Source organism: Streptomyces sp. NPDC056128, assembly GCF_042263835.1.
Lineage (GTDB): Bacteria > Actinomycetota > Actinomycetes > Streptomycetales > Streptomycetaceae > Streptomyces.
The window spans coordinates 1-115343 of record NZ_JBHJVQ010000004.1 but is presented as its reverse complement, the minus strand read 5'-3'; the positions used below and the strand labels follow the sequence as shown (position 1 = coordinate 115343).

The following is a 115343-nucleotide window of genomic DNA, read 5'->3' as shown; positions in this document are numbered from 1 at the left end:
CCTGGCCGACATCGAATGGCACGTCGTCGTCTACGCCTATATGGGACTCTTCCCCGAGACCGAGGACGGCGCCTACTTTCTGATCGCACAGGCAGCCGAACTCGCCGTCGCCAGCGACTCGGAGCGTCTGATCGTGAAAACGGTCGCGGAATCCCGGCGCATCCCGACGGTCGCGGAGAACGTCGCAGCACTGGAACACGCGGCCAGGGTCGCCGCGCGCACCGAACGCTCCCCACTGGAGGGAAGCGCGACGGAGGTCTACGCGGAGGCGTACGCGCTGGTCGACGCCGTACTGAACCTGGACGACGACCTCGGCGCCGCGATGCTGGCGGCGTTCGCCGAAGGCAGGCTGGACGTTCCCTACTGCCTGCACCCGGACAATGCCGGACTGACCAGAAGCTATATCGCCGCGGACGGCCGGCTGTGCTGGGCCGATGTCGGAAAGATGCCGCTGAACCACGTCGCCGAAGTACGTCCGGTGCGCACGGTCACATCGGCGGACCTTCTCGACTCTCTTTCCCATGTGCGGCGTTTCTACGACGGTCACGCTTCCTCGGCAGAGGCGGAGTCGAGGTAACGCCCCCTAGGGGTGCCTACGGGTGTGACACGTCGAGGGGTCTCAATACGGTGAGTGAAAAGTGGCAAACGGTGTCGGTCGACAGTGGAGAGGCGTGGATGAACGGGCCCGGATCCGAAACAGCCCTGGCGCGACTGCTTGCCACGGCCGTGCCGTCGCAAGCCCGCAGACTGGTGACGGAGCTGGTGCGCACCGCCGTCGCGGAGGCGATCGAGGCGGCCCGCCCAGGCATCGCCTACACCCTGGACCCGTCTGTTCCACTGGCCGAACAAGGGCTGGACTCGCTCGCGGCGGTGGACCTGCACCGTCGGCTGACCGCGCGTACCGGACTCGACCTGCCGGTCGGCCTGGCGTACGAGTGCCCCACCGTGCCGGACCTGACCGACCGGCTGCTGGCCGGCGGAGCGGCCACGGGCGACGACGTTCCTCTCGAGTTCGCGCCGGCCGGTGACGGCACCGGCGGCGGCCCGGACGACGACCCCGTGGCGATCGTCGGGATCGGCTGCCGCTTCCCCGGAGGGATCGGGACACCGGACGACCTGTGGCGGCTGCTCACCGACGGCCGCGAGGTGCTGTCGGGCTTTCCCCGGGACCGGGGCTGGGACCTGAAGGGGCTCTTTCACGAAGACCCCGAGGTACCCGGCAGCAGTTACGCGCGTGCCGGCGGCTTCCTCGACACGGCCACCGAGTTCGACGCCGACTTCTTCGGCATCAGCCCGCGCGAGGCGCTCGCCATGGACCCGCAGCAGCGGCTGGTACTGGAGACCTCGTGGCTGGCGCTGGAGGAAGCGGGCATCGACCCCACGGCGCTGCGTCGCACGCAGGCCGGCATGTTCTTCGGGGCCGAGGTGCAGGAGTACGGGCCGCGGCTGCACGACGCGCCGGACGGGCTCGACGCCCACCTGCTGGCGGGCAACGCCGCCAGCGTCATATCCGGACGTGTCGCCTACGTCCTGGGCACCGAGGGGCCCGCGGTCACCGTGGACACCGCGTGCTCCGCGTCCCTGGTCGCCGTGCACCTGGCCTGCCGCTCGCTGCGCCAGGGCGAGTCGTCACTGGCACTGGCCGGCGGGGTGGCGGTCATGGGCGGCCCCGGTGTCTTCACCGCGTTCAGCAGGCAGCGCGGTCTGTCGCCGGACGGCCGCTGCAAGGCGTTCGCCGCGTCCGCCGACGGCACGGGCTTCGCCGAGGGCGTCGGCGTCCTCGTCCTGGAGCGGCTCTCGGAGGCCCGCCGCAACGGCCACCGGGTACTGGCACTGGTGCGGGCTACCGCGGTCAACCAGGACGGCGCCTCCAACGGACTCACCGCCCCCAACGGGGCGTCTCAGCAGCGTCTGATCCGCCGGGCACTGGCCGAGGCCGCGCTCACCGCCGCCGACGTCGACGTGATCGAGGCGCACGGCACGGGAACCCGTCTGGGCGACCCGATCGAGGCGACCGCTCTGCTGGCCACCTACGGGCAGGGCCGCGACCCGGCCCAGCCCCTGCTGCTGGGTTCGGTCAAGTCCAACCTGGGGCACACCCAGGCCGCCGCGGGCGTGGCCGGCGTGATCAAGTCGGTCCTCGCCATGCGGCACGGCCACGTGCCCGCGACCCTGCACGTCGACACGCCCACGCCGCACGTCGACTGGTCCTCCCGAACCGTCGAACTGGTCACCGAGCCCAGGCCGTGGCCCGACACCGGACGGCCGCGCCGGGCGGGTGTGTCGTCGTTCGGCGTGAGCGGCACCAACGCGCACATCATCCTCGAACAGCCCGGTCCCGAGGACCACGCCGAGCGTCCGGACGCTCTCTCGCCCACCGCCGACGTCTCCGCGTCTCCCGTCCCGGCCCCGTCCACCCCCTTCCTCTTCCCGCTCTCCGCACGCGGTGAGACCGCCCTGCGGGCACGCGCCGCCGATCTGCTTCCTCTCGTGGACACCACGGAGCCCGCCGACCTCGCGCACTCCCTGGCCACCACCCGAGCCGCCCTCCCGCACCGGGCCGTGCTCGTCGCCGCCGACCGCGCCGAGCTGCGCGACGCCCTCGCCGCCGTGGCGTCCGGGGCCGTTCCCGTGACCGGGCCGACGGGGGGCGAACTCGGTTACCTCTTCACCGGGCAGGGCAGCCAGCGGGCCCGGATGGGCCGCGAACTCGCCGCCGCCGAACCCGCGTTCGCCACCGCACTCGACGAGGTCTGCGGCCACTTCGACCTCCAGCTGCCCCGGCCGCTCAAGAGCGTCCTGTTCGCCGAGCCGGGCACCCCCGAGGCGGAGCTGCTGCATCACACCGAGTACGCGCAGCCCGCGCTGTTCGCCGTCGAAGTCGCCCTCCACCGCCTCCTGCGCGGCTGGGGCATGACGCCGGACCACCTCGCGGGGCACTCCGTCGGGGAGATCGCCGCCGCCCACATCGCCGGTGTGCTCACCCTGCAGGACGCCACGATCCTCGTCGCCGCCCGCGGTCGCCTCATGCAGCGGCTTCCCGAGGGCGGCGCCATGATCGCCGTCCGTGCCGCCGAGGACGAGGTCGCCGAGCTGCTCACCCCGCTGACCGGCATCGCGGCGGTCAACGGCCCCGCCTCCGTCGTGGTCTCCGGCGACCACGACGAGGTCGAGCGCATCGCCGCACAACTCTCCGCGCGCGGGCACGACACCAAACGCCTGCGGGTCAGCCACGCCTTCCACTCGCCGCTGATGGACCCGATGCTGACGGAGTTCCGCAGGGTCGCGCGGGTGCTGGACTACGCGGAGCCCACGCTGCCCGTGGTCTCCACCGTCACCGGTGACCTGGTCGGCCGTGAACTGTGCGACCCCGAATACTGGGTCGAACACGTCCGGGCCCCTGTCCGCTTCCACGACGCCGTCCGCCGGCTGGCCGACATCGGGGTGCGTACCTTCGTGGAACTCGGCCCGGACGCGGTGCTGGCGGCGATGGGCCCGGACTGCACCGACACGCCCGGCGTCGCCTTCGTGCCGACGCTGCGGCGCGAACGTCCCGAGCCACGCGAGGCCGCCGCCGCACTCGCGACGGCGCACGCGCGCGGTGTCCCCGTCGACTGGGTCCACCACTTCGCCGGGGCGAGCAGCCGCCGGGTCGAGCTGCCCGGCTACCCGTTCCAGCGCCGCCGGTTCTGGCTGGAGCCGGGCACCCCCACCGACGCGGCCGTACTGGGCCAGGTCGCCGCCGGGCACCCGCTGCTGGCGGCCGTGGTGGCCGTCGGCGCGGAGGGCGTCGTCCTCACCGGCCGCCTCTCCACCCGCACCCACCCCTGGCTCGCCGACCACGTGGTCTCGGGCCGGGTCATGGTGCCCGGCACCGCCTTCGTCGAACTCGCCCTGCGGGCCGGCGACCACGTCGGCGGCACCGTCCTTGAGGAACTGACCCTCGGGATCCCGCTGGTGCTCGCGCCGGACGAGGACACCGCCGTCCAGGTCGCCGTGGGGGAGCCCGACGAGGACAACCGCCGGAGCGTCACGGTCCACTCCCGTGTCGGAGACGACGCGCCCTGGACGCGGCACGCGGCCGGAGTGCTCGCCGCCGCCCCCGCCGCCCCGGTCGTCGCCGAGCCGGGGAACTGGCCGCCGCCGGACGCCGAGCCGCTGGACGTGTCCCGGGCCTACGCGGACCTCGCGGAGCAGGGATATGCCTACGGGCCCGTGTTCCAAGGTCTGCGCGCGGCCTGGCGCGACGGCGACCACGTATACGCCGAGGTGGCCCTGCCCGAGGACACCGCCGCCGAGGCCGGGAACTTCGGACTGCACCCGGCGCTGCTGGACGCCGCGCTGCACGCCGCGGACCTCGACGCCCCGCTGCGCTCCGAGGTACTGCTGCCCTTCGCCTGGACCGGTGTCCGCCTGCACACCACCGGCGCCTCTGCCCTCCGGGTACGGATCAGCCGTACCGGCGCCGACACCCTCGCCCTGCACCTCGCCGACGTCACCGGGACGCCGGTCGCCGACATCGACGGCATGACGTCCGTGCCCGTACCGGACGGCGACGTGGTGTACGCGGTGCGGTGGTCGCCGCATCCTCGGCCCACAGCCACCGCACCGCTGCGCACCGCCGTCCTGGACACCGGGGGCGACGCCCCGGGCGACACCTTTTACGACGGGCCGGCCGGCAACGTCCTGGCCGGCGACGTTCTGGCTGGTGCCGTGGACGCGCTGTTCGACGGCCGTGCACCCGATGCCGTGATGCACCGCCCGCCAGGCTCCCCGAGCGCGGACGCGGCCGACGCGCGGGCGCACGTTCTGCACGCACTGCGGCTGCTGCACATCTGGCAGTCCGACGAACGGTCGGCCGCGATTCCCCTCGTCGTAGTGACCTCGCCCGCCGACCCCGCCGGTGCGGCCGTGCGCGGGCTCGTCCGCTCGGCCCAGGCGGAGAACCCGGGCCGTTACGTACTGGTCGAGCACGACACCCTGCCCACCGAGACGGAACTACGGCAGGTGCTCGCCACGGGCGAGCCGGAACTCTCCCTCGCGGACGGCCGGTTCACCGTGCCCCGGTTGATGGCCGAGCCCCAGGCCGAGCCCCGGTCCGCCGCCGACTGGGGGACCGTGCTGATTACCGGAGGCACCGGTGGGATCGGTGCCCTGGTCGCCCGTCATCTGGTGCGGGCCCACGGTGTACGCCGGCTGGTGCTCGTCGGACGCCGCGGCCACGCCCCTGAACTGGACGCCGAACTGACCGCGCTCGGCGCCGAGGTCACCGTCGAGGCCTGCGACATCGGCGACCGGGACGCCCTGCGCGCTCTCCTGGCGCGGCATCCCGTCGACTCCGTGGTGCACGCCGCGGGCACGGTACGCGACGGCATCGTGGAGAGCCTCACCGACGACATGGTCGGCGAGGTCTTCCACGCCAAGGCGACGGGCGCCTGGAACCTGCACGAACTGACTCTCGGACGCGAGCTCTCCCGCTTCGTGGTGTTCTCCTCGCTCGCCGCCGTCCTCGACGGCCCCGGCCAGGGAAACTACGCCGCGGCCAACGCCTACCTGGACGCCCTCGCCGCGCACCGCGCAGCCCTGGGCCTGCCGGCCACCGCCCTCGCCTGGAGCCTGTGGGACACCGGCACCGGCATGGGCGCCGCACTGGACGCCGCCGCACGAGAACGGGTGGCCGCCGCCGGCGTACCGGGACTCTCCGCCGAACACTCCCTGCGCCTGTTCGACGCGGCCGTCCGCTCGTCCGCACCCCACCTCGTGCCCGTCGAGATCGACGCCACCGCCGTGCGCCGCCGGCCCGACGGCATACCGCCACTGCTCAAGACCCTCGTCCGCCCCGTCACCCGCCGGGCCGCCGCCTCTGTCGCGTCGCATGCCGTGTCCAGTCAGGACGGGGCATGGACGGGACTGGCCGTCGCCGACCGGGAACGCGCTCTGCTGGAGCTGGTGAGGAACGAGGTGGCCGCGGTGCTCCGGCACGACACCCCGTCCGCCATCGACCCGACGCGCGCGTTCACCGAACTCGGCTTCGACTCCCTGGCCGCCGTCGAACTGCGCAACCGCCTCAACACCGCCACCGGGCTGCGACTGCCCGCCACACTCGTCTTCGACCACCCCACCTCACGCGCGCTCGCCGACCACATGCACGCGAGTCTCTTCGGATCCGCGGAGCCGACCGCCGAACCGGCGCCGGTCCGCCCGGCCGACGAGGACGATCCGATCGTCATCGTCGGCATGGGCTGCCGCTACCCCGGCGGCGTGCGTTCCCCCGAGGACCTGTGGCGCCTCGTCGCGGAGGGCGTCGACGCGGTCGGAGACTTCCCCTCCGACCGGGGCTGGGACACCGAGACGCTCTACGACCCCGAGCCCGGCACACCCGGCCGCACCTACACCCGCGAGGGAGCCTTCCTCCACGAGGCGGCGGACTTCGACGCCGGCTTCTTCGGCATCGGGCCGCGCGAGGCCACCGCCATGGACCCGCAGCAGCGGCTGCTCCTCGAGGTCTCCTGGGAGGCACTGGAGCGCTCCGCCATCGACCCGGCGACGCTGCGCGGCTCGCGCACCGGTGTCTTCGCGGGCGTCATGTACCACGACTACGGCACCTGGCTGACCGACGTTCCCGACGACCTCGCCGCCTACCTCGGCAACGGCAGCCTGGGCAGCGTCGTCTCCGGCCGCGTCGCCTACGCCCTGGGGCTGGAAGGGCCGGCCGTCACCGTCGACACCGCCTGCTCCTCCTCGCTGGTCACGCTGCACCTGGCCGCCCAGGCACTCCGGCAGCGCGAGTGCGACCTCGCGCTGGTCGGCGGCGTCACCGTCATGTCGACCCCGGACACCTTCGTCGACTTCGCCCGGCAACGCGGACTGGCCGCCGACGGCCGCTGCAAGTCCTTCGCCGCCGCGGCCGACGGCACGGGCTGGGGAGAGGGCGTCGGCATGCTGGTGGTCGAACGTCTCTCGGACGCCCTGCGGGCCGGGCACCGGGTCCTGGCCACCGTACGGGGCTCGGCAGTCAACTCCGACGGCGCCTCCAACGGCCTCACCGCCCCGAACGGCCCCTCCCAGCAGCGCGTCATCCACGCCGCCCTGGCCGCCGCGGGGCTCACCACCGCCGACGTCGACGCCGTCGAGGCACATGGCACCGGAACCACGCTCGGCGACCCGATCGAGGCCCAGGCCCTGCTCGCCACCTACGGTCAGCGGCAGCCCGACGACGAACCGCTGTGGCTCGGCTCGATCAAGTCGAACATGGGACACACCCAGGCCGCGGCCGGTGTCGCCGGCGTCATCAAGATGGTGATGGCGATGCGACACGGCCGGCTGCCGCGCACCCTGCACGTCGACGCGCCCTCGCACCAGGTCGACTGGACGGAGGGCGCGGTCCGGCTCCTCACCGACGAGCGCACCTGGCCGGCGGCTGAGGGCCGGCCACGCCGCGCCGGCGTCTCCTCCTTCGGCATCAGCGGCACCAACGCCCACGTCATCCTGGAGGAGTTCGCGGAGGCCGAGGCCGAACCGGAGACCGGAACCCCGTATCTGGCGGACGCACCGCCCCTGTTCCCCCTGCCGGTCTCCGCCCGCTCGCCCGAGGCACTGCGCGGGCAGGCGGCCCGCCTGCGAGAACTGTCCGGAGCGGCGGTCCCGGAACTAGGCCGCGCCCTGGCCACCACCCGCGGCACCCATCCGCACCGGGCCGTCGTCCTCGCCGCCGACGCGCGGCGGACCGACGAAGCGCTGGACGCGCTCGCCCGCGGCCACGAGGCCCCGGGGCTTCTGATCACAGGTGAGGCGACCGACGGCACCCTCGCCTACCTGTTCTCGGGGCAGGGCGCCCAGCGCCCCGGCATGGGCCGTGACTGGTACGACGCCTACCCCGTCTACGCGGAGCACTTCGACCGGATCGCCGGCCTCTTCGACAAGCACCTGGAACGACCGCTCGCCGAAGTGGTCCTCGGAGACCACCCCGAGATCCTGGAGCGCACCGCCTACACCCAGGCGGCCCTCTTCACCACCCAGGTCGCCCTCTACCGGCTGCTGGAGTCCTTCGGGCTGCGCCCGGCATGGCTCGCCGGCCACTCCGTCGGCGAGTTCGCCGCCGCGCACGTCGCCGGGGTGTGGTCACTGTCCAACGCCGTCACGGCCGTGGCCGCGCGCGGCCGGCTCATGCAGGCCCTGCCGACGGGCGGCGCGATGATCGCCGTACAGGCCACGGAGGAAGAGGTGGCGCCGCTCCTGGACGAACGGTGCGGCATCGCCGCGGTCAACGGGCCGCGCGCCGTGGTCGTCTCCGGCGACGAGGACGCCGTCGCCGCCGTCGCCGCACGCTTCACCACCACCCGGCGACTCAGCGTCTCGCACGCCTTTCACTCACCGCACATGGAGCCGATGCTGGACGAGTTCCACCAGGTCATGACGGAGCTCAAGGCCGCGGAGCCGGCCCTGCCGATCGTCTCCACCCTCACCGGCGTGCAGGCGACCGGGTCCGAACTCGGCTCCGCCGACTACTGGGTGCGGCACGTCCGTGGGACGGTCCGCTTCGCCGACGCGGTCGGGACGCTGGCCGCGCAGGGAGTCGACACTTTCCTCGAACTGGGCGCCGCGCCCGCCCTGACGGCCATGGGACCCGACTGCCTGCCAGACATGGAGGTCGCGTTCATCCCGACGGGCCGCAAGGACACCGCGCAGATACCGGGGCTGCTCGCCGCTCTGGCCGCCGTACACACCCGCGGCTCGGACGTCGACTGGTCGGCGTGTTTCGGCGATTACTCCGGACACTCGCTCGACCTGCCCACCTACGCCTTCGAGCACCGCCGCTACTGGCTGCCCACGGCGGCCGCGAGGGGCGATGCCGCGGGCCACGGCTTCGCGACGCTCGACCATCCGTTCGTCAGCGCGCGTCTGGATCTCCCCGGCGACGCGGGGCTCCTGCTCACCGGAAGGATCTCCACCGTCTCGCATCCGGTGCTCACCCAGCACTCCGTCTTCGGCACGGTGCTCGTGCCGGGTGCCGCGCTGGTCGACCTGGCCCTGTACGCCGGCCGGCTGACCGGTCGTCCGGCCCTGGAGGAACTCACCCTCCAAGCCCCCTTGGCCGTGCCCGGGGACCGCGCCGTCCGCCTCCAGCTCCTCGCCCGGCCCGACGGCACGGTCGAGATCCACTCCAAGCTGGAGGACGCGCCCGAGGACGAGGGCTGGACCCGGAACGCGACCGGGACGCTCGCCGCCTCCGTCATCCCGGCGGCGGCCCCGGCCGGCACCTGGCCGCCACCGGGTGCCAAGCCGCTCGACATCGGCGGTCTCTATCCGGGGCTCCACGAGCAGGGGTACGAGTACGGGCCCGTCTACTCCGGCGTACGGGCCGCCTGGCAGCACGGTGACGCCGTCCTGGCCGAGCTCGAACTGCCCGCCGACGCCCGGCAGGACGCCGCCCGCCACACCCTGCATCCCGCGTTGCTGGACTCAGCCCTGCACGCCACGTCACTGGCCGACGGCGAATCCGGCGGGTCCGGCGAGGACAGGGCGACGGGCACGGTCGAGCTGCCGTTCTCCTGGACCGCGGTCGCCGTGCACGGGCAGGCGTCCCTGACCGCCCGGGTGCGGGTCACCCGGGGTCAACAGGGCATCCGCCTCGACCTGACCGACACCGACGGCGGGCCTCTCGCCACCGTCGAGTCCTACGTCACCAGGCCCGTCGCCGCGGACCGGCTCACCGGACGGCAGCGCTCGCTGTACGTGGTCGAGAGCGAACCGCTCCCCGAGGCGGCCGGCCGCCCCGACCGCCGCACCTGGGCCGTGCTCGGCCCCGAGGACCTCGGACTCCGGGCACCCGCCCACGCCGGCCTCACCGCGGTCACGGATCCCGGGCCCGACGTCGTCGTCCTCCCAGTGAGCGCGCCCCCCACCGACGACGAACAGGTGCCCGCCACCCTGCGTGCCGCGGTGGACGCCACCCTGGCAACCGTTCAGGAATGGCTCCGCGACGAGCGCTGGGCACGGTCGACGCTGCTGGTGCTGACGGGAGACACCCTCGCCCACTCCGCCGTGCACGGTCTGGTGCGTGCCGCCCAGGCCGAGGATCCCGGTCGCATCGTGCTCGTACGGCGGAGCGGAGCACAGGCCGCCGTGCCCGACCGCGCCGCACTCGCGGCCGTCCTCGACTCCGGGGAACCGGAGGTGCTGTGGCAGGACGGCCGGGCCCACGCACCACGCCTGGCACGCGCCGATGAGCCGGCGCACCCGGACACCGGCCGTCCCTGGGGAACCGTCCTCATCACCGGAGGCACCGGCGAACTCGGCTCCCTGCTGGCCCGGCACCTCGTGACACGGCACGGAGTCACCCGCCTCGTCCTCGCCGGACGCCGAGGCCCCGACGCGCCCGGTGCCCCCGAACTGGGCCGGGACCTGGCTGCCCTGGGCGCCCACGCCGACATCGTCGCCTGTGATGTCGCGGACCGTTCGGCGCTCGCCGAACTGCTCGCCGCCCACCCCGTCGACAGTGTCGTGCACACAGCGGGTGTCCTGGACGACGGCACGGTCGCCCTGCTCACCCCCGAGCGCGTCGACACCGTGCTGCGTCCCAAGGCGGACGCCGCCTGGCACCTCCATCAGCTCACCCTCGAACGCGACCTCTCCCACTTCGTGCTGTTCTCCTCGGCCGCCGGCACCATCGACGCCTCCGGCCAGGGCAACTACGCCGCGGCCAACGTCTTCCTGGACGCCCTGGCCGCCCACCGGCGCGCCCGCGGCCTGCCCGCCACCTCCCTCGCCTGGGGCCTGTGGGACGGCGCGGGCATGGGTGCGGGCCTCGACGACGGCGACATACGCCGCGTCGCCCGCTCCGGCATCGGTGCGCTCGACCCGGACGAGGGACTGGAGCTCTTCGACGCCGCGCTGCGCTCCGGCCACCCCGCGCTGGTCCCGGTCCGACTGGATACCGCCGCACTGCGCCGCCGCTGTGACGACGTGCCGGCGATACTGCGCGTCCTGGCCGGTGTCACCACCAGGGACGCCCGGAACCATCACACTCGCACGCTCGGCGAACAGCTGGCCGGGCTGCCCGCGGCCGACCACGAGCACACCGTCCTCACCTCGGTCCGCACCGAGGTGGCCGCCGTCCTGGGCCATGACGGCCCCGCCGCCGTCGAACCGCGTCGCGCCTTCACCGAACTGGGCTTCGACTCCCTCGCGGCCGTGGAACTCCGCAACCGGCTGAACGCGATCAGCGGCCTGCGCCTCCCGTCCACCCTCGTCTTCGACTACGCCACGCCCATGGCACTCACCGGCCACCTGCTCGAACGGCTCGCACCCGCCGCAGCTCCGGACATCGCCGACACGCCGGCCGACGACGAGGTGAGCGCCCTCATCTCACGCATCCCCGTCGCACGGATCCGCGACGCCGGGATCCTCGACGACCTGCTCAAGCTCGCCGAGCCCGCGTCCGCCACGACCGCCTCCGAACCGGTCATGGACATCAAGTCCATGGCCGTCGCCGACCTCGTGCGCGCCGCCATGAACCGCAGCAGTCCCGAATGACCTCGCCCGGTGCCGGACGACGCGCCACGCCCGGCACCGGACGCCTCCGCCACAGGCGCACCCCATCACCTCACCAGCGCCGCCGAGTCACCAGGGAGCGACACCGACCGTGGACACATCCGTCGAGCAGATCGTCGAGGCGTTGCGCGAGGCACTGCTCGAGAACGAGCGGCTGCGCCGGCACAACGACCGGATCACCGAGGCGGCGCACGAACCCGTCGCCATCGTCGCCATGAGCTGCCGTTATCCCGGCGGCGTCAGCACCCCCGAGCAGCTCTGGGACCTCGTCGACGCCGGCGTCGACGCCGTGGGCGACTTCCCCGAGAACCGCGACTGGGACACCGACGCCATCTACGACCCCGACCCCGACGCTCCCGGCCGTACACACGTGCGTGAGGGCGGGTTCCTCTACGACGCCCCGCAGTTCGATCCGGGCTTCTTCGGCATCAGCCCGCGCGAGGCCGTCGCCATGGACCCGCAGCAGCGTCTGCTGCTGGAGACCGCGTGGGAGGCGTTCGAACGGGCGGGCATCGACCCCCACACCCTGCGCGGCAGCCGCACCGGCATCTACGCGGGCGTCATGTACCACGACTACGGCAGCTGGCTCACGAAGGTGCCGGAGGGCGTCGAGGGCTACCTGGGCAACGGCAACCTCGGCAGCGTCGCCTCCGGCCGCGTCTCCTACACCCTCGGCCTGGAGGGGCCGGCCGTCACCATCGACACCGCCTGCTCCTCCTCGCTGGTCGCCCTCCACCTCGCCGTGCAGGCCCTGCGCACCGGTGAATGCTCGCTCGCCCTGGCCGGCGGGGTGACCGTGATGTCCACCCCCGACACCTTCATCGACTTCTCCCGGCAACGCGGCCTCGCCCAGGACGGCCGCTGCAAGTCCTTCGCGGAGGGCGCGGACGGCACCGGCTGGGGCGAGGGGGCCGGCCTCCTGCTCCTGGAGCGGCTGAGCGACGCCCGCCGCAACGGTCACCGCGTGCTGGCCGTCGTACGCGGTACCGCCGTCAATCAGGACGGCGCGTCCAACGGTCTGACCGCTCCCAACGGACCCTCCCAGCAGCGCGTCATCCGCGCCGCGCTCGCCGACGCCGGCCTGGAGCCCCAGCAGGTGCAGGCCGTGGAGGCCCACGGCACCGGCACCCCCCTCGGCGACCCGATCGAAGCCCAGGCGCTGCTGGCCGCCTACGGCCAGGATCGCGGGGAGCCCCTGTGGCTGGGCTCGGTGAAGTCCAACATCGGGCACACCCAGGCCGCCGCCGGTGTCGCGGGCGTCATCAAAATGGTGATGGCCATGCGACACGGCAGGCTCCCCGGAACCCTGCACGCCGAACGGCCCACCACCCAGGTCGACTGGGAGTCGGGCGCCGTCGAACTGCTCGCCGAGCCGCGCGACTGGCCGACCACCGACGAGCCCCGCCGCGCCGCCGTGTCCTCCTTCGGCATCAGCGGCACCAACGCCCACGTCATCGTGGAGGAGGCGGCACCCGACCCCGAGGCGCGCACCGACGCCCCGGTCTGGGACCGGCCGCTGCCGCTGGTGCTGTCGGCCCGCGACGACGCCGCACTGTCCGCTCAGGCCCGCCGCGTCCTGGAACACCTGGGAACCGGCACCGAGCCCGGGCCCGATGTCGCCCACACGCTGGCCACCACCCGCGCGGCCCTGGACCGCCGGGCCGTCGCCGTCGCCTCCGACCTCCCCGCACTCACCGCCCACCTCACCGCTCTGGCCGAGAGCGGACCGGCCGCCCTGATGACCCACGGCGCACCGGCCGCGGAGTCCCGGGTCGCGTTCGTCTTCCCCGGCCAGGGCTCCCAATGGGCCGGAATGGCGGCCGAACTGCTCGACAGCTCCCCGGTGTTCGCCGCCACCATGGCCGACTGCGCCGAGGCTCTCGCCCCCTTCACCGACTGGGACCTGATCGACACCGTCCGGGCCCGCGGCCCGCTGGAGCGGGTGGACGTCGTCCAGCCCGCTCTCTGGGCCATCATGGTGTCCCTGGCGGCGGTGTGGCGCGCCCACGGTGTGCACCCCGCCGCCGTCATCGGCCACTCCCAGGGGGAGATCGCCGCGGCCTGCGTCGCGGGTGCGCTGACCCTGTCCGACGGAGCCCGCGTGGTGGCCCTGCGCAGCCGGGCCATCGCCGAGGGCCTGTCCGGCCGCGGCGGCATGATGTCGGTGGCACTGCCCGAGTCCCGCGCACGCGAACTCGTCGCCGCCTACGACGGACGCGTCGCCGTGGCCGCGGTCAACGGCACGTCCTCGGTCGTGCTCTCCGGCGACGCCGACGCCCTCGACGCCCTGCGCGAGACCGTCGTGGCCGACGGCGGACGCGCCAAGCGGCTGCCCGTGGACTACGCCTCGCACAGCGCCCACGTCGAGTCGCTGCGCGAGCGCCTGCACACGGACCTCAAGGACGTACACGCCCGCGCGGCCGAGGTGCCGTTCTACTCCACCGTCACCGGCGGCCCGCTGGACACCACCACGCTGGACGCCGGCTACTGGTACACCAACCTGCGGCAGAGCGTGCTGTTCGAGCCGGCCACCCGGTCCCTGCTGGACGCGGGCTACGGCGTGTTCGTCGAATGCAGCCCGCATCCGGTGCTGCTGAACAGCGTCGAGGAGACCGCCGACGCGGCCGGCACGACCATCACCGGCGTGGGCTCCCTGCGTCGCGACGACGGGGGCGCCGACCGGCTGCTCACCTCGTTGGGCGAGGCGTTCGTCGCGGGACTCCCGGTCGACTGGTCGCAGGCCTTCGCGGGGATCCCGGTCCGGGCGGCCGACCTGCCCACCTACCCCTTCCAGCGGGAGCGCTACTGGCTCGGCCGGTCCGCCGCCACCGGGGACCTGACCGCCGCGGGACTGGAGAACGCGGGTCACCCCCTGCTGGGCGCGGCCGTACCGGTCGCGGAGGGCGGCACCCTGTTCACCGGGCGGCTCTCCGTGACCACCACGCCCTGGCTCCTCGACCACGCCGTGTCCGGCACCACCCTGCTGCCCGGCACCGCTCTGGTGGAGCTGGCGCTGAGCGCCGGTCACGGACTCGGGTGCGGCCACGTCAGTGAACTCACCCTGCACGCGCCTGTGGTGGTGCCCGAGCGCGGTGCGGTCCAGCTTCAACTGCTCGTGGCCGCCACCGACGAGGCCGGGCACCGTGCGCTGACCGTTCACTCCCGCTCCGAAGGCGCGGACGACGACACCTGGACACTGCACGCTTCCGGGCTGCTCGCCCCGCAGACGACCGACCCCGACTTCGACCTGGCGGCCTGGCCGCCCCGGGGAGCCGAGCCCGTCCCGACGGACGAGGCCTACGCCGAACTGTCCGGCCTCGGCTACGACTACGGGCCCGTCTTCCAGGGGCTGCGCGCGGTCTGGCGGCGCGGGGACGAGACCTACGCCGAGGTGGAACTGCCCGCCGAAGCCGACGACTTCGGGCTCCATCCGGCGCTGTTCGACGCCGCCCTGCACGCCGACGGCCTGGTGGCGGACGGCGAGTCCACGGCTCGGCTGCCGTTCGTCTTCACGGGCGTGTCGCTGTACGCGGCCGGGGCCACCGCCCTGCGCGTGCGCATCCGAGGAGGCGACACACTGTCGCTGGAGCTGGCCGATCCCACCGGCGCTCCGGTGGCGGCCGTCCAGGCCCTGGCCTCCCGGCCCGTCGACCCGGGCACACTGGTCTCGCGGTGTGGGGGAGAGGACCTGTACCGCTTGGACTGGCCGGTACTGCCCGTCGCGGAGAGTGCCACCCCCGAGCACGTCGTGCTGGACGAACGGGGCGTGCACACCCTGGACACAGTTCCGGCATGGGTGGTCCTGCCCGTCTCCGGAGGCGACGATCCGCTGCGCGGGGTGCGCACAGAGACCGAGCGAGTGCTGGCCGTCGTTCAGGAGTGGCTGGCCGACGACCGTACGGCCGAGGCGCGGCTGGTCGTGCTCACCGAGGGCGCGGTCGCCGTCGAAGGAGAGGACGTCACCGACCTGCCGGGCGGAGCCGTCTGGGGTCTGGTCCGCGCCGCCCAGGGCGAGCACCCCGGGCGCTTCGTCCTCGTGGACGCCGCCCCGGACGGAGCGGACACCGACCGGATCGCCGCCGCGGTGCGGGGGGCCGCCGGCAGCGGTGAGCCGGAACTGGCCCTGCGCGACGGCGCCGTCCACACGCCCCGCCTGGCGCACGCGTCCGCCCGCGGGACGGCCCCCTCGTTCGACGCCGACGGCACGGTGCTGATCACCGGCGGCACCGGTGTGCTCGGTGCCGTGGTCGCCCGGCACCTGGCCACCGAGCACGGCGTGGGCCGCCTGGTCCTCGCCGGGCGCAGCGGTGTCGCGGCGGACGACTTCGACGACCTCCGGGCGCAGGGTACGGAGGTGGTCGTCGCCCGCTGCGACGCCGCGGATCGCGAGGACCTGGCCGCGCTGCTGGCGCGGACACCCGAGGCGCACCCCCTGACCGCGGTCATCCATCTCGCCGGGGTCCTGGACGACGGTCTGGTCACCGATCAGACACCCGAGCGCCTGGACGCCGTCCTGCGTCCCAAGGCGGACGCCGCGTGGAACCTGCACGAGCTGACCGACGGCCTCGGCCTCGCGGCGTTCGTGCTCTTCTCGTCGGCCGCGGGCACCGTCGACGGCGCGGGCCAGTCCGGCTACGCCGCCGCGAACGCCTTCCTCGACGCCCTGGCCGGGCACCGTGCCGCGCGCGGTCTGCCGGCGCTGTCCCTCGCCTGGGGCTTCTGGGAGCAGCGCACCGGCATGACCGCGCACCTCACGGACGCCGAGGTGGAGCGCATGACGCGGGCCGGTGTCCGGCCGCTGCCCACCGGGGAGGCGCTGGGTCTGCTGGACGCCGCACTCGCCAGTGACGCGTCGTTCCTGCTGCCCGTCGGCCTGGACCGGCGGGCCCTGCGTGGCAGCGACGGCCTCCCCGCGGTCCTGCGCGGCCTCGTGCCCGCGCCCGCCCGACGCATGGCGGCGACCCGCGCCACCGTCTCCTCGGTCGCGGACCGGCTCGCGGCCCTGGGCCCCGTCGAGCGGGACAGCGCGCTGATGGAGCTGGTGCGCACGAACGTCGCGGCCGTCCTCGGACACGACGCCGACATGACGCTGGACCCGCGTCGCTCCTTCCGCGAGGCCGGCTTCGACTCGTTGACGGCCGTCGAACTGCGCAACCGTCTCGGCACCGCCGTGGGCCTGCGCCTTCCCGCGACCCTCGTCTTCGACCATCCGGACGCCGACGCCCTGGTGAGGTATCTGCGGGCGGAGCTCTTCGGACCGGACGCCGAGGAGACCGCGACAGCCGCGGCGACGACGTCCACGGTCGTCCAGCGGACGGACGAGCCCGTGGCGATCGTCGGGATGGCGTGCCGCTACCCGGGCGGTGTCCGCACGCCCGAGGACTTCTGGCGCCTGCTCGCCGACGGCCGCGAGGGCATCGGTGACTTCCCCGACGACCGGGGCTGGGACCTCGACGCCCTCTACGACCCCGAACCAGGCAAGCCCGGCCACTGCAGCACCCGCGCGGGCGGATTCCTCTACGACGCCGCCGACTTCGACCACGACTTCTTCGGTATCGGTCCCCGCGAAGCCCTCGCCATGGACCCGCAGCAGCGGCTGCTGCTGGAGATCTCCTGGGAGGCGCTGGAACGCGCCGGAATCGACCCGCATGCCGTACGTGGCACCCGCGCGGGAGTCTTCGCCGGCATCATGTACCACGACTACGGCAGCCGGCTGCGCGACGTCCCAGAGGCCGTCCGTGACTACCTCGGGAACGGAAGCCTGGGCAGCGTCGCCTCGGGACGGGTCGCCTACACCCTGGGGCTGGAAGGGCCCACGCTCAGCGTCGACACGGCGTGCTCGTCGTCCCTGGTGGCCCTGCACCTCGCCGCGCAGGCGCTGCGTCAGGGGGAGTGCACGCTCGCGCTGGCCGGCGGAGTGTCCGTCATGTCGACCCCCGACACCTTCGTGGACTTCAGCAGGCAGCGCAATCTCGCCGCGGACGGCCGCGCCAAGTCCTTCGCGGACGGGGCGGACGGCACGGCGCTGTCGGAGGGCGCCGGAATGCTGGTGTTGGAGCGGTTGTCGGATGCGCGTCGGTTGGGGCATCGGGTGTTGGCGGTGGTGCGGGGTTCGGCGGTGAATCAGGATGGTGCGTCGAATGGGCTGACGGCGCCGAATGGTCCGTCGCAGCGGCGGGTGATCGGGCAGGCGTTGGCGGCTGCGGGGGTGTTGGCGTCTGAGGTGGATGTGGTGGAGGGGCATGGTACGGGGACGGCGTTGGGTGATCCGATTGAGGCGCAGGCGTTGTTGGGGGTGTATGGGCAGGGGCGTGGGGTGCCGTTGTGGTTGGGGTCGGTGAAGTCGAATGTGGGGCATACGCAGGCGGCTGCTGGTGTGGCGGGTGTGATGAAGATGGTGTTGGCGTTGGGGGAGGGGTGGTTGCCGCGGACGTTGCATGTGGGGGTGGGGTCGCGGCAGGTGGATTGGGGTGCGGGGCGGGTGGAGTTGTTGTCGGAGGGGCGTTCGTGGGTGCGGGGTGGCCGGGTGCGTCGGGCGGGGGTGTCGTCGTTCGGGATCAGTGGGACGAACGCGCATGTGATTCTGGAGGAGGCACCGGCCGACGACATCGACACCGATGCTCAGCACGAGCCGGATGATTCAGGCCCTGTGCTGCCCCTCGTCCTCTCCGCGGCCACGCCGCAGGCGCTTGCCGCCCAGGCCGAGCGGCTGCGTACGGTGGCCGACCGGCGGATCACCGACCTCGCCCACTCCCTGCTCACCGGGCGCGCCGCCCTCACGCACCGGGCCGCCGTCGTCGCCCGAGACCAGGACGAACTTCTCGCCGCGCTGACCACGCTGTCCGAAGGGGGCACCGCCGAGACCGTCGTGCGGGGCCGTCCCGTCGCCGGCCGCACCGCGTTCCTGTTCAGCGGGCAGGGCGCGCAGCTGCCCGGGATGGGGCGCGGCCTGTACGACGCCCATCCCGTCTTCCGGCTGGCGCTGGACGAGGTGTGCGCGGCACTGGACGCTCACCTGGACCGCCCGCTGCGCGAGGTGATGTGGGCGCGACCCGGCACCGACGACGCGGCATCGCTCGACGACACCCTCTACACGCAGAGCGCCCTCTTCGCCGTCGAGACGGCTCTGTACCGGCTGCTGACCGCTTGCGGCCTTCGCCCGGACCGGCTGGCCGGGCACTCCGTCGGAGAGCTCACGGCAGCCCACGTGGCCGGAGTCTGGGACCTGGCCGACGCGGCCCGCCTGGTGACCGCCCGCGGCCGGCTCATGCGGGCCCTGCCCGCCGGAGGAGCCATGCTCGCGCTGGACGCGACGGAGGACGAGGTGCTGCCCCACCTCGGGTCCGACGTGTCCCTGGCAGCCGTCAACGGCCCGCGCGCCGTGGTCGTCTCCGGTGCCCGGGCCGCGGTGGACGCCGTCGCCGCGGCCTTCCCGAAACGCCGTCGCAAGGCCCTGCGGGTCAGCCACGCGTTCCACTCACCGCTGGTGGAGCCCATGCTGGCCGAGTTCGAGAAGACGGCCCGCGAACTGCGGTACAGCCCGCCCACCCTCCCTGTGATCTCCAACGTCACCGGCACGCACGCCACCGAGGACGACCTGTGCTCGCCCGAGTACTGGGTGCGTCACGTCCGTGAGACGGTCCGGTTCGGCGACGCGGTCCGCACCCTGGAGGCGGACGGCGTGCGCACCTTCCTCGAACTCGGTCCCGACGCGGTCCTGACCGCCATGGGCGCACACGCCGTCACCGATCCGGAGCGGTCGGCGTTCGTACCGGCACTGCGCAGGGGCCGCGACGAGCAGGTGACTCTCGCCGCCCTTCTCGGAACCGCCCATGTCCGAGGCTTGAGCGTCGACTTCGGCCCGCTCCCCGCCGGCACCGGCGTCAGCCGGGTCGACCTGCCGACCTATCCGTTCCAGCGGCAACGACTGTGGCTGACGGACGGTCCGGGCGCGGCCACCGACGCCGGCGCGCTGGGCCAGTCGCCGGTCCGGCACCCCCTGCTCGGCGCCGCCCTCGGGCTGGCAGACGCGGACACCGTCGCGCTCACCGGCCGGCTCTCCCTGGCCACCCACCCGTGGCTCGTCGACCACGCCGTGGCGGGAGTCGTCCTGGTCCCCGGCAGTGCCTTCGTGGAACTCGCCCTGGAGGCCGGCCAGCACGCCCAGTGCCCGCACGTCGAGGAACTCATGCTGGAGCGGCCCCTGGTGCTGCCCCGCCACGGATTCGTCCAGCTCCAGGTGGCGGTCGCGGAGGCCGACCCCGACGGGCGCAGGCGGCTGACGCTGCATGCGCGCGCTGAGGGCACGGACACATGGACACGGCACGCGGCCGGCGTCCTGGCCCCCCGGACCCCGCTCGAACCGGAGGCGATGACGGCCTGGCCGCCGGCCGGCGCCGTACCCGTCGACGTGACCGGCACCTACGACGACCTCGCCGCACAGGGCTACGACTACGGTCCGCTGTTCCGCTGCCTGACCGCCGCATGGCGCGTCGGCCACGAGATCTGCGCCGAACTGGTCCTGCCGCACCAGGACGCGGCCGACGGGTACGGCCTGCACCCCGCGTTGCTCGACTCGGCCCTGCACGCCATCACCCTGCTCGACGGCCAGGATCCGACCGTCATGACACTCCCCTTCGCCTGGGAGGGCGTCACTCTGTACGCGACCGGTGCCACCGCCCTGCGGCTGCGACTGACCCCGCGGGGCACCGACCACATGACCGCGAGCCTGCACGACACCACCGGCGCTCCGGTCGCCGAGGTCGCGTCGCTGCGCCTGCGCCAGGTCTCGGCCGCGCAGCTGAACGCCGCCTCGTCCGAACCCGGCGACCTGTTCGCGCTGCGCTGGAATTCCTTGCCCGTGTCCCTGGACGGCCCGGTGCCCGAGCCGCACATCCTCACGGTGGAGAGCGATCCGGCGGAGGACCTGCCTGTACGCGCGCGTCAGACGGCCGTACGGGCGCTCGCCGAGCTCCAGAAGCACCTCGCGGGCCCCGCCGACGACGCTCCGTTGGTGGTCGTCACCCGTTCCGCGGTCACCGTCGGTGCGGACGGGCCGCCCGACCCGGCCCAGGCCGTGATCTGGGGGCTGGTGCGATCCGCCGCGGTCGAACACCCGGGCCGCTTCGTGCTGGTGGACACCGACGGTGATCCCGCGTCCGCAGGCCTCCTGCCCGCCGCCGTCGCGACCGGCGCACCAGAGCTGGCCCTGCGCGGCGGCGAGGTCCACACACCGGAACTCGCCCGCACCGACGCGTCCGGCGACGCGTCCGGGATCCCGTTCGACCCGGAAGGCACCGTCCTCATCACCGGCGGCACCGGCAGCCTCGGCCGCCGGCTGGCCCGGCACCTCGCCGAACGCCACGGCGCCCGCCATCTGCTCCTGGTCGGACGCACCGGTAGGACCCCGGACCCGGAGGTGGACGACGACTCCCTCGCTCCGGGCGCACAGGTGACGGTCGCCGCCTGCGACACCACGGACCGGGCCGCGTTGGCCGAACTCCTGGCCGCCGTACCGAAGGCGCGTCCGCTCACCGCCGTCGTACACGCGGCCGGCGTCCTGGACGACGGACTGCTCACCGACCTCACCGCGTCCCGCACAGAGGACGTGATGCGCCCGAAGACCGATGCTGCGTGGAACCTGCACGAGCTGACCCGCGAGCAGGGCCTGGACGCCTTCGTGCTCTTCTCCTCCGCCGCCGCCACCCTGGGGGCGGCCGGGCAGGCCAACTACGCGGCCGGCAACGCCTTCATGGACGCTCTGGCGGCGGTGCGGACGGCCGAGGGGCTGCCCGCCCTGTCACTGGGCTGGGGCCTGTGGGACACCGGCGAGGGCATGACGGCCGGCCTCGACGAGACCGGGATGCGCCGGCTGGCCCGCGAAGGCATCCTCCCGCTCTCCGCCGACCGGGCACTGTCGCTCTTCGACCGTGCGGTGAACATGGCTGGCCCGCTTCTGCTTCCGGTACGTGTGCAGGTCACCGATGAGGCTCCCGCACTCGTCCGGGCCCTTGAAACCGCACCGGCCCGTCGGGTGGCGGGGACCGGGGCCGCCGGTCCCTCGCCGCAGACCGTGGAGCCGCTGCTCAGCGGGCTCTCCCAGCTCGGCGCCGCCGAGGGCCGGCAGCTGTTGGTGGCCACGGTGTGCCGCCACGTGGCCGACGTCCTCGGGCACGGATCCGGCACCGTCATCGACGCCGAACGCTCCCTGGGCGACCTCGGCGTGGACTCGCTCGCCGCCCTGGAGCTGCGCAACCGACTGGCAGACGACACCGGGCTCCGGCTGTCGAGCACGCTCACCTTCGACTACCCGACCTCCGACGCCCTCGCGCAGCACCTGTTCGACGAACTGGGGGGAGGCGCGGCCGACGAAGACCTCGTGGACGTCGAGGCCGAGGTGGTGCGCCTGGAGGAGATACTGAGCGCCGCCCTGGAGTCCGCTGGGCTCGATGAGGAGCGGCATGCCCGGGTCGCGGCCCGCCTGCGGGTGCTCAACGCCCGCTGGGACGGTTCGGCGCGGTGGCAGACCGACGAGAACCACGCCGCCGATGAGAAGGGACTGGAATCGGCCACGGCCGATGAGCTGTTCGACATCCTCGACGGCGAACTCGGCCCCCTCGACTGAGGCCGCCACTCGACTGACCGGCCATTTCGACTCAGGCCGCCGTCGGAACGCCGCCCGGCGACAGCACTGGACGCCGGGCGGCGCTGACCGCGGGTTCAGCCCGCTGTGGAGTGCGTGGCGGCCCAGTGGTCGGACAGCTTGGGAATGCGCTGTTCGAGCACCTTCGACGGCAGGTCGGACCGGCTGGCCACGTTGAGCTTGCGGTAGACCCGGGTGAGGTGCTGTTCCACCGTGCTGATCGTGACGTGCAGCCGGCCGCTGATCTCCCGGTTCGTGTAGCCCAGGGCGGCCAGCCCGGCGACGCGGCACTCCGCGTCGCTGAGGATGGCGGGACCGCTCCCGTCCTCGGATCCCTCGGACTGCGCGGGATCCTCCAGCAGGTGGGCGTCCACCGGTGACTCGACGTGGCACGTCCGCGCCTCCTCGGCGGCCTGGCGGGCGATGAGCCGGGCGCGCGAGTACTGACCGAGTTCGAAGTAGGCCGCGGACAGGTCGGCGTAGGCCTGGGCCAGCGTGTGGTGGTCGCCGCAGCGCGTGAGGAGGTCGACGGCCTCACGCAGCAGTGAGGCCCTGCGGTGCGGCTTGCTGGTGGCAGCCAGCCGGCACAACGCCATCGCCCTGGCCCGGGAACTGTGCCCGCCCGGCAGGCGCAGCTGCTCCTCGGCCCACTCCCGGGCCGTCCGGGTCTTGCCGATGCGCAGGTTGGCCAGCGCGAGGTCCGACCGCCAGGGAATGCCCTTCTGCAGGCTGGAGTTGCCGCTCCGCATCAGCCGGCTGCATGTCTCGAAATCGTTCAGGGCGGCGAAGGGCTGGTCGGCGACGAGGTAGTAGTGTCCTCGGGCCCGCAGGTACTGGATGCCGAAGACCGTGCCGAACATGGCCTTCGGAACGTCTCGGTTGAGCAGCGCCCCGGCCTCCTGGAGGGATCCCATGGCGGTGTGCGCGAAGATCGCTGTGGCCAGCGGGAGCCCGACGAGTACCCCCCAGCTCCGGTCGTGCAGGCTGCCGAGCGCGGAGCCTGCCGCCTCGGCCGCCGTGGCCATGTCGCCCTGCAGCAGGGCGATCTCCGCCCGTACGCTGCCGAGCAGCGCCTGCCATGTCGTGGCCCGGCGTTCCACCGCGCACTTCAACAGGGTGTCGCAGGTCGTGGTGGCGGTCTCGGGCCGGTCGGCGTGGGCGATCGCGAGCAGGGCCATCGCGACCAGCTCCAGGTTCAGATGGTCGAGTCGATGTCCCTGGAGGGCTTGGGCGACCGCCGCCGCGGACTCGTCCGTGGCGGTGCCGCCGACCAGGACGGTCAGGTGGGCGGCGAGCGCGCCGTGCCCGTCCGCGGAATTGAGCCGACGCGGATCGGTGCCGGCCGACTGCGCGCTTCTGGCGGGCAGCGCGATGCCGTAGAACCACTGCCGCACGAGCTCGACCTCGGTGAGGAGGCGGGTGTCAGCAGGGGAGCGTGCGGGGACCAGCGTCGCCACGGCCTCCGCTGCCAGCTCGGTGTCACCCTTCCACAGCATGTGGCGCAGCACGGTAGCGGTGTCGCGCATGCTCAGTTCGCCGTCCAGGGCCGCTTGGCGCAGCGGTTCCAGGTGGGCGCCGGCCGCGGCCGGATTCGTGCGCCACTGAGCTCTGGCGAGGGTGGCCGACAGCGCGTTGCGCCTCCCTTCGTCTGTGCAGTCGTGGAGCAGCAGGTGCAGGTAGGAGCTGCACAACTCCACGTCGTCCGCCGCCAGCGCCTCCTCGGCGGCGCCTCGCAGGACGTCCGCCCCCCACGGGCGAGGGATCCGCCCCGAGGCACGGACGTGACGGCCGATGTCGCCGGCCGGGGCGCCGCCGCGGTACAGCAGGTCGGCGATGCGGCCGTGCAGCTTCGCCCGCGCGTCGGGCTCCATGTCATCGAGCACCGCGTTCACGGCGGTCGGGTGCCGGAAGGCGTGACCGTCCAGCAGCCCGACCGAGTTGAGGGCTTCCACGGCCTGTTCCGCGCCGATGGGCGTGGTGCCGGCGAGTTCGGCGATCTGGACGATCGACGCGGGGACCGAGAGCGCGGCGAGGGTACGTACCACCCGCACATGACTCGGCTCGCTGCGGCGAACGAGGGAGAGGACCGCCTGTCGGTAGCCGACGCTGCCGGCCGGACGGTCGATCACCGAGCTGAGGCGGGTGCTGTCGTCCAGCAGGGCGTGCAGCAGCAGAGGGCTGCCGCCGCTCGCCCGGTGGAAGGCCCGGCGAGCCTCGGCCGAACTGGGAGCGTCCGTCTGCGCGGCGATCAGTTCACCCACGCCACGCTCCGACAGCGGAGCGAGGCGGGCCCGGTAGTGCGGCAGACGAATCAACTCGGTGTAGGCGGCCGAGCGTACGGTGTCGGGCTGGCCGCATGTGGCGCACACCACGAGCACCCGTCGGAAGCGGCTCGCCCGGAGCAGGACCAGGACGGCCTGCAAGGAGTCCGTGTCCATGAACTGGGCGTCGTCCACGGCCAGTACCAGCGGGCGCTCGTCGTCGACGAGCCGCAGGAGTGATTCCGTCGTCTCCCGCGCTCCCACCTCTTGCTGCCCGGTGCCCGGTGTCGTGCGGAGCGCCTCTCCGTTGTGCGACAGCTGTCGCACGACACCCATCGGCCGGTCCCGCTCGGCCTGGAGCGCCGTGCCCTGCAGTACTCGGGCACCCGATATGGCCGAGCCGGTCAGGAATTCGTGCAGGAGCTGTGTCTTCCCCGCGCCGGGTCCGCCTGTGATGAGCACCAGTCGGCCGTTTCCACGAGCGCACTCCGTATAGGCTTCGTTAAGCGTATGCAATTCTTTGGAACGGTTGAAAAGGCGCATGGTGGTAATTTCCCCTTGTGTCCAATGACGCCCACAGGTATGCACCGGTCTGGGTGATTCTCTTGTCGTGCGGGACCGACTCGGGTCCCCCGTTTTGCTGGTCTTTTGCGACGCGTTGACTTTCGCCTTAATGGGCGCCGCGAAAATCTGTCCGCGTTTGGTCAGAAATCGAGAATTGAATGGATAGTAGCAGGCAGGTGGGGCTTTAAGGTTGCCGCAAAGTGAAGATCGGCTCGATCGGACGGTCCGGAGTCGTGGTCGAATAATTTACCGACGAGTAAACAAGGAAAACGGGCCGCGCTCAGCGTGAAGCCGGTCACATACACCGCTTCCGATGCCCGTTCGGGCGTGCCGTGTCCGCGATTCGCTCGTCCCGCCCCCACCCCTGCCTCCTGGGGGCCGTAGGGGTATCAGGCCCTGTCGCTCGCTGCCTAGCCTCCGTGAACGGAGAGGGAAGCGGACCGGGATCCCGTCCGGAGACGGTCCGCGCGACCGAGGCCCACATTCGATCCCGATCGGACGGCTTGGTGAACAACGAAGAGCAGCTACTTGGCTACCTCAGGCGGACGACGGCCGACCTGCGGGAGGCGCGACGCCGCCTGCGTGAGAACGAACAGCGCGCGCACGCCCCCGTCGCCATCGTCGGCATCGGCTGCCGCTATCCGGGCGGCGTGACCTCACCCGAGGAGCTGTGGGACCTGGTGGCGACGGGAACCGACGCGGTGTCGGACTTTCCCGACGACCGGGGCTGGGACGTGGACGCCCTGTACGACCCCGACCCGGCACGACCGGGAACCACCTACGCCCGCACCGGCGGCTTCCTGTACGACGCCTCCGACTTCGACTACGACTTCTTCGGCATCAGCCCGCGCGAGGCCCTGGCGATGGACCCCCAGCAGCGGCTGCTGCTCGAGTGCTCCTTCGAGGCGTTCGAGCGCGCCGGCATCGTCCCGTCCTCGCTGCGCGGCAGCCGTACCGGTGTCTTCACCGGGATCATGTACAACGACTACGCCTCCCGCCTCGACACCGTCCCCGAGGAGCTGGACGGCTACCTCGCCAACGGCAGCGCGGCGAGCATCGCGTCCGGGCGCGTCGCCTACACCTTCGGTCTCGAAGGCCCGGCCGTCACCGTCGACACCGCGTGCTCCTCCTCCTTGGTCGCCCTGCACTGGGCGGTACGCGCCCTGCAGTCGGACGAGTGCTCGCTCGCCCTGGCCGGCGGGGTCACCGTGATGTCCACCCCCGAGACCTTCGTCGACTTCAGCCGGCAGCGCGGCCTCGCCCCCGACGGCCGCTGCAAGGCCTTCGCCGCCTCCGCGGACGGCACCGGCTGGGGAGAAGGCGTGGGCATGCTCCTTGTGGAGCGCCTGGCCGACGCAGAGCGCAACGGCCATTCGGTGCTCGCCGTCGTCCGCGGCAGCGCCGTCAACTCCGACGGCGCCAGCAGCCGGCTCACCGCCCCCAACGGGCCCTCGCAGCAACGGGTCATCCGCCAGGCCCTGGCCGGTGCCGGACTCTCCCCGGCGGACGTGGACGTCGTCGAGGCGCACGGCACCGGTACCTCACTCGGTGACCCGATCGAGGCGCAGGCCCTGCTGGCGACCTACGGACGGGAACGCCCCGCCGGACGGCCGCTGCTCCTGGGGTCGGTCAAGTCCAACCTGGGGCACACCCAGGCCGCCGCGGGCGTCGCCGGAGTCATCAAGATGGCGATGGCCATGCGCCACGGGGAAGTGCCCCCCACGCTGCATGTCGACGCCCCCACGGACCAGGTGGACTGGGACACGGGAGCCGTCGAGCTGGTCCGCGAGCGCGGCGAGTGGCCCGACACCGGCCGCCCCCGCCGCGCCGCGGTCTCCTCCTTCGGCATCAGCGGGACCAACACCCACGTCGTACTGGAACAGGCGCCCGTCGACGAGGAGGAGAGTGAGCCCAGGGCGGGCACGTCCACCGTCACGCCCGTGCCCTGGATCGTCACGGGCCGCACACCGGAGGCGGTGACAGGACAGATCAGCCGGCTGCGCGACCACCTCGCCGGACGCGAGGACGCGGGCCCCGCCGACATCGGACTGTCCTTGGCCACCACCCGCTCGTCCTTCGAGCACCGGGCCGTCGCCGTGGGCCACAGCGTGGCCGAACTGCTGGACGCGCTCGCGACCTCGACCCCGGTCACCGGCGTCGGCGGCGGGACCGGCTTCCTGTTCACGGGCCAGGGATCGCAGCGTCTAGGCATGGGTCTCGGCCTCTACCACGCCTACCCGGCCTTCGCGGAGGCCTTCGACGCGGTGTGCGAACTGGTCGATCCCGAGATGGAGCTGCCCCTCAGCGAGGTGATCGACCGCGAGGGCGCGCTGCTGACGCGGACCGACTACGCGCAGATCGCCATCTTCGCCACCGAAGTGGCCCTGTACCGTCTGCTGGAGTCCTGGGGGGCCGCCCCCGACTATCTGGCCGGCCACTCGGTCGGCGAACTGGCCGCCGCGCATGTCGCCGGGGTGCTGTCCCTGCCCGACGCCGTCGCCCTGGTACTGGCCCGCGGGCGCCTGATGTCTGAGCTGCCCGCGGGCGGAGCCATGGCCGCGCTGCGGGCGGCCGAGGAGGACGTCGCCCCCTATCTGAACGACGAGGTTGCCCTCGCCGCCGTCAACGGTCCCCGCTCGGTGGTGATTTCGGGGACCGGGGAAGCCGTCGACGCCCTCGCCGCCCGCTTCGAGCGGAGCAAGCGGCTGAAGGTGTCCCACGCCTTCCACTCACCGCTGATGGACCCCATGCTGGACGCCTTCGGCGAGGTCGCCGCCCGGTGCGTGTTCCACCCGCCGCGCATCCCGATCGTCTCCAGTCTCACCGGGGCCCTCGCCGACCCGGACCACCTCGCCACCCCCGGCTACTGGGTGGACCACGTCCGCAGTCCCGTCCGCTTCGACCGGGCCCTCGCCACCCTGCACGACCTGGGTGTACGCAGGTTCCTCGAAGTGGGACCAGACAGGGCGCTGGCCTCCTCGGCCGGGGAGTGCCTTCCCTCGGACGCGGTGTGCGTCGCCGGTCTGCGCCGCGACGGCGACGAACCGCGCGACCTCGTCACGGCGGTGGCCCGGCTGCACACGGCCGGCGCCTCCCTCGACTGGGCGGCGTTCTACGCCCCGCACGGCGCCCGGCCCACCGATCTGCCCACCTACGCCTTCCAGCGGACCCGACTGTGGCTGGAGGCCACCTCCGCGGGCACCGGTGACGCCGAACGGTTCGGGCAGAGCGCCACCGGCCATCCGCTGCTCTCCGCCGCGACCGAACTGCCCGGGAACGGGGGCGCGGTCCTCACCGGGCGGCTGTCCCCGTCATCCCAGCCCTGGCTCGCCGACCACAGCGTCCACGGCACCGTCCTGCTGCCCGGCACCGCCTTCGTCGAAATGGCCCTGCAGGCCGCGGAACGGACCGGCTGCGCCTCGGTCGGAGAACTGACCCTGCACGCTCCCCTCACCCTCCCCGAGCACGGCGCCGTGGCCGTACAGGTCACCGTCGACGGCGAGGAGGACGGGGTCCGCGCGCTGACCGTCTTCTCCCGCCGCGCCGACACCCCCGACGCCCCGTGGACCCGCAACGCCGACGGCTTCCTGACCCTCGCGGCGGACGCCGGGGCCCCCGCCGTCGAGCAGCCCGCCCCCTGGCCTCCCCCCGACGCCGAGGCCGTGGACCTGACGGGCGTCTACACGGAACTCGCCGGCACCGGATACGGATACGGCGAGACCTTCCAGGGGCTGCGTGCCATGTGGCGCCGAGGAGACGAGGTGTACGCCGAGGCGGCCCTGGCGGACGGGGCACGTGCCACCGCCGGTGCCTTCGCCGTCCACCCGGCGCTCCTCGACGCCGTCCTGCACGTGAACCTGCTGAACCTGCCGGACGGACAGGCCGTGATGCCGTTCGCCTGGAGCGGTGTCACCCCGCACCGGTTGGGCGCCGACCGCCTGCGCCTGCGGCTGTCACCCGCCGGCACCGACGCGGTACGCCTCGACCTCGCCGACGCCGACGGCGTACCGGTCGCCACGGTCCGCGCTCTCGTCGCGAGGCCCGTCTCCGCTGATCAGCTCGCCGCCGACGACACGGACCCGCTGTACACGGTCGACCTGGTCCCGGCCCCCGGGACGGCGAACCCGCCCGTCCCCGACCTGGCCGTGTGCGGCGCCGACACCGGTCTCGACGCCCCGCACCACCCCGATCTGGCCGCGCTCGCCGACGCGGGAGCCGTGACGGACCCGGTCCTGCTGGCCGTACCGTCCGCCCTCGGCACCGGCCCGGATCTGCCGGACCAGGCACGGGATCTCGTCGGTGCCACCCTGGACTCCCTGCGCGCCTGGCTGGCCGACGAGCGGTGGGATGGCCGCCGGCTCGCCGTGCTGCTGCGCCACGACCATCTCGCCCACGCCCCACTGTTCGGCCTGGTGCGCGCTGCGGCGGCGGAGAACCCCGGCCGCTTTCTGCTGATCGGCAGCGACGGCAGCGCGCCTCCGGACACCGCCCTCGCGGTCGCCCTCGTCTCGGGAGAACCGGAAGTGGCGGTGCGCGACGGCGAGGTGCGGGTACCGCGCCTGACGCGCGCCGAGTCCGCCAAGCCCCGCACCTGGGACCCGGACGGCACCGTCCTGATCACCGGAGGGACCGGCGGACTGGGTGCGCTGATCGCCCGCCATCTGGTCACCGAGCACGGCGTACGCCGCCTGCTCCTGGTCGGACGCCGCGGCGCGGACGCCCCCGGCGCCACCGAGCTGCGCGACGACCTCACCGCCGGCGGTGCCGAGGTGATCCTGGACCGGTGCGACGTCGCCGACCGCGCCGATCTCGCCGCCCTCCTGGGCCGGCACACGGTGCGGGCCGTGGTGCACGCCGCCGGTGTCGTCGACAACGGCCTCCTGGCCGGCCTCGATGCCGGCAAGGTCGCACGGGTCCTGCGGCCGAAGGTGGACGCCGCCTGGCACCTGCACGATCTGACCCGTGAGACAGACCTGTCGGCGTTCGTCCTGCTGTCCTCCACCGCCGGACTGCTCGTCGGCGGCGGACAGGCCAACTACGCGGCGGCCAACACCTTCCTGGACGGACTCGCCGCGCACCGCCGCGCCCTCGGTCTGCCCGCCGTCTCCCTGGCGTACGGCCTGTGGTCGTCCGGGGCGGGCATGAGCGGCGCCGTCGACGCCGCCGACCTGGAGCGTCTGCGCAGGCTCGGCCTGCCGCCGCTGACCCCGGCCCAAGGGCTGCGCATGTTCGACGCCGGTGTCGGCGGTGAGGACGCGGTCGTGGTCCCCGTACGGCTGGACGCCGCGGCGGTCCGGGCACGGCCGGACGGCGTACCGGCCCTGCTGCGCGGCCTGGTCCGCCCCGCCATCCGCCGGGACGGTGCCGGAACACCCGGCGGCGCTTCGGGCAGCCCCTGGCGCGAGCGGCTTGCGGCGCTGCCCGACACCGAACGGGACCGTGCCCTGCTGGAGTTGATCCGCACGCACACCGCCGCCGTGCTGGGCCATCCGACGCCGCAGGCCGTGGACCCCGGGCGCGCCTTCCACGAGATGGGCTTCGACTCGCTCGCCGCGGTCGAACTGCGCAACCTCCTCGCGGGCGCCACCGGCCTCACTCTGCCGGCGACGCTGGTCTTCGACCAGCCCTCGCCGCGCACACTCGCCGCTCATCTCAAGTCCGAACTCGTGCCCGGACCGGCCGACCTCGCCCGGTCCGTCCTGGCCGACGTGGACCGGCTGGAGAAGACGCTGCTCGTCCTCCCCGACCTGGACGGCAGCCACACCCGCGTCAGGGCGCGCCTGGAGGCGCTGCTACGCGGCTGGCAGGACGACTCGGGCCGCGTAACCGCGCCCGAGGAGCCGCAGGACGTCGAGAAGGCCAGCGACGAAGAACTCTTCGCGAGGATCGACAACGAACTGGGAGCCCTGTGATGGAAGCCCCGGCCACGGCCGAGAAGCTCCGTGACTACCTCAAGCGAGCCACGTCGGAGCTCGAGCGCAGTCGCCGCCGCGTGCGGGAGCTCGAGGAGCGGGACCACGAGCCCGTCGCGATCATCGGCATGGGCTGCCGCTACCCCGGTGGGATACGCACCCCCGAGGACCTGTGGCGTGTCGTCGACGAGGGCGCCGACGTCGTCTCCGACTTCCCCACCGACCGGGGCTGGGACACCGAAGCCATCTACGACCCCGAGCCCGGAGCCCCCGGCCGGACCTACGTCCGCCACGGCGGCTTCCTGTACGACGCCGCCGAATGCGATCCCGCCTTCTTCGGCATCAGCCCCAAGGACGCGCCCGGCACGGACCCGCAGCAGCGGCTGCTGCTGGAGGTCAGCTGGGAGGCCTTCGAGCGGGCCGGCATCGATCCCGCCGCGATGCGGGGCACCCCGACCGGTGTCTTCGCGGGCCTGATGCACCACGACTACGTCGGCGGCACCATCTCCGGGAGCATCCTGTCGGGCCGAATCGCCTACACCCTCGGTCTGGAGGGTCCCGCGATCACCATGGACACCGCGTGCTCGTCCTCCCTGGTCGCGCTGCACTCGGCGATCCAGTCCCTGCGCAGGGGCGAGTGCTCCCTGGCACTGGCGGGCGGTGCCGCCGTCATGGCCAGCCCCGAGATGTTCATCGAGTTCAGCGAGCGCAGGGCCCTGTCACCCGACGGCCGCTGCCACTCCTTCTCCGACGACGCCGCCGGCGCCGCCTGGGCCGAGGGAGCCGGCATGCTGCTGGTGGAGCGGCTGTCGGACGCGCGGCGCAACGGCCACAAGGTGCTCGCCGTGGTCCGCGGCAGCGCGGTCAACCAGGACGGTGCCTCGAACGGGCTCACCGCTCCCAGCGGACCGGCCCAGATCCGTGTCATACGACAGGCCCTCGCCGACGCGCAACTGTCCCCGCACCACATCGACGCGGTGGAGGCGCACGGCACCGGCACCACCCTCGGCGACCCCATCGAGGCCCAGGCCGTCATCGCCGCCTACGGACAGGACCGTCCCGAGGGGCGACCGCTGCTGCTGGGATCCATCAAGTCCAACATGGGCCATGCCCAGGCCGCCGCCGGAGTCGGTGCCGTCATCAAGATGGTCATGGCCATGCGCCACGGCACCCTGCCCCGGACGCTGCACGCCAAGACCCCCACCACCGCGGTCGACTGGACGGCCGGCGACGTCGAACTCCTCACCGAACCCCGCCCCTGGGGCGGCGACGGGCGCCCTCGCCGCGCCGGCGTCTCCTCGTTCGGCATCTCCGGCACCAACGCGCACACCATCCTCGAAGAGGCGCCGCCGCCCGCCGGGACCGACGACGGAGCGCCGCCCCGGGCCGCCCTCCCCGTCGTACCGTGGCTGCTCTCGGGCAAGGGCGCCGACGCGGTACAGCGGCAGGCGCGGCAACTGCTCGCGGCCGCCGACGGCCTCGACCCGTACGACGTCGGATACTCCCTGACCACCACCCGCTCCCAGTTCACGCATCGCGCGGCCGTCACCGGACGCGACCGCGACGAACTGCTGGCCGCCCTGCGGGAGGTCGCCGACGGCACCCGCGAGCCGGTCGTCGCTCCCGAACCCGGACGCCTCGCCGTGCTCTTCTCCGGACAGGGCTCGCAACGCATCGGCATGGGCCGCGTCCTGCGGGACAGCTTCCCCGTGTTCGCCGCGGCCTTCGACGAGACGTGCGCCGCGTTCGACCAGCATCTCGACCGGCCGCTGCGCGACGTGATGCTCGACGAGGACGCCGGCGCCGGGGACGCGGACGCGCCACTGCACCGGACCATGTACACCCAGGCCGCCCTGTTCACCTTCGAGACCGCCCTCTACCGGCTGCTGGAACACTGGGGGGTGCGCCCCGACCTGCTCAGCGGGCACTCCATCGGCGAGATCGTCGCCGCTCACGTCGCCGGTGTGCTGGACCTCAAGGACGCGGTCGCCCTGGTCGCCGCCCGGGGCCGTCTCATGCAGGACCTGGCGGCCGGCGGCGCCATGGTGTCCCTGCTGGCCACCGAGGCCGAGGTCACCGGACTCCTCACCGACGGCGTCGACATCGCGGCCGTCAACGGTGAACGCTCGGTCGTGGTGTCCGGCGACGAGGAGGCGGTCCTGGCCGTCGCGGCGAAGGTCGACAAGAGCACCCGGCTGAAGGTCTCGCACGCCTTCCACTCGGGACGCATGGACCCGATGCTCGCGCCCTTCCGCGAGGTGCTGGAGGGTCTCACCTTCCACGAACCCGCGCTGCCGGTGGTCTCCAACGTCACCGGACGCGTCGCCGACGACCTCACCTCGGTGGACTACTGGGTGCGGCACGTGCGCGAGGCCGTCCGGTTCCACGACGGGCTGCTCACCCTCGCCGCCGAGGGCGCCACCCGCTTCCTTGAGGTGGGCCCCGACTCGGTCCTCAGCAACATGGCGCAGGACGTCGCCGCCGAGGCCATCGGCACCCAGCGGCGCGACCGCCCGGAGGACACCGCACTGGTCGACGCCCTGTGCCGGCTCCACCTCACCGGCGCCGGCCCCGACTGGCGGGCCGTCTTCGTCGGTGGCAGGTCCCTCGACCTGCCCACCTACCCCTTCCGCCGCGACCGGCACTGGGAGGACGCACCCATCCTCCAGGCCGAGCGCTCGGCGGCAGGCCGCGCGGACGGCGACGCCGGCGACCCCTTCTGGGACCTGGTGCGCGAACAGGACGTGTCCGCCGTCGCCGCCACCCTCGACCTGGACGACGAGAACTCCGTGGCCGCGGTCGTCCCGGCCCTCGCGGCCTGGCACGGCCGGCGCCGGGCGCACGCCGCCGCGGACGGACTGCGGCACCGCGTCACCTGGGAACCGCTCGCGCCCGCCGCCACCCCGGTCCTCGGCGGCAGCTGGCTCGTCATCGTCCCCGAGTCCGCCGCAACCGACCCCTGGACCGGTCAGGTTGCCGGTGCTCTCGCGGACCACGGCCTGAGCGTCGACACCCTGACGGTGCCGGACACCGCCGATCGCGCGGAACTGGCAGCCCTGCTCACCGGCCGCGCCGGCGTCGACGGGGTGCTCTCCCTGCTGGCCCCCGCGACCCCACTGGCGACGACCGCCGCCCTCGTACAGGCCCTCGGAGACGTCGGTGCCGACGCCCCGCTGTGGTGCGTCACCCGTGACGCCGTGTACCGGGAGACGGCCGACGAGGTCACGGGTCACGCCCAGGCCGGAGTGTGGGGCCTCGGCCGGGTCGCGGCTCTGGAGCATCCGGACCGCTGGGGCGGGCTGATCGACCTGCCCGCCGAGATCGGTCCGCGCACCGCGGCACGGCTGGCCGAACTGCTCGGTGACGCCGGGGGCGAGGACCAGATCGTGGTCCGCGAGTCCGGCGCCCACGGACGGCGGCTGGAGCACGCCCCGGCCCGCGCCGGCGCCCCCTGGAAGCCGTCCGGCACCGTGCTGGTCACCGGGGCCACCGGCGCCGTCGGCGGCGCGGTCGCCCGCTGGCTCGCCACCGAGGGCGCCGACCACCTCCTGCTCACCTCACGCCGGGGCGCCGAGGCCCCCGGTGCCGTGGACCTGGCCCGCGACATCACCGCCATCGGTGCCACCGTCACCATGGCCGCCTGCGACGTCGCCGACCGCTCCGCACTGGCCGAACTGCTCGACTCCGTACCGGCGGAGCACCCCCTGACCGCGGTCGTCCACCTCGCGGGCGTCCTCGACGACGGCGTCCTGGACGCCCTCACCCCCGACCGGTTCGCCCACGTCCTGGCCCCCAAGGCCGAAGCCGCCCAGCACCTGCACGAGTTGACCAAGGACCACGACCTCTCCGCCTTCGTGCTGTTCTCGTCCCTCACCGCGACCGTCGGCGGGGCCGGGCAGGCCAACTACGCCGCCGCCAACGCCCGCCTCGACGCCCTGGCCGAGCACCGGCACGCGGCGGGAATGCCCGCCACCTCGGTGGCCTGGGGACCGTGGGGCGGCGACGGCATGGCCGCACACGGCACGGTGCGCTCGGCGGCCCGCGCGATGGGTATGACCCTCCTCGATCCGGACCTCGCGCTGACGGCGCTGCGCCGGACGCTGGACGGCGGCGACACCACCGTCACCGTCGCGGACGTCGACTGGTCCGTCTTCGCCCCGGCCTTCACCGCCAGCCGCCCCAGTGCCCTGCTGGCCACGCTGCCCGGCGCGACGCCCTCCACGAGTGGGCCGGAAGCGGTGAACGCCGCCCACGGATTCACCCAGAAGCTGGCCGGCCTGACCGGCGGAGAGCGCGAGCGGGCCCTGCTGGACCTGGTCTGCGGCCAGGCCGCCGGTGTCCTCGGCTACGCCGACGCGTCCGCCGTCGAGCCGACCACCGCCTTCCGCGACCTGGGCTTCGACTCGCTCACCTCGGTCGACCTGCGCAACCGGCTCAGCAGCGCCGCCGAGGTGCCGCTGCCCGCCACGCTCATCTTCGACTACGCCACACCCGCGGCCCTCGCCAAGCACCTGGGCACCGAACTCGCGGGAGTGGACGCCACCGTGGACACCCTGGCCGCCGAACTGGACCGCTTCGCCACCCGCCTGGCCGGCCTCACAGCGGACGACATCGAGCAGGGCCGGGTCACCACCCGGCTCCAGAACCTGCTCAACGACCTGAACAAGACCGTCGGCCAGGACGCCGACCTCGTCACCGGGCGCCTCGAGGAAGCCTCCGCCGACGATGTCTTCGCCTTCATCGACAACGAACTCGGCTCGGCGTGACCCCGTACTCCCGCGACACCTGGGCCCACCCGCAGTCCACCTCTTCGCACAGGAGTGGCGACATCCGATGACCAACGACGAAAAGCTGCTCTCCTACCTCAAGCGGGTCTCCGCCGATCTGCACCAGACCCGCCAGAGGCTGCGCGAGGTGGAAGGCCAGGACCAGGAACCCATCGCCATCGTCGGAATGAGCTGCCGCTTCCCCGGTGGTGTCACCAGCCCCGAGGAGTTCTGGCGGCTCATCCACGACGGCACCGACGCGATCGGGGACTTCCCCGACGACCGCGGCTGGGACGTCGACGCGCTGTACGACCCCGACCCGGACGCCACCGGCAGGACGTACTCCACCCGAGGCGGCTTCCTGCGCGACGCGGCGGGATTCGAACCCGACTTCTTCGGCATCAGCCCGCGGGAGGCCCTGGCGATGGACCCCCAGCAGCGCCTGCTGCTGGAGGTGTCGTGGGAGGCGCTGGAACACGCCCGTATCGCCCCCGACTCGGTGCACGGCGACCGGGTCGGGGTGTTCGCCGGCACCAACGGACAGGACTACCGGGACCTGCTGGCCAGGATGCCCGAGGACAGCGAGGCCGCTCTCGGCACGGGCGCCCTGGCCGCCGTGATCTCCGGCCGGATCTCCTACACCCTCGGTCTTGAGGGCCCGGCGGTCACCGTCGACACCGCCTGCTCCTCCGCGCTCGTCGCCGTCCACCTGGCCGTCCAGGCCCTGCGCGGCAAGGAGTGCACCCTCGCCCTGGCGGGCGGCGCCACGGTCATGGCCACCCCCAATTCCTTCGTCGCCTTCAGCCGCCAGCGTGGCCTCGCTCAGGACGGCCGCTGCAAGTCCTTCGCGGACACCGCCGACGGCACCGGCTGGGGCGAGGGCGCCGGCATGCTGCTCCTGGAACGGTTGAGCGACGCCCGCCGCAACGGTCACGAGGTGCTCGCCGTCGTCCGGGGCTCCGCCGTCAACCAGGACGGGGCCTCCAACGGTCTGACGGCACCCAACGGCCCCTCCCAGCAGCGGGTCGTCCGGGCCGCGCTGGCCGGCGCGCGCCTCGCCCCGGCCGACGTCGACCTGCTGGAGGCGCACGGCACCGGCACGACGCTCGGGGATCCGATCGAGGCACAGGCCCTGCTGGCCACCTACGGTCAGGACCGGCCCGAGGACGCCCCGCTGTGGCTGGGGTCGGTGAAGTCCAACATCGGGCACACGCAGGCCGCCGCGGGCGTCGCGGGAATCATCAAGGCCGTGATGGCGATGCGGCACGGCGTCCTGCCGCGGACGCTGCACGCCGACGATCCGTCGACGAAGATCGACTGGAGCCGCGGCCAGGTCCGCCTGCTCACCGAGAACCGTCCCTGGCCCGGCCACGGACGCCCCCGCCGTGCCGCGGTCTCCTCCTTCGGCGCCAGCGGGACCAACGCGCACACCATCCTCGAAGAGCCGCCGGCCGAGGAAGCGCCTCTGGCGGATCCCGCGCCGCGCACGGCGCCGCCGTTGGTGCCCTGGGTGCTCTCGGGGCGGACGGAAGAGGCGCTGCGCGAGCAGGCCGCCCGCCTGGCGTCGGCCGCCGCGGACGCCGACCCGGTGGACGTGGCCCACTCCCTCGCGGTCTCCCGTACCGCCCACCCCTACCGTGCCGTCGTCCTCGGCGCAGACCGCGACGCGCTGCTCGCCGCGGTGACGCGGGTCGCCGACCACGGACGGCCGACCGCGCTGGGCCGCGTACGCAGGGGCCAGACCGCCTTCCTCTTCACCGGCCAGGGCTCCCAGCGCCCCGGCATGGGCCGCGGGCTGTACGAGCACTTCCCGGTGTTCGCGCGCGAGTTCGACCGGATCTGCGACCTGTTCGGCGACGACCTGAGGGGACTGGTCCTCGGCGACGACCCCGAACCGCTCCATCGGACAGAGCGCACCCAGAGCGCGCTGTTCGCCTTCGAGGTCGCCCTCTACCGGCTGGTGGAGTCCTGGGGCCTCAGCCCCGACTACCTCGCGGGACACTCCATCGGCGAGATCGCCGCGGCGCACGTGGCGGGTGTGCTCGATCTGGAGGACGCCTGCACCCTGGTGTCCGCGCGTGGACGCCTCATGCAGGCGCTGCCCGAGGGCGGCGCCATGATCTCCCTGCGCGCGACGGAGGACGAGGTCCGGCCCCTGCTCACCGAACGGGTCGGCATCGCCGCCGTCAACGGGCCGCACTCCGTGGTGATCTCCGGTGACGCCGCCGAAGCCGAGAGCATCGCCGCCCGCTTCGCCAAGTCCCGCCGGCTGAAGGTGTCGCACGCCTTCCACTCGCCGCTCATGGAACCCATGCTGGACGAGTTCCGGGCAGTGGTCCGGTCCCTGGCGTTCCGCCCGGCCGCCATCCCGGTGGTCTCCAACGTCACCGGCGCGCTCGCCGGCCAGGACATCGCCGGCCCCGACTACTGGGTGCGGCACGTGCGTGAGGCCGTCCGATTCCAGGACGGTATCCGCGCCCTCTCCCGGGAAGGGGTCACCCGTTTCCTGGAGATCGGCCCCGACGCGGTGCTGACCGCCATGGCCCGCGAATGCCTCGGCGCCGACGAGGACGGCGGTCAGGACTCCGTCCTCGCGGCCGCCACCCGCCGGGACCGGGATGAACCCGAGACCCTGTTCACCGCCCTGGCCCAGCTGTGGGTGGGCGGCGCGGGACCGCGCTGGGAAACGCTGTTCACCGGCGCCCGCGTGGTCGACCTGCCCTTGACGGCCTTCCAGCGCACACGCTTCTGGCCCGAGACGGCGGCGCTCGTGGGAGACATCGGCTCGGCCGGACTGGACTCCGCCGACCATCCGCTGCTGGGTGCCGCCACGGTGCTCGCCGGATCGGAAGGAGCGGTGCTCACCGGGCGTCTGTCCGTGCGCACCCACCCGTGGCTGGCCGACCACGTGGTCGGCGGCGCCGTGCTGGTGCCCGGCACCGCCATGGTGGAGATCGCGGTGCGGGCCGGTGACCAGGTCGGCTGTGGCCGGCTGGAGGAACTGGCCCTGGAGATCCCGCTGGTTCTGCCACCCGACGACGGCGTCCGCGTCCAGGTGGCCGTCGGCGCGCTCGACGCGGCAGGAGTCCGTACGGTCCAGATCTACGCGCGCCTTGAGGGAGCAGGGCCCGACGCGGTCTGGACCCTGCACGCCTCGGGCCTGCTCGCCGACGGCCCGGCAGCTGCGGGGGTCCGGCTGGAGGAATGGCCGCCGTCCCGGGCGGAGGAACTGGATCTCACCGGCCTGTACGAGCGGCACGCGGCCGCCGGACTCGCGTACGGGCCCGCCTTCCGAGCACTCACCGGAGCCTGGCGGGACGGCGACGACCTCTACGCCGAGGCACGGCTGCCGGAGCGCCAGGCCACCGACGCGCCGCGGTTCGGGCTGCATCCGGCCGCCTTCGACGCGGTCCTGCACGCGCTGGCCCTGCTCGGCGAGGGCGCGGGCGCGGGCAAGGGCGGGGGTGACGGCGACCGCTCCGGTGACGACACCGCCCGGCTGCCGTTCATGTTCGCGGGAGTCACCCTGCACGCCGCGGGCGCCTCGGTCCTGCGGGCCCGCATGACGCCCACCGACGACCACACCTTCACCGTGGACCTGGCCGACGCCACCGGCGCCCCCGTCGCCACCGTCACCTCGCTGGCCTCCCGGCCGCTCACCGGGCTGCGGCGCGAGCACGACGCCACCGACGATGCCCTGTACGCCGTCGACTGGCAGCCCGTGGTCCTGGAGACCGACGCCCCCGACCACGGTCACCGGTTGTTGCGGATCGAGCCCGGCCACAACGGGGACACCGTGCGCGCGGCACTGCACACCGCCCTCGCCGCCCTCCAGGACGACGACCCCCGTCCGCTGGCCGTCATCACCCGGGGCGCCGTCTCCGTCGCGGGGGAGGACGTGCCGGACCTGGCCGGCGCGGCGGTGTGGGGGCTGGTGCGCACCGCACAGTCGGAGAACCCCGGCCGCTGTGTGCTCCTCGACCTCGACGAGGCCGGCCGGCACGGCGACGAGGTCCTGGCCGCCGTCGTGGCCACGGGCGAACCCCAGGTCGCGGTCCGTTCCGGCACCGCGCACGCGGCCCGGCTGACGCGCGCCGACGTCCCCGACGAAGCGACAGCGCTCTCCCTCGACCCCGACGGCACCGTGCTGCTGACCGGTGCCACCGGGGGACTGGGACCCGTACTCGCCCGGCACCTCATCACCACGCACGGGGTGCGCCACCTGGCGCTGGTCAGCCGAGGCGGTGCCTCCGAGGAACTGGTCGCCGAACTCGCCGCGCTCGGCGCGACCGTGACCGCGTACGCCTGCGACGTCGCCGACCGCGACGCCCTGGCCGCTGTCGTCGAGGAAGCCGGGCGGCAGCGTCCGCTCACCGCGGTCGTGCACGCCGCCGGTGTCCTCGACGACGGTGTGGTGTCCTCGCTGACGCCGGAGCGGATGGACGCCGTACTCGCCCCGAAGGCGCTCGGCGCACTCCACCTGCACGAGCTGACCCGCGAGCACGACCTGTCGGCCTTCGTGCTGTTCTCCTCCGTCGCCGGTACCGTCGGCGCCCCGGGCCAGGGCAACTACGCCGCCGCCAACGCGCTCCTGGACGCGCTCGCCACCCACCGCCACGCACACGGCTCGCCCTCCCTGGCCCTCGCCTGGGGCCCGTGGATCCCGGCCGGCGGCATGACCGGCGCCCTCGACGAAGCCGACCTCGCCCGCATGTCCCGCGGCGGCATGACGCCCCTCACGCCCGACGAGGGCACCGCGCTGTTCGACCGCGCGCTCCGCGCCGCGCGTCCCTCGCTGGTGCCGGTACGGCTGAACACCTCCGCGCTGCGCGCGCAGGGCGGAGGCCTCGCCCCGATCCTGCGCACCCTGGTCGGAGGCCACACCATCCGCCGTGAGGCGGCCACCCAGGAGGCGGGGCCGACCTTCGCCGACCGCATGGCGGCCCTCGGCGAGACGGAGCGGGCCGAGGCTCTGCTGCGTACCGTCCGCACCCACGTGGCCGTCGTCCTCGGACACACCGGGCCGGACACCGTGGACAGCGACCGGGCCTTCAAGGAGCTCGGCTTCGACTCGCTCGCCGCGATCGAACTGCGCAACTCCCTGTCCGCCGAGACGGGCCGGCGGCTCCCCGCCACCCTGATCTTCGACCACCCCTCGCCCCTCGCCCTCGCCACGCACCTCGGCACCCTGGTCGCCGGTTCCGGTACCGTCGCGCACCGGACCCGCGGTACAGCTCCCAGCCGCACCGACGAGCCACTGGCGATCGTGGGCATGGCCTGCCGCTACCCGGGCGGAGTCCGTTCCCCGGGAGACCTGTGGCGCGTGGTCGCCGACGGCACCGACGCGATCGCCCCCTTCCCCGCCAACCGCGGCTGGGACGTGGACCGTGTCGTCGACCCCTCGGGGCAGCGGCCCGACACGTCCTACGTGGGCGAGGGCGGCTTCCTCTACGAGGCGGGCGAGTTCGACGCCGCGTTCTTCGGTATCAGCCCCAAGGAGGCGCTGGTGGCCGACCCCCAGCAGCGGCTGCTGCTGGAGACTTCCTGGGAGGCCCTGGAGAACGCGGGCATCGACCCCCTCACCCTCAAGGGCAGCCCGACCGGTGTGTTCGCGGGAGTCCAGTACCACGACTACTTCGGCAGTTTCGGCTCCGGCAGCATCATCTCCGGCCGCGTCGCCTACACCCTCGGCCTGGAAGGGCCCTCACTGTCCGTCGACACCGCCTGCTCCTCCTCGCTGGTGGCGCTTCACCTGGCCGCGCAGTCACTGCGCCAGGGCGAGTCCTCCCTGGCGCTCGTCGGCGGTGTCGCCGTCATGGCCACTCCGGAGACGTTCGTCGAATTCAGCCGCCAGGGCGCGCTCGCCCCCGACGCCCGCACCCGCGCGTTCGCGGACGCGGCCGGCGGTACGGTGTGGGGTGAGGGAGTCGGCGTCCTGGTGGTCGAGCGCCTCGCCGACGCCCGCCGCAACGGCCATCCCGTCCTCGCCGTCGTGCGGGGCACCGCCGTCAACCAGGACGGCGCCTCCAACGGACTGACCGCGCCGCACGGCCCCTCGCAGGAACGCGTCATCCGTCAGGCCCTGGAGAACGCCCGCCTCACCACCGCCGACGTCGACGTGGTGGAGGCGCACGGCACCGGCACGACGCTCGGGGATCCGATCGAGGCACAGGCCCTGCTGGCCACCTACGGTCAGGACCGGCCCGAGGACGCCCCGCTGTGGCTGGGCTCGGTGAAGTCCAACATCGGGCACACCCAGGCCGCGGCCGGGGTCGCCGGCGTCATCAAGATGGTCATGGCGATGCACCACGACACCCTGCCGAGGACGCTGCACGTCGACCTGCCGTCCACCAAGGTCGACTGGGACGCGGGACGGGTGCGCCTGCTGACGGAGGAGCACCCCTGGCCGGGCACGGGGCGGCCGCACCGGGCCGGGGTGTCCTCGTTCGGAATCAGCGGCACCAACGCCCACGTCATCCTCGAACAGGCTCCGTCCGTCCCTGCCGAGCCCGCGCCCGACGCGGCCGAGGGCCCGGCCGCACCGTGGCTGCTGACGGCGAAGTCGCCCGCGGCCCTGGCCGGTCAGGCCGCCGCGCTGCTCGACCATCTCGACACCCATCCCGGCCTGGACCCGTCCGACATCGGCTGGTCGCTCGCGACCACCCGCGCCCGCTTCCCCCACCGGGCCGCCCTCACCGGCGACGACCCCGCCGAACTCCGCCACGCACTGCACCAGTTGGTCATCGGCGGCACCGCCCGCAATCTCATCGAGGGCAGTGCCACCGGCCGCGCCCGGCCCGTCTTCGTCTTCCCCGGCCAGGGCTCCCAGTGGTCCGGCATGGCCACCGAACTGCTGGACCAGTCACCGGTGTTCGCGGCCCGGATGGCCGAGTGCGCCGCCGCTCTGCGGCCGCACATCGACTGGGACTTCCACGCGGAACTGAGCGGCGCTCTCGACCGGGTCGACGTCGTCCAGCCGCTCCTGTGGGCGGTCATGGTGTCGCTCGCCCACACCTGGAGCAGCTACGGCATCGGTCCGTCCGCCGTCATCGGCCACTCCCAGGGGGAGATCGCCGCGGCGTGCGCGGTGGGCGCGCTGTCCTTGCAGGACGGCGCCCGAGTGGTCGCGCTGCGTTCCCAGGCCATCGCCGAACTGCTCTCCGGCTCCGGCGGCATGATGTCCGTCGGCGAGGGCGCCGAAGCCGTCCGCGAGCGGATCGCGGCGTGGGACGGCCGACTGTCGGTCGCCGCCGTCAACGGCACGGTCTCCACCGTCGTCTCCGGTGACTCCGACGCCCTCGACGAACTCCGCGCCCAGCTGCGCGCCGAAACGGTCCGCGCCAAGCGGCTGCCGGTGGACTACGCCTCCCACAGCGCCCACGTCGAGTCACTCCGCGAACGCCTCGCCGAGGTCCTGGCCGGCATCGAACCACGCCGCGTCGAGGTGCCGTTCTACTCGACCGTCACCGGCACCCTGATCGACACCTCCGAACTCGGAGCCGACTACTGGTACACGAACCTGCGCGGCACGGTCCTCTTCGAGGCGGCCGTGCGCGCGGCCGTCACCGACGGCCACACCCTCTTCGTGGAGTCCAGCCCCCACCCCGTGCTGACCGTCGGCATCCAGGAGACCGACGACGCGGTGGCCGCGGTCGGCTCGCTGCGCCGGGACGAGGGAGGCCGCGACCGGATGCTCGTCGTCCTGGGGGAGGCCGCGGTCCACGGCGCCGACCCGGACTGGTCGGCCGTCGCCGAAGGCCGCCCCACGCGCCAAGTGCCCCTGCCGTCCTACGCCTTCCAGCGTGAGTGGTACTGGCTGGACAGCACGGCCACCGGCGCCGACGTCACGTCCGCCGGTCTCGCCGCCACCGACCACGCCCTGCTCGGAGCCGCGATGGTGCGGGCCGACAGTGGCGAAGCGGTGCTCACCGGCCGGCTCTCGGCGGGAACGCATTCCTGGCTGACCGACCACCGGGTCGGTGGCCGGCTGCTGTTCCCGGGCACCGGGCACCTCGAACTCGCGCTGCGAGCCGGCTCAGAGGCCGGCCACGGGGACGTGAGCGAACTGACCCTGCACGCCCCGCTGGTCGTGCCCGACCACGGTGCCGTCCAGGTCCAGGCGGTCGTCGGCCCGCCCGGGGACACGACCCGCTCGCTGACCATCTGGTCCCGCGTGGAGAGCGCCGACGAGGAACTGCCGTGGACCCGGCACGCGGACGGCCTGCTCGCCCCCACCGGCAGCCTCCCGGCCGCCGGTGAACCGCTCATCTCCTGGCCCCCGCAGGGCGCCGAGCCCATCGTCCTCGACGGGCTGTACGAGGATTTCGCCGGCCTCGGTCTCGAATACGGCCCCTCATTCCAGGGACTGGAGGCCGCCTGGCGGACGGAGGACGGCGTCTGCGCCGAGATCGCCACCCCGGCCCCCGTAGACGGCTTCGACCTGCACCCCGCCCTCTCCGACGCCGCGCTGCACACCGTCGGCCTCGCCGACCCGACCGCCGACGAGGCGCTGCTGCCCTTCGCCTGGTCCGGAGTACGGCTGCACGCCACCGGCGCGACCTCGCTGCGGGTACGGATCCGGAACACCGGCCAGGGCACGGTCTCCCTCACCCTCGCCGATCCCACGGGAGCCCCGGTCGCCACGGTCGACTCCCTCACCCTGCGTCCGCTGCGCACCGACGTGCTGGACGCCGCCGCACGGCCGGCCGGGGCAGGTGCGCTGCACCGAGTCGACTGGGTGCCGGCGCCGGCACCGGACGCGGCCCACGACTCGGGGAGCGTGCGCGTGCTCCGCGCCCCGACGGGTGTCACCGCCGCCGAGGCGCGAGCGGCCGTCGGTACCGTCCTGGACGAGCTGCGTGCTCGGCTCGCCGACGAGCGGGACGCCGAGAGCCCGCTCGTCGTCCTCACGGGCACCGACCCGGCCGGCGCCGCGGTCGGCGGCCTGGTCCGCTCGGCCCAGTCGGAGAACCCCGACCACGTCGTCCTGATCGAGACCGAGCCCGGTGCGGAACCCGACGCCGACCGCCTCGCCGAGGCCCTCGCCACGGGCGAACCGCACCTGGCCCTGCGCGAGGGCGGCTGGTACGTGCCGCGCCTCGCCCGTGTCACGGCCCCCGAGCCGGTACCGGACGAGTCGGCCCCGCCCGCTCCCGGGCTGGGCACCGGCACCGTCCTGCTGACCGGCGCGACCGGCGCCCTCGGCGGCGTCGTCGCGCGGCATCTCGCCGGCGAGCGGGGCGTCCGGCATCTGCTGCTGCTGAGCCGGAGCGGTGCCTCCGACGAACTGGTCGCCGAGCTGACCGCACTCGGCACCGAGGTCACCAGCGTCGCCTGCGACGTCTCCGACCGGGAAGCGCTCGCCGCCGCCCTGACGGCGATCCCCGCGCGGCGGCCGCTGACCGCCGTGATCCACGCGGCCGGTGTCCTGGCCGACGGCGTGCTCGACTCCCTCACCCCCGAGCGCGTCGACCTGGTCTTCCGTCCGAAGGCCGACGCGGCCTGGCACCTGCACGAACTCACCGCGGACCTCGGCCTGTCGGCGTTCGTCCTGTTCTCCTCCTCCGCGGCGACCCTCGGCTCGCCCGGCCAGGGCAACTACGCGGCCGCCAACGCCTACCTCGACGCACTGGCCGCGCACCGTAGGAGCCTGGGCCTGCCGGCCCACTCCATGGCCTGGGGCCTGTGGGACCGTTCGGGCGGCATGACCGGAACCCTCGACGAGACCGACCGGGCGCGCATCGCCCGCGGCGGCATCGCTCCGCTCGGGACCGAGGACGGGCTCGCGCTGTTCGACGCGGCCCTGCGCGAAGACGAGCCCGTCGTCCTGCCGCTGCGCCTCGACATCGCCGCGCTGCGGGCCGGTACCGAGACGGTGGCTCCGCTGTTCCGCGGTCTGGTGCCCGTCCGCCGGGCGACCGCCGCCGGTGCCGCTGCCGCGGGCGAGGACTCCCTTCGGGACCGGCTCGCCGGACTGCTGGAGCAGGAACGCGAGCCGTTCCTCATCGACCTGGTGCGCGGCCGCGTCGCCACCCTCCTCGGCTACCGCTCGGCCCAGGACGTGGGCCGCACCCTGGCCTTCCGGGAACTGGGCTTCGACTCGCTGGCCGCGGTCGAGCTGCGCAACGGCCTGGCCGCCGCGACCGGCCTGCGGCTGCCCGCCACCCTGGTCTTCGACCACCCGACCCCGGCCGAACTCGCCCGCTACCTGCTCGGCGAGCTGACGGACACCCTCGACCGCCCCGCGGCGGTGGTCACGGCGCGGACCGCGGCCGACGAACCCATCGCCATCGTCGGCATGGCCTGCCGCTTCCCCGGCGACATCGCCTCGCCGGAGCAGCTGTGGCGGCTGGTCGCCGAAGGCCGCGACGCCATCGGCGACTTCCCCACCGACCGTGGCTGGGACATCGACACGCTCCACGACCCGACCCTGGACCGCCCCGGGACCACCTACACCCGGCACGGTGCCTTCCTGCACAACGCCGCCGACTTCGATCCCGCCTTCTTCGGCATGGACGAGGAGGAGGCCCTGGTGACCGATCCCCAGCAGCGCCTGCTGCTGGAGACCTCCTGGGAGGCCCTGGAACGGGCGTCGATCGACCCCGCCTCCCTGCGCGGTTCCGACACCGGCGTCTTCGCCGGCGTCATGTACCACGACTACTTCGCCAGCTTCGGCTCCGGCAGCGTCGTGTCCGGACGGGTCGCCTACACCCTCGGTCTGGAGGGACCGACCCTGTCCGTCGACACCGCCTGCTCCTCCTCGCTGGTGGCGCTGCACCTGGCAGCACAGGCGCTGCGCCAGGGCGACTGCTCCCTCGCCCTGGCCGGGGGAGTGTCCGTGATGGCCACGCCGGGCACCTTCGTGGAGTTCAGCAGGCAACGGGGTCTGTCCCGCGACGGCCGCTGCAGGCCCTTCGCGGACGCCGCCGACGGCACGGGCTTCGGCGAGGGCGCCGGCGTCCTGCTGGTGGAGCGGCTCAGCGACGCACGGCGCAACGGCCGTACGGTCCTGGCCGTCCTGCGCGGCAGCGCGGTCAACCAGGACGGCGCCTCCAACGGCATCACGGCGCCCAACGGACCCGCCCAGCAACGCGTCATCCGCCGCGCCCTGGAGACCGCCGGCGTTCCCGCGGCGGACGTCGACGTCGTGGAGGCCCACGGCACCGGCACGACCCTCGGCGACCCCATCGAGGCACAGGCGCTGATCGCCACCTACGGCGCCGAGCACACCGACGAACGCCCGCTGTGGCTGGGCTCGGTCAAGTCCAATCTGGGCCACACCCAGGCGGCGGCCGGGGTGGCCGGAGTCATCAAGATGGTGCAGGCGATCCGCAACGAGACGCTGCCCGCCAGCCTCGGAATCGACACCCCGTCCCGGCACGTGGAATGGGAGGAGAGCCACGTCCGTCTGCTGACCGAGTCCCGGCCGTGGCCCGACGCCGGGCGACCGCGCCGCGCGGGCATCTCCTCCTTCGGCATCTCCGGGACCAACGCCCACGTCATCCTCGAAGCCGCGCCGGCCGAACCGGCGGCGCGCCCGCGGACACCCGAGCCCCACCCGGCTGCCGCCGTGCCCTGGCTGCTGTCCGGGCACACGGAACAGGCGCTGCGCGCCCAGGCCGTCCGGCTGCTGGACCACCTGACCGACGCACCGGACGCCGACGCCCGAGAGGTCGCCGGTGCCCTCGCCCACTCCCGCACGGCACTCGCGCACCGCGCCGCCGTAGCGGGACACACCCGGGAGGACCTGACCGAGGGCCTGCGCGCCCTGTCCCAGGGCCGCACACCGCCCTCGGGCGCGACCGGCACGGCCACCGACGGCAAGCTCGCCCTGCTCTTCTCCGGCCAGGGCTCCCAGACGCCCGGCATGGGCGCGGGGCTCGCCACCGCGTTCCCGGTCTTCGCGGACGCCTACGACGAGGTGAGCGGCCACCTGAACCCGCTCCTCGACCGGCCCCTGGCCGAAGTACTCGGCTCCGCGGAACTGCTCGAACGCACCGCATACACCCAGCCGGCCCTCTTCGCCTTCGAGGTCGCCCTGTACCGGCTGCTCGAGTCGTTCGGGGTCCGGCCCGACGTGCTGGCCGGCCACTCCGTCGGCGAGTTCGCCGCCGCCCACGTGGCCGGCGTGCTCGGCCTCCAGGACGCGTGCCGGCTCGTCGCCGCACGGGGACGGCTGATGCAGGCCCTGCCCGAGGGCGGCGCCATGGTGGCCGTACGCGCCGCGGAGGACGAGGTCGCGCCCCTGCTCGGCGACGGGGTCGCGATCGCCGCCGTCAACGGACCCGACTCCGTGGTGATCTCCGGCCCCGCCGGCCCGGTCCGCGCGCTCGCGGCCCGGTTCGAACGCAGCAAGGAACTGGCCGTCAGCCACGCCTTCCACTCGGTCCTCATGGAACCGATGCTGGAGGAGTTCCGCGCGCTGGCCGAGTCCCTGTCGTACGGCACCCTGCGCATCCCGCTGGTGTCGACCCTCACCGGCGCCCAGGCCGCCCCGGACGAGCTGTCCACTCCCGAGTACTGGGTGCGCCATGCCCGCGAAGCCGTTCGTTTCGCCGATGCGGTCGCGGTGCTGCACGACGCGGGCGCGAGGCACTTCGCCGAGGTCGGCCCCGGCAGCGCGCTCACCACCGCGGCCGGTGACTGCCTGCCCGAACACATCGCCGTCGTTCCGCTCCAGCGCCGGGACCGGGAGGAGACCGAGTCCCTCGTCGCCGGACTCGCCACGCTGCACGTGCACGGCGCCCACATCGACTGGACGGACCTGCTGCCGCACCGCGGCGGCGCCGAGTTGCCCACCTACGCCTTCCAGCGAGGGCGGTACTGGATGACCGGCGACGCGAGTGCGACCGGGCCCGTCGCCGATCACCCCTTGCTGGGCGTCGCCGTGGAACGGGCCGACGCCGACGCGAGCCTGTACACCGCGCGGCTCTCGCTGTCCGCGCAGCCCTGGCTCGCCGACCACGCGGTGGGCGGCGTACCTCTGCTGCCCGGGACCGCGTTCGTCGAGATGGCCCTCGCCGCGGGGGCCCGCCTGGACTGCCCCGTCGTGGAGGAACTGACCGTCGCCGAACCGCTGGCACTGCCCGAGCACGGCACCGTCCGGCTCCAGTGCACGGTCGGCGAGCCGGACCCCGCCGGAGCACGCGACTTCCGCGTCTACTCCGCACAGTCCGACGGCGACCCCTGGACCACCCACGCGACCGGCACACTCCGCCCGGCGGACCCGGCTTCGGCGCCCCCGTACGACCTGACGTCCTGGCCGCCTCCCGGAGCCGAACCGGTCGGCCTGGACGACGTGTACGAACGGCTCGGCGCACTCGGCGCCGAGTACGGGCCCCGCTTCCAGGGCCTGCGGGCGGCCTGGCGCTCCGGCGACGAGGTGTACGCCGAGGTCTCCACGCGGCCCGACGGCGCTCCGTTCGCCCTGCATCCCGCACTGTTCGACTCCGCGCTGCACGCCATCGGCCTGCGTGACGGCGCCGCCGAACGGATGGCGCTGCCGTTCGCCTGGAGCGGTGTCGAACTGCACCGCGCCGGCGCGACGGCCCTGCGGGTGCGGATCGCGCCGCTCGACTCGGGCGCCGTGCGGATCGACACCGCCGACGCCACCGGCCGGCCCGTGGCCCGGGTCGCGTCACTGGCCCTGCGGGAGGTCGATCCCGCCCGGATCGCCGCCGCCGCGGCCGGCGGCCACGACGACCTGTTCACCCTCGACTGGGTGCCCGTGGCGGTGCCGGCCGTCCCGCAGGCGGACCGCTGGACCGTCCTGGGCCCCGGCCACGAGGCCCTGGCCACCACCCTGGCGGGTGAGGTCGCGGAGGTGCTCGCCGCCGCCGACCTGGACGAGGCCGCCGCCCAGCACCCGGTCACCCTCGTCGTCCCGCACGCGGGTGGAGAGGGTCCCGAACGGATCCGCGCCGCGACACGGCGGCTGCTGGCCATCGTGCAGGAGTGGCTGGCGGACGAGCGGTTCGCCGGCACCGGCCTCGTCGTCGTCACCTCCGGCGCCGTCGGCATCGTCGCCGGGGAAGTCGTCCACCCCGGCGCGGCCACCGCGTGGGGCCTGCTGCGTTCGGCTCAGTCCGAGCATCCCGAGCGGATCATCCTCGCCGAACTCGACGACTCCGACGCCTCGCGCCGGCTGCTGCCCTCCGCCGTCGCCTCCGGCGAACCCCAGCTGGTGCTCCGGGAGGGCGCGGCGCACGCCCCGCGGCTCGTGCGGGCCCCGCGACTGGAAGCCACGGACCCGGTCGACTGGTCGGGCGGCGTCCTCGTCACGGGGGGCACCGGCGCACTCGGCCGCCTGACGGCCCGGCACCTGATCACCACGCACTCCGTCACGCGGCTGGTCCTGCTCAGCCGCAGCGGGGCCGAAGCACCCGGCGCGAGGGAGCTGTGCGAGGAACTGACCTCCCTGGGCGCGCGGGTGACGCTCGTCGCAGGGGACGTCTCCGACCGCGCCGTCCTCGCCCGGGTCCTGGACGAACATCCGGTCACCGCCGTGGTCCACACGGCCGGGGTTCTCGCCGACGCCGTCATCACCTCGCTCACACCGGAGCAGCTGGACAGGGCGCTGCGACCGAAGCTGGACGCCGCGCTGCACCTGCACGACCTCACCGCCGACCGGCCCTTGACGGCGCTCGTGCTGTTCTCGTCCGCGGCGGGTCTGCTCGGCAGCCCGGGCCAGGCCGCCTACGCCGCCGGCAACGCCTTCCTCGACGCCCTCGCCACGCACCGCCGGTCCCAGGGACTGGCCGCCGTCTCCCTCGCCTGGGGCGCCTGGGCGGGCAGCGGCGGCATGGCGGACCGGCTGGGCGACACCGACGCCCGCCGCATGACCTCCGGAGGGGTACTGCCCCTCGACGCGGACGCGGCACTGGACCTGTTCGACACCGCGGTGGGACGTCCCGAAGCCGTCCTGCTTCCCGCGCGCCTCGAACTGAGCGCTCCCAGGGACGCCGCTCGGGTCGCCCCGCTGCTGCGCGGCTTGATCCGTGTGCCACGCCGCACGGGCGGGTCCGGGTCGGCCGCCTCGGCCGCGCTCCGGGGAGAACTGGCCGCCTCGACACCCGAGAAGCGGACCGCAAGGCTGCTGGACCTGGTGCGCGAGGAGGCCCGGCACGTCCTCGGGACCGAGGAGTTCGAGGCGGACCTGCCCTTCAAGGACCTCGGTTTCGACTCACTGACGGCGGTCGAGTTCCGCAACCGGCTCAACGAGGCCACCGGCTTGAGGCTGTCCGCCACGCTGGTCTTCGACCACCCCAGTCCCACCGCCCTCACCGACCACCTGGCGGCCGAACTGGCCCCGTCGGCGAACGACGGTTCCCACACTCAGGACGACGGCGTCCGCGCGGCCTTGGCCGCCATCCCGCTGGACAAACTCCGTGCGTCGGGACTGCTGGACAGCCTGCTCGAACTCGCCGGCGTACGACCCGCGCGAGACGAGGCAGGCGACGCGGCGTCCGGCCGCCCTTCGATCGACGCGATGGACGCGATGGACGCCGAGAGCCTGATCAACCTGGCCCTCGACGGTTTCGTCGGCGACGACGACGCTCTGTGACAAGGAAGAGAATGATGGCCGAGTCCGAGAAGCCGGACACCAGGATCGTCGAGGCGCTGCGCGCCTCGATGAAGGAGATCGAGCGGCTGCGCGAACGCAACGGAGCGCTCACCGCCGCCGCCCGGGAACCGATCGCGATCGTCGGCATGGCGTGCCGCTACCCGGGCGGGGTCCGCTCGCCCGAGGACCTGTGGCGCCTGCTCACCGACGAACGCGAAGGCATCGGCGTCTTCCCCGACGACCGCGGGTGGGACCCCGACCTGTACGACGCGCAACCGGGCGTACCCGGGCGTTCCTACACCCGTGAAGGCGGCTTCCTCTACGACGCGGGTGACTTCGACGCCTCGTTCTTCGGCATCAGTCCTCATGAAGCGCTGGTCATGGACCCGCAGCAGCGGCTCCTCCTCGAGGGTTCGTGGGAGGCGCTGGAGAACGCGGGCATCGACCCGCTGTCGCTGCGCGGCAGCCGCACCGGCGTCTACGCCGGCGTGATGTACCACGACTATTTCGGCAGCTTCGGCTCCGGCAGTGTGGTCTCGGGCCGGGTCGCCTACACCCTCGGTCTGGAGGGACCGGCGCTCACCATCGACACGGCGTGCTCGTCGTCCCTGGTGGCCCTGCACCTCGCCGCGCACGCCCTGCGTCAGGGCGAGTGCACGCTCGCCCTGGCCGGCGGAGTGTCCGTGATGGCCTCGCCCGGAACCTTCGTCGAGTTCAGCCGGCAGGGAGCGCTCTCCCCGGACGGCCGCTGCCGGTCCTATTCCGACGACGCCGACGGCACCGGGTTCTCCGAAGGACTCGGGGTGCTGGTGTTGGAGCGGTTGTCGGATGCGCGTCGGTTGGGGCATCGGGTGTTGGCGGTGGTGCGGGGTTCGGCGGTGAATCAGGATGGTGCGTCGAATGGGCTGACGGCGCCGAATGGTCCGTCGCAGCGGCGGGTGATCGGTCAGGCGTTGGCGGCTGCGGGGGTGTTGGCGTCTGAGGTGGATGTGGTGGAGGGGCATGGTACGGGGACGGCGTTGGGTGATCCGATTGAGGCGCAGGCGTTGTTGGGGGTGTATGGGCAGGGGCGTGGGGTGCCGTTGTGGTTGGGGTCGGTGAAGTCGAATGTGGGGCATACGCAGGCGGCTGCGGGTGTGGCGGGTGTGATGAAGATGGTGTTGGCGTTGGGGGAGGGGTGGTTGCCGCGGACGTTGCATGTGGGGGTGGGGTCGCGGCAGGTGGATTGGGGTGTGGGGCGGGTGGAGTTGTTGTCGGAGGGGCGTTCGTGGGTGCGGGGTGGCCGGGTGCGTCGGGCGGGGGTGTCGTCGTTCGGGATCAGTGGGACGAACGCGCATGTGATTCTGGAGGAGGCACCGGCCGACGACATCGACACCCCCACCGAGCCCGAACCCGATGCGGCCGGTGTGATCCTGCCCCTGTCCGCCCGTTCCGCGACCGCCCTCGCGGCGCAGGCCGAGCGGCTGCGGACGTTCCTCGTGGACCGCCCCGAGCTGCCGCTGCCCGCCGTGGCCCGAGCCCTGGGCACACGACGCGCGGCGCTCCCGCATCGGGCGGCCGTCGTCGGGAGCGACCGGCGACAGCTCCTGGCGGGCCTGAGCGCCCTCACCGAGGGTGCTCCTTCCGTCACGGTGCTGACCGGCCGGGCCCGCACCGGTGGACGCACGGCGTTCCTGTTCACGGGTCAGGGCGCGCAGCGCCTGGGCATGGGCCTCGAACTACGCGCCCACTACCCGGTGTTCGCCGAGGCGTTCGACGAGATCGCCGCCCACATGAAAATGGACCTCCTGGGTGTCCTCGCCGGAGACGACGAGGAGGCCGTCCACCGGACCGAGTACGCGCAGACCGCCCTGTTCGCCTACGAGGTGGCCCTGTTCCGGCTGCTGAGCTCGTTCGGCGTCCGTCCCGACGTACTGGCGGGGCATTCCGTCGGGGAGATCGCCGCAGCCCATGTCGCGGGCGTCCTGGACCTCCCCGACGCGTGCGCCCTCGTCGCCGCCCGCGGCCGGCTCATGCAGGCGCTGCCCGGGGGCGGCGCCATGGTCGCCGTACAGGCGAGCGAGACCGAGGCGCAGCCTCTGCTGAACGACCGGGTCGAACTGGCCGCGGTCAACGGACCGGAGGCGGTGGTGCTGTCCGGAGACCGGGAGGCGGTCCTGGCCGCCGCGGCGAACTTCGCGAAGACCAAGCGGCTCCGCGTCTCGCACGCGTTCCACTCCTTCCTGATGGACGACATGCTCGACGACTTCCGGGCCGTCGCCGAGCGGCTCACCTATCACGAACCGAGCATCGACCTGGTGTCCGCGCTCTCGGGACGCCCCGCCACCGGGGAGCAGTTGAGGGACCCGGGGTATTGGGTACGGCACGTCCGCCAGACGGTGCGCTTCGCCGACGCGGTGGCCTCCCTCGCCGCATCCGGTACCACCCGCTACGTCGAGATCGGTCCCGATGCCGTCCTGACCGCGCTCGCCCGGGACATCGCCGGCGAGAGCGGGGCCGTCTTCGTCGCCCTCGGCCGACGCCACGTCACTGAGCCGACGGCCCTCCTGTCCGGCCTCGGCCGGCTGCACACCGACGGCCTGCCGCTGGACTGGCCGGCCCTCTTCCCCGGTACGCTCCGAGCCGAACTCCCCACGTACGCGTTCCGGCACGAGCGCTACTGGCTGAACACCGACGTCCCCATCACCGCGGATCCGACCGCCGGCCACCGGACCACCGAGCCCCCCGAAAGCGAGCGGACGGAGTCCCTGCGGCAACGGCTGACAGCGGCCACTCCCGAGCGACGGGAGGCCCTGCTCACCGACCTCATCCGCGCCCGAGCCGCGGCGATCCTCGGACACGACGGGCCGGAGGCCGTCGAGGCCGAGGCCCCCTTCCTGGAGGTCGGCATGGACTCGGTGTCCGCCTCCGAACTGCGCAGTGCCCTCGGCGACACCCTGGGCCTCATCATCCCCGCCGGCGCCGTCTTCGACCACCGCACGCCCGCCGCGCTCGCCGCCCACCTGCGCGAGACCTTCGACGAGCGCGGTGACGCGCGGCCCGCTGCCGAAGACGACATCGAGTCCGTCGGCGGCCTGGTACGGCGAGCGGCCGCCGACGGGGTGTGGGAGCGAGCCATCACCCTGCTGCACAGCGCCGCCGACATCCTCCCGGCCTTCTCCTCGGTGGCCGAGTTCGGTCAGGTCCGGGACCCCGTCCGGCTGTCCTCCGGGACCGCGGGACCGCGGCTCTTCTGCCTGCCCTCACCGATGGCTCTGGGCGGCGCCCACCAGTACGCCCGCTTCGCCCGGCACTTCCACGGGCGCCGCGACGTCCTGGTGCCGGACGTGCCCGGCTTCGTTCCGGGCGAACCGCTGCCCAGCTCCGTGGACGCGGTCGTGGAGGTCGTGGCCGAAGGCATCCGTCGCGCCCGCGGGGACGGGCAACCGTACGTCCTCCTGGGGTACTCCTCCGGCGGACAGTTCGCCCACGCGGTGGCCGAGGTGATGGAGAAAGCCGGGGAACCCGCTTCCGGCGTCATCCTGCTGGACACCTACCTGCTGACCGAACAGGGCACCGAGGAGCTCCGGCGCGAGATGTTCAACGGCATGCTGGACCGTGAGTCGTCCGTGGGAGGATTCGGCACCGCGCGTCTGGCCGCGATGAGCCGCTACAGCGAGCTGATCCAGCACTGCCTGCCGGGCGGCCTGACCGCCCCGGTGCTCTTCATCCGGCCCGAAGACCCGTTCGCGCCGGGCCTCGTCGACTGGCGGGCGAGCTGGCAGGGCACCCACGAAATCGCCGAGGTACCCGGTACCCACTTCACGATTCTGGAGGATCGCGCGGCCACGACCGCCCAGGCCGTCGAGGCCTGGCTCACCGCAAACGAGACGGATTGAGGAAAAGAGGCGCGGGGCTTGTCCGAACCGCCCCGCGTTCTCTTCACCAGCTCGCCTCACGGAAATGCGACATCCAGGCCTCAATGTCACAGCGAATGATGTCGGGATCGACATCCAGTCGAACCGCGATTTCCTCGGCCGCCGACTCCGTGTGCCAATTACTGCGCTGCAGGGCAAGCCACATCGTCGTGCCACGCGGGCCGCACCGGTGGTGCTTTCCGGTCCTTGGTGAGAACAACTGCAGGTAACCGTCGGGCTGGACGCTCGCGATCAGCCCCAGGTCATGCCCCATGTCTTCCCGTCCCGTCCGTGCCATAGGGCACTGCCCCTCGTCCGTGAGAACGTCGACTGTCCTGGACACTGAGAATCCCATCGCTCGTCATTCCGGTGTACGCCTCGACGTTACCTGGTTCCCGACTCAGGGACACTGGCCGTGACCCCACCTTTCGAGGGGGTGAAAGATCCGGGCGGGGTGGTGCCAAGTCCCCCCGCCCTACGGCAGTTTTCTCGACCCGCCGGCTCCGTGAAGGTAGAGAAACCTCTACCTTCAATCGGCGAGTTAAGGCCAGTGCGCGGCGTTGGCCGACCGTCCTAATCTGATCCATAGAAACCGCGTGGGAACGCGACACCTCATAGGGGAGCCCCAGTGCAAACATCACACGACCTTCGGACGACGGAGGCGGTACGGCTGGATGCCGTGTCGAAGACCTACGGAGGCGCGGACAGCAGTGTGATCGCGCTCCGGGATTTCTCCATGAGCTTCGCCGGCGCCACCTTCACCGCGGTGATGGGCCCGTCCGGCTCCGGCAAGAGCACCTTCCTGCACTGCGCCGCGGGGCTCGTCCGGCCCACCTCGGGCACGGTCACCGTGGGCGGCACCGATCTCGCCGGCCTGGACGACACCCAGCTGACCGAACTGCGCCGCGACCGGATCGGCTTCATCTTCCAGTCGTTCAACCTGCTGCCTGCCCTGACGGTGCGACAGAACATCACGCTCCCGCTGCAACTCGCCGGCCAGCGCCCCGACAAGGACCTCATCCGCAAGGTGGTGCACCGTGTCGGCCTCGGTGACCGCCTCGGCCATCTCCCCTCCGAGCTGTCCGGCGGTCAGCAGCAGCGCGTCGCCATCGCGCGTGCCCTGGTCACCCGCCCGGCCGTGGTCTTCGCCGACGAGCCCACCGGCGCCCTCGACACCCGGACCGCGGCCTCCGTACTCGGCCTCCTGCGCGAATCCGTCGACACCGCCGGTCAGACCCTGGTCATGGTCACCCACGACCCGGTGGCCGCCTCCTACGCGGACCGGGTGGTCTTCCTCGCCGACGGCAGCTTCGCGGGCGAGCTCTACCGTCCGACGGCCGACGCGGTCGCCGCGCGAATGACCCGGCTCGGCGCCTGGGACGACGAGACGACGCGGCAGACGACGCCGGTGACCACCGGAGGACTGCACTGATGTGGCGCCTCGCCCTGCGCACCCTGAAGTTCCGGCGCGCCAGCTTCGTCGCGACCTTCCTCGCCATGTTCCTCGGCGCCGCGATCGTCATCGGCTGCGGCGGTCTGATGGAGACCGGCGTCCGGATGGCGGCGGAGCCGCAGCGCCTCGACGGCGCGCCCATCGTGGTCACCGGTGAACAGTCCTACGACGGCGCCGCGCTCTCCGAGCGCCACCGCATCGATCCGGACCTCCTCGGAGAGGTCGCCCGGACCGAAGGCGTCCGCGAAGCGGTCGCGGACGTGTCCTTCCCCGCCACCGTCCTCAAGGACGGCAAGCCGCTGACCGACGAGGACGCCTCCCTCGGGCAGGGCTGGGCCAGCGCCCGGCTCACCCCCTATACCCTCGCCGCCGGTGGATCCCCCGCCGCCGGCGGCGAGGTCGTCCTCGACGCGGGACTCGCCGACCGCGCGGGCGTCCGCGCCGGATCGTCGGTCGACATCGTCGTACGCGGCGCCACCGAGCGCTTCACCGTCAGCGGCGTCGCCGAACAAGACGGCGACCGCAACCCCGACGCGGCGGTGTTCTTCAGCGACGACACGGCCCGAAGCCTGGCCGGCGGGCAGATCGACTCCATCGGCGTCCTCCCGCAGAGCGGAGCCGGCACCGCCGCGGTCGCCGACGCGGTCCGGTCCGCCGTCGGAGATCGGGCCGAGGTGCTCACCGGCGAGCAGCGGGGCCTGGCAGAACTGCCGGGCACCCTCGCCAGCCAGCGCACCGTCGTCATCCTCGCGGCCATCTTCGGCTCCTCCGTCGTGCTGATCGTGATGTTCGGCGTCGCCTCCACCCTCGGGCTCTCACTCCAGCAGCGTGCCCGCGAGATGGCCCTGCTGCGCGCGGTGGGCTCCACCCCCCGCCAGCTGAGCCGCATGATCCTGAGCGAGACGGCGGTCCTGTCCGTGGCCTCGGTGCTGCTGGCCCTCTGGCCGGGCTATCTCCTGGGCCGGCTGCTGTTCGCCGTGCTCACGTCGAGCGGAGTCGTGTCGTCGGAGATCGAGTACCACGCGGGCTGGATCCCGATGGCCGTCGGCGCTGTCGTCACGGTACTCGCCGCGGCCGGTGCCACCCGGTTCGCCGGCCGCCGTGCGGCCCGCACCGAGCCGGTCGCCGCCCTGGCCGAAGGCGCCGTGGCCACCCAGTGGTTCAGCCGCACCCGTCTGCTGGTCGCGTTGTTCTTCCTCGCCAACGGCATCGGCCTCGCCATCGCCACCGCCACGGTGATGGAGGACGGCCCCACCCTCGCCAGCACCGCGGGACCCGCCTCGGTCCTGTTCTGCATCGGCCTGGCGCTGCTCGCCCCCGGCATCACCAAGGTGATGGTCGCCCTGCTGCGACCGCTGGTGCGCGCCTTCTCGGGCATCTCCGGACAACTGGCCCTGCGCAACGCGAGCACGGCCGGCGTCCGTATGGCGGGTGCCGTCGCCCCCATCCTGCTGCTCGTCGGCATCGCCACGGGCACCCTGTACATGCAGTCGACCGAGAACGAGGTGTCCAGGAGCTCGTACGACCAGAACGTCCTGGCCGACCACGTCCTCGACTCCTCCACCGGCGGATTCGCTCCCGGCGTGGTCGACAGGGTGCGCGAGACGCCCGGGGTGCGCGCGGCCTCCGAGTTCGTCACCAGCCGCGGCTTCGTCGACGCCCCGGACGGGCGGGTCGATGCCGACCTCCGGGGTGTGTCCGCCGACGGAGTGCGGCAGATCCTCGACCTGCGCCCTGTGGCGGGTTCGCTGGACGACCTGCGCGACGACACCGTCGCACTCTCCGACAAACAGGCGGAGGAGTACGGCGTGAGCGTCGGCGACCGGCTGCCGATGCACCTCGGCGACGGCACCGCGGTACGCCCCACAGTCGTGGCTCTCTATGCCGACAACCCCAAGCAGCCGTACCTGACTCTGCCTTCGGAGACCCTCGCCCCGCACACCGGCGACGGGCTCGCGGACCAGATCCTGGTGCGTGCGGATCCGGGTGCCTCGGAGCGAGCCCAGACCGAGCTGGCCTCGCTGACCCGGACACTGCCCGGCACCGAGCTGGACGACGCGTCCTCACTGGCCGGCCGGAACAACCAGATCCAGCAGATCCTGGTCGCGGCCAACTACACCATCGTCGCGATGATCGTCGGCTACGCCGCCATCACCGTCGTCAACACACTCGTCGCCGTCACCCGCAAACGGCGCGCCGAGTTCGGCCTTCAGCAGCTCACCGGCGCCACACAACGCCAAGTACTCGACATGCTGACCGTCGAGGGCGTGCTCATCGCGGTCATCGCCATCGTCCTCGGCACGATCGCCTCGGCGACCACCATCGTGCCCTACAGCATGGTCAAGGCCGACTCCTACCTCCCCTCCGGCTCCATCGGCACCTACCTCGCCATTGTCGGCGGTTCCCTGATCCTGGTCTTCGGGGCCACCCTGCTGCCCGCCATGCGGGGCATGCGTACCCCCGCCATCGAGACGGTGAAGGCCGCGTGAGTCACATCAGTGCCGGGCCGCCCTCGACATCCCCCGCCGAGGGCGGCCCTCTCTCCACCCTGCTCCTGGCCTTCACCCAGGGACGGCGGCCTGTACGGGACCGACTGCGCCACGCTGCCGGCCAGACACTGATCGGGGCACTGATCGCTTCGGCGGCCCTGGCGTCGGTCGCCCTGCTCGTCACCACCGCGTACTTCGTCATTCTCTGCGTCATCGGGATCGGCTTCCTCACCCTGCCGTACCTGACCACCGCGGTGCGGTGGGTCTGCGACCTCAACCGCCGCGCCGCGGGCCGCTGCGGAGTCCCGATGGAACGGCCCTACCTGCCCGAACCGGAGGAGATCGAACACGACATCGTCGGGTGGATGCGTCGCTGCAAGTGGATCCTGGCGGATCCCGCGACCTGGCGGGACCTGCTGTGGCTGCTCCTGAACAGCGTCGTGGGCACCGTACTCGGCTTCATTCCCTGCGCGATGCTGTACTACGTGGGTGAGGGCCTCGCCCTGGCCGGCGGACTGTGGCAGCGGTTCGCCGCCGACGGTGAGGGCCGGTGGTATCTGCTGATCGAGGTCGACAGCTGGGCCGACGCCCTCCCGGTCACCCTCGCCGCCGGGGCGGTCTTCGTGGCTTGGCTGTACCTCACGCCCTGGGCGCTGCGCGCTCACGCCCTCTTCGCCCACCTCCTGCTGGGGCCCACCGAACGCACCCGCCTCGCCTACCGTGTGCGGCACCTGGCGGAGACCCGGTCCGGGGTGCTGGACATCCAGGCCGCGGAACTGCGCCGTATCGAACGTGACCTGCACGACGGCGCACAGGCGAGGCTGATCGGTCTCGGGCTCCAGCTCGGTGCGGTGGAGCGGCAGCTGGACCTGGACACCGCCGAGGCGAGGCGACTGCTGAAGGAGGCCCGCGACTCCTCGGTGCAGGCGCTGCGTGAACTACGCGACCTGGTCCGCGGCATTCACCCGCCCGTGCTCGCGGAGCGCGGTCTCGCCGACGCCCTGCGCGCGCTCGGGCTGGCCTCCCCGCTGCCCGTCACGGTGGTCGCGGACCTGCACGGCCCCTTGCCCGATCCGGTGGAGAGCTCCTTCTACTTCTCGGTGTCGGAACTGCTCGCCAACGCGCTGAAGCACGCCGAGGCCGGCCGGATCGAAGTGGTCGCCTGGTACACCGACGGCATCCTGCACGGGCGTGTCACCGACGACGGCCACGGAGGTGCCGGCATTTCGGCCGGGACCGGCCTGGCAGGCATCCGTCGCCGGCTGGCATCCTTCGACGGGACCCTGGAGATCAACAGTCCCCCGGGCGGTCCCACCGTGATCAAGATGGAGTTGCCGTGCGCGTTGTCCTCGCCGAAGACCTCTTCCTCCTGAGGCAGGGAATCATCCAACTGCTGGAGGCGTACGACTGCCAGGTGGTCGCCGCCGTGGACAACGGAGCGGATCTGAGGGACGCCATCACCCTGCACAGCCCCGACCTGGCCGTGGTGGACGTGCGCTTGCCGCCCACGTTCACCACCGAGGGTCTGGAGGCGGCCCTGCGCGCTCGCCGCGACCGGCCCGGGCTGCCCATCCTCGTCCTCTCCCAGCACGTCGAGCAGATGTACGCCCGCGAACTGCTCGCGGACGGCACCGGCGGGATCGGCTATCTCCTCAAGGACAGCGTCCTCGACGACGTCCAGTTCATCGAGGCCGTACGCCGGGTCGCGGCCGGCGGTACGGCGATGGACCCCGCCGTGGTCGCCCAGCTGATGACTTCCAACGCCCGGGACCAGCCGCTCGCGGCGCTCAGCGCCCGTGAGCGCGAGGTGCTGGAGCTCATGGCCGAGGGGTGCTCCAACACCGCCATCGCACAACGCCTCACCGTCACCGAGGGAGCGGCGGCGAAGCACATCTCAGGCATCTTCACCAAGCTGATGCTGCCCCCGTCCAGCGACAGCAACCGCCGGGTCCTGGCAGTGCTCGCCTATCTCAACGCCTGAGCGGGTGCCCTGTGCGCTGATGGGGGTGGTAGGGGTGTCCCACGGGGCGGGGGCCCGGTGAGACTTCTCAGGCATGCACAGCCGCCTCTACGAAGGGAACACCCGCCCCATGACCATGCTCGCCGAACGGGACCGCCTGTGGATCCGCCGGTACCACCCCCGTCCGGACGCCGCCGTCAGGGTGGTGTGCCTGCCACACGCGGGCGGCTCCGCGAGCTTCTACCGGCAGCTGTCCGGGGGGCTGCCCGAGGACATGGACGTCCTGGCCGTGCAGTACCCGGGGCGTCAGGACCGGCGCGCGGAGCCCTGCGCAGAGACCATCGGAGAACTCGCCGACGAGGTGACCTCCGTACTCCTGTCCTGGACGGACCGTCCGCTGGTCCTCTTCGGGCACAGCATGGGCGCGACCCTGGGTTTCGAGATCGCACGGCGGCTGGAACGCGATCACGATGTCGTGCCCCGCGCCCTGTTCGCCTCGGCGCGCCGCGCTCCCGCCACGCAGCGGGCGGAGACCGTCCATCTCCGTGACGACGACGGGGTCATCGCCGAGATACGGCAGTTGAGCGGCACGGACTCCGCCATCCTCGACGACGAGGAGCTGATCCGGATGGCCCTGCCGGCCATCCGTGCCGACTACCGCGCGGTCGAGACCTACGTCTACGAGCCCGGTCCCAGGCTTCGCTGTCCCGTGTGGAGTCTCGTGGGCGAGAGTGACCCCAAGGTGCGTCTCGAAGAGGCGCGTGCCTGGTCCGAGCACACCGAGGGCGGCTTCGAGTTCCGTGTCTTCGGCGGAGGGCACTTCTACCTGACGGAGCACCAGCCGGAGATACTCCGCCTGGTCCGCGACGCAGCCTCCGGGGCGGAGGCCTAGAGCCAGCGCTTGTGCTTGAAAATGCCCCAGAGACATACCCCGAGGCCGACCATGAGCGCGACCGCGAAGGGGTATCCGAAGGTCCAGTGCAACTCGGGCATGTGGTCGAAGTTCATGCCGTACGTGGACGCCACCAGTGTCGGTGTGAAGAGGATGGCGGCCCACGAGGAGATCTTCTTGACCTCCTCGCCCTGCTCCATGGTCTCGTAGGCGAGCCGGCGGCTCTCCTCGCCCTGAGCGAGGCTCGCGCTGGACATGCGGCGCATCGCCTCGTTCTGCTCCAGGGAGACGAGTGTGGCGTGCACGGTGAGGGCGCTGTCCAGCATGGTCCGCATCGTCGCGACGCGTTCGGTCACACGAATCGTGTGGTCGAGCACGTTGCGCAACTGGTTCTCCACCTCGCCCCGGGTGCCGTACTTCGTCGTCCCGCGGAGCAGGGCGTTGAGCATGGCGCCGAGGGGGTTGAGGGCGTGCTGGAAACCGATCACCTGGGACAGCAGCTGGTAGATGCGTTTGGAGAGGTTGGGGTCGACGTCTCCGGTGAACAGCTGTGCCTCGACCTCGTCGACATCCTCCTCGAGTCCGGCCACGACGGGAGCGTATCCATCGACGACGTCGTCGAAGATCGAGGTGAGCACGGCCTCCGGACCCATGGCCAGGAACTCCGGCTCCGCCTCCAGCCGTTGTCTGACCACCGCGAGGTCGGGGCGCTGGGCGTGCCGGACGGTCACGGCGAATCCGCTCCCGGTGAAGACATGGATCTCGCCGAACTCGACCTGCTCTCTCTCGTCGTCGTACCACGCCGGGCGGAGCACGACGAAGAGAGTGTCACCGTAGCGTTCGAGCTTGGCCCGCTGATGGCCCTTCTGCGCGTCCTCCACCGCGAGGGGGTGCAGATCGAATTCCTCCGCCACGGAGGCGAGCTCCGCGGTGCTGGGGAGGTACAGCCCGATCCAGGCCATGCCGTCGGACTGTTCGAGTGCCTGGTAGGTGCGGTGGAGAGTGGGCGGGCTCGCCACCCGGACGCCGTCGACGTAAATGCCGTTGTCAACGAGTGTCATTGCCCTCCTTCTGGGCGGCCGTCCCGGCGGACCGCACCTTGTCGCGCAAGCCGCCGACCGCCGATTATGCCGATCGGCGCCGACCGTGGCAGTCCGACGCGCGCACGGGCCGAGCCATGGACGCCGGTGCGTCACCGGACCCGGGTGGGACCGCCCCGGCCGCGAGGCAGGGCACCTCGGACAGGTGCGGCCGGGGCGGGGTATGAGGTACCTCGAATCCGAGGTCGCCGGGGAAGACGGGTCGACGCCCATCCGCCGGCCCGGTGGCTGTCCAGGGACACCGGACCGGCGGACGACGATCCGAACTGGTCCCCATCATCACAACTCATCCGCAAAGTGTCAACATTTACTGCGCCTTGGTCTGTAGCTCCTCAAAGGCGCCGGAGGCCATGGAGTACCTTTTCCAGGAGGGTGGTATCCGGGAGCGAGGCGCCAGCCCGGGGCGCGCGGGGGTGGCGCGGGGTGATCCGGCCTGCGTCGCGCAGGTCGCCGAGAAGAATGCGGACCGCTGTGACCGGCAGCTTAAGCTCCGCCGAGATCTCGACCACGGCTGTCGGGTGCCTGCACAGCTCCAGAATCCGGCGGTGTTCCGACGGCATCCACGCGGTTGGCCGGCACTCGCTGACGATGAGTGTCACCACGTCGAAGAACTCGCTCGGATGACTGCGTCCGCCCAGGACTGTGAACAGCCGGTCGGGGGTTCCGGTGTCCACCGGCCCACGCATCACGACGCGGAAATCCCTGGGACGGAGTTCCGGGGGGCCGCACGGAGGTGCTCACCTATCTGCTCGACCAGCTCCGCCATATGGTGCCCGACGACGCCCGGATCCGCGCTCTCCTGGCCCAGAACCGCCAGATGCGCCCCGATGCCGGCCCCCACGATGAACAGCTGCCCGCCTGGGTACTCGGTCATGAAGTGCCGGACACCCCCCGAGCCGTCGCCGAACTCCACGGACGCGCCCTGGGAGAGGGCTTGAATGCCCGAACAGATGGCTGCCAGCTGATCGGCTTCGTCGAGCGATAACTCCTCGGTCCAGCACAGCTTCAGGCCGTCCCTGGACAGGACCAGAGCGTGTTGGGCCCCAGGGGCCCGCTTCAGCAGGCTCTCCAGGAGCCAGATGAGACTGTTGTCCGTGGTGCGCATAGGGGTGATGGGACGGTGGAACCGAGCTGGCGGCCACCGGTCCAGCCTCCAAACTTTCCAACTCGGTTGTGCGCAGGGGCGGATGACCGGCCACTGCGGTGGGGGGAGTGCTGCTTGATCAGGCGTCGGGGCGCTTGTGGAAGGCTTCGAGGATGTGCTCGGCGGCCAGGGTCGCGGTCAGTTCGCCGTCACGGACCCGGCGTTCCAGCGCCGGCGCACGGGACCGCACCTCGGGAGCGGCGTGCAGGCGGCCGAGCAGCTCCTCGCGGACCATGGTCCAGGTCCAGTCGACCTGCTGGTCCCGGCGGCGGTCGGCCAGTCGTCCGGTGGACTCCAGCAGGGTGCGATGCTGCTCAAGTCTCTCCCATACGGTGTCGAGGCCTGCCGACTCCCGTGCGCTGCAACTGAGCACCGGCGGAGTCCAGAAGGCGTCCTTGCCGTGCATCAGCCGCAGGGCACCCGCCAGTTCCCGTGCCGCGGAGCGGGCGTCCCGCTCGTGCGGGCCGTCCGCCTTGTTGACGGCGATCACGTCGGCCAGCTCCAGGACGCCCTTCTTGATGCCCTGCAGCTGGTCGCCGGTGCGGGCCAGGGTGAGCAGCAGGAAGGAGTCGACCATGTTCGCCACGGCCGTCTCGGACTGGCCGACGCCGACGGTTTCGACGAGCACGACGTCGTAGCCGGCGGCCTCCATCACGAGGATCGACTCGCGGGTGGCCTTCGCGACACCGCCGAGAGTGCCGGCCGTGGGGGAGGGGCGGACAAAGGCCGCCGGGTCGACGGCCAGCCGCTCCATGCGTGTCTTGTCCCCGAGGATCGAGCCACCGGTCCGGCTGGAGGACGGGTCGACCGCCAGGACCGCGACCCGGTGTCCCTGCTCGGTGAGCATCGTGCCGAAGGCGTCGATGAACGTCGACTTGCCCACTCCCGGCACTCCGCTGATCCCGATACGCCGCGCCCTGCCACTGTGCGGCAACAGGTCGGTCAGCAGCCGCTGTGCCAGTGAGCGGTGTTGTGGCCGGGTGGACTCGACGAGCGTGATGGCCCGTGCCACGATCGCACGCTTGCCGTCGAGCACTCCCTTGACGTAAGTGTCCAGATCGATCACCATCGCGGTCGCGGCCTCACAGAGCGTCGTGCCCGAGATCGGCGGCGAGCCGGGTCACGAGGTCGTGGGCGGCGTCCGGGATCACCGTCCCGGGCGGGAAGACGGCCGCCGCCCCCATCTCCAGCAGGGTGGGAACGTCCGCGGGCGGGATCACCCCGCCGACGACGACCATGATGTCCTCGCGTCCCTCCTCGGCGAGCTGCTCGCGCAGTGCCGGTACGAGGGTGAGGTGCCCGGCGGCCAGCGAGGAGACGCCGACGACGTGCGCGTCCGCCTCGACGGCCTGGCGGGCCACTTCGGCGGGGGTCTGGAACAGCGGGCCGACGTCCACGTCGAAGCCGAGGTCGGCGAAGGCGGTGGCGATGACCTTCTGGCCGCGGTCGTGGCCGTCCTGGCCCATCTTGGCGACCAGGATGCGGGGACGACGGCCCTCGGCCTTGGCGAATCGGTCCACTAGGTCGCGGGTACGGTCCACGGAGGGTGACTCACCTGCTTCGTTGCGGTACACACCGGAGATCGTACGGATCTGGCTCGCGTGCCGCCCGTACACCTTCTCCAGGGCGTCCGAGATCTCCCCGACGGTCGCCTTCGCGCGGGCCGCGTCGACCGCGAGCGCCAGCAGGTTGCCCTCGCCCCCGGCGGCACGGGTGAGCGCCGCCAGCGCGTCCTGGCAGGCCGACTCGTCCCGCTCCTCCCGCAGGCGCCGCAGCTTGGCGATCTGCTGGGAGCGCACCGAGGAGTTGTCGACCTTGAGCACGTCGATCTGCTCGTCGGTCTCGACGCGGTACTTGTTGACACCGATGACCGGCTGCCGGCCCGAGTCGATGCGGGCCTGTGTGCGGGCCGCCGCCTCCTCGACCCGCAGCTTGGGGATGCCCGCGTCGATCGCCTGGGCCATGCCGCCCGCCTGTTCCACCTCCTGGATGTGCTGCCAGGCGCGGCGGGCGAGGTCGAACGTCAGACGTTCGACGTAGGCGCTGCCGCCCCACGGGTCGATCACGCGGGTCGTGCCGGACTCCTGCTGGAGCAGCAGCTGGGTGTTGCGGGCGATGCGCGCGGAGAAGTCGGTGGGCAGCGCGAGCGCCTCGTCGAGGGCGTTGGTGTGCAGCGACTGGGTGTGGCCCTGGGTGGCGGCCATCGCCTCCACGCAGGTGCGCGTGACGTTGTTGAACACGTCCTGCGCGGTCAGCGACCAGCCCGAGGTCTGGGAATGCGTGCGCAGCGACAGTGACTTGAAGTTCTTCGGGTCGAACTGCTTGACCAGCTTCGCCCACAGCAGGCGAGCCGCACGCAGCTTGGCGACCTCCATGAAGAAGTTCATGCCGATCGCCCAGAAGAAGGACAGCCGGGGCGCGAAAGCGTCCACGTCCAGACCCGCCTCCCGCCCGGCCCGGATGTACTCCACCCCGTCGGCGAGGGTGTAGGCCAGCTCCAGGTCGGCCGTCGCGCCGGCCTCCTGGATGTGGTAGCCGGAGATGGAGATGGAGTTGTAGCGGGGCATCCGCTGGGACGTGTACGCGAAGATGTCGGAGATGATCCGCATCGACGGCTTCGGCGGGTAGATGTAGGTGTTGCGGACCATGAACTCCTTGAGGATGTCGTTCTGGATGGTCCCGGCCAGCTTCTCGGGCGGCACGCCCTGTTCCTCCGCCGCCACGATGTACAGCGCGAGCACCGGCAGCACGGCGCCGTTCATCGTCATCGACACCGTCATGCGGTCCAGCGGGATGCCGTCGAACAACTGCCGCATGTCGTAGATCGAGTCGATCGCCACGCCCGCCATGCCGACGTCACCCGTCACCCGGGGGTGGTCGCTGTCGTAGCCGCGGTGGGTGGGCAGGTCGAAGGCGACCGACAGGCCCTTCTGCCCTGCCGCCAGGTTGCGGCGGTAGAACGCGTTCGACTCCTCGGCGGTCGAGAAGCCGGCGTACTGGCGGATGGTCCAGGGCTGGTTGACGTACATCGTCGGATACGGGCCGCGCAGGTACGGCGCGATGCCCGGGCGGGTGTCCAGGAAGTCCAGGTCCTCGAGGTCTTGCCCGGTGTACAGCGGCTTGACGGCGATGCCCTCCGGCGTCTCCCACAGAGGCTCATCCCCGCCGGTAGCCCGCTTGACGGCGGTGCTCCACTCGGAGGCGCCACAGGCGGATGCCTGGCTCCCCAGCTCGATCCCGGAGAAGTCGGGGATGGACATCAGGACACTCCCATGCGGTCGAGGGTGGCGGACAGCACAGCGACCGTGTCACAGCCCGCGAAGATGTAGGCGTCGATGCCGGCCTGGTCACGCGGGCCGGCGAGGAAGATGTACGACGCCCCGGCGGCCCTCAGCTCCGAGGCCACGGTCGTGGCCTGCTCCTCGTAGACCGCGTCACTGGAGCACAGGCACACCTCCCGCGCCCCGCTCTCCTCGAAGGCGCCTTCGGTGACGGGCTCGATGCCTCCCGCCTGGAAGAGGTTCGAGGCGAAGGTGAGCCGCGCGGTGTGCGCGGCGGCCGGACCGAGCGCGGCCAGAAAGATCCGGGGCCGGGAGCCGGTGGCGGCGAGATGGGCGTCGGAACGAGCCCGCAGTGCTTCGAAGGCGTCGTCCCGCCGCACCCGCGGCAGACCTCCCGAGGGTGGCGTGGGTGCGGGCTCGCGGACGACCGGCTTCTCGGCCAGGAACGGGAACTCGCTGACGCCGGTGATGGGTTCGCGGCGCTTGGCGAGCTTGTTGCTCCGGGCCTCCCATGTGCTGGCGAGGTCCTGTCCGAGGCGTCCCGAGCGCAGAGCGGCCGCCTGCCCGCCGAGCTGCTCCAGCCACTGGAAGAACTCCCAGCCGGCATGGGCCAGTTCGTCCGTCAGCCGCTCCACGTACCAGGAGCCGCCCGCCGGGTCGATCACACGGGACAGGTGCGACTCCTCGATGAGAATGCTCGACGTGTTGCGGGCGATGCGCCGGGAGAACGCGTCCGGCAGACCGAGCGCGTGGTCGAAGGGCAGTACGGTCACCGCGTCGGCGCCGCCCACACCCGCGGCCAGGGTGGCGAGTGTCGTGCGCAGCATGTTCACCCAGGGGTCCCGGCCGGTCATCATCACCGGCGAGGTGACGGCGTGCTGCACCTGAGCGCTGGGCGCCCCGCAAGCCTCGGTCACCCGCGCCCACAGCCGGCGCGCGGCCCGTAGCTTGGCGATGGTGAGGAACTGGTCGGCGGTGGCCGCATAGCGGAACTCCAGCTGTGCACAGGCCTCTTCGGCCGTCAGCCCGGCCTCGGTGAGCTCGCGCAGATAGGCGACGCCCGTCGCAAGAGAAGACCCCAGTTCCTGGGCGGCCGAGCCGCCGGCCTCGTGGTACGGCAGCGCGTCCACGGTCAGCGCACGCAGCCCCGGATACTGCTCGGTGCACAGCCGCGCCAGTGAGGCGATCGGAGCGAACGCCGAGGACGTGCCCGTACGGGCCTCGTGGCCGAGGGGGTCGGCACCGAGGTTGCCGCGCGCCGCCTCCTTGGCGACGCCCCGGTCCTCGTACTGCCGCAGCAGTTCCCGCGCGGCGGGCTCCACGTCGGCTCCGGCGTCCAGGATGACGGGGGCCAGGTCGAGATAGACGCCGTCCAGGACCCGGCCGAGCGCGGACAACGGAATGCCGTGGTCGCCGACGCCCAGCCACAGTGACGTGACACCGTTCTCCAGGTCGGACAGGACCGCGTCGCCGTCCGGCGCCGCATGCCACTGCCGTACGTCCCAGCCGCCGACGGTGTTCCCCTCGGCCCTGCCCCCGCGTACGAACGGCGCGAAGCCCGGCAGGCCGGGGTCGGGGGCGGTGTCGCTGCCCGTATAGAGGGGCCGCGTGACGAGCCCGTCCTCCAGCGAGGTGGACAGCGCTTCTTCCGCCGCGCTTCCGGAGGCCTCCTTGCCGGACTTGCGCAGGACGCTCTCCACGAGAGCCTGCCACTGCTCGTGTGAGGCGTTGGGGAACTCGCCGGCGAGCGAGAGCCCGTCGTCAGGTAGGACGGTCATGGAGGCCTTACCAAAGTCGTCGGACGTTGCTGAGTGTGCGGCCGGCCGCGTCATCAGGACATGGTGCTGCCACCGGCCCAACAGCAGTTGATCAACGCGGGACCGTGGGGTGTACACGGCCCGGCTCTTGGCCGTCTCGATGGAAGCACCTGGTCATGACGAGCATAGGAAGCCCCGCCAAATAGTGTCAACAGTTTGGCTTGGTTCCACCAGCGTCAGATGTGATCAGGGGTATTTTGCGCACAAACGTGGAATGCACAGCCGAAAAAATGTTGACAGATTTGGTTGCGGCCCCGCTATGGTGCTGGAGGGTCGCACCTTGCGCACGAGTCCGGCGTCGAAGCCGTGTGCCGCGCCGCCGGCGCCGTCCGCGAGAGGCGCACCGGCCCAGGCAGGCCGGTAAGTCCCGACCGACTCATCCCGTGCGCTGTCACATGCGCCTGGACCCGCACGCCCAGTCAGAATCGAGTACTCCATCGTGCCGATAGACATCAATCGCCTCGCGCAGGCCGAACGCTTCCAGCCTCCCGGCCACCACAATGTCGGACCCGTCCATCTCTTCGGTGGTGAGCAGTACGACGGAGCCGTCACGGTGGCCCTGTCGCACTACCTCCCCGGTGGCCGCGCGGACATGTCACCCGTGCCGGTGGAGACGCTCTACCTCGTGCTGACCGGCTCACTCACCCTCGCCGACTCCGACGGCGGAGTCCATGTCCTGGACGCCATGGACTCGGCACGCCTCACGGCCGGGACCTACCGCAGCGTCGAGAACCGCACGAACCTCGCCGCGAGCATGCTGGTGATCCGGCCGAACCCGGCGAGTCCGTCGTTCCACACGTCCGAGGCCCGGTCATGACGGGGCCGCTCGGCGAACTGCTCGTCGTCGACCTGACCCGGGCCCTGGCCGGACCGCAGGCGGCCATGATGCTCGGTGATCTCGGCGCCCGCGTGATCAAGGTCGAGAGCCCCGCAGGGGACGACACGAGGTCCTGGGGGCCGCCGTTCGTCCACGGGGACGACGGCACCCCGGAGGCGACCTACTTCCTGGCCTGCAACCGGAACAAGGAGTCGATCACGCTCAATCTGAAGGACGCCGAGGACAAGCAGGTGCTGGCCCGGCTCATCCGCCGGGCGGACGTCCTGATGGAGAACTACAAACCGGGCGCTCTGGAGCGCCTCGGATTCGGGACCGAGCGCCTGATGGAACTGAATCCGCGCCTGGTCGTGCTGTCGATCAGCGGGTTCGGCCACGACGGCCCGGAGGCGAGCCGTGCCGGGTACGACCAGATCGCCCAGGGCGAGGCGGGGCTGATGTCGCTGACGGGACCGGACGCCGATCACCCCCAGCGCGTCGGTGTGCCGATCGCCGACCTGCTGGCGGGCATGAACGGCGCCTTCGGCGTGCTCGCGGCGCTGCGTGAACGCGACCGCACCGGCCGGGGGCAGATCGTCCGCACCTCGCTGCTGGCCTCCGTCGTCGCGGCGCACGCGTTCCAGGGGACCCGTTGGACCGTGGCCGGCGAGGTCGGCCGGGCACAGGGCAACCACCATCCGACCATCGCTCCGTACGGACTGTTCCGCTGCGCCGGCGGCAGTGTGCAGATCGCCTGCGGGAACGACGCCATGTGGCAGCGCCTGTGCGCCGCGTTCCAGATCACGGCCGACGATCCGCAGCGCTACGCCACCAACGCCGACCGCATCGCCAACCGGGACAGTCTCACCGAACTGCTCGAGGGCGTCTTCGCTCACCACGAGCCGGACGACCTCCTGCGCCGGCTCGCCGCCTTGGACATCCCCGCCGGCCGGGTCCGCACCCTGGACGAGGTCTACGAGTGGGAGCAGACCCGCTCACAGCATCTTCTCCTCGACATCGAGCACCCCAACCTGGGGAAGATCACGCTGCCGGGCTCGGCCCTGCGCACCTTCGCCGTCGACGACGCCGGGACGGAGACGGAGACCACTCGTCTCGGTCACCGCCCGCCGCCGGTCCTCGACGGCGACGCCGCCGCCATCCGGGAGTGGCTGAACACCTCGCCGAGCTAGTACCGGTGCTGATGAGCTCAGCCGAACTGTGCACATTAGACGGTCTCTGTGCTGTCCATTGCCTCGCTAGATGCGATCGACAGCACAAAGTGTTGACATTTACCCAAAGAAGATTAGGGTCGCGAGCAAGTCTGCGCCCGAGTCACCAGCATCTGACGACACCCATGCACAAGACGTCCGTGCCGGCTGGGACGAGCCGGGCGCGGATCGAGAAGGAGGTTCCGGTGAGAGGTATCGAGCCGGTGACGGCGGCTACGCAGCTGCGGCAGGCTTTCGGATGCTTTCCGTCCGGGGTCACCGCTCTGTGCGCCTACCGCGACGGCGAGCCCGTGGGCCTGGCCGCGAGTTCGTTCACGTCCGTATCGATGGAGCCGCCCCTGGTATCGGTGTGTATCCAGCACACCTCCTCCACGTGGCCGAAGCTTCGTGATCTGCCGCGACTGGGGCTGAGCGTGCTGGCCGAAGGCCAGGACGAGATCTGCGCGCGGCTGGCGAGCAAGGCGGGAGACCGTTTCGCCGGAGTGGAGTGGTTCGCGTCCGCGGACGGCAGCGTTTTCGTGGACGGCGCCACGCTGTGGCTCGACTGCACGATTCGCGAGGAGGTCACCTGCGGGGATCACGACATCGTCCTACTCGAGATCAGCGGTCTCAGTGTGGCTCCGGACGCCTCACCCCTGGTTTTCCACGGCAGCCGATTCCGCCGCCTGGCCAGTATCTGACCAGGCAGGACGCCGTCCTTCCCGGGCGGGCGAAGCGGACCGGCACCGGCGATGTGTGTCGGACGACGGTTGTGAGGAAGTGAGGCTTGACGATGGACAACACGCATGCGCCGGACAGCGCCGGCCGGGGAGCCGATCGCACGGACGGCATCGAGTTCCAAGGCCGCGATCCAAGGAGCGCCGCCCAACACGACGCCGACGGAACTGCCGCCGGGGAGACCCTGGCAGCGATCGTCGACGCCCCCGGCAGTGAACCGCGTCTGGGCCCGGTCGTCCTGCCGCCGCGCACACCCGGCACCACGCTCATCGCCGTCGTCGCGGCACCGCTGAACCCGCTGGACCTCCTGATCGCCTCCGGCACGTTCCACTCCGCCCGGCACGAGGAACCCTACGTCCCCGGCCGTGAGTGCGTGGGCATCGTTCTGGCCTCCGACCGGTACCCGCTAGGTGCCTGGGTCTACGGCGAGAGCGAGGCGTCGCCGGGCAGCCCGGGTGCCTTCGCCACGCAGGCACTCATCGCCGACGAGGACCTCCTCCTGCTCCCCAACGGTCTCGACCCGGTGCGGGCCGCGGCGGTCGGTAATTCCGGCATCGCCGCGTACATGCCCCTGATGGAGGAAGCCGGGCTGCGTCCCGGAGAAACCGTGCTGGTGCTCGGTGCCACCGGCGCCGTGGGGCAGATCGCCATCCAGGTGGCACGCGGCTGCGGAGCGGGCCGGGTGATCGGCGTAGCGCGCGATCGAGCGGCGCTGAGCGGACTTCTCGAGCTCGGCGCGGACGCCGTCGTCGACCTGCGTGCGGACGAGGACGCCGAGGAGCTGGCGGCGCGGCTGCTGGCGGCGGCCGGCTCCGTGGACGTCGTACTGGACGGCGTGTACGGAATGCCGCTGGAGGCGGCGCTCCGGGTGTGCGCGCCTCGGGCACGGGTGGTCAACATCGGCAATCCGGCCGGGGCGACCGCCCAGGTGCCGGCCGGGCTGCTCCGCGGCAAGCAGCTGACCCTCTCCGGTTTCGCTGGCCTGCACATCCCGCTGCGGGACAAACGTGCGGCACTGACCTGGCTGTGGACCGCCCTCGTCCGAGGCGAGCTGAAGGTCGATGTGCGTACCGTCGAGCTGGGGGAGCTTCCGCAGGCATGGCGGGCCCAGGCGGCCTCGCCGCATCACAAGTGCGTCGTCCTGCCCTCCGGTGCGGAGCGTCGGCACACGAAGCAGCCGGAGCCGGGCGCATGACGACGAGACAGGACACCAACCCCGCCGTGCCTCTGCGGCCGGTCGTCGACTGCGTGGTCATCGGTGGTGGCCCCGTCGGTCTGCTGAGCGCCCTCCTGCTCGGCCGGGCCGGCCTCCAGGTGTCCGTCGTGGAGCGCTGGCCCGAGCGGTATCCGCTGCCCCGTGCCTGCACCATCGACCACGAAGCGCTGCGTATCCTCCAGGCGGCCGGGCTCATGGCCGACTACGCCCACCTCTTCGAACCCTCTCAAGGGGAGCGGGGTGGCTACGAGTTCCGCAACGGTGAGGGCGAGCTCCTGCAGGCCATCGACTGGAACCGAGCCGCGGAGTCGGGGTGGGCCAACACCAACGGCTTCTACCAGCCCGACCTGGAAGCGGCCCTGGAGGACCTGGCGGTCGCGACGCCCGGAGTGCGCGTGCACCGTGGGTGGACCTTCCACGGACTGACCCAGGACCACGAAGGCGTGTCCATCCAGGTCGCCCCCACCGAGAGCCCCGACGAAGGTGTCGAACTCCGGTCGCGATGGGTCATCGGGGCGGACGGAGCCAACAGCGCCGTTCGCTCCGTACTCGGCCTCGAAGTCGGTGACTCGGGGTTCGAGGCCGACTGGCTCGTAGCGGACTACCAGCCACTGGTGGAGGAGCAGTGGAGCGCCTTCGTCACGCAGTACTGCGATCCGGCACAGCCGGCCACCGCGGTCAACAGCGGCCCTGGACGGCGGCGTTTCGAGTTCATGCGCCCCGTGGACATGACCGTCGAAGAGCTCGGCCAGGACAGCACGGCCTGGCGGCTCATGGCGCCTTGGGGAGTGACCCCGGAGACCGCCCGGCTGGAGAGGCATGCCGTCTACACCTTCCGCGGCCGCTGGGCCCACACCTGGCGTGAGGACAACGTCTTCCTGGCAGGGGACGCGGCTCACCTCATGCCCCCCTTCCTCGGGCAAGGACTCTGCTCGGGCCTCCGCGACGCCCGAGCGCTGACCTGGCGGCTCGCGATGGTCCACCGCCGACTGGCATCGCCGGCAGTGCTCGACACGTACGGTCCCGAACGCGTGGGACACGTCCGGGAGATTATTGATGAAGCGGTGGCGGCAGGCCGTGTCATCTGCGAAGTCGACGTCGACCGGGCGGCTGCCCGGGACGCCGCGTTGAGGGAGCGCTCACGCGACCCCGAGGCCGCCACCCGCAAGCCGCCGCACCCCCGACTGGGTGAGCCTTCACTGACGCTGGCGAGCATGGGCACGGACGGACAGCTGGCTCCCCAGGGGCGGATCGAGGTCGACGGCTGGACGGGCCTGTTCGACGACGTCCTTGGCGGCAACTGGCAGCTGATCAGCCGTGCCGGGAACCCCTCAGGCCTGCTGAGCGAGGAAGCCACCGCATGGTTGCGCCGGGTGGGCGGCGTCACCGCTGACGTCTCGGGCCGAGGCTCCGTCCGGGATCTCGACGGTGCCTATGAGCAGTGGTTCACCGAGCACGGGTGCGAAGCCCTCCTCGCCCGGCCCGACTTCTATGTGTTCGCGGCCGGTGCGCACACCGACATCCCGTCCTTCGTCGCAGAGCTGCGCCGGGCGCTGGACCCGGCGTCCGCGCAGGAGCGGCCGGAGTCCGAACGGCGGAGGGTTCCAGATGGACACGCATGAGGCCGTGACGCTCACCAAGGCGACGGAAGAGGAGTCACCCGACAGCGCGGCGGCGGGGTGGCGGACGGCGGCCGCGTCCGCGCTGGGTCTCGCGTGCGGCCCGAGCGTGCTCACAGTGATGGCGTTCGGCGCGTTCATCAAACCGCTCGACCGGGAGTTCGGCTGGGGGGTGCCCGCCATCGCCCTGGCCGCTTCCTTCCTGAGCATCACGATCATGGTCATCTCGCCGGTTCAGGGCCTCTTGGTCGACCGGTTCGGCGGCAGGCGGGTCATCCTGTACAGCTCTCCGGTCTTCGCGCTGTCCCTGATGGCGATGTACTTCCTGCCCGACAGCCTGACGGTCTTCTACCTGGCCTGGATCCTGATCCCGGTGTGCGGCCTGGGCCTGTGGCCGGTCTCCTATCTCCGGCTCACCGCGGGCTGGTTCGAGCGCAAGCTCGGATTCGCGCTGGGAGTCGCCAACTCCGGCATCGGGGTGGGCACCGTACTCGTCCCCATCCTCACCGCCTTCCTGATCGGCGCCTTCGGCTGGCGCACCGCGTTCTTCGGGCTCGGAGCCTTCGCGCTCATCGCCTATCCCGTCGCGTACTTCCTGCTCGCCGAGCCGAGCGCGCGCAGGACGGCGGCGCAGGCCGGCGGCGACACGCTTCGGGTCGCGGCGACGAAGCGTGTCTTCTGGCTCGTGCTCGGCGCGTTCCTGCTGCTGGGGCTGATCGGTTCCAGCATCATCGTTCACCAGATCCCCCTGCTCCAGGACGCCGGTGTCTCCGAAGACGTCGCCAATCTCGTGCCGGTCGCGCTCGGGGTCGCGCTCATCGTGGCGAGGATCGCGACCGGATGGCTGCTGGACCGCATCAGGGTCTCGCTCGTGATGGCCATCTACCTGGTGGGCGGCATCGTCGCACTGCTGCTGTTCGCCGCGGGCCCCAACGTGGTGACGGGCATTCTTGCCGCTTCGCTGGCCGGGCTGCTGATCGGCGCCGAGTTCGACGTCCTCAGCTACCTCATCCCGCGCTACTTCGGCCGGCTGGCCTTCGGCAAGATCTACGGGATCGCCTTCTCGGTGTTCCAGATCGGCTCCGCGATCGCCGCCTCGGCGGTCAGTGTCAGCCGCGACGCCTACGGCTCCTACACGCCGGCGATGCTCACACTGTCCGTCGTCTGCGTGGTCTGCATGGGGCTGTTCCTCAACCTCGGTCCGTACCGCGACGAAGGTGCCGCGGAGCACCGTGCCGAACCACCGTCCGTCCCACTCGGACCCGAGAACGCGATCAGCCCACGTGGAAGGTACGGAACGTCATGACGGCACTGTCACACTCGCATCCGAGCACCGAACTCCCGCAGGCCCACCGACCGCGGCCGGGCGGCTCGTTCGACGCGACGGCGGTCACTTTCGCGGCGATGGGGCTGTTCGACGCGCTGACGGGCGACCAGCGTGCGCGCGTACTGCTGCCCCATGAGGACCCCGGCCGTACGCACTGGAACTTCCTCCCGGAGTCCGGTCGCGCCGGCCTGCCCCTCGGAGAGCTGGACCGTCACCAGGAGGCGCTGGCGCACCGGCTGATCGCCGAGTCGATGTCGATCCCCGCCTACGCCCGAGTGGTCCAGGTCATGACCAACGAGCACGTGCTTCGGGAACTCAATCTTCCCGTCTTCGGGCACATCGCGCCCACCTTCCGCGACGCGCGCGGCTACTTCTTCACGTTCTTCGGCCAGCCGCAGCCGGACACCACCTGGGGCTGGCGACTGGTGGGACACCATCTGTCGGTCAACGTGACGGTGGTCGGCGGCGACCTGGTCAACGTCACGCCGTTTCTCCTCGGAGCCGAACCGGCACGGTTCGGCCCCTTCCGGATTCTCGGCGAGGAGGAGGACGCCGCCTTCACGCTCCTGGACAGCCTCACCGGCTCCCAGACGCAGCGGACTGTCATCCACTCCAAGCCGCCGGCGGACTTCGTGACCCGTACGGTCACGTCCATCGGAGAGGTGGAGTACCCCGCATATCATGGTGTCGGCCGCCGCGACGCGATGATCACCGACGAGGACCGAAAGGCCCTGGCCTACTTCAGGGCTCACCCCCGTGGTTGTCGGGCGGGTGACCTCTCACCCACCCAGCGTGCGCACTTCGACGCCCTTCTGGCTCTGTTCGTCGAGCGTGCGCGTCCTGGGCTGGTGGGATACGAGATGGACCGCATCGCGGCCGCCGGAGGCGTCGAGGACCTGCACTTCGCCTGGGCGGGCGGCACCTCCATCGAGCAGCCGCACTATTTCCGCATCCAGGGCCCGGTCACCCTCGTGGAGTTCGACAACGCCGAGGACAACGCCAATCACGTGCACAGCGTCTGGCGCGACCCCTCGAACGACTTCGGTGCCGACCTGCTGATCCAGCACCACCTCGAGCACGACCACACCGGGTCACACGAGGACCGAGAAGAAGCCCCGGGGTCACAATCCGGGGAACGAGAAGGGGAAGCCACATGAGAATCGTAGGTGTCAAGCGACCGCACACCGACTCGGGCGTGGAGGTCGCAAGCCTCGCCGAGGAAGGCGATGTCGTCACTGTCATAGCCTCTCTGGCGGACTTCTGGGCCGACCCGGCGGGGCATCTGTCCCGGCCGCCCGCCGGCCCGGTGCTCGCCGCGGACTCGGTCGAATTGGTGCCCCCGGTACGTCCCGACGCCCGCGTCTTCTGCATCGGGCTCAACTACATGCAGCACGCCGCTGAGGGATCCTTCCGGGACCAGGAACTGCCCCCTTATCCCACGCTTTTCGCTCGGTGGACCCAGTCCCTGACCGTGGACGGAGCCGAGGTCCCCGTGCCCTCCAACGAAGAGGGCCTCGACTGGGAGGGCGAAGTCGTTGCCTGGGTGGGCACACCGCTCGTCGACGCCACCCCCGAGGAGGCCCTGGAATCCGTCATCGGCTACTCCACTTTCAACGATCTGACCTCGCGCAAGGCCCAGAAGCTCACCTCGCAGTGGATTCTGGGGAAGAACGGGGACCGGTCCGGGCCGATCGGTCCGATGATCCCCGCGGCGGAGGTCGGCGATCTCAGCCAGGGCCTGAGGCTGCAGACCCGGGTCAATGGGGTGACGGTGCAGGACGCTCATACCGATCAGATGATCTACACGGTAGGGGACACGCTGTCCTTGATCTCCCACACTCTGTCCCTGCGTCCCGGCGACATTCTCGCCACCGGCACACCGGCCGGAGTCGGCTACGCCCGGAAGCCCCCGCAACTGCTTCAGCCGGGGGACACCGTCGAGGTCGAAGTGGACCGGCTGGGAGTACTGCGCAACACGGTGGTGGGCAATGAGCGTCGGTCCGCTGATGACGTTCCCTCCGAGCGTCGTTCCTTCGACGGCATAGGCGCCTGAGTACTCCGAGCAGGAGATTTCGAACGACGTGGCGCAACCCGCCGACGGGCGTACTGGCTGCCCGTCGGCGGTTCCTTACTGACCGCATCCATTGAGTGTCGACACCTCCGGCCAAGGATCACCGAAAGTGTCGGCAGCTTGATGTCCGATGTCGGCTACGGTTGTGTGTGCGGCTCAACCGAGCGGCCCTGAGGAAACCGAACATCACCTGGGAACGCACGAAAGGTCGGCGACGTATGACGGCACAGCCAGCCGAGGTGGAGAACGGCCTCGCCCACCCCGACGAGGTGAGCAGAGCCCACCACACGCTGCGGCGTGCGATCATGCACGGCGATCTGCGACCGGGCGACCCGCTGTCACAGGTCGCGCTGGCAAAGCAGATGGGGGTGAGCCGCGGTCCCCTGCGCGAAGCGCTCCGGATCCTGCAGCGTGAAGGCTTCGTGCAGCAGGAGTCGCAGCACCGCGCCCGTGTGACGACGTTCAGCAACGAGGATCTCGACGAGCTGTACGCGATGCGCATCAGTCTCGAAGCGCTCGCGATCGGCATCGCGGTTCCCCGGATGGGCGAGGAAGATTTCCAGCAGCTGGACCAGCTGCTCAAGGAGATGGACGAGACAGCGCGCACGGGAGACGTCGAGCAGTGGGAATGCCCGCACGAGCAGTTCCACCGCGCACTGGTGCACCCGTCCGGCCCGCGCCTCGAACGCGAACTCACCCTGCTCTCGGACCACGCCACGCGCTATCGGCTGGCCTTCGTGTCCTGGAATCCGCTCGAGTGGCAGGCGGAGACGAGCACGCAGCACCGCACGATCGCCGAGGCGGTGAAGGCGGGTGACGCGACCGCAGCCTCGCACGCTCTGGCGGCCCATCTCGCCCGCACCGCTCTCGTCGTCCTCTCGATCTCCGCACCCTCCTACGAGCCCGTTCGCATCCGCAGGGCCCTGGCCGCGGCCGGCGTGCGGTAGCCGCGACCGTGGCCCTGCTACGAAGACCGGTCAGTCCTCGCTGGGTGCCGCGGGCAGCTTGGTCTGGATGAGGTCCATGACGGTGGAGTCGGTCAGGGTGGTGACGTCTCCGAGCCGGCGGTTCTCCGCCACGTCGCGCAGCAGGCGGCGCATGATCTTGCCGGAGCGGGTCTTGGGCAGTTCGGCCACCGGCAGGATCCGCTTGGGCTTGGCGATCGGGCCGAGCGCGGTGCCGACGTGGGTGCGCAGTTCGGCGACCAGGTCGTCGGACTCCGCCGCTGTGCCGCGCAGGATCACGAAGGCCACGATGGCCTGTCCGGTCGTCTCGTCGGCCGCGCCGACCACGGCCGCCTCGGCGACCGACGGGTGGGAGACGAGGGCCGACTCGACCTCGGTGGTGGAGATGTTGTGGCCGGAGACGAGCATCACGTCGTCGACCCGGCCGAGGAGCCAGATGTCGCCGTCGTCGTCCTTCTTGGCGCCGTCGCCCGCGAAGTACTTGCCCTCGAAACGGGACCAGTAGGTGTCGATGAACCGCTGGTCGTCGCCCCAGATGGTGCGCAGCATCGACGGCCACGGCTCGGTGAGGACCAGGTAGCCGCCCCCGCCGTTCGGCACCTCGTTCGCCTCGTCGTCGACGACGGTGGCACAGATGCCGGGCAGCGCGCGCTGGGCGGAGCCGGGCTTGGCCTCGGTGACGCCGGGCAGCGGTGTGATCATCATCGCGCCGGTCTCGGTCTGCCACCAGGTGTCCACGACCGGGGTCGCGTCCGCGCCGATGTTCTTGCGGTACCAGATCCACGCCTCGGGGTTGATCGGCTCGCCGACCGAGCCGAGGACGCGCAGCGAGGACAGGTCGAACTTCGCGGGGATGTCGTCGCCCCACTTCATGAACGTCCGGATCGCGGTGGGCGCGGTGTAGAGGATCGTCACGCCGTACTTCTGCACGATCTCCCAGAACCGGCCCTGGTGCGGGGTGTCCGGGGTGCCCTCGTACATGACCTGCGTGGCGCCGTTGGCGAGCGGGCCGTAGACGATGTAGGAGTGGCCGGTGACCCAGCCGACGTCGGCGGTGCACCAGTAGACGTCGGTGGCCGGCTTGAGGTCGAAGACCGCCCAGTGCGTGTACGCCGTCTGGGTGAGGTAGCCGCCGGAGGTGTGCAGGATGCCCTTGGGTTTGCCCGTCGTACCGGAGGTGTAGAGGATGAACAGCGGGTGCTCGGCGTCGAACGCCTCCGGCGTGTGCTCGGCGGACTGCCGGTCGACGGTCTCGTGCCACCACTTGTCGCGGGAGTCGTCCCAGGCGACGTCCTGTCCGGTGCGGCGGACGACGAGCACGTGCTCGACGGTGCCGGCCCGCTCGGCGGCCTCGTCGACGGCCGGCTTGAGCGCGGACGGCTTGCCGCGCCGGTAGCCGCCGTCGGAGGTGATGACGACACGCGCGTCGGCGTCCTGGATGCGGGTGGCGAGGGCGTCGGAGGAGAAGCCGCCGAAGACCACCGAGTGGGCGGCGCCGATCCGGGCGCAGGCCAGCATCGCGATCGCCGTCTCCGGGATCATCGGCATGTAGACGGCGACCCGGTCGCCCTTCTGCACGCCGAGTTCCAGCAGGGCGTTGGCGGCCTTGGAGACCTCGTCCTTGAGCTCGGCGTAGGTGACGGCGCGGCTGTCGCCGGGCTCGCCCTCGAAGTGGATGGCGACGCGGTCGCCGTGCCCGGCCTCCACGTGCCGGTCGACGCAGTTGTAGGCGACGTTGAGCTTGCCGTCCTTGAACCACTTGGCGAACGGCGGGTTCGACCAGTCGAGCGTCTCGGTCGGCTCCTCGGCCCAGGTCAGCCGGCGGGCCTGCTCGGCCCAGAAGCCGAGCCTGTCTGCCTTGGCCCGTTCGTACGCCTCTGCCGTGACGTTGGCGTTCGCGGCCAGGTCGGCAGGGGGTGCGAACCTGCGTTCTTCCTTCGCGAGGCTGGCGATCGCCGTACCGTCGACTGCTGCTTCGGCGTCCCTTGATGCCGACATGTCTGCTCTCTTTCTGCCCTGCGAGGGCCCGCAGATCTTCTTGCGCGCACGAGGGGATCCCCGATCACTGCCTCGCCGCGTGACACTTTGCTGAATGTAGCGTGTAACCGAGTTCTGGTCCAGGCGCGATGAGACGGTGAGCGGCCCGACCCGGCGCCTCAAGGGCCCCTAGGCATATGCGATGTAACAGCTTGCTCGTAATCACCACACGGGTATTGGCACTGACACCTGGTAACCGGCATGCTGCACACAGGGCACCGCTGAAAGAAGGCGTGACCCTTCCTTGTGCCCTTGGCAATGTGCGTGTAGTGCCGCCCGATCCCGCGGACCGCGCCGCTTCCAGCCGCATTCACCGACCGCAGCCGATCGCTGTCACGTTCGACACCGATCGTCCGCCGTCGCTCGCCCCGGCCGGCGCATCCCCGGCCGGTTCTCCCCTGCGCACGATCAGGAGACATGATGGAACCATCCGGGCACTCATTCTTCGAGGTGAGGCCTGCTTATGCGCCATCACCCCGTCCGATCCAGGACGACCACTCCTTCGCCGTCCTGCGCGCCGCCGTCGCACGCTCGCGCAAGCGCTTCGTCATCGTCAACGCCTCGGCGTGGGTGTTGGCCGTAGGAGCTCCGACTCTTGCCGGACTGCCGGTGGACACCGAGGTCTTGGGTGAACTGACGGTCGGCATGGTGCTGTTCGCGGCACAGGCCGGTCTGCTGCTCGCCTCCTCGGGGCGACTCGACCGCGGTCAGCGCGAGGCCCAGCAGCACTGGACCGCCGCCCAGGCCTCGGTTTCGTTCTCAGCGGGCGGAGAGTACCGATGAGATACCGAGCCGAGCAGTTCCACGCCGCGGAGACCTTGGGCGCCGCACCACTGGTGGCATTCCTCCTGGTCGTCTGCCTGGCCGTACTTCTGTATCTGCTCTTTGGAGCGGGGGACGCCGACGACACCACCGACGTCTACGTGGCCGGCAGGTCACTGCGGCCCGTGCGTAACGCCCTCGCCCTGACCGGGGACTACATCTCCGTGATCACCCTGCTGAGCGTCACCGGCCTGGTGGCACTCGCCGCGCACGACGGCATGGCGATGGCCGTCAGTGGCGTCGCGGCTCTCGGAGTTCTGCTGCTCCTCGCCCAACCACTGCGGAACGTCGGCCGATTCACGCTCGGCGACACATGGAACGAGCGCTTCCCCGGTACGCGGGCGCGGGTCGCCGGAACAGTGGCGACGCTCTGCTTCTGCCTGCCCCTCATGGTCGTACAACTGGTAGTGGCGGGCGCGGCCGTGTCCTTCCTGCTGGGACTCTCCGATCTCGGCGCGGCGGCACAGCTCTGCACCGCGCTCATCGGAGGCATCATGATCTGCGCCTCCTCCCTCAACGGGATGCGGGGCAACAGCATTCTCCAGGCGATCAAGACGGTCGTGCTGCTCCTCGCGATGTCCGTGCTGGCCGGCCAGGTGCTGGACAAGTTCGGTTGGAGCCCCAACCGACTGATCGACGCGGCCGGCCGCGGGTCCGCGGGTACCGACGAAGTCGGTCCACTGCACCATGGCGGTGCCTCGGGCACTCTGTCCCAGCTCTCGGCGCAGATCACCGTGGTGCTCGGAGCGGGAGTGGCCCCGCACATACTGATGCGGCTCAAGGCCTCCGAGCGGGGCGATTCGGCGCGGCGCACGGTGAAGTACACCATCGGTCTGGTCACGGTCTTCTCCGGACTGGCCGTGCTGATGGGCCTGGGCGCGGCGGCACTGGTGGGAGCGCAGAGCATCGCGGCGGCCGACCCCGAAGGCCTGGCCGCGGTTCCGCTGCTGGCCTTGCAGCTGGCCGCCGACGGCTCCAGCGGTGGCGCCATACTCGCTCTGACGGTGTCCATGATCTTCCTCACCAGTCTGACCGTGGTGGCCTCGCTGACCTTGTCGTCGGCCGCGGCACTCGCGCACGACATCTATGCTCCGACCGCCGGCCGCAAGCGGTCCATGACGAGCGAGATCTGGGCGATGCGCTGGTCCAGCGGGGCCGTTGGAGCGCTTGCCGTGGTGCTCGCGGTGGCACTGCAGGGCAAGAGCGTCACCTTCCTCTCGTACTTTGCCGTGGGGGCAGCGGCGGCCGCCATCTTCCCCGCGCTCGTCCTCGCGCTGTTCTGGCCGGGCTACACACGCACCGGCATGCTCTGGAGTGTCTACGGAGGCCTCGGCTGCTGCGTGGTGCTGCAACTCTTCGGACCGGCCGTCTCGGGAACGCCCGCGTCGATACTGCCCGGCGTCGACTTCGCCTGGTTCCCACTGGAGACGACCGGGCTGGTGTCCGTCCCGGTGGGGTTCCTTCTCGGATGGGTGGCGAGCCGGACATCGGCGTCACCGCCAACTCGTGCTGGACACAGGCAATTTGAGAAGCAGGCCCTGACAGGCACCAGCAGGCCGTGATGGGAAGAAGTACGGTCCTGACCTTGTCTCCGCGGCCGGGTCAGGACCGCAGGGTCCACGGTCGTGGTCCTGCCCATGAAGGAGGCGTTACCGGCCGCGGGGCTGCCGCGGGGGCGTTCGTCGTCCTGTTGACGCCCGGTGGCAGTGGTGCCTGTCTCACTCTGGGCGCGCTGACCGGTGCCGGACTGACCGCCCAAGCTCGACCAGGGACTGGGACGTACGATCGTCCTCGTCCTGCACGATCTGATAGCGATGCGTTCCGGCCTCGCGCACGGCACCCCGGCAGCATCGATCCCGTTGCCGGTACGTCGCTCGTCGTGCCCCATTCCGTACCACTCGGGAGCACTCTTTTCTCCGGCCTGGGATGAGGTGCCGGGCCACCGCCGTCATGTGCTGGTGCGCCATGGGCCTCGATGCACCGCGCGGGACGCCGCCGCAACAGTGGGGGCCCTGACGTGGCCCCGGAGGACCAGTGGTAGGGGCCGGTCACCCCCGAGGGCGCCCGGGCGCTCGTCGACGCCTGGGCCGACGAGCCGAGGCACGGCGTCCGACGTCGAGTGAACCGGCCTGCGGGCCGGCACCGACGCCCCGTGTGCCAAGGGTTCGGCTCATTCTCCTTCCCCGGGTCAGGGGAGGGCGACGACCCGGAGGAAGGCCTGGGTGAAGGTCTCGATCGCTTCGTCCGTCGTAGGCAGGTCGATGTCGTGGACCAGGCCCGTCACGGGGCGCAGCAGGAAGTGCAGGAAGATGGGGCTGGTCATCTGCTGCGTGAGCAGGAGAAGGGGCATCTCACGAATACGGCCTGCTGCGGCCTCCTCAGCCAGCCACGATCCCACGCCCGCCAGCAGACGAGGGGTGACGGACTGGAAGACCATCTGTACATTCGCGTCACCGGGTCGCGCGAAGACTTCCGCCAGGAGGGCCGGCAGGACGCGCGGCTCTCGCTGCAAAGCGTTCACGAGCAGCTGGTAGAACCGACGAACGGTGTCCTCCAGATCGCCGCGCGGCCCGGCCAGGAGCGCCTCCACGTCGACGATGGGGCTATAGCGCTCGAACACGGCGCGCAGGAGCTCGTCTCGCCCTCCGAAGGTCACGTAGAGACTCGGCACGGAGCACGCGGCTGATGCTGCCACGCGCTCGAAGGTGACCGTTCCCAGTCCCTGTGTGCTGATCAAGTCCGCTGTGGCCTCGATGGCGCGCTCTCTCACCGGCTTTCGCGCCCCCGAGGCGATGCCGGCGGCCTCCAGGGCCTTGTCCAGGGTGTGCCGGGTGCCACCCAGTCGACGCAGCAGTGTGCTGCGGGAGACTCCGGCTTCCAGGGCGATGTCGCGCAAGGTCACATCTGCTGCTGGCACACCTTGTGCGGCCGCGGCTCGGAGTGTGGCGTCGATGACTTCCTGGGGAACGTCGGATGACTCGTTGGTCTGCGATCCATTGGTACGTGGCATGTGATTTAATGTACTATCTAATCGAGTCTCAGTCCAGGATGTGCAAGCGTCTGCGCACGCCGAGCCCTTCCTGTAGCGCGTGGTGCTCAGAAAGACTCCTCATGACCAAGCACTCTGTCACTTCTACCTTCGGGCGCAAGCTTGCTCAGGTGGTCCTGGGTCTGACCGCCCTGGTCACCTTGACACTGTGTGCGTTCGCCCTGCCCCCGATTCACAGCGGTCCGCATCACGTCCCGATCGAGGTGACGGGTCCTCCGAAGTTCACCGAGGCATTCCAGGAGAACCTCGACCGACAGGCGTGGGATGTGCGCCAGTACGAGACCTTCGCTGCCGTGAAGTCCGCGGTCGAATCGCGCGACATCGACGGCGGGCTCGCCATCACTGCTCAGGGAGTCGACGTATACACGGCGACCGCCGGTGGCCCCTCAGCCACGGGTGCGATCACCGAACTGGGAAACCGCGTCGCCGCGGAGCAAGGGGCCCGAGCCGACGTTCATGACCTGGTGCCGTTCACGGAGGACGACCCGCGTGGCGCGGGACTGACCGCCGCGCTCCTGCCCATGATCTTCGGCGGCATGTTCCCGGCACTGTTCCTGAATGCCGTATTTCCGGGGCACCGCGGTCTGCGGACCCGTCTGGCAGGGGCGCTGTTGTTCTCGCTACCGACGGGGGCCGCCGTGGCCGCCTTCCTCCAGTTCGTCACGGAGTCCGTCGACGGTGACTACGTGCTGACCGCCCTTGGGCTCGTGCTCGGCCTGACCGCGCTGTCCACGACGCTGATCGGGCTGCAAGCCTGCCTCGGAGTCGCCGGCCTCGCTCTCGGTGGGGCACTCGTGATGCTTCTCGGTAATCCGCTCTCCGGCCTGGCCACCGGACCTCACTGGCTCCCGAGCGGCTGGTCCACGCTCGGTCAGCTGCTGCCGCCGGGCGCCGCCGGCAGTCTCCTGCGCGCCAACGCATTCTTCGACGGCCAAGGGGGCGGCCTGCCCGCCCTCGTCCTCACTGCCTGGGTCGTCGCTGGAGTCTCCATGGTCCTCGTCGCCGACCGGCAGGGACGCACCAAGCCTTCCCACGCCGCCGGTGGCCGCTATGTACCGGCCTTGCCGTAGGGGGCGAGGTCATGTTGATCAGCTGGCCCCGAAAGTCATCGCTCCGCGCGGTTGAGCTCTGCGGCGAAGAGAGCGGACGCACTCTTCAGGATCGCGTTCGCCTGGCGCAGCTCCTCGTTCTCGCGCCGAAGGAGCGAGATCCGCTCCTCGTCGTCCACAGCAACGGCGGAACCGGAGCCCCCGACGCCGGCGTGAGCCGCTGTGCGTGGCTGGTCCGTGCCGACAGGGCCCAGCCCAGAACAGCCGTCCAGCAAGCCGGACTCCGCCCCGCCCCGGTGCGCCTCCACGGCCGCTCTCGTACGGTCCTCGTCGCCGAGCGTGATCGCCGCCACCAGCTCCTCGTGAACGGCCAGGCGTCGGTCCAGGTAGTCGTTCGGAGTCGAATCCGCCTCACGGTCCGCGCGGACCGACAGTTCCGCGATGCACTGCATCGTGCCCAGATACATGGCACGGGCGAGGTGGTTGCGGGTGATCGCGGCGATGCGTTCGTGCAGTGCCCAGTTGGCCTGGAGGAAGCGCTCCAGATCGTTTCGGGCGTCGCGCAGCGCGCCGAGGCACGCTTCGAGGGCCTCGGCGTCCCGATCCGTCCGCCCTCGAGCCGCTTCGAGCGCGATGAGTTCCTCCAGCGAGTCGCGCACGGCGATCGCGTCCGCCACCGTCGTAGCCCCCTGCGGCACCCTCAGCAGCGTCTGACGCAACCGGACCACTGGACTGACCTGTGCGACGAAAAGCCCGCCTCCGCGTCCTGGGCGCACCTCCGCGCTCCCGCGTTCGGTGAGCAGCCGCACCGTCTCGCCGATGGTCGCCCGGCCGTACCCGGTCTGCTCCCGCAGTTCCTCCATGGTGGCTATGCGCTCACCAGGGCGCAGACCCCGGTTGTCGATCATCTGCTCGATGTCCGAGGCGAGGCTCTTGGCCAAGCCAGGTGGTCGCGAATACATGCGAAGGATTCTAGCTCTTGACATGGAGACGGAGGCCTAGCAGGCTCAGAAGTACTCGAAACATACGGGTGGTTAAATCCAGATCTCGTGGGTGGTGTGGCCCCACGATGGATCAAGACAAGACGGCGCAATCCGTAGCAGGACCGCCACCGTCATGACGCAGTCCCTCGGCACGAGGCCCGTGGCGTTGAGCGATCAAGGCCCGCGGCTCCTGTGCACGACTCCGAAAGCAGGACTCCATGCTGTGTAAGGGAAGGTTCGCGGGACCGGTCGCCGGCCTGCGGTTCGAGACTCCCACGTGCTCGGGCTTCACGGATGAGAAGGGCACCTTCGAGTACCGGGACGGCGAGACCATCGTCTTCTTCGTCGGTGCCGTCCTGCTTGGTGCGGCACGCGGAGCTGAACGTCTCACCGTCGCCGACATCGTCGCGAGGGTCGACGGCAACCTGGACAAACTGGCCGACCCGGGGCTGACGAACATCGCCCGGTTCCTCCAGACCCTGGACCGGGACGGCAACCTCGACGACGGGATCACGCTGACGCCGGAGATCCACACGCTGGTAGGCGACCGCGTCATCAACTTCCGCAATCAGACGACGCTGGCGCCCGGGCCGGCCGACCTCATCCAGGCGTTCACCGACGACCCGGCGGTCACGGTCCTGCTCGACGAGCTGAACCAGGCGAAGGTCTTCACCGGTGCCACACCGCGCAAGCTGAGGTCGGCCGCCGCCGCCCGCAATGAGGTCCGGCGCAATGTGCTCGGCATCCGGCGCTACCGCGACGTGAAGATCCCTACACGGAACGGATCGTTCGTCTACGCCGACGTCTACCGTCCCGATCACGATGGCCCTGTCCCCGTGATCATGAACTGCGGCGTCTACGGCAGGGCCTTCGTCCACCACTCCATCGGCGGCGAAGAGGATGCCGAGAAGCACGATCAGATGGAGGAGCGGTACTTCCTGGGCAACCCCAACGGGTACGAGTACGAGAACCACGAGACAGTCAACACGGTCACCTGGGTCCCCCGGGACTACGCCGTCGTACGCGTCGACGGGCCAGGCGCCGGCAAGAGCCCGGGAACCCTGGGAATCTGGGGTATCGACGAGGCGGAGGCCTTCTACGACGCCATCGAGTGGGCTGGGGTGCAGCAGTGGTCCAACGGGAACGTCGGGCTGTGGGGCATGTCGTACTACGCGGTCAACCAGCACGCGGTGGCGAGCCTTCGGCCGCCGCACCTCAAGGCGATGATCGCCATCGGGACGGACGCCGACCTCTACGAGGAGGTCGTCTACACAGGAGGCATCCTCAACGAGGAGTTCTTCCCCATGTGGTTCCAGAAGGGCATCGCGCCCGCGATCATCGGTGAGGTCAACGCCAAGGACTTCCTGGCGATGGCCAAGGAGAATCCCTTCAAGGACTCCGACACCGCCCTGGTCTACGGCCCTCGGTCCGAAGTGCTGATGAATCCGGATCTCAGCGAGGTCTCGGTGCCGCTGTGGACCGTTGCCGTGACGACGCACCCCGCCAACTTCCACCAGCTCGGCAGTAGCGAGACGTACCTCAACACTCCCACGAAGAACAAGAAGATCGACTTCTGGGAGGACTGGTTCATGAAGTCCTACCAGGCCCCGACGGTCCAGGACCACGTGGCGTTCTTCGACCACTGGCTCAAGGGCGTCGACAACGGGATCATGGACAAGCCGCCCGTACGCCTCGAAATCCGGACCGGGCGCGGCGCTTCGTACCTGCAGGAAGAGCAGGAGTGGCCCATCGCCCGCACCGAGTACGTCAAGTGGTACTTGGACGCCCGGCCCTCCGGCCTGGAGGGGGACCTTCCCTGCGACAACGTGCTGAGTCTCGGGCATGCGGTCCCCGACGCAGAGCGGTCCGTGGCGTATTCGGCCGAGGTCGACCCGGCCGCACCGGTCGTACCGCCGGCGCCGATAGCCGGCCGGAAGGAGTGGACCACCGCGTCCTGCAGCCCCGGTGCCACTTTCGTCAGCCCGCCGCTGGAGGCGGACACCGTGCTCGCCGGCTACAGCAAGCTCGTCGTGTGGGTCTCCTCCACCAGTGAGGACATGGACCTCTTCGCGTCTGTACGGGTGCTCGACGAGAACAACCACGAGGTCGACTTCTGCGGCCCGGCGGTCATTCCCGGCATCCCCACCGACCTCTACCCCCTGGCCAAGGGATGGCTCAAGGTCTCCCACCGCAAGCTGGACACCGAGCGTTCGACCGAGTTCCGGCCGAAGCACACCCACCTGCGTGGCGACCACGCCCCGCTGCGCAGCGGCGAAGTCGTCCCCGTGGAAGTGGAGATCATCCCGAATACGGGCCTGGTGCGGGCCGGACACCGTATCCGGATCGACATCCAGCCGTTCACCGGTGTCGGCCACGGCAGCAGGCACGCGTACGACGCGTCGTATCACGACGGTGCCCGGAACGCGATCTACACGGGCCCGGAGCACCCGAGCTACCTGCAGCTGCCCGTCCTGCCGCCCAAGGAAGCCTGACCAGCCTCGCCAGGTATGTGTGACGGCCCCGCCCCACGGCTGATCATTACTTGCCTGAGGCGACCTTCAAGACCATTCCGTACGAAGTACCATTCGAACCAGCCATGGAGAGTGCGATGAATATCGAGGAACTGAGCGCCCGAGCGGAAATCCACGACGTGCTGCTGCGCTATTGTCGCGGTCTCGACCGGGTTGATATGAGCCTGGTCCGCGGCGCATTTCACGAGGACGCGTGGGTGCAGTTTCCGGCAAGTCTGCACGTCGGTCCCGTCGAGGGTTTCGTGGAATTCCTGTCGGGGGAAATGCCGCGCTTCGTCCGCACCATGCACTTCCTCGGCAACAGTCTGATCGAGTTCGACGGTCCTGCCGTCGCGCACGTGGAGACCTATCTCCAGGCCGACCACCAGGGCTCGGAGCGGCACCATTGGAAGAACGAGACGGTCAAGCTCTGGGCGCGCTACCTCGACAGGTTCGAACTGCGTGACGGGCGGTGGCTGATCGCCCGCCGCCAGCTGCTCGTCGACTGGATGTACAGGTACCCCACGGACGGCTGGTTCGACGATCACCCCGACGCCTCGGTGGGACGCCGTGACGGGACGGACCCCAGCCTCCAGAAGGTTGCCGGCTTCAGCGGTACGCCGCTGGGCAATGGCGAATGGCCTGCCTGATCCGAATTTCTCCGGATCCGACAACCGAGGAGGTATGGAAATTATGGTGATGACCGCGAAAACGGACGTCGACCGGCCGCAGGCTCAGGAAATCCTGGCCCGCGTCGAGGATATGAAGCCCTGGCTGCGCGAGCAGCAGGCCGCCGCGGAGCGAGAGCGCCGCGTCCCCCAGGAGAGCATCGAACGTCTCGACGCCGCTGGTGTCTTCACCCTGACCACGCCGCGACGCTACGGCGGTGCGGACTTCACGACACGTGAACTCCATGCCATCTACCGCGCGCTCGGCGCGGGATGCGGGGCGACATCCTGGATGGTGTGGGCGGCCGCGGGAGGAAACCTGTGGAGCTTCTCCTTCGCCGACGAGGTCATGGCGCCGGTGTACGAGACGCCCTGGGTCGGTAACCGCACCTTCGCGCTGGGCGGCACGAGCCGGCGCATGTCCGGGACCGCGCGCCAGGTCGACGGCGGATGGATGGTCAAGGGCGCCTGGCCCTTCGCCACCGGCAGCGTTCACGCCTCCCACGGATTCCTCGCCGTCTTCTATGACGAGACCGACGACGCCAAGGTCGGCATGGTTCTCGTCCCGAAGGACTCACTCGTCGCCCGCGACGACTGGGATCCCATGGGTCTTGCGGCCACGGGCAGCCAGACCATGGCGACGGATGGTGAGCTGTTCGTCCCGGACGAGCGCTTCAGCACCCCTCGGGAGCTCAACGCCCGCCTGGCCGAGGCCACCGAGCAAGGAGTGGGGCCGCGCCGCGGGGGAATCTCCCGTTCGATCGTGACGGGCACCGGCACGGCACTCGGCATGGCCGATCACGCCATGGAGATCTTTCTCGGTGGATTGGGGAAGCGGGGCATCCCCTATTCGATCTACTCGAAGCAGCTAGAGGCGCCGATCACCCACCTCACCGTGGGCCGCGCACACGCGCAGATTCGAGCGGCGGGACGGGTCGCCGAGGCCGCGGCGGCCGAGCTGGACCGACTCGATGCCGAGGGCCTGGACCCCACGGAGCGGGAGATCGTTCAGTTCCACACCGACGTTGCTTATGTCTGGGACGCCTGTGCCTCAGCGGTTGAGACGCTCTTCCAGGCGTCAGGCGCGTCCGCAATCATGAAACGTCAGCCCCTGCAACTGATCGCCCGCAACTGCCGCGCCGGCAGCCTCCATGCGGCGCACACCATCGATACCTGGATGGAAAACATGGGACGCACGCTGTGCGAGGTCGAGGCCGGTCCCACGTCGACGAGCGTGCTCGAACGACGGGCCTAGGCGAGCTCGGAACAGGGCCTGTCGCGACGAAGAAGAGCTGCCGGGAGAGCAACCTGCCCAGCCTTACTGAGAACTCACACTCGGCGTCCGGCCCTGTTCACCGCAACAGGATCAGAGTCCGGCTCCTCGACGCATGAGAGGGATGCCCATGTCATCCGCCGCGTTTCGCAAGTACCTCTTCCCCGCGCATCACCCGCGCGTCGCCGACCTGAGGGGCGTTGACGCGTACCACTACCGCGACCTCGTCCGAGTCGACGGCACGTTCACCGGTGACATGATCCGGGACTGGTCGCGCCTCTACAAGAACGACTTCGTCGGTGTCACCGAGGACGGAACCCTGCGCGAGGGGGTCCACCGTCTGGCCACGGCCGAGCCCGGAGAAGAGGCGCCAGTGGCCGTGATGGTCGCCGCGGCGCACCAGTTGCTCGACACGCTGGACGAGAACGGTCGGTCCCGACTGTCCTATCCCGTGGACGCGGTCGAATGGCAGACGTGGTCCAACCCCGAGTTCCTCCAGTTCGACACCGGCCTGCGCTTGGAGTTCCAGCCGGCCGAGGTGCGACGTGCGGCGCTCGCTCTCGTTGAGGCGTCTTTGAGCGCCGAGGGATACGAGGCCGTGCGCACGGCGATGCGCATCAACGCGTTCCTTGGAGAGGTCGTCGGCCTGGAAGGCATCCTCAACGAATTCAGCTACAACTTCGCCCTGTACGGAGAGCCAGATCAGAGTGCCCCGTGGGGCTGGCAGCTGTACGGCCATCACTGTGCCGTCAACTGCCTGGTGGTTGAGGGGCGTATGTCCTTGAGCCCCGTCTTTCTGGGTGCGGAGCCCAACGAGATCGACGCCGGGCCCCACGCCGGTGTACGTGCCTTCACTGAACGCGTCGCGCTCGGCAGGCAGCTCATGGAGACACTTCCGGAATCGCAGCGCCTCGAGGCCACCGTGTACGAGCGGATGATTGATCCCGCGATGCCCGAGGGCCGCCTGCACCCGGGTGACGAACGGCATCTCGCCGGCGCGTTCCAGGACAACCGGGTGATTCCCTTCGAGGGCATGCCGGTGTCGCGCATGCAGGAGGCGGCCCAGGACCTGGTCGTGGCCATCGCCGAGCAGTTCGTCGAGCATCTGCCGACCGGTCCTCGTACGGCCAGGCTGCGGGAAGTGCGACACCACCTGGACGACACCTGGTTCAGCTGGATCGGCGGGCACGGTTCGGACGACGTCTTCTACTACCGCGTTCAGTCACCTGTGCTCATCGCCGAACTCGACCACCACTGCGGTGTGTGGCTTGGGAACGACGTTCCACAGCCCTTCCACATCCACACGGTTCTGCGCACTCCGCACGGAAACGACTACGGTCGAGCCTGGGTACGGCAGTGGCAGCGCGAGCACCCGTGATGCCTCGCGGTCATGCGGGACTGATGGGGAGTTGCAAGTAGGACGCACGGGCGCCGCCCGTGTGGATGACGTGTCGTCCAGTGTTGTGGGAGTCGAGGCCGCGGGTTCCTGGCGTTGCCGCCCCCAGCGAAGGGTCCGCGCTCACGACGAGCCGGAGGAACTCACCGGGGCCCAGCCTCAGGCCCAGCGGCGGAAGATCGATCTCGACGTCGACGACCTCTCCGGGACTCAGTTTCTCGACCCGGTCGAAGCTGTGAGCGGGAACGGCGTCGGTCGCCTGCGCCGCGTCCAGGTGTCGACGAGAAACGCGCAGGCGGCCGGCTGACCCTGTGTATCGCAGGGCGCGACCGGCGAGTTCCGACGTGTCCTGACGGCCCAACGACTGCACGAGCACGAACAGATCCATGTCGTCGGTGCCCTCCGACTCGACCCAGAGGCGCACCTTTGGGTAGCCGACCAGGGTGATCCCTTCGTCGAAGCGGATCGTGAAGGAGGCCTGACCGGGTTTCGATCCGGCGTCGTAGGCCGTACTGAAAGCGGCAGCCGGAAGCTCCGTGTTCAGTGAGTGTGAGCGGGCGTCCAGGTAAAACCGCGTGCAGGTGACATCCTCCGGCGGATAATTTTCCGTGGCCAGATCAGGGCAGCCGCCTCCTCGGAGGTCGCTGACGCCATGACGTACGCGAGGAGTGCTCTGCCAGCCGTTGTCCGCGCCCTTGAGGTAGTGGTCGAAGAATCGGCGCAGTTCCGCCGTATTGGTCTCGTCGTGATAGTCCTGCCGCGGTTGGGTGTGGTGAATTCGCAGCCACTTTTCCGCTGAGGCGATGCTCCGCCAGGCGCGGAAGGTGCCCACTGCGTGTGCCGGGTTGGAGTAGCCGGCGACGATGTAGGCGGGCACGGTGATTCTGTCGAAGCGCGCGATCTTGTCCTCCCACAGATCGTTGATCAGCGGGTAGCGCGCGGCCTCCGTGAGGATGTCCTCACGTCGGTTGTCGCCGGCGTAGACGTGCTTCTGCAGGCGTTCGGCGACGCCGGTGTCGGGTATGCCGCCGCGCATGACGAGATCGCGGTAGACGTCACTGAACCCTTCCTGCGGGTGGATCGCGGCCAGAGACGGTGGCTGTTCGGCGGCGGCGAACCATTGCGCGACCGCGAGGTAGGAGGTTCCGCTCATGCCGACCTTGCCGCTGCACCAGTCCTGTTCGGCCAGCCACTCGATGAGGTCATGGCAGTCCATGCCCTCCTGACGTCCGAACATGACACTGTCGCCGTCGGACTGAGCGATCCCCCGGGGATCAGAGGTGCAGATCGCGTAGCCCCGCGAGCACCAGTAGGCCGGATCCGGGCCGTCGAAAGTGACCAGTGCCGAGAGCGGGGCACTTTTCAGGCCGGAGGGATGCGGATCGGGGACGCTCGACAGCGTCCCCCGGCTCTTACCGTGAGGATCCCACGCGACGATGACGGGCACCTTCTCGGCGGCGACGGGGCGGAATACGTCGACAAAGATCGTCACGTCGTCTCGCATGCTGACGGCGACATCCTTCTCGAAGACGACATCGATCGGCAGAGATCGAAAACGCGGGTCGACCTCAAAGCCTGCCGGCAGAATACGCGTGACCGGCTCGAATCTGCGCAGCATCGCGCGGGAGCTCGCGTCGTACTCCGACCTTTCGTACACCCGCTTCTTCAGGCCCATTGCGGCGTCCTTCCAGAAGCGAGGTGTGAAGCTTGATTAAATGTACTTTGTAGTCGAATTTCAGTCCAGCCGGACTGACCCTCTCGCCGGAGAGCGAGGCTTCCGGCACCGAGACATGATGGAGGCACCGGCCGAATGAAAGGCGGTGACACCACATGGATGTGAGCGGGACGGGAGACTGTCCTGTTCTGGCCGGGGCGGCGACCGCGCTGATCGACGATCGTGGGGTCGTGGTCGGATGGTCCCGTGCCGCAGAACAGCTGCTGGGGCGTCCAGCCGCTACGGTCCTCCGGCGATCCGTTCTCCGGCTGCTGGCCGAGCCCGGTGCCTTTGCCGGCGGTGAGCTGCCCCGGGAGGGCGAAGCCGGACTGCTCCACGACTCCGGGCAGGTCATCGCTGTCCGTTATCGCACCGAGCGGCATCAGAGTCTCGGCCTCTCCCTGATCCTGGCCGCGGCGCTCGAGCGGGCATCCGAGATCGAGTGGGACACGGCGTTGTCGCGGGCGCTGCTGAACCAGAGTCGCATCGGGTTCGTCCTCCGGGACAAGAATCTCGCGGTGGTGCGCTCCAACCAGGTGCGCGGCGCCGCGGCTGGTCCGACGCTTCCGGTGGGCAGCATGGTTTCCGACGTGATTCACCCGGACGACGCCGCCGGTGTGGAGGCGGCGTTGCGGGGTGTGCTGGAGACAGGTGTGCCCCTGGTCGCCCATGAGCAGCGTGTGCGGTCGACCGGGGCACCATACGGTGATTGGTCGCTCGCCGTGTCAGTCCTGCGAACGGAGGACATGCGGGGCCGTCCCACTGGGATCGCCATCCTCTACACCGATGCGACCAAGCACTTGCAGGCTTACCGCCGGCGTGAGCTGCGCCACCGGGCGTCAGCGGGGATCGGCGGAACACTGGACATCAATCGCACGGCCCAAGAGATCGTCGACATGCTGGTTCCCGACATCGCCGACGTCGCCTGGGTCAACCTCGCCGACGCCATCTATACCGGGGACGAGCCACCGAAAACGTTCGGCGGCGGTGATCTGCATCTGCGCAGGGCCGCGATGCGTATCGCAACCGGCCCGTGGCCCGATGCACTGCTCCGGCATGGCGAGCCCATCCCTCACTTCCCCGATCTGCCCCTGGTCCGTGAGCTCCAGGAGGGCCGCACCGTAGTCGTGGCGCGCGAGGCGCTGGAACGAGCGCTGGTCGACCACCCCTGGCTGCGACTGGTGGCTCCACGGCACGGACACTCGCTGATCGTGGCTCCGCTCTACGCGCGCGGCCTCGTGCTGGGAGTCGTGACGGCCTGGCGTACTGATCGGCCCCAGCCCTTCGACGAGGAGGACGCCGGTCTGTTCAGCGAGATCGCGGCTCACTCGGCCCTGGGCGTGGACAACGCCCGCCGGTACACACGAGAGCATCGGGCCGCCGTCGCCCTGCAAGAGCGCCTGCTGCCGCAGGCGTTCACCTCCACCAGGGTCATGGAGACCGCGGGCGCGTACCTGCCCGCCGCCGGCGGGGCCGAGATCGGCGGTGACTGGTTCGACGCGATCGAGCTCCCTTCGTTGCGGACCGCCCTCGTCGTCGGGGACGTGACCGGCCACGGACTGCATGCCACCGCGACCATGGGCCGCCTGCGAACCGCCGTTCAAACGCTGGCGGATCTGGAACTGGCGCCCGACGAACTGCTCACTCATCTCGATGACTTGGTCTCCCGACTCGCCGATGAGGCGGAACTGTCACAACGCGACTTCGTCGGCGCCACCTGCCTGGTGGCGGTGCACGACCCGGTTGAGCAACGTTGCACGATTGCCTCGGCCGGCCATCCGCCACCGTTGCTGGCCTTGCCGAGCGGGGATGTGGCCCCGGTGAATGTGCGGCCCGGGCCTCCTCTCGGTGTCGGCGGCCTGCCGTTCGAGCCCACTACCGTCGCCGTGCCACCCGGCAGTGTTCTCGCTCTGTACACGGACGGCCTGCTACAGCGGTATGGCACGGACATCGACAGCAGCACGCGTGACCTCTCGGACCGCCTTGCGCAGCACTGCCGCTCAGCCGCCGACCTGCCCCCACTTGCGCGGGATCTGATGAGCGGGGCCGCCCAGCATCCACTGTCGGACGACGCCGCCCTGCTGCTCGCGCGCACGTCCGCGGTGGAGCCCGAGGACGTCGCCCGTTGGGAGTTCCCGGCAGACCCCCGAGCAGTCTCTTCGGCCAGGGAGGTGGCCGTAGCCAAGCTCGCGGAGTGGGGGCTGGAGGACATCGGCTTCGTCACCGAACTGATCGTCAGCGAACTTGTCACGAACGCCGTGCGTTACGCGGGCGGCCCCGTGGGACTACGCCTGATCCGCGGCGAGTTCCTCTGCTGCGAGGTCACGGATCCCAGCAACACACAGCCCCGTATGCGACGGGCCCGTACCTCTGACGAAGGAGGCCGAGGCCTGTTCCTGGTGGCTCAGATGAGCCGCCGGTGGGGGAGCAGGTACGGACAGAGCGGCAAGACCATCTGGGTCGAACAAGATCTGTCCGTTTGAGGCCGGTGCCCAGCGGCGCTGCCGCCCGCGGGCTCAACCCTTGGCGGGCGGTGCGGGCGCAAAGCGGTCGAGAGTGGTGATCCCTTCGAACTTGTGCGGCTGCGACCCCGCCATCAGCCTGCCGTAGTTCTCGGAGAGGGCTTCAAGATTGAGGGCCCCATGCAAGGTGATGACCCGTGCGTCGCGCCAGGCTCGCTGGATCGGTTCGCTCTCCATGATGGCCGTCGAGCCGGAGTTGCGCTGCAGCAGCTCGATGGCCTCCGCACACCACTTGGCCGCGTACGCGGTCTCGGCGAGCACCCGTGCGCTGAACATCTGCATGTACTCGGGGTCGGCGGCCTCACCCGCTGCGGCGGCGGCTCCCAGCCGGTCGGTTTCATCAGCGTTGGCACGCGTCATCAACGTCGCAGACTGGATCTTGGAGTGAACCTCGGTGAGCATCAGATGGGTCAGGGGCGCGTCCAACTGGTTCTTGTAGGTGGTGCCGCGGATGGGGCGGCCGGCGGAGCGCTCCAGGAACCTGGCCAGCGCACCCTGCGCGATGCCGATCGACATCCCTGCCATGAGGCTGAAGGCCCAGCCGAGCGAGGGCGCCTTCCACAACGATCCCTTGAGCCCGTTGTCGATCTTTCCGCCGACGACGTCGCGGAAGTCGACGACGCGGTAGTCGGGCACGAAGAGCTCGTCCCGGACAAGGGTGATGGATACGCTGCCAGTCGCGCGCATGCCGGCGACGTTCCAGTCGTTGAGGAACCGGAGCTCGTCACGCGGAACCTGTACGCCCACCAGGTAGGGACCGTCACCGTCGTCGGCGATGCAACCCAGGTTCGTGTAGGGCGCCCAGAGCGAGTCACTTCCGAACGTCCAGGGACCGCCGGTGATGGCCCAGCCGCCCTCGACTCGCTTCGCGCGCCCGCGAGAGGCAGGGAAGTGACTCGATCCGGCCACTCGTGGCCCGGTCCACTCGCATCCGTAGACCTCCTCGACGACGCGAGCGCCCGAGCCGGCCGGAATCCAGTTGGTCGAAGCCCCGACCCATACGGTCCAACCGGCCGAGCCGTCCCACTTGGAGACCTCGGACACGACGTCCAGCTGCTGCCGAACGGTCAGCTCATCCCCGCCGAACTCGACGGGATTGCCGATGTTGAACGCGCCTGTTGCGTCCAGATCGGCGATGGTCTCGTTCGAATGGCGACCGGCACGCTCGGCGTCGAGCGCTCGCTCACGCAGGGTGGGGCCCAGGGCGCGGACGCTCTCGAGGATCTTCGCCAGCCTCTCGGAGGTGTCTCGAGTCGAAACCATCGTCGTCATCTCCTGTATGTCGTTCCGTACGAGACAAGGGCCGACTCGGCAACTGACGCCGGCTCTTGGCGGTATCTCTGGTGAGGCTTGGATGGGGACTGCGACGACGGCTGTGGCGCTTCCCGGGGGCACGAAGCGAGCCAGGAAGTGTCTGGGCGGGCGCGAAGAGGCAGCAGAGCCGTCGCTGAGTCGGCCGTAGGAGTCCGCAATCAGGACCCTAGGCCTCCGCGAGGGAAAGTGTCAACATTAATAGCGGCAAGACTATCGATCGAACGTTTGAAGAAGTGTCCAATCGCTCGGGCTCGCGCAAAGTGTTGACAGTAGATGGTCGAGGCTTAAGGATGAGGGCCACACGCCCGCCCGGTCGGCGGCTCTCCAGAAGTCACGGGACGTGACTGTGGCCCTCCTCGCGCCGGGTGGTGCGGAGCCGACGAGGGAGCGTGCCGTCAGGGCTCCGAGGGGGTGGCCTCTTCCGCTTCCCCATCATCTGCTGGTGTCGGTGGAGTCGTTGCCGCACCGACGCTCCCTAATCTTGCCGTCGACGCATAAAGACCCGAAATGTCACATTGAGTACGAGGGACGCGAGCATGATTGAACATGACAAGGCTGCCATCGTCGAGGTCCTGAACCTCTACGGCCTGGCGCTCGACGCGCATCGCTGGGATCTGTTCGACCGCATCTTCACGGAAGACGTGGTCGCGGAGTTCGGCCCGGCCGGAGCCGCCTGGTCCGGCCTCTCCACCTTCAAGAACTCCTTCGCCGGGTTCCACGAGAGCCTGGACAGCCACCAGCACACGATGATGGGCCAGTTGGTGCAAGTCGACGGGGACCGGGCGAACGCCTTCAGTTACGGCAACTGGCTCCTCGTGCGCGAATCGGCCGAGGACGGCCCGACGTGGCAGGGGACCGGCTGGTATGACGACGAGCTGGTCCGAAGCGAGAACGGCTGGCGCATCCGGCACCGCGTGTGTCGCCTCATGTCCTGGACCGGCAACCCCTTCGTCCCCGAGCCGCAGGCGGAGCACAAGCCCGACATGCAGACGAACGTGCTGCGTGAGCACAGTGACGCGGGGAAGGTCGCGTTCCTGAACGCGATCAAGGTCAAGTAGGCGAACCAGCCGGGTTCACGGTCCTCGTCGAGTGGGGTTCGATCTTGACGAGTATCGGGCAGGACCGCGGGCGGCCCTCCGTGCATGCGAGACGGAACCCCGCGTCCTGCCCTCCGGGCTACGGGGACTCACTGCTGCGACCGGGCTCCGGAGTGAGGAGATAGGCGAGTGCCATGTCCCTGAGCTCGTCCGCGTACCGTTGCAGAGCCGCCTCGCTGGTGAAGCGATCCGGACGCAGTGAGTTGTGGAAGCAGGCGCCCAGAAGGGCCCGGGCCGCGGTGTCAAGGGCCGCCTCCGGGTCGGGGCGCCGGATCTGGTCCACGTAGGGCATCGCCGCGTCGATGAGGAAGCGGTGGATCTCGGAGATGGTGCGGGCGCCGCGATCAACAGCGCCGCCTGCCCGAGTGCGCAGCAGCTTGGTGAAGAGATTGCCGCCCTCGGCGAAGGAGCGGAGCAGAGAGTGAGCGTAAGCGTGCAGGACGCCGGACAGTGACGGCTCGGCCGCGCGTAGCTGCTTCGCCACGTACTCCTCGCGTCGATCCAGCATGCGTGCCGTCAGGGCACTGATCAACTGTTCTTTGCCCTCGAAACGACGGTAGATCGAGCCCACCGACATGCCGGCGCGTTCGGCGACGCCCGCGATGGTCAACTCCTCCAGCCCGACCTCGGAGGCGAGTTCCTCGGCGGCCTGCAGCATCCGGGCCAGCGTCGCGGCGCTGCGCGCCTGTCGCGGCTCTCGGTAGTGCGTGAGGTGGTTCCGATCATCAGTCACGGCTCGCATGGTACCGACGACGGCTTCGCGCACGTCTCTTGACAGAGCGCGCTGGATCGCTCGTAGTATTGCGAATGAGAGTTCACATTCGCACTCAGAGCGGAGCCCCCGGATGACTGACATGCAATCTTCGACGACAGAGACCGTCCGGCTCGCGTCAGGGCCGGCCGGACCCGGGGACATCGATGACTTCGAGCTCTTCTACTCCCGCCGTGTCCTGAGCCTCCTCAAGGCCCGGCTGGGGCGGCAGACGCTGTTCGATCTGCTGGCTGCGGACATCGAAGAGGGCAATGCCTTCCTGAGGCAGAGCGCCCAGGACTCGGGAGGCAGCTTCACCTCGGGCACCACAGTGCTGGAGACGCAGGGGCTCAAGGCCGGCCAGTTCCTTGCCTGGATGGGCAAGGCGTTCGCAGACGAGGACGTGCTCCTCGCGGCCCAGCCCGAGCACTACGCGATGGTCAACAAGGACGATGGTTCGGTCCACGTGACCGAGAACATCGGCCCGTACATCTGCTCCTTCTACCTCGGCGACTGGGCCGCGGAGGCCATGGCTTGGGCTGCGGAAGCGGACGAGCTCCTGCCTGAGGGCGCGTTTCCGCACAAGAAGGCCACGAATCTCTTCCTCGCCGACGGCACGATCGTCGGCCGTGTGCTGATCCAGTTCGGCGACACGGACGAGGGCTTCTCCTCGCACTTGACCGTCTACCTGCCCAGCTCCAGCCCGGCGGAGGTCCTGGAGCACCATCTCCGTCACTTCGCCGTGGAGTTCAGGAACTGGATCATGGCCGCAGCGGTGGCCAACGCCTGAGAGGGCGGCACCTCGGCCAGGGAGGCGATGGGTGTTGGCGGCGGCGCCTGTCGCCGCCCCAATCGACCGGGTTCTCCACTGGCCGCTCATCCTCGCGGCGACCATCGCAACCCGGTTGTCGACAAGGTCGTCATCGACGCCAGCAGTCGGCTGCTCGCGACCAGCGGCAGCCGATGACCCGGCAGCAGCAATGGAGAGGGCGCGGGCGCCTTGGAAGACCTGCCACTTCACGAGTTGGGGCTGCTGCGCGGGGCAGCCGAGGGATGCGACATCCGCTACTTCGGCTCACTGCGGACGCTCGACCGGCACGCATGTCCGGTGCTGCGGGCCGGTCTGATCGCCCTGATCCCGGCAGGCTCGCAGCGCGACGATGAATGCCAGTACTACGAGGCCACTGAAGCAGGCCGCGAGTTCTACGCCGCCCATCTTTCCGGGCTGGACGAGGATGCCAAGGGCCGAGCGGGTTCATGGCGCGACGATCCGCGGCTTGCGGCTGCGGCGCGGGCGCTGGGCAGGCTGCTGAACGCGGTCGAGCGCCCGGCTGACTCGGCCGAGATCCACAACGCGATCCGGTCCGAATCAAGCGTGGCGACGAATGGGTAGGGCCGGCTCGCACGATCACGTTCGAAGAGCGTCGGCGGCGACTGTGGACGTGGCGGAACTGGCGGTCTGGCAGGGTCGGGCACATCCAGCCGCATGCAGCGGTTGATGTGCACCGCTACTACTCGCCCGCCTGCGTCCTCGGGGGTGCGGCGGCCCTGCCGGCATCTGGTCGCCGCCGTACCACATCCACGTCCGCCCAGCGGAGCACGCCGAACATCGCGCGGTGTCCGCGTGGTGTGCGCCCGCCAGTGTGAGGTCCACCAGCATGGCCAGCGGGCCGTCCGCGCGCTGCCGCGAACGGTTCCCGGATCAGACGCGGGCCCTGATCGCTCTGACCCGCATGCGTCGACTGGGCCATGCCCGGCATCACCAGCTGCGCAGCATGCCTCTCATTGGCGGAAGGCGCGTAGGAACATGGTGACACCGTCGACCAGGATGCGGACCACGCCATCGTCGGTGTCCTTCTCTCATCTCTCCCGTTGGAGTCGAGTGTCTCCCAGGCCAGTAGAGCGGTCACGGCGGTGAAATGCCGAGCCGCTCGTTGTGGGTTGGCGATGCTGAGTCGGACGGCGAACGCATCCTCGTTCGTCCGGATGGGTACATCGTGCCGCCCGCCTTCCCGCGTCAACGAGAACCGATTGATCGAACACCTTGCCGCGGTTGTGCTGGAAAGCCCTTGGCAAGACGGCGGGAGACACCCGGCGACGTCAACAATGAGGTCAGCAGGCCGCTCCGTCCCGAAGACAGAGCGGCCTGCTGACTCGTGCGCGGCCTCAGGCGGTCTTGACCGGCAGTTGCAGGTACGACGCGTGCTCGCCACCGGTGCGGATGATGTGCTGTCCGCTCTCGGCGGGGGTGTACTCGCGGATCCCGGGCATCATCGTCCCCAGCAGCGAGCGGCCGCTGATGACGAGGCGGAGCTGCTCACCCGGGTAGAAGGTGAGCCCCACAGGGAGCAGGTCGATCTCGACGTCCACCACCTCGCCGGGGGAGAGCTTCTCTACCCGGTCGAAGCAGTGGGCCGGGACGTCATCGGTGGACAGCTTCTCGTCCAGGTGGCGCATCGAGACGCGCAGGCGTCCGTCCGTTCCCTTGTAGCGGAGGATCGAGCCGCCGCGTTCGGTGACGTCGTGGATCCGCGCGCTCTGGTTGGGCACGGTGAACTGCTGCAGGGGCGTGCCGTACGCGTCGAGCTTCTGGACCAGGAGGAAGAGGTCCATGTCGTCCGCGCCTTCCGCCTCGACCCACAGGTGCGCCTTCGGGTAACCGACCAGCACCGTCTCCTTGTCGAAGCGCGTCACGAACGACACCTCGTCCGGGTTGGAACCGAGCGTGTAGCCCGCCGACGCCCCGTCGACCGGGGCCGTCGTCCCCAGAGTCCGCGAGCGGCCGTCCAGGTAGTACTTCGTCGGGGTGACCTCAGCCGGCGGGAACTGGTCCGCGGGGATGTTGACCTGGTCGCCGCCCTGGAGGTCGAGCAGGGAGTAGCGCACGCGGGGCGTTTCCTCCCATCCGTTGTCTTCGTCCTTGAGGAAGCGGTCGAAGAACCGGCGCAGCTCCTCCCGGTTCGTCTCGTCGTAGTAGTCGGGCCACTCCTGGCTGTTGTGGATGCGCAGCCACTTGTCCTCGGACGCCATGCGACGCCAGGCGCGGAACGTGCCGGCGGTGTGCAGCGTGTTGGAGTAGCTGGCGACGACGTACGCGGGCACATTGATGTTCTCGAATTGCGGGATCTTGTTCTCCCACAGCTCGTTCATCAGCGGATAGCGATCGGCCTCCGCGATGATGTCCTCCTTGCTGCCGTTGCCCCAGAAGCTGTAGTCCCGTAGCTGACGGGCGAAGCCGTGGTCGGGCAGGCCGCCGCGCATCACCAGGTCGCGGTAGACGTCGCTCACGCCCTCCCACGGGTTGATCGCCGCCAGGTGCGGCGGCTGCTCGGCCGCGGTGAACCACTGCGAGACCGCGAGATAGGAGGTTCCGCTCATGGCGACCTTGCCCGTGCACCAGTCCTGGACGGCGAGCCACTCGATCAGGTCGTAGCAGTCGCGGCCCTCTTGGCGGTCCCACAGGACACTGTCGCCCTCGCAGTTGGCCACGCCCCGGATGTCAGGGTTGCAGATCGCGTAGCCCTGCGCGCACCAGTACGCGGGATCCGGGGCCTCGAACTTCGCGAGCCCGGACATGATGCCGTTGTCCAGTCCGACCAGATTGAACACGCCCATGACGCTGGGCGAGGTCCCCTGGCCCTTGCCGTAGGGGCTCCACGCCACGATGACCGGGACCTTCTCGGCGCTCGCCGGCCGCAGTACGTCGACATAGATGGTCGCGCCGTCACGCAGGGTGACCGCGACGTCCTTCTCGAGCACGATGTCGACGGGAAGCGGCTTGAACGGCGGCGCGATCTGGAAGCCCGCCTCCAGCGTGCGAGTGCCGGGCTCGAAGTGGCTCAGGACCCCGTACCGGTCAATACCCGGCTCCAGCGGGTTCGACGGCATGAGTACCTTCTGGGCATCGCTCATGGTGAGCTCCTTACATCTCTTGACCCGGAGACGGGCCGTGGCGACCCTGCGAGCGTACGTCCGCGGAGCGCAAAACTCAACGTGTGTTGAGATGCTGGTTTCGGGGTTAGATTTGGGCTATGACCGCGCAATCGAAATCCGTCACCACTGGGCGCCGTGGACGCCGACCGGGGACGAACCAGACCCGACAGGCCATCCTCGACGCTGCCCGCGCCAGGTTCGCAGCCGACGGCTTCACCGCGACGACGATACGGCGGGTCGCGGCCGACGCCGAGGTCGACGCGTCGTTGGTGATGCAGTTCTTCCGGTCGAAGGACGAGCTGTTCGCCGCAGTGATGTCCGTCCCCGCAGAGGCTCTGACGCGCTTCAGCAGCGCCTTCGAGGGAACGGATGCCCACCTCGGCGAACGCGTGGTCCGCGCGTTCCTCGAGGTGTGGGAAGAGGAGTCGTCGAGTTCGAAGCCCCTCATGGCGATGCTCCGGGGCGCCATCGTCAATGATCAGGCGAATGACCAGCTGCGCGAGTTCCTGCAGGAGCGGCTGCTGGTCGACGACATCGCCTCGCGCGCCGTCGACGACCCGACCCTCCGGGCGGGGATCGTGTCGTCGATGCTCGTCGGTCTCATCGTGGGACGGGGAATCGTCGGCGTGGCAACCCTCACCGAGGCGGAACGCGAGACGCTGATTGCGCTGATCGGGCCAGCCATACAGAGCGTGCTGGTCCCGGTCCCGGCAATCGCCGACGACGACGTGGACGACGCCTCCGAGACGCCTGGCGCATGACGGTGCCGGACAGCCCCTAGTGAGCTGGTCGTGAGTTTCCGCGACACCACATGAGGCGCGTCCATCACCAAGCTGCTGGTCAGCGGGCCGCCAATCATGCGATAGGTGACGCAGAACCTCGAAATCGGGACACTAGAGCCGGAGCAGCCGCTCGGCGTTCTCGTGCGCGATCATCCGCTTGGACTTCTCCGGCAGGTCGGCCTCGTCGAGGAAGGCGACGGCACCGTCGTTGCTCGCGAAGGGATAGTCGACGGCGAAGACGATCCGCTCCAGCGGGACGGTCTCGAGACAGAACCGGAGTTGTGCCTGGCCGAACAGTCCGCTGGGCGCGATGTAGACGTTCTCGCGGAAGTACTCGCTGAACGAGCGTTCGAGCCGGGTGGCGCGTTGCGGCAGGGCCTCGTCGACGCGGTCCAGATAGAAAGGGATCATCTCGCCCCAGTGACCCAGGATGATCTGCAGGTCCGGGTACCTGTCGAAGACGCCTGAGTGGACGAGGTGCAGGAAGTGAACGGCCGTCTCCTGGTGCCACCCCCAGGCGGCGGTCTGGAGGCGGGTGGCGACGACTGGCGGCAGATCGCCCGAGTAGCAGCTCTCGGTGACCGCACGCGGGGGGACGCCGGGATGCAGGAAGATCGGGACGTCAAGTGCTGCGGCCTTGGCCAGGACCGGATCGAAGCGGGGCGCGTCCAGGAACTCCCCGTCGGTGCGACCGAAGATCATGGTCCCGACGAAGCCCAGCTCGTTGACGCATCGGTCCAGCTCGGCGGCGGCCGCCTCGGGGACCGCGGTCGGCAGAGAGGCGAATGCGGCGAACCGGTCCGGGTAGGAGCGCGTCGCGGCCGCGGCCCGGTCATTTGCGGCGCGGACGAGGCCGGGGGCGACGTCCGCCGGCACCTGCTGCGCCCCGAGGCATGAGAGCACCTGCATCGTGATGCCACCCGCGTCCATGTCCGCGATCCGCCCCTCGGCAAGGTCCATCAGGACCTCGGCAGGGGGAGAGTACGGAAGGCCGCCCGCCGGGGCATAGGCGGCTGCGAAGCCGGGGCTCAACGCCTGAGCGGTAGCCGCACCCGCCTTGCTGACGGCCGGATCGGAGAAGTGCTCCTCCAGAGCGATGATCTTCACAGAGATGGTCCCCTTCGTTGTCGCTGACGGAGTCGTTGGGCTGCTGCACACCCGTGAGTCAGTGCTCGTACTCGACGCCGGCGCACCAGACCCTTTCGATGTTCCGGGTGGCGCGGATGTCCGAGACGGGGTCACCGGAGATGAGTAGCAGATCGGCGCGCCGGCCCGGCACGATCACGCCGCGGTCGGTGAGCCCGAAGTACCGGGCCGGCATCGCCGTGGCTGCCCGCAGGGCTTCAACCGTGGACAGCCCGGCGTCGACGAGCAGTTCCAGCTCGTGGTGCAGGCTCTGTCCGAACGGCGGCGAAGCGGGCACGCCTTGCGCGGCGTTGGCGTCGGTGCCGGCCAGCACCGGCACACCCGCCCGGTGCAGGGCGGCGACACTCGCGCGCGCTGCTTCGTACGAGGGTCCGGGCACGCCGGGTCGGCTGATCGCCTCGACGGTGCCCTCCATCATCGCCAGGGTGGGAACGATCACCCGCCCGTCCGACACCGCCTGTGCCACCTCGCTCTCGGCCAGTGCGCGGTCAAGAGGAGCGTGGGTGAGGACGTCCGCTCCCGCCGCCTGGGCCATGCGCACCGCTTCCGCGGAGGCGGCATGGGTGATCGTGCGCATCCCCTGCTGGTGCGCCGCCAGGACAAGGGCGTCCACGGTCGGCTAGTCGAACCCGGGAAGATCAATGATGATCTTGATGTAGTCGGCTCCCTCGGCAAGCCGTTGCGCGACGAACTGCTTCGCGTCCTCCGGCCCGCTCACCAGTCCCCCGGAAGGGCGCCCCGTGCGCTGCGCGTGGGCACTGTCGGGCGACGTGGCACCCACCGTGCTGCTGCGGATGTCGGTGAGTCCGGGGCGCCCTCGCAGCGAGACGACGAGGCTGGCCGGCCAGGTGCCCATGTCCAGGGCGGTGGTGATCCCGTGGGCGGCGAAGGCGTGCAGTGCCGGCACATCGCTGAGATGTACGTGGGCGTCGATCAGGCCGGGTAGCAGGACGCCGCCATGACCGTCGACGTGCCTGACGTTGCCACTGTCCGCGGTGGTGCCGACAAGGGCGCCGTCGATGACGACGGTGCCCGGGTCCAGCAGCGCGTGGCCGTCGAAGACACGCACATTGGTCAGTACGGTGCGCGCTGCGGAGCGGCTGTCGTCCGCGGATGACCGATCGGATGACACAGTTCTCTCTCCTCGAATGTCATTGACACCCGCCCCGGTAGCGGGGCAGGAGCTTTCGTGCGTTACCGCTGTCGATGGAGTCGCGGTCCGCGTCCGCCATGGGGCAGCTGTCGTAGTGGTCGGTGAAGTAGGCGGCGCCGCGACTGGTGACGTGCGGCCAGTCGGTGCCGAACAGCACATGCTCAGGGCCGAAGAACTCAAGCATGCAGGGGAGGCTGAGCGGGCCGGCTGCTTGCGCGGTCTCCACGTGGAAGGACTTGAGGTCGGCCAACAGGTCCTCGACCGCTCTCTCGCTGTCGTAGCTCATGGTCATGGCCAGGCGATGCGCCGCGAACGGGACGAACCCTCCGCCATGGGAGAGGACGAAAGTGATGTTCGGCCACCGGCGCAACGCGCCGCTTCGCACCAGGCTCACCGCCGTCCGGGTGGTGTCCAGCAGGTAGTCGGCAATGTAGGCGGGGATCCCGTCGACCGGGGGCCCGTGCAACTGGCAAGGGTGCACGTATACCACGGCACTGCGCCGGTCCAGTTCGGCCAGCAGCGGCTCGAAGCGTGGATCACCCAGATAGGCGCCGTCGGCGTTGGCGAACAGGACCACGCCTTCCGCACTGAGGTCGTCCATGGCGTACGCGGCCTCGGTCAGGCTGCCTTCCACGTCCGGCAGGGTGAGGGTGGCGAAGAAGCCGAACCGGTCACGGCGCCGAGCGGCCAGCTCGGCTCCGAACTCATTGACCTGTCGAGCCAGACCCCGCGCCTGGGCGTCGTCATTGCCCAGGCGTATACCGGGCACCGACAGAGAGACGATTCCGGTCTCGACGCCACGGGCATCCATCGCCTCGAGCGCCAAGTCCTCGCTCCATACCGGTGCCAGACCGCCGGTGGAGATGCCACGCCTGTCGAGTAGAGCCTGGTAGTGCGGCGGGATGACGTGCTGATGCACATCGATGCGGCCCGACGGCATGGCATACCTCCGATGGTTGATGCGGGAATAGCGGCTCTGCAGGGCACGTCAGGAGGGCACGTCAGGCCCTGTCCGGCTGCGCCGACCGGTCAGGTCAGATCAGCGGTGTGATGTGGTCGTCGCGGCCCAGCAGCGCCTTGCCGTAGACCTCGTAGTTGACCGTGGGCAGCACGACCGCGTGGCGGGCGGCTACGGCGGAGTCGCGCCAGATCCGCTGGAGGGGGTTGACGTCGGCGAAGCTGCCGGCACCGTGGGCGAAGAGCAGATCGTTGATGGCGCTGGTGATGTTCTCGACGGCCCATCCGCTGTCGGCGCGTACCCGGGCGCGGGTGGTGAGATCGGGGTAGCCGGCCTCGGCGGCGGTCCGGTCGATGTCATCGGCGGCCCGGTAGGCGTGAAGATGGGCGGTGTCGATCTGGAGCGACGCGCGCGACAGCTGAAGCTGGAAAGCCACCGAGTCCGACTGCGAGGTGTAGTCGGTGTAGGAGATCGCCTTCTTCGCGGCCTTCTCCCGCACGATCTGGAGTGCTTTGCGTCCCAGGCCCAGCTGAGGTCCCACCAGAACCAACGTCAGAAGGGGCACGAACGCGGCGCGGTACAGGGCCTCGTCGGTGTGTTCGGTGCCGTAGTCGCCGGCGATGGCGGGCGGGACGGACAGGACGCGGTGGTCGGGGACGAACACCTCATGTGCGATGAGGCAGTTGGAGCCGGAGGCCTTCATCCCGGCGACGAACCAGGTGTCCTCCAGTTCCAAGTCCTGCCGCGGGATCAGGGCCAGCCCCTGGTCGACCACGTGGCCGTCGGCGTCGGTAACGGGGATGCCCAGTACCGCCCAGTCGGCATGCCGAGAGCCGGAGTTGTAATACCAGCGCCCCGTGACGCGGTAGCCCCCGTCCACCTTGACCGTCTCCGCCGTCGGAGCGAGCACACCGGAAACCCTGTGGTCCGGGTTGTCCGCCCACACCTCGTCCTGCGCCCGCTCCGGGAAGAGGGCCGTCATCCAGGCGCATACGTTGGACAGCGTCACCACCCACGCCGCACCCCCGTCGGCCTCCGCGACCGCGGCGGACACGTCGAGCATGGTGCGCATCGACGTTTCGTAGCCGCCGTAGCGCTTCGGCTGGGCGATCTTGAAGGCTCCGGCCTCGCACAGCGCCTCGATGCTCTCTTCCGGCACCCTCCTTTCCTGCTCGCCCTGAGCGGCGTTCTTCTCCAGAAGCGGATGCAGGCGCCGCATCCGCTCGACGAGTTCCGCGGAGCCGGGGGCGGCGTACGAGGCGGCTGACGCCTCGGTCACCTTCGTCATAGTGATTGTTCCTTTTCTTTGATGCGTCGCGCGGAGTCATCCTTCCGCGGCGGCTTTCCTTGGGCAGGCTTCGCGATGCCACGAGTCAGCGGCGGCAAGCGGCGATCTGGTCGACGATCCGAGGGCGTGGGCGCTGGTCGTAGCGGGAGTGGGTGCCGAACGTGCGGTGGGCGTAGACAAGGGGCGGCAGCTCCGTGTGGCTCGCTCCCCGTACCAAGCCGAACAGCAGAAGATGGTCACCGCCCTCGACGGTTCGGTAGAGATCGCAAGTCGCCCATCCCGCCGTCCCTTCGAGGCGCGGCAGGCCGTTGTCGTAGTGCCATGCCGTCCCGCCGAACCTGTCCTGGCCCCGAGTGGCGAACAGCATCGCCAGGTCCGCCTGACCGTGGCCGAGCAGATTGACCCCGAAACGGCCCGCTTCCTGAATCCGGTGGAGCAGTAGAGACCGGCGGTCGAAGGCGACGCTGACCAGCGGGGGGTCCAGTGACAACGAGGCGAAGGAGCTGACCGTGGCCCCGAACGGTGCACCGTCGACGCTGGTGGTCACCACGGTCACGGGCGCGCACACCGCCGCCATCAGATTCCGGAACCGCTGGGGAGCTACTGAAGCTCCGCCTTGCAAAGCCGAAGCTCCGCCGTGCGAAGACTCTTCCGGCGCTTTGATCTTTTCGTGTGGCGCGGCCATGGCGCGTATTCCTCTCGCGGATGCCGTGGCGTCCGGTCGAGCCGGTGCGACGGCAGCTCACAGCTCCCTTTTCGATTCCCTCGACGGTAGGTACGGTCGGGTCCCACCGAAATCCACTCTGCGCAGCGGACGGTCCGCTACGCGAACTCCCCGGCCCCGCGAAGCTCGCCTACGCTGGGTGAGGAGGTGCTGGGAGGCGAGGACGAGCGATGCGTACGGTTCACAGCAGCGGTACGGAACCGTCGGGCGGTCCCATGCAGCTGGCCGGGCAGCTCCCGTGCACGTCCGACGACTTCGATGAGTACCGCGCACGGGTCAACGACGCCTTCTACCCGGCGCGGATGGAACTCGTGGCGCCCGGCACGCGCCTTTCCCACGCCTGGATGTCCGCGGTCCGGCTGCGGCACCTCACCGTGGGCATCGTGCGCTTCGGAGCCGATGTGCTCGTCGATCCCGGGGATGTCGGCGGCTACCACGTGAACGTGCCTTTGGCGGGCTCGGTCGTGTCTCGCTGCGGCTCACGGGAGATCGTCGCCACACCGGAGCTGGCCGCCGTCTTCAGCCCGGATCAGCACACGGTCCTGCCCTCGTGGAGCGTCGACGCGACGCAGGTCTGCCTCAAGATCGAACGAGCCGCCCTGGAGGAGGAACTGGCTCGTGTCCTGGGCCGGCCGGTGGACCGGCGCCTGCGCTTCGACCTCGGGTTCGACCTGACCGCTCCGGTGGGGCGGCGCTGGTGGGCGCTGCTCAATGTCCTGCTGGACGCCCTCAAGGACCCGAGCGCGGTCTCGGGAGCAGGGAACGCCGCCCAGCTCGACTACCTGGAGCGCGCCTTGCTCGTCGGGCTCCTGATCGGGCAGGGCCATTCCATGACGCAGGCGCTGGACTCGAGATCCGTCGACAGGAATCCGGCGGCGCTGGAAAAGGCCGTGGACATGATCCACAGCGCGCCAGGATCCCAGTACAACGTCGCGGATCTCGCGCATGCCTCCGGAGTGGGCGTACGTCAGTTGCAGAACCTGTTCCGTGATCGCTTCGACATGAGCCCGTCGGAATACCTGCGTCAGGTCCGGCTGGACGGCACCCGTCGGGACCTGCTCCACGCGTCGGCACCGACGACGGTCAGTGACGTCGCGTTCCGTTGGGGATTCAACCATCTGGGGCGGTTCGCCGATCACTATCGGAGAAAGTTCGGTGAGAGCCCTTCGCAGACCCTCCGCGGCGGGGGAGGGGCGGACGAGTGACCTCTTGCGCGTAGATCCTGACCAGGAGGTCCTCGGAAGCCGCAGCGCTCGGCGCGCCACCAGGTCCGCGCGCCCATAAGAAACGGCCCGCATCCCCTTCGATCTCTTCTCGGGGCGCACGCCTGCAATCAGGGCATGACCACGTCGAGCTGGCGAACGGCCGAAGGAGACGATCCTGGACCTCGCCACGCGGCTGAACTCGGCGCGCGGTCACGACGGCTTCGACAGGGTCCTGACGATCAACGCGCGGCATGCGAATGACGCGGCGCCTCTTGCCCAACCCGGCATTTCCAGCGCAGCCGACGGCACCGCCGCTCTTGTGTGAGCCGGCCTTCGGCGATGGCATCCACGTGGGGCATCGAGCCATGAAGGCGCGATGCCCTCAACGAAGGCCGGCCAGTCGCGATCGGTAGGCAGAGGCACGCCCGCCTCAGGGGGTGGTGGCCTCCGGACGCGCGGCCGCGACGGTTTCGGCGTGCGAGGCCGCGACGACCCGGGAGTGGGACGCCCGAGAGCGCCTCCCGCGTCGATCGGCGATGAGGGCGAAGGCACAGCCGAGGACAGCCCAGACGGTCAGGACGAGGGCGGGGGAGCCGGCGCCCGTTCCGTCGAAGAAGGCGTTGGCGCGCAGGAGGGTGCCCGAGGCGCCCGGGGGGAGGAGCTGGCCTAGGGTGGCCCATCCACCGGGGAGCCAGTGCGGGCCGGTGGCCAGGCCGGACAGGGGGTTGCCCAGCAGCATCATGAGCGCGCTGCCAAGGGCGAAGCCGACGACGCCGAGGAGGGCTTGCAGGCCGAGCAGGGTCGTGGACAGGGCGGTCATACCGAGGATGACCCCGAGCGCGGTGGGTCCGTAGTTGCCGTCGATCGAGTGCGTGCCGAACTGGAGGACGGCGGCGATGGCCGCGCCCGCCACCACGGAGAACAGCACGGCCCCTGCCAGACGCATCCGCAGTCCGCGATGCCCGGGGAAGACACTGCCGAGTATCAGGGCGGGGAAGATTCCGCCGAAGATCATGGGCATCAGTGCTGCGGTCAGTCCGGCACCCCGGGGGTCGTCCTCGGTGAACGGCACCAAGTCGTGGACGGTGACCTGCGCTCTGTTCTGAGCGGCGACTCCGTCCGCCACCGCGGTGAGGGCGCTGGTGGCCGAGGGGCCGCCCGCAGTGGCGGTGTAGACGTCGACGGCTTGAGGGGTGATGGCGAGACCGCCGGAGATCTCCCCCTTCTCGACGGCCGACTCGACGGCGCCGGATGTCTCGTAGGGGCGGACGTCCCACGCGGGGCCGTCGATGCTTTCCCGGAGGGCGTCGACCGCCTGCGGAGAGCCGGTGACGCCCACGGGGACCTTGTGTGGACCGCTGTGGAGCGAGGGCAGCGCGAAAGCGCACAGCATCGCGGTGATGAGGGCCGCCAGTCCGAGGACGACCAAGGTCAGCTTGCGTCCCGTGCCGGGCCGGCTTGAGTGCTGAGACACGTAATTCCTTGTGTGATCGGTGTCGCCCGGGAAGAGCACGGGGACGTGTGAAAGGGGGCCGACGTCTTTGGCGTCCGGTCGGTGACCTCGACCGGCGCTGGGTCCTGCCGGTGTCTGTCAGACGTGGGATGCGGTTGCGGCGCCGCGTGAAGGCGTCGCATGCGTCGATGTCTTCGGCGAGCAGGTCGAGCAGGCACTGGCGTCCCAGCCGCTTCCGGCAGCGGCTGGGACGCGGTGGGCGTAGAACAGTGCGAACTCATCGATAGTGCCGGGGTCGGTAGGTCCTGAGCCGAGCGTGACGGTCATGGGCAGCAGGCGCTGGGCGACGGTCACGGTTGCACCTCCCCAAAATGTGAATGTAAATTTACGTTCGCTTTTTAGGATACCCAGAGGAGTGCGTCCCTTGTCAAAAGAACCTGCAGCGAGCCCGATCGGTAGCATGCGGGGCATGACCGACCAGCCGGATCGCCCACTCCGCCGCCGTGAGCCCAGACAGGCACGGAGCGCTGCCACGCTGGCTCGTGTGCAGCGGGCGGCTGAAGAGATCGCCTCCTCGTCCGGCCTGGAGGAGATGACGATGACGGGTGTCGCGGAACGCGCCGGCGTCTCGGTCGGCACGATCTACCGTCGTTTCGCAGACAAGGAGGAGCTGATCACCGCCCTTGCGGAGCGGATGCTGGAGCGACGCGAGGAGTACGTGGCCGAACGTCTGCGTAAGGCGGAGCCGTCACTGTCCGGTGTCATGGATGCCTACGCCCACGCCCTGCTCCAGTCCTTCGCCGACAGCAGCAATCTCTTCCCCGAGCTGTTGCGCGCACGGGTGGGCGCCGGTGTGGAGCGCGGAGCGCGCACGATCACCGGGATCCATGGCCTGCTGCTCGGGGCAGCGGCCCCCTACGCCCACCAGATCCGGCGCTCCGACCCCGAAAGGGCTTTGGACACCGTGGCCCGCGCCGTGCTGGGAGCCTGTTTTCACAACTCTGTGCGTCCCGACTCTGTCACCGGCGCGGCGGCCCAACACCACTACGCAGATGAACTCAGCGACATGGCGATGGCCTACCTGTCCACCCCCGACCGCCGCCGTCGCGCCGAGAGCTGAGCCGCCGGGCGGCGCCGGGCCCTGCAGGCGGAAACAGCGCGGGTCACGCAGAGCCTGTGGCTGCTCTGGCAAGACTCGCGTTCGACATGTACCGCATGGTCTCGGGCATGCTGTGCTGGCGCAGAGCTCGGGACTGGGGCGAGGCCAGCATGTGGCAGCGGCTGACTGAGGTCCTGCCGGCCGAACAGCCTCACATGGCCCGCCGGTCGACGGCCACGCCCACCCGGCGTAGCGGTGCAGCGTGACGCCAACGGGCGTACTGCTCTACCTGGCCCCTCGGCGGCGGCAGCCTGGCACCCGACCGGCGTGTGGGCACGGGCAGCGATGCCGCGCTCACGGCCGCGGACGAGTCGCTGAACCCGGCAGACGCTGTGGCGTTGCGCGGCGGGTGGGACACGAACGAGCCCATACGGTAGCGGTCCCCGGCCTCTACCTGAGTGGCGTGAAGTGGCTGGATGGCTACGGTGTGAGTGTGTACTCCGACGAAGAGCCCATTACCTCGAAAAAGGGGTCGAAAGAATTCCGTTGAGTTGATGACAGTGAGCGAGAAACGGCCCCGGCCGAGTCTTGGAGCTCGGGCGAGGCCGAAACTTGGGACGCGCGGCTGTGGCTACGTCAGATCAGGAGAGCTTCACGAGATAGACCGCAGTGGTGGCCGATCCATCCGCTCCGGGTACTTTCACCAGATGCCCTCCTGCCGAGAGCTGCAGTGAGCGCGTCCGATAAACTCCCGTGGAGCCACCTACGTAGCCAAGTTCGACGTCGTTGACGTAGGTGTTGTAGAAGGCGGTGCCATCGATGTCGTACTCGATGGCATAGGTTCCCTCGGTCTGGGCGCTGGCCTCGAAGTATGTCGGGCCGTTGGTGGCTACTTGCCCCAGCAGTTGTCGCGACTGCTCCAGGAAAGGTGTACCGGTGGTCATCGCGCTGGTGGGCTTTGATCCGGGTTCTGCGCTGGCGGGGGATGCCCCTGCGGCGACCGAGACGACGGCACTGAGAAGTACCGGAACGGCTGCTTTCTTGCCTAGTTCGAGAAGATTACGCACGCTAGCCTCGAAGTTTCGTGACGGGCCGCCGACGTAGTCGGTGGCCTGTTTCCGTGCCGTGAGTTGAGTCCGTGCAGGCGGAGGGCCCGAGTGTCGTCTC

The 115343-nt window shown here is 70.8% G+C and carries 59 protein-coding genes (1 of these 59 running past the window's edge); 35 read left to right on the top strand and 24 right to left on the bottom strand.

Annotation, left to right across the window (positions count from 1 at the left end):
* From ACFC1X_RS11165 to ACFC1X_RS11155, 3 genes are all read left to right on the top strand, one after another.
* Positions 1 to 577: the final stretch of a methylaspartate mutase gene (locus ACFC1X_RS11165; RefSeq protein WP_376351201.1), read on the top strand. The gene continues 692 nt to the left of window position 1, outside the view; 577 of the gene's 1269 nt are visible here — the last part of the coding sequence; its start codon lies beyond the left edge, outside the window; it ends in the stop codon at positions 575 to 577.
* 98 nt (positions 578 to 675) lie between these two features.
* The gene (locus tag ACFC1X_RS11160) at positions 676 to 11535 is read left to right on the top strand and encodes an SDR family NAD(P)-dependent oxidoreductase (RefSeq protein WP_376351198.1); all 10860 of its coding nucleotides are present in this window, start codon (positions 676 to 678) and stop codon (positions 11533 to 11535) included.
* 109 nt (positions 11536 to 11644) lie between these two features.
* Entirely contained in the window at positions 11645 to 22177 is a 10533-nt protein-coding gene (locus tag ACFC1X_RS11155; protein WP_376351195.1) for an SDR family NAD(P)-dependent oxidoreductase, read from the top strand.
* Positions 22178 to 22272: 95 nt separating this feature from the next.
* Here the strand turns inward: ACFC1X_RS11155 and ACFC1X_RS11150 are convergent, their stop codons facing one another.
* Positions 22273 to 24999 (bottom strand): AAA family ATPase, encoded by a 2727-nt coding sequence (locus tag ACFC1X_RS11150; protein ID WP_376351193.1) that lies wholly within the window; start codon positions 24997 to 24999, stop codon positions 22273 to 22275.
* 527 nt (positions 25000 to 25526) lie between these two features.
* Between ACFC1X_RS11150 and ACFC1X_RS11145 the strand changes: the two genes are divergently transcribed.
* The 4 genes from ACFC1X_RS11145 (at position 25527) to ACFC1X_RS11130 (ending at position 55138) form a co-directional block, all read left to right on the top strand.
* Positions 25527 to 30932: an SDR family NAD(P)-dependent oxidoreductase gene (locus ACFC1X_RS11145; protein ID WP_376351190.1), complete on the top strand. Its 5406-nt coding sequence runs from the start codon at positions 25527 to 25529 to the stop codon at positions 30930 to 30932.
* Positions 30932 to 35698 (top strand): type I polyketide synthase, encoded by a 4767-nt coding sequence (locus ACFC1X_RS11140; RefSeq protein WP_376351187.1) that lies wholly within the window; start codon positions 30932 to 30934, stop codon positions 35696 to 35698. Before ACFC1X_RS11145 ends, ACFC1X_RS11140 begins: the two co-directional genes overlap by 1 nt.
* Positions 35699 to 35765: 67 nt before the next feature.
* Complete coding sequence (locus ACFC1X_RS11135) at positions 35766 to 51260, top strand: SDR family NAD(P)-dependent oxidoreductase (RefSeq protein ID WP_376351184.1); 15495 nt, start codon at positions 35766 to 35768, stop codon at positions 51258 to 51260.
* Positions 51261 to 51274: 14 nt separating this feature from the next.
* Positions 51275 to 55138 (top strand): type I polyketide synthase, encoded by a 3864-nt coding sequence (locus tag ACFC1X_RS11130; RefSeq protein ID WP_376352130.1) that lies wholly within the window; start codon positions 51275 to 51277, stop codon positions 55136 to 55138.
* Between the two features lie 43 nt (positions 55139 to 55181).
* On the opposite strand, the gene ACFC1X_RS11125 is transcribed toward ACFC1X_RS11130, so the two are convergent.
* Entirely contained in the window at positions 55182 to 55430 is a 249-nt protein-coding gene (locus ACFC1X_RS11125; RefSeq protein WP_376351181.1) for a hypothetical protein, read from the bottom strand.
* 354 nt (positions 55431 to 55784) lie between these two features.
* Between ACFC1X_RS11125 and ACFC1X_RS11120 the strand changes: the two genes are divergently transcribed.
* The 5 genes from ACFC1X_RS11120 (at position 55785) to ACFC1X_RS11100 (ending at position 61950) form a co-directional block, all read left to right on the top strand.
* Positions 55785 to 56588 carry an ABC transporter ATP-binding protein gene (locus ACFC1X_RS11120; RefSeq protein WP_376351179.1) on the top strand — a complete coding sequence of 268 codons (804 nt, stop codon included), beginning with the start codon at positions 55785 to 55787 and terminating at the stop codon, positions 56586 to 56588.
* Positions 56588 to 59098 (top strand): FtsX-like permease family protein, encoded by a 2511-nt coding sequence (locus ACFC1X_RS11115; protein WP_376351176.1) that lies wholly within the window; start codon positions 56588 to 56590, stop codon positions 59096 to 59098. The genes ACFC1X_RS11120 and ACFC1X_RS11115 overlap by 1 nt, the downstream gene beginning before the upstream one ends.
* A gap of 65 nt (positions 59099 to 59163) precedes the next feature.
* Positions 59164 to 60471, top strand: a complete 1308-nt coding sequence (locus tag ACFC1X_RS11110) for a sensor histidine kinase (protein WP_376352127.1) — start codon at positions 59164 to 59166, stop codon at positions 60469 to 60471.
* Positions 60435 to 61079: a response regulator gene (locus ACFC1X_RS11105; RefSeq protein WP_376351174.1), complete on the top strand. Its 645-nt coding sequence runs from the start codon at positions 60435 to 60437 to the stop codon at positions 61077 to 61079. The genes ACFC1X_RS11110 and ACFC1X_RS11105 overlap by 37 nt, the downstream gene beginning before the upstream one ends.
* A 109-nt stretch (positions 61080 to 61188) precedes the next feature.
* A complete protein-coding gene (locus tag ACFC1X_RS11100; protein WP_376352124.1) occupies positions 61189 to 61950 on the top strand; it encodes a thioesterase II family protein in 762 nt (253 codons plus the stop codon).
* On the opposite strand, the gene ACFC1X_RS11095 is transcribed toward ACFC1X_RS11100, so the two are convergent.
* From ACFC1X_RS11095 to ACFC1X_RS11070, 6 genes are all read right to left on the bottom strand, one after another.
* Positions 61947 to 63011 carry a magnesium and cobalt transport protein CorA gene (locus tag ACFC1X_RS11095; RefSeq protein ID WP_376351172.1) on the bottom strand — a complete coding sequence of 355 codons (1065 nt, stop codon included), beginning with the start codon at positions 63009 to 63011 and terminating at the stop codon, positions 61947 to 61949. The genes ACFC1X_RS11100 and ACFC1X_RS11095 overlap by 4 nt on opposite strands.
* Positions 63012 to 63382: 371 nt before the next feature.
* Positions 63383 to 63739, bottom strand: a complete 357-nt coding sequence (locus ACFC1X_RS11090) for a DUF742 domain-containing protein (protein WP_376351169.1) — start codon at positions 63737 to 63739, stop codon at positions 63383 to 63385.
* Complete coding sequence (locus ACFC1X_RS11085; protein WP_376351167.1) at positions 63736 to 64155, bottom strand: roadblock/LC7 domain-containing protein; 420 nt, start codon at positions 64153 to 64155, stop codon at positions 63736 to 63738. The genes ACFC1X_RS11090 and ACFC1X_RS11085 overlap by 4 nt, the downstream gene beginning before the upstream one ends.
* Before the next feature lie 118 nt (positions 64156 to 64273).
* The gene (gene meaB, locus ACFC1X_RS11080) at positions 64274 to 65263 is read right to left on the bottom strand and encodes a methylmalonyl Co-A mutase-associated GTPase MeaB (RefSeq protein WP_376351165.1); all 990 of its coding nucleotides are present in this window, start codon (positions 65261 to 65263) and stop codon (positions 64274 to 64276) included.
* A gap of 13 nt (positions 65264 to 65276) precedes the next feature.
* Positions 65277 to 67454 carry a methylmalonyl-CoA mutase gene (gene scpA / locus ACFC1X_RS11075; RefSeq protein WP_376351163.1) on the bottom strand — a complete coding sequence of 726 codons (2178 nt, stop codon included), beginning with the start codon at positions 67452 to 67454 and terminating at the stop codon, positions 65277 to 65279.
* Positions 67454 to 69253 (bottom strand): methylmalonyl-CoA mutase family protein, encoded by a 1800-nt coding sequence (locus tag ACFC1X_RS11070; RefSeq protein WP_376351161.1) that lies wholly within the window; start codon positions 69251 to 69253, stop codon positions 67454 to 67456. Before ACFC1X_RS11070 ends, scpA begins: the two co-directional genes overlap by 1 nt.
* Positions 69254 to 69731: 478 nt before the next feature.
* Between ACFC1X_RS11070 and ACFC1X_RS11065 the strand changes: the two genes are divergently transcribed.
* The 9 genes from ACFC1X_RS11065 (at position 69732) to ACFC1X_RS11025 (ending at position 79232) form a co-directional block, all read left to right on the top strand.
* Positions 69732 to 70109 carry a cupin domain-containing protein gene (locus ACFC1X_RS11065; protein WP_376351159.1) on the top strand — a complete coding sequence of 126 codons (378 nt, stop codon included), beginning with the start codon at positions 69732 to 69734 and terminating at the stop codon, positions 70107 to 70109.
* Positions 70106 to 71296, top strand: a complete 1191-nt coding sequence (locus tag ACFC1X_RS11060) for a CaiB/BaiF CoA transferase family protein (protein WP_376351156.1) — start codon at positions 70106 to 70108, stop codon at positions 71294 to 71296. Before ACFC1X_RS11065 ends, ACFC1X_RS11060 begins: the two co-directional genes overlap by 4 nt.
* A 224-nt stretch (positions 71297 to 71520) precedes the next feature.
* The gene (locus tag ACFC1X_RS11055) at positions 71521 to 72015 is read left to right on the top strand and encodes a flavin reductase family protein (protein WP_376351154.1); all 495 of its coding nucleotides are present in this window, start codon (positions 71521 to 71523) and stop codon (positions 72013 to 72015) included.
* Between the two features lie 92 nt (positions 72016 to 72107).
* Positions 72108 to 73247, top strand: coding sequence for a zinc-binding alcohol dehydrogenase family protein (locus ACFC1X_RS11050; protein ID WP_376351152.1), 1140 nt, complete (start codon positions 72108 to 72110; stop codon positions 73245 to 73247).
* Positions 73244 to 74890 (top strand): bifunctional 3-(3-hydroxy-phenyl)propionate/3-hydroxycinnamic acid hydroxylase, encoded by a 1647-nt coding sequence (locus tag ACFC1X_RS11045; RefSeq protein WP_376351149.1) that lies wholly within the window; start codon positions 73244 to 73246, stop codon positions 74888 to 74890. The genes ACFC1X_RS11050 and ACFC1X_RS11045 overlap by 4 nt, the downstream gene beginning before the upstream one ends.
* Positions 74877 to 76193: an MFS transporter gene (locus ACFC1X_RS11040; RefSeq protein ID WP_376351146.1), complete on the top strand. Its 1317-nt coding sequence runs from the start codon at positions 74877 to 74879 to the stop codon at positions 76191 to 76193. The genes ACFC1X_RS11045 and ACFC1X_RS11040 overlap by 14 nt, the downstream gene beginning before the upstream one ends.
* Positions 76190 to 77371, top strand: coding sequence for a DUF3500 domain-containing protein (locus ACFC1X_RS11035; RefSeq protein ID WP_376351144.1), 1182 nt, complete (start codon positions 76190 to 76192; stop codon positions 77369 to 77371). Before ACFC1X_RS11040 ends, ACFC1X_RS11035 begins: the two co-directional genes overlap by 4 nt.
* Entirely contained in the window at positions 77368 to 78267 is a 900-nt protein-coding gene (locus tag ACFC1X_RS11030; protein ID WP_376351141.1) for a fumarylacetoacetate hydrolase family protein, read from the top strand. The genes ACFC1X_RS11035 and ACFC1X_RS11030 overlap by 4 nt, the downstream gene beginning before the upstream one ends.
* Positions 78268 to 78503: 236 nt before the next feature.
* Positions 78504 to 79232: a GntR family transcriptional regulator gene (locus ACFC1X_RS11025; RefSeq protein ID WP_376351139.1), complete on the top strand. Its 729-nt coding sequence runs from the start codon at positions 78504 to 78506 to the stop codon at positions 79230 to 79232.
* Positions 79233 to 79262: 30 nt separating this feature from the next.
* Here ACFC1X_RS11025 and acs read toward each other — a convergent pair whose 3' ends face one another.
* On the bottom strand, positions 79263 to 81248 hold the full coding sequence (gene acs, locus ACFC1X_RS11020; protein WP_376351136.1) for an acetate--CoA ligase: 1986 nt from the start codon (positions 81246 to 81248) through the stop codon (positions 79263 to 79265).
* Positions 81249 to 81704: 456 nt separating this feature from the next.
* Between acs and ACFC1X_RS11015 the strand changes: the two genes are divergently transcribed.
* Positions 81705 to 82070, top strand: coding sequence for a hypothetical protein (locus tag ACFC1X_RS11015; RefSeq protein ID WP_376351133.1), 366 nt, complete (start codon positions 81705 to 81707; stop codon positions 82068 to 82070).
* Positions 82067 to 83671 (top strand): cation acetate symporter, encoded by a 1605-nt coding sequence (locus ACFC1X_RS11010; RefSeq protein WP_376351131.1) that lies wholly within the window; start codon positions 82067 to 82069, stop codon positions 83669 to 83671. Before ACFC1X_RS11015 ends, ACFC1X_RS11010 begins: the two co-directional genes overlap by 4 nt.
* 626 nt (positions 83672 to 84297) lie before the next feature.
* Here ACFC1X_RS11010 and ACFC1X_RS11005 read toward each other — a convergent pair.
* A complete protein-coding gene (locus ACFC1X_RS11005; RefSeq protein WP_376351128.1) occupies positions 84298 to 85119 on the bottom strand; it encodes a TetR/AcrR family transcriptional regulator in 822 nt (273 codons plus the stop codon).
* A 101-nt stretch (positions 85120 to 85220) separates the two neighbouring features.
* Between ACFC1X_RS11005 and ACFC1X_RS11000 the strand changes: the two genes are divergently transcribed.
* Entirely contained in the window at positions 85221 to 86228 is a 1008-nt protein-coding gene (locus ACFC1X_RS11000; RefSeq protein ID WP_376351125.1) for a hypothetical protein, read from the top strand.
* Positions 86229 to 86263: 35 nt separating this feature from the next.
* Here the strand turns inward: ACFC1X_RS11000 and ACFC1X_RS10995 are convergent, their stop codons facing one another.
* Positions 86264 to 87169 (bottom strand): FCD domain-containing protein, encoded by a 906-nt coding sequence (locus tag ACFC1X_RS10995; protein ID WP_376351124.1) that lies wholly within the window; start codon positions 87167 to 87169, stop codon positions 86264 to 86266.
* A 239-nt stretch (positions 87170 to 87408) separates the two neighbouring features.
* On the opposite strand from ACFC1X_RS10995, the gene ACFC1X_RS10990 reads away from it, so the two are divergent.
* The 4 genes from ACFC1X_RS10990 (at position 87409) to ACFC1X_RS10975 (ending at position 93019) form a co-directional block, all read left to right on the top strand.
* Positions 87409 to 89682, top strand: coding sequence for a CocE/NonD family hydrolase (locus ACFC1X_RS10990; RefSeq protein WP_376351122.1), 2274 nt, complete (start codon positions 87409 to 87411; stop codon positions 89680 to 89682).
* 116 nt (positions 89683 to 89798) lie between these two features.
* Entirely contained in the window at positions 89799 to 90350 is a 552-nt protein-coding gene (locus tag ACFC1X_RS10985) for a nuclear transport factor 2 family protein (RefSeq protein WP_376351119.1), read from the top strand.
* A 34-nt stretch (positions 90351 to 90384) separates the two neighbouring features.
* A complete protein-coding gene (locus ACFC1X_RS10980) occupies positions 90385 to 91623 on the top strand; it encodes an acyl-CoA dehydrogenase family protein (RefSeq protein WP_376351117.1) in 1239 nt (412 codons plus the stop codon).
* Between the two features lie 274 nt (positions 91624 to 91897).
* A complete protein-coding gene (locus ACFC1X_RS10975) occupies positions 91898 to 93019 on the top strand; it encodes a DUF3500 domain-containing protein (RefSeq protein WP_376351114.1) in 1122 nt (373 codons plus the stop codon).
* A 10-nt stretch (positions 93020 to 93029) separates the two neighbouring features.
* On the opposite strand, the gene ACFC1X_RS10970 is transcribed toward ACFC1X_RS10975, so the two are convergent.
* Complete coding sequence (locus tag ACFC1X_RS10970) at positions 93030 to 94712, bottom strand: CocE/NonD family hydrolase (protein ID WP_376351112.1); 1683 nt, start codon at positions 94710 to 94712, stop codon at positions 93030 to 93032.
* Positions 94713 to 94867: 155 nt separating this feature from the next.
* Here ACFC1X_RS10970 and ACFC1X_RS10965 point away from each other — a divergent pair, with 155 nt between their 5' ends.
* Positions 94868 to 97234 carry a SpoIIE family protein phosphatase gene (locus tag ACFC1X_RS10965; RefSeq protein ID WP_376351109.1) on the top strand — a complete coding sequence of 789 codons (2367 nt, stop codon included), beginning with the start codon at positions 94868 to 94870 and terminating at the stop codon, positions 97232 to 97234.
* A gap of 33 nt (positions 97235 to 97267) precedes the next feature.
* On the opposite strand, the gene ACFC1X_RS10960 is transcribed toward ACFC1X_RS10965, so the two are convergent.
* Positions 97268 to 98545: an acyl-CoA dehydrogenase family protein gene (locus ACFC1X_RS10960; protein WP_376351107.1), complete on the bottom strand. Its 1278-nt coding sequence runs from the start codon at positions 98543 to 98545 to the stop codon at positions 97268 to 97270.
* Between the two features lie 578 nt (positions 98546 to 99123).
* On the opposite strand from ACFC1X_RS10960, the gene ACFC1X_RS10955 reads away from it, so the two are divergent.
* Entirely contained in the window at positions 99124 to 99645 is a 522-nt protein-coding gene (locus tag ACFC1X_RS10955) for a nuclear transport factor 2 family protein (RefSeq protein ID WP_376351104.1), read from the top strand.
* A 118-nt stretch (positions 99646 to 99763) separates the two neighbouring features.
* Here the strand turns inward: ACFC1X_RS10955 and ACFC1X_RS10950 are convergent, their stop codons facing one another.
* Positions 99764 to 100426, bottom strand: coding sequence for a TetR/AcrR family transcriptional regulator (locus tag ACFC1X_RS10950; protein WP_376352121.1), 663 nt, complete (start codon positions 100424 to 100426; stop codon positions 99764 to 99766).
* Between the two features lie 103 nt (positions 100427 to 100529).
* Between ACFC1X_RS10950 and ACFC1X_RS10945 the strand changes: the two genes are divergently transcribed.
* Positions 100530 to 101225: a hypothetical protein gene (locus ACFC1X_RS10945; RefSeq protein ID WP_376351102.1), complete on the top strand. Its 696-nt coding sequence runs from the start codon at positions 100530 to 100532 to the stop codon at positions 101223 to 101225.
* A gap of 210 nt (positions 101226 to 101435) precedes the next feature.
* A complete protein-coding gene (locus ACFC1X_RS10940; protein ID WP_376351099.1) occupies positions 101436 to 101828 on the top strand; it encodes a hypothetical protein in 393 nt (130 codons plus the stop codon).
* A 773-nt stretch (positions 101829 to 102601) separates the two neighbouring features.
* On the opposite strand, the gene ACFC1X_RS10935 is transcribed toward ACFC1X_RS10940, so the two are convergent.
* The gene (locus tag ACFC1X_RS10935; RefSeq protein ID WP_376351096.1) at positions 102602 to 104347 is read right to left on the bottom strand and encodes a CocE/NonD family hydrolase; all 1746 of its coding nucleotides are present in this window, start codon (positions 104345 to 104347) and stop codon (positions 102602 to 102604) included.
* A gap of 119 nt (positions 104348 to 104466) precedes the next feature.
* Here ACFC1X_RS10935 and ACFC1X_RS10930 point away from each other — a divergent pair, with 119 nt between their 5' ends.
* Positions 104467 to 105129, top strand: coding sequence for a TetR family transcriptional regulator (locus ACFC1X_RS10930; protein ID WP_376351094.1), 663 nt, complete (start codon positions 104467 to 104469; stop codon positions 105127 to 105129).
* A 132-nt stretch (positions 105130 to 105261) separates the two neighbouring features.
* Here the strand turns inward: ACFC1X_RS10930 and ACFC1X_RS10925 are convergent, their stop codons facing one another.
* From ACFC1X_RS10925 to ACFC1X_RS10900, 6 genes are all read right to left on the bottom strand, one after another.
* Positions 105262 to 106257, bottom strand: coding sequence for an amidohydrolase family protein (locus ACFC1X_RS10925; RefSeq protein ID WP_376351091.1), 996 nt, complete (start codon positions 106255 to 106257; stop codon positions 105262 to 105264).
* A 58-nt stretch (positions 106258 to 106315) separates the two neighbouring features.
* Positions 106316 to 106909: an amidohydrolase family protein gene (locus tag ACFC1X_RS10920; RefSeq protein ID WP_376351090.1), complete on the bottom strand. Its 594-nt coding sequence runs from the start codon at positions 106907 to 106909 to the stop codon at positions 106316 to 106318.
* 6 nt (positions 106910 to 106915) lie between these two features.
* Positions 106916 to 107428: a hypothetical protein gene (locus ACFC1X_RS10915; RefSeq protein WP_376351087.1), complete on the bottom strand. Its 513-nt coding sequence runs from the start codon at positions 107426 to 107428 to the stop codon at positions 106916 to 106918.
* 19 nt (positions 107429 to 107447) lie between these two features.
* Complete coding sequence (locus tag ACFC1X_RS10910) at positions 107448 to 108389, bottom strand: amidohydrolase family protein (RefSeq protein ID WP_376351085.1); 942 nt, start codon at positions 108387 to 108389, stop codon at positions 107448 to 107450.
* 94 nt (positions 108390 to 108483) lie between these two features.
* Complete coding sequence (locus ACFC1X_RS10905; RefSeq protein ID WP_376351082.1) at positions 108484 to 109695, bottom strand: acyl-CoA dehydrogenase family protein; 1212 nt, start codon at positions 109693 to 109695, stop codon at positions 108484 to 108486.
* An 85-nt stretch (positions 109696 to 109780) separates the two neighbouring features.
* Complete coding sequence (locus ACFC1X_RS10900) at positions 109781 to 110380, bottom strand: flavin reductase family protein (protein ID WP_376351079.1); 600 nt, start codon at positions 110378 to 110380, stop codon at positions 109781 to 109783.
* A 254-nt stretch (positions 110381 to 110634) separates the two neighbouring features.
* On the opposite strand from ACFC1X_RS10900, the gene ACFC1X_RS10895 reads away from it, so the two are divergent.
* Positions 110635 to 111624: an AraC family transcriptional regulator gene (locus tag ACFC1X_RS10895; protein WP_376351076.1), complete on the top strand. Its 990-nt coding sequence runs from the start codon at positions 110635 to 110637 to the stop codon at positions 111622 to 111624.
* Positions 111625 to 112054: 430 nt separating this feature from the next.
* On the opposite strand, the gene ACFC1X_RS10890 is transcribed toward ACFC1X_RS10895, so the two are convergent.
* The gene (locus tag ACFC1X_RS10890) at positions 112055 to 113098 is read right to left on the bottom strand and encodes a hypothetical protein (protein WP_376351074.1); all 1044 of its coding nucleotides are present in this window, start codon (positions 113096 to 113098) and stop codon (positions 112055 to 112057) included.
* A gap of 117 nt (positions 113099 to 113215) precedes the next feature.
* The gene (locus tag ACFC1X_RS10885) at positions 113216 to 113431 is read right to left on the bottom strand and encodes a hypothetical protein (RefSeq protein WP_376351071.1); all 216 of its coding nucleotides are present in this window, start codon (positions 113429 to 113431) and stop codon (positions 113216 to 113218) included.
* Between the two features lie 115 nt (positions 113432 to 113546).
* Here ACFC1X_RS10885 and ACFC1X_RS10880 point away from each other — a divergent pair, with 115 nt between their 5' ends.
* A complete protein-coding gene (locus tag ACFC1X_RS10880; RefSeq protein WP_376351068.1) occupies positions 113547 to 114197 on the top strand; it encodes a TetR/AcrR family transcriptional regulator in 651 nt (216 codons plus the stop codon).
* A 620-nt stretch (positions 114198 to 114817) separates the two neighbouring features.
* Here ACFC1X_RS10880 and ACFC1X_RS10875 read toward each other — a convergent pair.
* On the bottom strand, positions 114818 to 115343 hold a 526-nt coding region (locus tag ACFC1X_RS10875; RefSeq protein WP_376351065.1), incomplete at its 5' end, for a hypothetical protein.

Bases quoted from the DNA above. Each gene is read 5' to 3' on its own strand.
- ACFC1X_RS11160 (WP_376351198.1), top strand. From the start codon at position 676: ATGAACGGGCCCGGATCCGAAACAGCCCTGGCGCGACTGCTTGCCACG.
- ACFC1X_RS11150 (WP_376351193.1), bottom strand. From the start codon at position 24,999: ATGCGCCTTTTCAACCGTTCCAAAGAATTGCATACGCTTAACGAAGCC.
- ACFC1X_RS11140 (WP_376351187.1), top strand. From the start codon at position 30,932: ATGGAAGCCCCGGCCACGGCCGAGAAGCTCCGTGACTACCTCAAGCGA.
- ACFC1X_RS11135 (WP_376351184.1), top strand. From the start codon at position 35,766: ATGACCAACGACGAAAAGCTGCTCTCCTACCTCAAGCGGGTCTCCGCC.
- ACFC1X_RS11130 (WP_376352130.1), top strand. From the start codon at position 51,275: ATGGCCGAGTCCGAGAAGCCGGACACCAGGATCGTCGAGGCGCTGCGC.
- ACFC1X_RS11125 (WP_376351181.1), bottom strand. From the start codon at position 55,430: ATGGGGCATGACCTGGGGCTGATCGCGAGCGTCCAGCCCGACGGTTAC.
- ACFC1X_RS11115 (WP_376351176.1), top strand. From the start codon at position 56,588: ATGTGGCGCCTCGCCCTGCGCACCCTGAAGTTCCGGCGCGCCAGCTTC.
- ACFC1X_RS11100 (WP_376352124.1), top strand. From the start codon at position 61,189: ATGACCATGCTCGCCGAACGGGACCGCCTGTGGATCCGCCGGTACCAC.
- ACFC1X_RS11095 (WP_376351172.1), bottom strand. From the start codon at position 63,011: ATGACACTCGTTGACAACGGCATTTACGTCGACGGCGTCCGGGTGGCG.
- ACFC1X_RS11085 (WP_376351167.1), bottom strand. From the start codon at position 64,155: ATGCGCACCACGGACAACAGTCTCATCTGGCTCCTGGAGAGCCTGCTG.
- meaB (WP_376351165.1), bottom strand. From the start codon at position 65,263: ATGGTGATCGATCTGGACACTTACGTCAAGGGAGTGCTCGACGGCAAG.
- scpA (WP_376351163.1), bottom strand. From the start codon at position 67,454: ATGTCCATCCCCGACTTCTCCGGGATCGAGCTGGGGAGCCAGGCATCC.
- ACFC1X_RS11070 (WP_376351161.1), bottom strand. From the start codon at position 69,253: ATGACCGTCCTACCTGACGACGGGCTCTCGCTCGCCGGCGAGTTCCCC.
- ACFC1X_RS11060 (WP_376351156.1), top strand. From the start codon at position 70,106: ATGACGGGGCCGCTCGGCGAACTGCTCGTCGTCGACCTGACCCGGGCC.
- ACFC1X_RS11050 (WP_376351152.1), top strand. From the start codon at position 72,108: ATGGACAACACGCATGCGCCGGACAGCGCCGGCCGGGGAGCCGATCGC.
- ACFC1X_RS11045 (WP_376351149.1), top strand. From the start codon at position 73,244: ATGACGACGAGACAGGACACCAACCCCGCCGTGCCTCTGCGGCCGGTC.
- ACFC1X_RS11040 (WP_376351146.1), top strand. From the start codon at position 74,877: ATGGACACGCATGAGGCCGTGACGCTCACCAAGGCGACGGAAGAGGAG.
- ACFC1X_RS11035 (WP_376351144.1), top strand. From the start codon at position 76,190: ATGACGGCACTGTCACACTCGCATCCGAGCACCGAACTCCCGCAGGCC.
- ACFC1X_RS11030 (WP_376351141.1), top strand. From the start codon at position 77,368: ATGAGAATCGTAGGTGTCAAGCGACCGCACACCGACTCGGGCGTGGAG.
- ACFC1X_RS11025 (WP_376351139.1), top strand. From the start codon at position 78,504: ATGACGGCACAGCCAGCCGAGGTGGAGAACGGCCTCGCCCACCCCGAC.
- acs (WP_376351136.1), bottom strand. From the start codon at position 81,248: ATGTCGGCATCAAGGGACGCCGAAGCAGCAGTCGACGGTACGGCGATC.
- ACFC1X_RS11015 (WP_376351133.1), top strand. From the start codon at position 81,705: ATGATGGAACCATCCGGGCACTCATTCTTCGAGGTGAGGCCTGCTTAT.
- ACFC1X_RS11010 (WP_376351131.1), top strand. From the start codon at position 82,067: ATGAGATACCGAGCCGAGCAGTTCCACGCCGCGGAGACCTTGGGCGCC.
- ACFC1X_RS11005 (WP_376351128.1), bottom strand. From the start codon at position 85,119: ATGCCACGTACCAATGGATCGCAGACCAACGAGTCATCCGACGTTCCC.
- ACFC1X_RS11000 (WP_376351125.1), top strand. From the start codon at position 85,221: ATGACCAAGCACTCTGTCACTTCTACCTTCGGGCGCAAGCTTGCTCAG.
- ACFC1X_RS10995 (WP_376351124.1), bottom strand. From the start codon at position 87,169: ATGTATTCGCGACCACCTGGCTTGGCCAAGAGCCTCGCCTCGGACATC.
- ACFC1X_RS10990 (WP_376351122.1), top strand. From the start codon at position 87,409: ATGCTGTGTAAGGGAAGGTTCGCGGGACCGGTCGCCGGCCTGCGGTTC.
- ACFC1X_RS10985 (WP_376351119.1), top strand. From the start codon at position 89,799: ATGAATATCGAGGAACTGAGCGCCCGAGCGGAAATCCACGACGTGCTG.
- ACFC1X_RS10980 (WP_376351117.1), top strand. From the start codon at position 90,385: ATGGAAATTATGGTGATGACCGCGAAAACGGACGTCGACCGGCCGCAG.
- ACFC1X_RS10975 (WP_376351114.1), top strand. From the start codon at position 91,898: ATGATCCGGGACTGGTCGCGCCTCTACAAGAACGACTTCGTCGGTGTC.
- ACFC1X_RS10970 (WP_376351112.1), bottom strand. From the start codon at position 94,712: ATGGGCCTGAAGAAGCGGGTGTACGAAAGGTCGGAGTACGACGCGAGC.
- ACFC1X_RS10965 (WP_376351109.1), top strand. From the start codon at position 94,868: ATGGATGTGAGCGGGACGGGAGACTGTCCTGTTCTGGCCGGGGCGGCG.
- ACFC1X_RS10960 (WP_376351107.1), bottom strand. From the start codon at position 98,545: ATGACGACGATGGTTTCGACTCGAGACACCTCCGAGAGGCTGGCGAAG.
- ACFC1X_RS10955 (WP_376351104.1), top strand. From the start codon at position 99,124: ATGATTGAACATGACAAGGCTGCCATCGTCGAGGTCCTGAACCTCTAC.
- ACFC1X_RS10950 (WP_376352121.1), bottom strand. From the start codon at position 100,426: ATGCGAGCCGTGACTGATGATCGGAACCACCTCACGCACTACCGAGAG.
- ACFC1X_RS10945 (WP_376351102.1), top strand. From the start codon at position 100,530: ATGACTGACATGCAATCTTCGACGACAGAGACCGTCCGGCTCGCGTCA.
- ACFC1X_RS10935 (WP_376351096.1), bottom strand. From the start codon at position 104,347: ATGAGCGATGCCCAGAAGGTACTCATGCCGTCGAACCCGCTGGAGCCG.
- ACFC1X_RS10930 (WP_376351094.1), top strand. From the start codon at position 104,467: ATGACCGCGCAATCGAAATCCGTCACCACTGGGCGCCGTGGACGCCGA.
- ACFC1X_RS10910 (WP_376351085.1), bottom strand. From the start codon at position 108,389: ATGCCGTCGGGCCGCATCGATGTGCATCAGCACGTCATCCCGCCGCAC.
- ACFC1X_RS10905 (WP_376351082.1), bottom strand. From the start codon at position 109,695: ATGACGAAGGTGACCGAGGCGTCAGCCGCCTCGTACGCCGCCCCCGGC.
- ACFC1X_RS10900 (WP_376351079.1), bottom strand. From the start codon at position 110,380: ATGGCCGCGCCACACGAAAAGATCAAAGCGCCGGAAGAGTCTTCGCAC.
- ACFC1X_RS10895 (WP_376351076.1), top strand. From the start codon at position 110,635: ATGCAGCTGGCCGGGCAGCTCCCGTGCACGTCCGACGACTTCGATGAG.
- ACFC1X_RS10880 (WP_376351068.1), top strand. From the start codon at position 113,547: ATGACCGACCAGCCGGATCGCCCACTCCGCCGCCGTGAGCCCAGACAG.